This window comes from Pseudoalteromonas sp. ND6B (genome assembly GCF_000764215.1).
Taxonomy (GTDB): Bacteria; Pseudomonadota; Gammaproteobacteria; order Enterobacterales; family Alteromonadaceae; genus Pseudoalteromonas; species Pseudoalteromonas tetraodonis.
In genome coordinates this window covers 1-115,343 of record NZ_JQFL01000028.1, presented here as the reverse complement: position 1 = coordinate 115,343, position 115,343 = coordinate 1, and the positions used below count along the sequence as shown (strand labels likewise).

Below are 115,343 nucleotides of genomic sequence, written 5' to 3'. Positions count from 1 at the left end.
GCAAGGTAATCAGCTGAGGCCACTAATATAGATTCACACTCGGCAATAGGTTTACCTATTAACGAAGGATCAGGATTGGCTGCAATACGTATTGCCAAATCAACACGTTGCTCTATTAGATCTGTGGTTGAGTCTTCAAGATCTATGTCTATTTGCACGTTAGAGTGACGTTTCATAAAACGTGTAAATATAGGGGCTAATTGTGCAAAACCTAACGACATACTGGTCGCTACTCGTATTTTACCTGACAACTGTTGCTGGCTTTTAGTTTGTTCAACTAAACGGTTAGCCTGTGCTAACCATTGCTCTATTTCGGGTAAACAGGCCTCGCCGGCGGTGGTAAGCGTTACTTTACGGGTAGTGCGATGCAATAAGCGCGTATTTAACCAGGCCTCTGCCGACTCAATATGACGAGTAACCATAGGGCGTGACATTTCAAGCCGATCGGCAGTGGCAGTAAAACTGCCTGAGTAGGCAACATCAACAAAAACCTGTGCTGCGGTGAGTTTATCCATAGTATTTGCACGATTTATGAAACAATGATGCTAATTATTGGTTGTTTTTCTGAACATATCAAACCTTTATTATGCTCGCATTAGCAACCAATGATGAGAATACCATGAAACTACGCACGCTTTTACTAAGCACACTATTAGCCAGCAATATCGCTATTGCAGACGAAACCCCACTAACCCTTGATGTGTATAACGCTGACAGCAATAGCTTTCATGTTAATGCCACGCTGGTTTATGGCCGTACCGATGCAATTTTAATTGATACCGGATTTACCAAAGCAGATGCACTGCGCATTGCCGCCAAAGTAATTGACTCTGGCAAACAACTAAAAACTATTTTTATTAGCCAAGCCGATCCTGATTACTACTTTGGCGCTGAAGTGTTACAGCAGTTTTTTCCTGACGTAGAGATTATAACCACACCGGCAGTGCACCAAAAAATAGCAGCAAAGCTTAAAGGTAAACTTGCTTTCTGGACCCCAAAAATGGGTGAAAACGCACCAAAAAACCCCGTCGTACCTAAGGTATTTAATGGTAATATCTTAAAAATAGAAGGCCATACCATTGAAATTCGTGGCACAGAGGGTGAGCATAATCATCGCCCATATTTATGGATCCCTGATAATAAAGCTGTTTTAGGGAATGTGGCTGTATACGCTAATGTTCATTTATGGATGGCCGATGCACAAACTCAGGCAGAGCAAAATGCATGGGCAAAGCAACTTAATGAAATGAAAGCACTCAACCCTGACGTGGTGATCCCTGGGCATATGAAAGCAGGCACTCAATTAGATGCTGCAAATATTGATTTTTCAATCCAGTATTTAAAGGATTTTGCACACGCTAAGCAAAGTAGTGATAGCAGTAAGCTGCTGATAGATAAAATGACCAACTCATACCCAGAGGCTGTATTACCTATGGCTCTTAGCATTGGCGCTAAAGTTCATAAAGGCGAAATGAAATGGTAATTGCTTACGCTTAACCACTGTAATAAATACAGTAGAACCAAAAAACACGCCTAGCAAAGTCTGGCGTGTTTTTTATTATTGCCACAAATACATACTGGCTCGTTTATTGGCAATATTTAATTCAAATACCTCAGTGCTTGCACACATAGCAGCGCCATAGCATACATGTAGCGGTAACAAGTGCTCTTCTCTAGGGTGATTAAAGCGTGCAGCTGGAGCTTGCTGCCATGCTAATAATTGCTGTTCACGCTGCTGCTCGGTTAATGTTTGATCTGCGATTGTGCTTACCAGCCAATTTTCAAATGCCTGATTTTGCTGATTAACATCGCTTGATTGGGTAACACCAAAAGCGCGCATATTATGGAAGGTAAAGCCTGAGCCTATAATTAATAAGTTATCGTAATCAATACTTTGCAACGCTTTACCAATTTCAACATGCAACAGCGGATCAAGGCTTGGGTGCAAGGATATTTGCACACAGGGAATATCGGCCTCTGGATACATAATTTTTAACGGTACAAACATACCGTGATCAAAACCACGCTGTGGATCGAGTTTTGAGTCAATATTATGTGTTGCGAGCGCTTGTTGTACTAAATTAGCAAGTTGCGGCTGGCCAGTACAAGGGTAAGTTAATTGGTACGCCTGCTCAGGAAAACCATAGTAATCGTAAATAAGCGGCGGTGAAGAGTGCGCCGTTATACTAATTGGTTGAGCTTCCCAATGCGCGCTGATCATTAAAATAGCGCTAGGCTTTGGGATTGTAGCGGCAACTTGTTCTAAGCAGGCTCGCATTTCTGCATGGTTGGCATCACCTAGTAATGGCATTGGGCCGCCACCATGAGAAATGAAAAAAACAGTTGGGCGTTGCATGTGGTTAATCCTAAAGGACAGATATTATTATAGTGCCTGCGCAGTTAGTAAATAACTAGCCACATAAACGCACAACCTCAGTGCGCAAATATTATATGTGGTGTTTATTCATCAAGCTCTAAGTGAGCGCGTTCAACGCTTTCTTGAGGTAACTCTTTTTGCACCGATACACCCAGCTCCTTAAATTCTGAGGCTTGTTTAATTAAGTTACCTTTACCACGGTATAACTGAGAAAATGCTTTATCGTAGGTTTCTTTGGCTTTATCGAGCTGTTTACCCACCCCTTCCATACTGGTTAAAAAGCCGTTGAGCTTACTGTAAAAACGCTCAGCACGATTAGCCAGCTCTTTTGAATATTTAGTTTGCTCTTCAAAGCGCCATAACTGCTTAACAATATTTAAACTGGTTAGCAGGGTAGTAGGAGTAGCAACCAAAATGTTTTTTTCGATTGCTTGCTGGTAAATGTCGCTTTGGTATTTAAGTGCTTCTACAAAGGCGGATTCAATCGGTACAAACATAATAACAACCTCAGGCGAGTTTATCCCTGGTAAACGGTCATACGATTTACTGGCCAACTCATTTATACGGGCAGTTACGGCATTTACATGCTCTTTAATCGCTTGTTGAGACTCAAGCTCTGTTTCGGCATTTACATAACGGGTATAGGCATTTAACGATGTTTTTGCGTCAATCACTAAGTGCCGACCTTGGGGTAAATACACCACCACATCAGGGCGCAAACGGCCGTCTTCGGTATTAAACGACACTTCTCGTTTATAATCAGTACCTGCTCGCAAGCCTGCGCTATCAAGCACGTTTTCAAGCATTAACTCGCCCCAATTACCTTGGGTTTTCTTTTGCCCTTGTAAGGCATTGCTTAGTTTGTCAGCCTGCTCGGTAATGGCTTGGCTTTTGGCTTGTAAATGAAGCAGCTCAGTTTTAAGTGCAGCACGTTGTTTTAAGTCTTCAACGTGAATAGATTCCATTTTATCTCTAAAGCCTTTTAGCTCACCTTGAACCGGCTTGAGTAACTGCTCTATGCTTTCTTGATTGAGGGTTTTAAATTTTTGCGATTTTTCTTCTAAGATTTGATTGGCTAAATTTTCGAATTCTTTTTTAAGCGTTTCTTTACTTTGCTCTATATGGGCGAGTTGCTCGCTGAAATGTTGCTGCTTTTGCTCAAGGGTAGTGCGTATATTATTAAGCTCGACATCGCGCAGATTGTATTGCTCGCGCAGGGCGGTTAGCTCGGCTTCGGCTTTACGCCAATATTGATTATAAAGTTGACTTTGTTTTTCTTGCTCAGTTAATCGCGTTTTAAAATGTTGCGCCTGATCACGTTGCTCTTGATGAGTAAGCCCTAACAAGTCGTGCTCTTCCACTAAAGAGGCATATTGATTTTGCGTATGCTCATACTGGCTTTGTAATAACAATAACTGTTGTTGCTGCTCACTCACTTGGCGCTTTATTTTTTTGCTTAACTGGACTGATACAACGCTGAAAATAGCCATACCGGCTATAGCGCCAGTACCAACACTTAACCAATCTAAATGGGATAAAAACGAAGTAAACATAAAATAAACTTTTAAAATTTAGTGACATGCCATCATAACGAATTACGCTCTTTAGCAGTAGGGTAAAACACTAAATTAAGCGCATAAAAAAAACCAGCTAGTAAAGCTGGCTCAATATTACTAAATTAGTAATCAAACAGGGAAATCAACATGAAACTTGTAAAACAACATATCAACTACAAGCATAATAGTAGACGCGCTCTGATTAAATTAGTTCAAAATAATTTTAAAAAAGTTGAATTTGAGGCATAAAAAAAGCCAGCTAATAAAGCTGGCTCAATATTACTAAATTAGTAATCAAACAGGGAAATCAACATGAAACTTGTATAACAACACATCAACTACAAGCATAATAATAGACCCAGCCATTTGTGATTAGTTCAAAATAAATTAAATAAAAAATAAATATTTTTAAAAGCAAAAAAAAGCCAGCGCATTACTGGCTGGCTTAATCATTACTATGTCTAGTAACTACTATATGGGATATCAACATGAAAGCTTGGAGAAACTGCAATTTAACCAAGCATATTAATAGACGCCTACAATTTAAATAAGTTCAAAAACTCGTCATGATTTTTTAAAATTATTTTAGCTTTTAATTAAAGACAGCATTTGTTGTTCGTCAAACTGGGTAAAACTCATTGATTTTTCGGTAAATAATGCATCTACAAGCGCTTGCTTATCTTGCTGCATTTGAAATACTTTTTGTTCAATAGAGTTAGCCATAATTAGTTTATAAACAAACACTGGGTTTGTTTGCCCAATTCGATAAGCACGATCGGTGGCTTGTTTTTCAACGGCTGGGTTCCACCATGGATCAAAATGAATAACGGTGTCGGCTTGGGTTAAATTAAGCCCTGTACCACCGGCTTTTAAGCTAATTAAAAACACGGAAGTGTTACCACTGGTAAATTCGTCTATTACTTTATCGCGATGACGCGTTTGCCCAGTTAGCATACTAAAATTAATATTTAGCTCATTTAAACGCTCGGCAATTAAATCAAGGGCAGAGGTAAACTGGCTAAATATAATCACTTTACGGCCAAGGCTAAGCATTAAAGGTAAGTGACTCGATAACCATTCTAATTTAGCACTGGCTGCCTCAGTTTCAGGTTCAATGAGTTTAGGATGACAACAAATTTGGCGTAACTTTAATAAAGCTTCTAAAAAAGCGAGTTTACTTTTTTGTACGCCTTGCTCGGCAAATAAATCAATGAGTTTCTCTTCAAGCGCACGGGTTATACCTTGGTACATATCTTTTTGTTTAGGTTCAAACTCAAACTCTTTTATAAGTTCGGTTTTTTGCGGCAGCTCTTGAGCCACTTGGGCTTTAGTACGGCGCAAAATAAACGGCATAATTAACGCTTTTAGTTGCTCTGCACGTTCAATATTGCTTTCGCGTTCAATAGGGCCTTGAAAATGCTGCTTAAAGTGCGCCTGTGAACCTAAAAGCGAGGGCATTGCAAAGTCGAGCAATGACTTTAATTCAAATAAATTGTTTTCAATTGGGGTGCCACTTAAACAAAGCTTAAAGTCGGCATTTAAACGTTTTACCAACCGCGAAACTTGTGCGGTATCGTTTTTAATATACTGGGCTTCATCAAGAATAATGTTTTCAAAATACAGTGGTGAGTAATAAGCAATGTCACGTTTTAATAGCGGATAGGTGGTTAAAATACACTGCGCTTGTGCCAAATGCTGCAACAAATCATTTCGGTGTGCACCAAAAATAGTGGTCACTTTTAAGCTTTTTGCGAACTTGGTAATTTCATTTTGCCAATTACTCACTAAACTTGTAGGGCACACAATAAGCGTAGGCCCTGCTTGCGGTGTATTGTATGAGCTTGCTAAGTAGGCAATCACTTGTAACGTTTTACCCAAGCCCATATCATCCGCTAAAATCCCACCTAACTGATTACGCTTTAAAAAGTTAAGCCAAGCCACGCCTTCTTGCTGATACTCTCTTAATACTACAGAATCGTGTAAGCCATGAATGGCAGTGTTAGGTGATAGCAGTGCATCGTTATTTAGTTCATCAAGGTAACGCTCTAATGACGGGTCATGTAGCTCTACATTAATAGCTGTGTGCTGAACTAATTCAGGTAAGTATGAAAGCGGAATGTTAAATTCGTCACGGGTTTTAATAAATTCAAATCGCATTTTAAATTCAATTAATAAATTAAACGCTGCTTTATCAATAACCCCAAATTGACGGCCAACAGGGTAGTAATAAAATAATTCACTTTGACGGTTTAACGATTCATACAGTTTATTATTTACATTTAATAGGGTGGCTACTTTGGTATCGTTTAGCATTACTTTACTATGCATTTGATGACCTGCAGCTCTGTTTACATGCAATGAGATTTGGCTTTTAGTATCAGCAACATTAACTTTGCTCATTGATACTTGCCAACCGCGTTGTTTAAAGCTGGGAAGTACCTCGTGAACTAGCCAATGTAAGTGAATAGCCGATTCCTGACTAAAAATAAACTCGCTGTGTAAACCCCCTTTACAAAAATCGAAGCCTAAGTTGACTAACTCATTGGTAACGGTGTTTTCAAAGGCGCTATTAATTAACTTTGCAGGCGCGGTGCCCGCTAAATAGTTTTTATTTTTATACTTAAACGATAACGAAATAGCCATTACTGAGCCCGACATGCTGACTTTAAGTATGGCATTACTCAACGACTTAACAGGCGTGCTTGGTGTATTAGTAGGGTGGGGAATAACACCTACTCCAAAGTTATCAGCAAGCTGCTTATAAATTCGGTCAAAGTTTGTATCGTGCAGCGCAGGTATAGTTTGTAAGTGCGCAATTTCATCAGCACTGAGGGGCGTGCGAATACGGCCTAATTTATATTTATCTAAATCTAAGTAGATGGGCGGCGTTGTTTTAATTAACGCCCAATTAGGAATTTGATCCAAGTGAATTTTTAACTGGGTTACCTCTTTTTGTTTTTCCCAAACAAAGTTAAGAGGTAAACCAGGTTGCGCTTTAATAGGTACTCGAGAGCGTTGTAAAAATAATCTGTCTGTGGCTAGTAATTGCTGCAGCGCATTAAAACCCCATTGACCTTTAAGCTCAATATTACCGACCGCATTTTGCGATCGGATCCAGCTATATAATCTAAAATCACTTTCGAGCAAATCGCTAGGGGTTACAAAACTATTAAGCTGTTGCTCAGTTAAATTTCGCCCAAGTGCATAATTATTATTTTTATCGTAGTTGGCAATTTTAGGGGTTAAAAATACTTTGTTGTTTTCTATGTCTAATACAAACAGTAATACTTGCGAGGGTTGAGCTTGGTCGGTGTTTTTAAGTGCGCTTAGTTCACTAAACCAATCATTAATAAAATAATCTTCACCGTACTCACCAGAATGCTCAATTTTAAGCTTTAACAAAATAGCGGCCAAATGGCGGCATTTAGTTTTAACATTACAGGTACAGTGGGTATCGACCGAATAACCAGTTGGTAATTTACTGATCTCAATACGTTGGTTGAACGCGATTCCTTTATCACCTTGCACCGTAGAGTCAACCACAGAAAAATCTGCATTATGTTCTAACCAACTGATTTGGCCGTTTTTATAGTACGATTTTCCTTTGGCCAACACCGCGGGTTTAAATAATTTTTTTATGAATCGCTCAGAAAGAGGAAACTGGGTAGCCTGCTCATTTTTAATTTCTTCAAAAATAGCCATTAAATCATTTTTTGATAAGTTAGCAGACATGTCACTCAAAGTATTAAAATTTAAAAACAATTTTTCCAGTATATGCCTTATCAGCGCTGAGCTAAAGCAATATTATTTTTAAAATAAACTGGTTGGATCTGATTGGTTAGTAAAAAATTGGTTTATAGCGAATTGGCGATCATTGTTTAATTTTGCTCACTAAAAAAGCACGTTTAAATTACAAAATAAAAACAATTAATTAACTTTAAAAGGAGATTTAGTTAGGCTTAGATCAGGTTTTTACTAACAAGGTGAAAAATGGCATTAAAAGGAGGTGTTTAGTTAGTAAAAATATGATCCTTGATGGTTTAAGCCATGTTTTTAGCCTTTTTATGCCACTAAAGATCAGATTTTTACCAACTAAAAAAGAGGTTTAGATCATGTTTTAACTAACCCAACCCCTTTTACAGATCACGATATTACTAACTAATTAAAGGCACTTAATAACTTAGTAAGTTGCTCTAAGCGCTTGTCTGTCATCACTTTATTATTTATTTTAATTGAAACGTCACCACTTTTAAGGTTGCGTTGCACACTAATAAAGTCATTTTCTAAAACCGCTTCACGTTTTGATGCTGTTTTAGGCTCTGCAGTTAGGTATTTAGTAATTAGCATAGCGCGCTTGTCGTCGGCTTCTAAGGCGTTAATTTCATCATTGCTGGCAAGTGCAACAACTAACTCGTTAAATGCTTCATCATCGCGCACCTTTGCGTTAATCAGCTTTTTAGCAACTTCTCTACCAACATGATTAGCTGTTGGGTAAAGGGCTATAACATCTGCAGATATTTGCTCATACGCTTTTATCGCATCAGCAATCGCTGTATGCGATACCCCTTCAATAACAGCAATTTCACGGTACGAGCCTTTTTTGCCTTGTTGAATAAGATCGTTTCTAGTTTGCTGATACGCTTGACCCAACTCCCAAAGACTAGGGGCAATGTATTGATCTGATGAAACCGCAAGTACTTTGGCATCTTGCTCGCTAAAGTCACTAGAACTCAATACGAGGTAGTCTGCGCCACCTAAAATACAGGCTTTACGACGTCTAGAGCCAGCTAATACAAGGCTCATATCACCTTGCTCCCACAATAGGGCAGGGTGCTGATTACGGCCATCTTCTTTGATAGCAGGAAGAATATCTGCGACTGACTTTTCGTTTAAAAGCGCTTGTACGCGACGATTTTTACCATAAACCTGAGTTGAGTTTTCAATCTCGTTATGTGCTATCACTTTACAAACAAGCGTAATTTCCCGATTAGGATCACTAGGAGCAGGCATACGAATAACGTCGCCTGCATTGGCTTGCTCTAAAAGGGCATCTAAGCTGCTACTGCCAACAGCGGTTGCAAAGGGATCTAAGCGGGTGTCATTTTTACGTTTTTTAGCCATTTTTAGTCAACATCCTTACTTAGGCGTATTTAATTTAGATTGAGTGGATTGCCAATTAGAACGAATTAGCATTTCGAGTTCATCAACTACATCTTTGATATTTTCTTGTGCGCGCATTAATGACTCTCTACTTGCTAAGCTGTCAGATGCTTTTTGGTCAAAGATAGTATTGAACGACGATGAACTGGCGGTAATTGCTGAACTATGATTAATAGGATAGCTCATTACTTGGCGACCAAAAGCACTACGCACATCTTTAACTATGTCGCGTTGTGAGTGATTGCCTTTAACATAATTAGTAACTAAAAATTGCATGAAATCCCAACCATCATGGCCAAGAGCGGCAACGGTATGATAAATCTCACCTAAGCGTTTTAAATATTTATTATTTGCATCAAAGTCTACCGCTTCAGGGTGAACCGGAATTAGCATCGCCGTTGAAGCCATTAATGCATTGTAAAACATAAAGTTAAGCGTTGGCGCTGTATCAATTAAAAGAATGTCAAACTCATCTTTTACCGGCTCTATCACGCGTTCTAGTAGTTTGTGGTAATGGCGTGTTTGCTCATAATTGGAGGTGTCTTTGAGTAATGTTGCTGTTTCGTGCTCAAAATAAAAGTCATCCATACCTGATGGTAAAACACGAATATTAGGAATATGTGTTGGTAAAAAAGAGTTAGACACAAATTCAGGCCATGTTTCACCTTCATCAAGGTCAATGCAATCACGCATCAAATCACCAACGGTAATTGGATCGGGCTCTGAAGATGGGAAAAAGCTTGATGATGACCCTTGAGGATCTAAATCAATTATACCGATACGGTAACGTTTAATGTTAGTGGTAGCGAGTGCAGCAGCAATGTTAACCATGCTTGTTGTTTTACCACAACCACCTTTTAATGAATTAATAACAATAACTTGGAGTTTGTCTGTTGATGCGCGGTGATCAGGCTGTATGTCCATAATATCAGCCATAGCAAAAATATTAACTAAGGTGTAGGCATAGTGGCCGTTTGCACCGCGTTTTATATTTAAATCGTCAAAGTCACCATTGTCATGGCGTCTTTTTAAGGTACGATTATTACAGCCAAGTAAATCAGCTGCTGCTTTTTGGGTGTAAGTTCTTAATTCTTTTTCTTCAGATTTAAGATGGGCGCGGTAATGTTGGATACGTCCTTCTAGTGATTTTTCAGCAACTTCTGCGGTTGCTTTCAAAAGTCGATAAGTATCTAGCGCGTTTTTATTGATAGACATACTTTATTCCTCAAAGTTAGGTGTTTAGTATAATGTCCATTCAATTAGCTGTAAACAACTATTTAAGGCGACATGTGTTTTAAATACATGACATATAAAATAATTTTTACACCTTTAAGATTGCTTAGTATAAATAAAGAAGTTTAAGTATGGTTAAATATATAAGGTAATAAAGGCTAAGGGTGTAAAATACATATATAACGTAATGATTTATATAAATAATATTAAAAATAGTGGATCAGCATTGTACGTGGTTAAGATCAGATCCTTATCTACTTGCAGATCAGCTTTTTACTAAGCGAATATTTACAATCTAAGTTACGCACAGGTTAAGCACTGAGTTACTCACAAATACCTACCTGTAGATCATATTTTTACTAAGTAAATTATAAAGTTATGCACTAAGCAATAGTGATAATGCATGGTTTAATTAGTATAGATCTGATCTGTAGTAAGTACAGATCAGATCTATGCTAACTCGAACTAAGCTTATCCACAGGGGGTTAAGATTTTTATATAATTTGTCGTGTAAAATATAAAAAAAAACACTTTGTAATGGACAAAATTATTATTTAGTTAGTAAAAATTTGGCTTATCAACACTCAGTTAGTAAAAATGTGATCTGAAAACGCTTGTCTTAAGTTTTCCTTAGTTAAATACTGATCTGAGCATTTTATTTGAAGTCAGATCACTTTTATACTAACTTAAACATTTAACTTTTGTGGCTTTATGTGTTGTTATTAGCTGTCACAATAAAAACGGAAATAAAAACCATGAGCCGAAAGGTCAACATCTCGGTAGATAACTTGCCCGATACACTTAGGGGCCAAATTCACGGGGTGGAAAGTGCGATCGATAACGAAAGCCTAGCACTATTTACAGATAATAAAGATGTGCGAATTTCGATAGAAAATGCAGCCCATGGGTTACGCGCTTACTCTAACACATTTAACCATTATGATCTGTGGGGACGTTTTGTTCGCTCAGGCCACAAAAAACTGCCACTTGAAGAAGCCCCTAAAAAAACCATCATTACGCGTAAGATATCTGAAAAAGTAGATGGTATTTTATATGATGGCGAAATAAAAATAACACCGGCTGTGGTCAGTACTCGTAAAGATGGCGAAGATGTAGAATATTTAGTGTGGCCATCAGATAGAGAAGAAAAAGTAGAGCGCGCATTAATTCGCCTCGCTTCAAAAGGTAAAATTGTAAAAATTAATTTTAAGTCCGGTATTCAATATGCCGTTGTGTTTTCTATGAACGAATTAGCACAAGAGCTTAAAGCGGTTGGCCAATCTATGCCATATCCGCAAATTAAAGAGTCGCTTGAAGCATTGCAAGGTTCTAAACTTTCTTTTAAATATTCTGCAACGGATACTAAAAATTCTGATATTGATGATTCGTTTTACGAGTCTAATATGAACTTTTTATCGTCTTTGCACTTTAGTGGTAAGAAAGGCCAAGGCGGAAACGTAAAATGTGTTGCGTGTTTAAATGCATTTGTACACAACATGATTGATAACCTTGAATACAAAGGTTATTACTTTAACAGTGCACAAGAATTAAAACGCGGATTATCGCGTTGGATGATGCTGCGTTTATATCATTTATGGCGTTATGCAGCACCAGGAAAAACCTACCATTTTAGATTACTTTCTATTATGGAAAAATATGGCTCTATTTACTCAACGGATGATATTACCGAAAATAAATTAAAAGCACTGCGTCGTGATATGACAACCACGATGAAAGATTTAATTGAAAAAGGAGCAATATCTGAATACAGCATTACCAATGTTAAAGATGATAAAACCGGCAACATAGTCGATTACACTTATGAAATGCATCCGTCTGATCAATTTTGTGATGAGATATTGGCATTAAATAAACACAATAAGCGTATTGAAATACAAGGCGGCAAACGCATTGTTGAAAATGCGGTATTGATTGATGAAGATAAGCTGGAAGAAATTGTAGAAAAGTAATTCTATTTATTTTTACCAACAAATATATTAAAGGCCACATAATGTGGCCTTTTTAACATAATTTATTTAGTTACTTGTTCTAAATATAATCGGTCCACTAGAAAATCATATTCGCGTTTTCGGGGATGCGATAAGGGTTTTTGGTAACTCGGTAGTTCGCCAAATTTTACGTCGGGCTGTGGGTTAATTAGTATAAAAGGTAAAGCAGCACTAACATGATAGCGATTTTGTGCAGTGTACCTCACATTAACTTGAGGACTAACTCGAGTAGGGCGCCTAATTCGCAATTTTTCTTTTTCACCCAAACTGGCTACTCGAACCTGTTCTTGTGCAACCAGTGACTGCCATTTTTGCTGATCAATCATTCGCGGGTTTTTATAGCCTGCCGATTTATCTAACATTTCAAGCGCCATTTTTTTTGTAAGTGTTTTGGTTGCGTGTTTATGCATCCAAGTAAAGCGAACAGAAAAAGGGGATTCAATTTCACTATGAATTTTACGATACGCCGCAAGCGTTATTAAATTTGGCATTGCATTATGCACCGCTTCAAATCGCGCGTCGTTATTATCTATTGCTAAAATACAATTTTTAAAAGCTGCTTTTGCACTATTTACCTGTGCTATGCGATCAATAATGGCTTGTTTATTCGCCTCTTTTATTACTAGCAAACCAGGGTGTCGCTTTAATACTCGGCTGCTTAGCCCTGGCTTTTTATACATATCTGAGAAAGCATTTAAAATTGCCTTATGTGCCAATTCCCCTGTTATTTTTGAAACGCTTATAGACTCTGGGATTATATTTTCTTCAGTACTACTAATCTCAGGTAATTGAAAATACTCTGCTTTAGCAAAGCCAACCTCTTTAAGCTCATCAATTAAGCTAAGTGTTAATTCATTGAGTAAATCAAACTGACTTCTTATTTGTACCTTTGTAACCATTAGCTACCTACCTAGAACACATCTTACTTATTTACTATTCTCGCAAACAACCTTTTCTTTTGATAGTCATTCCTTCAAATAATATTCTATAGCTAAGATTTACAATAATTTAATTTAAGTATGATGTGTTCTTTATAGTTTTTTAAAGTACTTTTGCTTCACATACTTTAAAGGAAATAATAGAAGGGCTGAGTTAAGGCACTGAGCTTTGTATGCAGCGCTAGCATAAATATTTAAAAGCGCATAATTGAGTAGCATTCTTTTTTAAAACCACCCGTAAAGTTAAGATTACATAAGTGCAAATTAAGTATGATGTGTTCCTATTGCTATCTGTATCACCATCGCTTAGCTGTTAAGCTTCTACTCAAGCCATTATAATGCACACTCTACCTACTTAGATTATTGTTTTTAAATGTTTATTTATTTTTGCTTTATAAACTTGCTCATCATAAGTAACTCAAAATAGGCTCTTAAATCTTATTAAAATTTAACTAATAACTAAATAATTGGTAAATAGTGTATTTAGTCCTTGAACAAAGCACACTGCATACGTTAATTTCATTACATCAGGTAATAGGAATGAGGAATGAACATGCAATCGTGGAACCCAAATAGCTGGAGAGAACTGCCAATACTGCAGCAACCACAGTACCCAGATCAAGACGTATTAAAGTCGGTAGAAAGCCAGTTGAAAAGTGCACCGCCTTTAGTATTTGCCGAAGAAACAAGAAGTTTATTTAAACAACTTGAAGACGTATGCGAAGGCCGTGCCTTTTTACTTCAAGGTGGAGATTGTGCAGAATCGTTTAGCGACTTTAATGCCGCTAATATTCGCGATACATTTAAAACCATCTTACAAATGGCTGTAGTATTAACCTATGGTGGAAAGTGCCCGGTTGTTAAAATTGCACGTATGGCAGGTCAATACGCTAAGCCACGTTCAGCCGACTTAGAAACAATAGACGGCGTTTCGTTGCCATCTTACCGTGGTGATATAGTAAATAACTTTGAGTTTACTGAAGAAGCACGTATTCCAGACCCTCAACGTTTAATGACGGCATATCATCACAGTGCGGCAACGCTAAATTTGCTACGCGCTTTTGCACAAGGTGGACTTGCCGACTTACATCAAGTTAACCGTTGGAACATGGGCTTTGTTGCTGCTAATCCACAAAAAGCAAAATACCAACAACTTGCAGACAAAATTCAAGACGCGTTAGAATTTATGGAAGTGTGTGGTATTAATTCAACTATAGCGCCAAGCTTAAAAGAAACTGATTTATACACGTCACACGAAGCGTTATTACTAGGCTACGAAGAAGCATTAACACGTAGAGACCATTTATCAGGTGACTGGTACGATTGTTCAGCACACTTTGTTTGGATTGGTGAACGTACTCGCCAGCTAGACCATGCCCATATTGAATTTTTTAAAGGTATTAAAAACCCAATTGGCGTTAAAGTTGGGCCAGGTATGGATCCAGACGAGCTTATCCGTTTAATCGATGCGCTTAACCCGGATAATATCCCAGGCCGATTAACACTTATCACGCGCATGGGTGCGGATGTATTACCAGAGAAGTTACCTGCGCTGGTGCGTAAAGTACAGCAAGAAGGTCGCAAAGTAATTTGGAGCTCAGATCCAATGCATGGCAATACTGAAAAAGCCAGCTCAGGTTACAAAACGCGTAGCTTTGATAATATCATGCGCGAAATTAGCCAATTCTTTGCTGTTCATAAAGCAGAGGGTTCTTACGCAGGCGGTGTTCATTTAGAAATGACCGGCCAACATGTAACAGAGTGTACTGGCGGTGCATACGGTTTATCTGACGATGACCTTGCTCAGCGCTACAAAACACAATGTGACCCACGCTTAAATGCTGATCAAGTATTAGAGCTTGGATTTTTAGTAGCTGATTTACTAAAAGATGCGCGTAAATAATACCCGCTCATAAATACCAAAAGCCGCTTTTATTTAGCGGCTTTTTTGTGTATTAACTGTGATTACGCGCTTAAATCACACATTAGTTTGTTAGTACTTACGACGCTCAAGGCCTGTATCAGAAATGATTTTTGCTGAAATTTCTTCAACTGAATGGTGAGTTGAATTTAAATGTGCAATTTTATGTTTTTTATACAGCATTTCAACTTCGCGCACTTCAATACGACACTGCCTGATTGATGCGTATTTTGAATTTGCCATGCGTCTGTCTCTTATTGCAGCCAGACGCTCTGGATCAATAGTTAAGCCAAACAGTTTATGTTTATAAGGCACTAAGCATTTTGGTAAACCTTCGCTTTCTAAGTCGTCTTCGGTGATCGGGTAATTGGCTGCTTTAATGCCATACTGCAACGCTAAATAAAGACTGGTGGGTGTTTTACCACTTCGACTAACGCCAACTAAAATAATATCAGCCTCCGCAAAGTTTTTAATGTTGCCACCATCATCATTCATCAACGCGTAATTAACGGCATCAATTCTAAAATCATAACTTTTTTCATGAATAGAATGTGTTCTGTGTACTTTTGGTACTGGCGCCACATTTAATTCTTTTTCAATTTTTTCACTATAGGTACTTAAAAAGTCGTATGAAACTGCATCCGCTGAGCGAATAATCTCAGACAATTTATGATTCACAAAAGTAAAAAACACCAAAGGCTTTTCACCTTGCTTAGATGACGTGGCGTTAATAAGCGCTTTTATTTCATGCGCTTTTTCTTCAGTTTCTACAAAAGGGATTGTTTTATGATTAAATTCGACAGGGAATAAGGATAAAGTCGCATGACCAAACACTTCAGATGTGATTGCTGTACCATCTGAAATATAAAACGCAGTTCTCATAAAGCCTCTTTTTTATTACATTTAATTTTAAAATCAGTGTATCACGGTTTACGTGGGGACGTTTGCCAGTGTAGAATGGTGGCGACCTTTATAAAAGGTTTTCTTTCTTAACTCTCACAGTTACTACTACAATTTGTTTTTTGGAGAAAGATCCGTGCAAGAATACGTTCTCTGGTATCAAGAGCTTGGTATGCAAGATGTTCCTCGAGTTGGCGGTAAAAATGCGTCACTTGGTGAAATGATTTCAAACTTAGCTAACGCAGGTGTGCAAGTCCCAGGTGGTTTTGCTACTACCTCAGACGCTTTTAACGAGTTTTTAGAACAATCAGGACTCAACGCAAAAATTCATGACATTTTAGATACACTCGATGTTGATGATGTAAACACACTCGCCAAAGTCGGCGCCGATATCCGCCAGTGGATTATCGATACCCCATTCCAACCTAGTCTAGACAAAGCAATCCGCGACGCATACAGCCAGCTACATGGCGACACAACTGCAGATGTTTCATTCGCTGTTCGTTCATCAGCAACCGCTGAAGATATGCCAGATGCCTCTTTTGCAGGCCAACAAGAAACGTTTTTAAACGTTGTTGGTATTGATTCTGTAATGACAGCCATCAAACACGTATTCGCTTCGTTATTTAATGACCGTGCAATTTCTTATCGTGTTCACCAAGGCTACGATCACCGTGGTGTTGCCTTATCAGCAGGTATTCAACGCATGGTTCGCTCAGATAAATCAGCATCAGGCGTTATGTTTAGTATTGATACTGAATCTGGTTTTGAAGATGTTGTATTTATTACATCAAGCTATGGTTTGGGTGAAATGGTTGTACAGGGTGCGGTAAATCCTGATGAATTTTATGTTCATAAACCAACGCTGCTTAAAAACAAGCCATCAGTAGTTCGTCGTAATATTGGCTCTAAAGCCATTCAAATGATTTACTCTCAAGACAAAGCCCACGGCAAACAAGTAGAAATTGTTGATGTAGATCCAGCACTTTCAAACAAATTCTCGATTACAGATGAAGAAGTGCAAAACCTTGCCAAACAAGCTGTAATCATTGAAAAACATTACGGTCGTCCAATGGACATCGAATGGGCAAAAGATGGTAACGATGGCAAACTATATATAGTTCAGGCGCGTCCAGAAACAGTTCGTTCAAACGAAGACACTAACGTAATGGAACGCTTCCAACTTAATGGCAGCAGCAATGTTGTTGTTGAAGGCCGTGCAATTGGTCATAAAATTGGTAGTGGTGTTGTGCGTGTACTTGATTCAATCAAAGAGATGGACCAAGTACAAGTAGGTGACATTTTAGTTACCGACATGACCGACCCAGATTGGGAACCTATCATGAAACGCGCGGCTGCGATTGTTACAAATCGTGGTGGTCGTACATGTCATGCTGCAATTATTGCACGTGAGTTAGGTATTCCAGCCGTTGTTGGTTGTGGTAATGCAACAGACTTAATTAAAGCAGGTCAAGAAGTTACCGTATCATGTGCCGAAGGCGATACAGGTTTCATCTATGAAGGTATTTTAGACTTTGAAGTGTTAACTTCACGCGTAGACGAGATGCCTGAACTGCCAATGAAAGTAATGATGAACGTAGGTAACCCAGATCGCGCATTCGATTTTGCTCGTTTACCACATTCAGGTGTTGGCCTTGCCCGCGTTGAGTTTATCATCAACCGTATGATTGGTGTTCACCCTAAAGCGTTATTAAATTTTGATGCACAAACAGATGCATTAAAAGCAGAAATCACTGACATGATTGCCGGTTACGAATCACCTGTTGAATTCTATATTGGTAAACTAGTTGAAGGTATTTCTACCCTAGGTTGTGCGTTTGCTCCAGAGCGTGTAATTGTTCGTATGTCTGATTTTAAATCAAACGAATACGCAAACTTAGTGGGCGGCCAGCAATACGAGCCAGAAGAAGAAAACCCAATGATTGGTTTCCGTGGTGCTGCGCGTTATATTTCTGAAGATTTCCGTGATTGTTTTGCCCTTGAGTGTGAAGCAATAAAACGTGTTAGAAATACCATGGATATGACTAACATCGAAATCATGATACCATTCGTACGTACCCTTGAAGAAGGTAAACGCGTTATTGAATTACTTGAAGAGCATGGCCTTAAACGTGGCGAAAATGGTCTTAAAGTAATTATGATGTGTGAACTTCCGTCAAATGCATTAATGGCTGAAGAGTTTTTAGAATACTTCGATGGTTTCTCTATCGGCTCTAACGATTTAACGCAGTTAACGCTTGGTCTTGACCGTGATTCAGGTTTAATTGCGCACTTATTTGATGAGCGCGACCCTGCAATCAAAAAGCTTCTTTCTATGGCTATTAAAACAGCAAAAGAAAAAGGTAAGTACGTAGGTATTTGTGGTCAAGGTCCTTCAGATCATGAAGATTTTGCTGCATGGTTAGTAGAGCAGGGCATTGATTCTGTCTCGCTTAACCCAGATACAGTACTAGAAACATGGTTATATTTAGCTGATAAACTCGCTAAATAAATTACCTTGTTAAAAAAATGCCAGCATCTGCTGGCATTTTTTATGGCTTAAAATGTGTGTTTTGCTAATTTTTTATCTAAATAGGCACATGAGCGAGTAAGCGCTTTTTGACACCACGCTAAATAACCTCTCGCTTTTGGGTAATACATAGAAAAGCACAGTAAACCTGCAATAAAAAATATTAACGAGGGTCCAGGTACTACGGCAAATAGTAGTCCTAATAAAATAAACAGTGTCCCGCTGATCTGTATAAGTAGTTTTTTCATATAAACCTCATAGTAGGCGTTTAATTTGATTATAATTGCAGCAGCTCATATTACGATTAAAAGAGTGTTACAAACTGTAAAATCTTCAATTTCTATTAGCCATCACCATGATATAATTACACAAATGCATTAAAAAGCGCCGCCATGATAGCAACGATTACACAACAAGATGCCGCGACCAAATTGGTTGCAAATTACTTAAATACCATACAAAATCAAGGATTTACTGGAGATACAGACGCCAGTTATGCAACGAGGCTGACTGCATCAACCGATAACAGTATTTACCAGCAGCTTCCACAAGGTGTTATTTTTCCAAAAAACGAAAAAGACATTCAAATTGCCTTACAAACTGCATCTCATGACCCGTTTTTGTCGTTAACTTTTGGTCCTCGCGGTGGCGGCACAGGCACTAACGGACAATCTTTAACCCCTGGTATTGTGGTTGATTTATCACGTTACATGCGTGAAATCCTCGAAATAAATGTAGAAGAAGGTTGGGTACGAGTTCAAACGGGCGTGATAAAAGATCAACTTAACGACTTTTTAAAACCGTATGGATTTTTCTTTTCACCCGATTTATCTACCAGTAACCGCGCCACCATTGGCGGCATGATCAGTACAGATGCATCTGGCCAAGGTTCATTAGTTTATGGCAAAACCAGCGACCATGTTTTAGGGCTAACCACGTATTTAGTCGACGGCACAGCAATGTCTACCAGCCCAATAGACATAGAAAAAGCAAAAATAATTGCCGATCAAGACTCATTAATTGGGCAAATATACAAAACAGTTTTAGATATTTCAATTAGTGAACGCGACGCTATATTAGCCAAATTCCCACGATTAAATCGCTTCTTAACTGGGTATGACCTAGAGCATGTACTAAGTGAAGACTTACAAACTTTTGATATGAGTCGACTAATTACAGGTTCTGAAGGCTCATTAGGTATAGTTACTGAGGCGAAATTAAACCTAACACCCATTGCTGAATTTAAAACACTCATCAATATAAAATATGACAGTTTTGATTCTGCACTTCGCCATTCACCATTTTTGGTTGATGCCCGTGCTACCTCGGTTGAAACCGTTGACAGCAAAGTTTTGAATCTTGCGCGCGAAGACATTATTTGGCATTCAGTATCGGACTTAATAACCGATGTACCAAATAAAGATATGCAAGGACTCAACATGGTTGAGTTTAATGCTGTATCACCACAAGACATAAAAGACAAAGTAGACACTTTATGTAAATTATTAGATGAGTGCGTTGAAAACCAAACTAATGGTGTTATTGGCTATCAGTTAACCAGCGATAAAAGCGATATACTAAAAATTTATGCAATGCGTAAAAAATCAGTGGGTTTATTAGGTAATGTAAAAGGAAGCCAAAAACCCCTCGCGTTTGCAGAGGATACTGCCGTCCCGCCTGAAAATTTAGCCGATTACATTGTTGAATTTAGAGCGCTACTTGATAGTCATAATTTACAATATGGTATGTTTGGCCATGTTGATGCAGGTGTATTACATGTTAGACCTGCGCTTGATATGTGCGACCCAGAACAAGAAAAATTACTCCGTACACTTTCAGATGAGGTAGTAAAACTCACCGCTAAATACGGTGGATTAATGTGGGGCGAGCATGGTAAAGGCTACCGAAGTGAATACGGCCCTGAATTTTTTGGTGAGCATTTATTTACCCAATTACGCAAAATAAAATCTGTATTTGACCCAAACAACAAAATAAACCCTGGTAAAATATGCACGCCTATTGAAAGTAAAGACTCACTAGTTAGTGTTGATGGGCAGAAACGTTCTTACTTCGATAAGCAAATCTCTATTGATGTTAAAACCAGTTTTAACAATGCAATGACCTGTAATGGTAACGGTCTGTGTTTTAATTATGATGAAAACTCGCCAATGTGCCCATCTTATAAAGTGACCGGCGATCGTCGTAACTCACCTAAAGGTCGCGCGGGTTTAATGCGTGAATGGTTACGACTTCAAGAGTCAAAAGATGTTAATTTGCTTGAAGTAGAAAAAGAGCTAAACAAAGGTGAAGTGATCACCTGGTGGGAGCGTTTTGTTCATAGCCGTGAAAAAAATAAAGGCATTTACGATTTTTCTCACGAAGTAAAAGCATCAATGGACGAATGTTTAGCATGTAAAGCGTGTACTACCGCTTGCCCAATAAAGGTAGATGTACCAACTTTCCGTGCCCGTTTTTTAAATTATTATCACAGTTATTATGCCCGACCACTCAAAGATTATTTAGTGGGTAATATCGAAAATAGCGCACCGTTAATGTCAAAATTTGCTCGGATTATTAACCCAATTGTAAAAACATCATTGGTTAGTAGCATTATTAAAAAAACGGTCGGTTATGTTGACACCCCGCAGCTAAGTATTCCAGCACTCGGGAAACGTATAAACAAAGCGCAAAAATTCGATTTAAATTTACTTAAAAAGTTAAGCGCCAATGAACAAAATGAGTATGTACTCATTGTTCAAGACCCGTTTACCAGCTTTTACGAAGCCGAATTGGTTGAGAGCTTTATTACACTGATCACACAGCTTGGAAAAAAACCCATGTTGTTACCATTTAAACCCAATGGTAAGCCTCAACATGTGAAAGGTTTTTTACATGAGTTTAAAGTGACAGCTAAAAATGCTGCAGAATTTCTAAATCAACTTAACGAAATCAATGCGCCATTAGTAGGTTTAGATGCTTCTTTAGTGATGTGTTATCGCGATGAATATAATACAATTTTAGAAAATAACCGTGGTGACTTTCATGTTCTACTTGCTCATGAATGGCTAGAAACACAATCGTTTAAACAGTTAACGGCTAAACAAAATTTAAATACTGAATTTACATTATTGAGCCACTGCACTGAAACAACCGCTTTACCAAAAGCGGCAAGTGTTTGGAAAACTATTTTTGATGAACTTGGTTTAACATTAAACACTACAAATACGGGTTGTTGTGGAATGGCAGGTACGTATGGCCACGAAGCACAAAACCAAGATAACTCTCGATCGCTTTACGACATGAGTTGGAAACCTATTGTTGATAAAAATAAACCTGAGCAACTTTTATCAACGGGATTCTCATGTCGCAGCCAAGTTAAACGTTATGAAAAGTTTAAACCCAAGCATCCGATAGAGTTACTGGCAAATGTACTTAGTTAATAATTTAATTAATTAAGCTGAAAATAAAAAGGCGTAACTTATTATTAAGTACGCCTTTTTATTTTGCTTATATTTATTTAGTTTTTTTAGCAAAACTATCTGCTATAGGTTTCGTACTAATACCGTGAATAAACACACTAAATAAAATTGTTGTCATGGCAATGGTCGCAATTTGAAATTTGTTTTCTATTTGTGTGTCTATTACCATTAAGGTAAAAACAATTGAGGCCAATCCTCTTGGCCCAAACCAAGCAAATGTAAAACGCTCTTTAATTGTTAGTGCTGTAAATTGCAATGACAGCATAACCGGTATTATTCTAATTAAAGTCGTACTTAATAATGCATACGTTATTATCGCTAAATTTAATTTAGGTAAAACTAAATAAGCACATACAAATCCAAACAAGCACCAGATCATTAAAGAAGTAAAGTCAGCAATATGCTCTGAGTCTTCTATCAACTCTTTGCTTATTTTAGTAGTGGCGTATTTATCAAATAATAAACCCGCAACAAACACCGCAATAAATCCACTGCCATGAAAATATTGCGTAATCGAAAACACCGCCATAGCAAAACCTAATAATAAAAAAGGACTCGTGTTTTGCGCAAAGTAATGGCGCTTCATTGCAAAATTTAAACACGGAATAAAAATAGCGGTACTTGTAAAGGCAATTAATAAGGCTAAACCAAGTTCTCTACCAAACACACTTAACGTTTGCGTTGCTGTAATTGCAGATTCAGGATTTTTTGCCAGTAATATAAATATTAAAAAAATAGGAACACATAAACCATCATTCAAACCACTTTCGGTATTTATTCCTTCACGAATTTTTTCAGGTACCCGCGTACTTGCCAATAACCCTTTACTCAACGCCGCATCGGTAGGCGTTAATATTATTGCAAGTAACGCCGCTTGAATAACAGATAAATCGGCAAACAAAAATAACCCAACGGCAATCCCAAGTAATAACGTTAAGGGGAGGGCGATAAATAACAGTAAACTCGGATACTGAAAGCTATGTCTTAAAACACTTAATTTTGACTTAGCCGCATCAGAAAATAAAAATATACTGAGTGTCAATTCTATAAAGGGCAGTAAAAAATCTATGCCGGTTTTTATTCTGCTACTTTCGTTAGGTAAAAGTGTGGCAAGCAATATCCCACCAATTACAAAAAACATTGGCCCCGTTACTTCGGTTTTTTCTAGTTGGCGAAATGTTAAGGAATAAACTAAAAATAAAACGCCAATAAATGAGATCACTAAGTATTCCATTAAATTTTCCTTTTAATTCCAGATTTAGCCCGCTCTTTTATATTTGTTTGAATATAAATTTGATCGGTTGTAGCAATTTTTGCATGGCCTAAGTCTTCAGATAAATGTTTTAAAGGGCGAGTTTGTGCGTCATGCGTTGCCCCCGTATGGCGTAACCAATGCGCAGTGGCCGCTTCTAATTGTTCCGCGTCATCTTTAAATCCATCATCAAGTAAAGATTGTTGCGCAATATCGAAACTTTGTTGTACTAAACGTCGAATTTGTCTTACGGTCATTCCACCCTGACCACGAATTTTATGAACTAGCGGGTCTGACTCATCAACGCGGGGCAGAGCAGGCAAGCCTCGATACAAGCGATAACGTTTTAAATACTCAAGAAAATCATCACTTAATGTTACATCGCGTAATTTATTTCCTTTGCCCATTATTCGTAAAAACCAAAAACCATCATTATCTTGCCAAAAATGAGACATAACAGGTGACCATTGTGGTCGCTCTGATAATTCTGAAATACGAAGGTAGAGTCCTTTTAAACAGGCGAGGGTAAATAAGTTTCTTTCATACTCTGGTTTTTTTTCGCATATATCTCGGGTAACGCCAAATACATATTCCCATTGAATATCGCTTAACGTATCGGGGATTTGTATTTGTGATTGCACAACCAAGTAGGGACTATTTTTTTTAACAACAGGTACAAAGTTAGCAAAGGTTTTTTCTTCTAAAATAGCGAATTTATAAAATACATTGAGGGCAGTAAACATGGCCGATAATGTTTGCTGACTCGCAATAGATTCTTTTAACATGAAAGGGCGCCAATTTTGATTTAACCGACGAATTCCTTGCTCATCTTTATAACGCCATTGAACAGATGTAGATGCCCATTTTTTATCCGGTTCAACCATAAAATCAACATAGGCTTCAATATCTTCACGCTTAAGTTCAAATACAGATTTTTCAGCTATAAGCCATGACCATAAATAAAAACGTTCCAACTCATTACGAAAACGACTATAAGTTGCCTCAGATTTTCGGCCATAAACATATAAAAACTGGTATAAAAAATTAAGATCAGCCTTTGATTCAGTTACAGTCAAGCTGACTTGCTGTATAAAAGAGGCTAGTTCTGGATATTCTGATGAGAGTGTATTATCTTCAAGATGAGCTATTTGATAACGTAATTGTTTTAATGTATCGACCAGAGCAACAAGCATAATAGTAAAATATATAAGAAAATAATAGACTTATAGGTTAACCTTAAAGTCCGATACTGTCTAGTATTGGACATAATGAATTTTTGATATTTATGCTAAACGCAGATTTATTAACCATATACCTTATTAAAGGAAAAATCATGAAAAAATTACTTCTGTTGAGCATGTTAGTTATTAGCGTTTTATTAACAGGTTGCGCTACTACAGGCAGTGCTTCCCCTGGAGAAAAACGTGCTTTAGTACAAAGTATGAAATCGAATACATTAACTGCTCTATACGAAAAAAAACCAGATGTTAAAACCCAAATCGCAAACTCTGCCGGTTATGCTGTATTTGATAATGCCAATGTAAACGTTATTTTAGCCAGTTTTGGTGGTGGGTACGGTGTAGTAAAAAATAACCTAACCGGAAAATCTACCTATATGAATATGGGTGAAGCTGGTTTAGGCTTAGGTTTAGGTGTTAAAGATTTCAATATTGTGATGGTTTTTCACGATCAAGCAGCGTTAAATAGATTTATTAAACATGGTTGGGCGTTCGGTGGTAATGCCGATGCTGCTGCAAAATACCAAGATAAAGGTGGTGCTTTAGTTGCCGAAGCTATTGCTGACCAAGTTACTGTTTACTCTTTAACCGAAAGTGGCCTTGCACTGCAAGCTGTTTTAAAAGGCACTAAATTTTGGGTCGATTCTGAGCTAAATTAAGACCTCAAAACCCTCTCATAAGTGGGCTAGTTTGTATGATTACGATTACGCCCACTTTAATTTAACACCCGCAATTTAACATAACGTAATTTATGGGCTGTAATAACTATACAATAAATAAGTATAAGATCCAGATGCCCTGTATTATACAGAGCATCTGGATCTTAATTATAACTTTTATTAACTAAGAATAGTGTAAAGTAACGCAGCTAAAGTACCACCTATAGTCGGACCTAACACTGGAATCCATGAATAACTCCAATTACTATCTATCTTACCTTTGATCGGTAACAAAGCATGTACAATTCTAGGCCCTAAATCTCTAGCTGGATTTATTGCATATCCTGTTGTACCACCCAATGAAAGCCCAATTCCCCACACAACAAAAGCAACTGGAATTGCACCTATAGAGCCCAAACCAATTTTAGTCCCAGTACCATTGTCGATTTCAGCCGCCGAAAAATAAAATACACAAATCAATAAAACAAAAGTACCTACAATTTCACTAATTATATTTCTAAATGTATTTGGTATTGCTGGTGCTGTACAAAAGACTGCTCGTTTTAATTCTGCATCATCTGTAGCATCAAAGTGATCTTTATATATTACATAAACTAAAAAAGCTCCAATCATTGCACCAATAAATTGTGCAGCAATGTAAGCAGGGACTTCAGTCCAAGAAAATTTTTCAGCTACTGCTAAGCTAAGTGTTACAGCTGGGTTTAGATGTGCTCCACTATAAGGGCCAGCGACAACCACACCAATAAATACAGCAAGACCCCAAGCTGTAGTAACAGCCATCCACCCTCCTCCTTCACCTATTGTTTTTTTTAAAATATTATTAGCAACTACACCGCCTCCAATTAAAATTAAGAGGGCCGTTCCTAATATTTCTGCTATAAATGGTGTCATTTTATATTCCTTGCTAAAAGCTAAAATTAAATCTACCTTAATGAACATGTCTTTCTATAAGCGAATACTATCTACACTATGAAACTATTTTTGTTTAAATGTTGTAATTCAAAGTGCTTGATATCCTTAAAAGCATCTATAATGGTCACTAATAAAACTATCCTATTGAGCTTAGAGTTTATGATTGCGAGTTTTAATAACTTTACTTACATCCATAAACTCTAATCAAACAAGTTTGGTATGAATTTATATTTAAAGGTAAATTAGTAACTTATCCTTCACTTTGTACTTTTTTAACTGATTTACACCAGCCATCATAAAGCTCATCACGTTTTGTTTTGGTCATGCCAGGTTCGAATCGTCTTTCACAATTCCAATTAGTTGCCAATGACTCAAGCGATGAGAATACACCAGCCCTAAGTCCTGCAAGATAAGCTACACCTAAAGCAGTCGTTTCACTAATAGTTGAACGGTCAACCTCTGCACCTAAAACGTCTGACAAAAACTGCATAAGCCATCCATTTATGACCATACCACCATCAACTCTAAGTACCTGAGGCCTAACGCCGTCTGATTCCATAGCCTTTTGAAGATCTTTAGTTTGAAAACAAACAGACTGTAATCCTGCTGTTACTATCTCTTTAATACCCGTATCTCTAGTTAATCCAAATATAGCCCCACGAGCATTTGGATCCCAATATGGTGCACCCAAACCAGTAAATGCAGGAACCATATATATTCCATGATCTAGGGAGGTATTGATAGCGAGTAATTCTGTTTCATCTGCTTTTTCAATTAACTGTAAGCCATCTCTAAGCCATTGAATTGCTGCGCCAGCTATAAAAATACTGCCCTCTAATGCATAGGTTGGTTTGCCATTCAAACGATAGGCGACAGTACTAAGAAGTCTATTTTTAGATTGAAGAACTTGATCACCTGTATTAACCATCATAAAGCACCCTGTTCCATAGGTACTTTTAGCCATACCTGCTTGAAAGCATGTTTGGCCAAACAGTGCTGACTGTTGATCACCTGCCATACCTAAAATAGGCACTTCGTAACCTAAATATTTTTCACTCGCCATACCAAAGTCATCTGATGAATCCATTACTTCTGGTAGCATATTTAATGGAACATCAAGTAATTCAAGTAGTTCGGTATCCCATTCTTGCGTATGAATATTAAATAGCATAGTTCTCGATGCATTAGTTGCATCTGTGCGATGTTCTTTTTCGCCTGTCAACTTCCATAACAAATAAGTATCGACCGTACCAAAAATTAAATCACCATTTTCTGCTTTTTCACGAGCGCCTGGACAACTTTCTAAAATCCAATTTATTTTAGTCGCAGAAAAATACGGATCGATTAATAACCCCGTTTTTTGCATAATTAGTTCTTCTTTTCCTGCAAGCCTTAAACTATCGCATAGTTCTGTTGTACGCCTATCTTGCCAGACTATCGCATTATAAATGGGTTCACCGGTTACTTTATCCCAAACGATTGTAGTTTCGCGTTGATTAGTAATACCAATAGCAATAACTTTATCATGCTCAGGATCTAGGTTCTTCATAACAGCATTAATGGTATGAAGAACAGACTCCCATATGTCCTCAGGCTTATGCTCAACATAACCATCTTTTGGAAAATGTTGTTCAAATTCTTGTTGTTCTATATATGCAACTTTGCCATTTAAATCGAATAAAACACTGCGAGAGCTAGTCGTACCTTGATCAATTGAAAGGATATAATTATTCATTATTTTTTACACTTTAACATTCGGTTATTTTCGTTTTTGTACTATTACATGAATTAAATGTAACATACAACAAATATCAAACTTTTATATACAATTATTTAATGAAATAATTTCTATAAAATTCTCATTTACTTCTTTTTCACTTATAATAGTTTTACTAATTAAAATTAAAATTATGCTAAATAAAAATGACCCAAGATCAGAGACACGAATCTATATTAAAACTATTAAAAGAAAGAGATTCCATTTCTATTGAAGAATTAGTTGAGCACTATAAAGTCACTCCACAGACGATAAGACGCGACCTTACCCATCTTGCAAAGTTAAACAAATTAAGGCGTCATCATGGAGGCGCTAGTGTAGTCTCAAGCATTCAAAATATGGCGTATCAAACTAGAAAAATCATGGATTTAGAAGCTAAACAAAAAATAGCGCAACATTTAGTTAGTATGATACCAAATGGTTCTTCTTTATTTATAAATATAGGAACAACGACTGAGACTATAGCTAAAGCACTTCTATCGCATGAAAACCTTAAAGTTGTAACTAACAATTTAAATGTTGCTGCTATATTAGGCGTTAAAAAGGATTTTTCAGTTCTTATAGCAGGAGGAGAAGTTAGACATAGAGATGGTGGTATTATTGGTGAAACAACTGAAGATTTTATCAATCAGTTTCGTATGGACTTCGGCATTATCGGCATAAGTGGGATAGAAGAAAATGGTTCTCTACTTGATTTCGATTATCGTGAAGTTCGTGTTGCTCAAGCAATCATCAAAAATTCACGTAAAGTTTTACTCGCCGCTGATAATTCAAAATTTGGTAGGTGCGCTATGGTTCGTTTAGGTAACATTAGTCAAGCAGATGACTTTATTACTGATGCTAAACCACCTAAGAGTATTCTAACCTTACTTTCCGAACATGACGTTAAGCTTCATATAGCACGATAGTAGTCAATCTAAACCATCTAATACATACAGAACAATTCAAATAATTTCAAGTAGATACCATGAATTTCGTTGTTAATGTACTTAATAATTAAATAATAAATTGGTTAAATTAATATATAACTTTGTAATTCCCTCCTCTATTTCACTCCTGTATACCAGAATTTATTTTCTTTTATGTACTTTAATGTTTGCAAATCTTCGCAAATAAGTGATACTTTTAAAAATGAACATAAAAGCAAATTAAAACCATGTATTACTCTTTAGTATTAATGTTATCGATAAGGCACCAATGAAAAACCTATATACACAATTAGAGCAGGATAACGTTCCAAAAACACTCACACTGCTGATCCAAAGCATAGTTGGTGCATGCACAGAAATAGCTACTCGTATTAATCATGGTGCATTATCTGATGTGCTTGGCTCATTGCCTGATCACAATGTACAAGGAGAGGTACAAAAGAAGTTAGATGTTATCGCTAATAATATTTTGATTGAATCTCTAAAAAAGAATAAGCAGGTTAGAGCTGTCGCATCTGAAGAAGTAGAAGACATTATATTATGTAATAGTTTTGGCAAATACCTTATTTGTTTCGACCCATTAGATGGTTCATCTAATACTGATGTAAATGGTTCATTAGGTACTATTTTTTCTATATCTTCAGCTTCTCCTGCCCAAACAGAAGTTAGTGAAGAAGACTTTTTTTCTACAGGAAGATCAATTATCGCTGCAGGCTATGTTCTATATGGCCCATCGCTTATGCTTGCCTTATCAACAGGTTCAGGAACACATATTTATACATTAGATCCCTCAAATAATAACTTTATGCTCACACATCCTAATTTAAACATTCCAGAAGATACGAATGAATTTTCATTTAATTTATCAAACCAATTTAAGTGGCCTGAAAATGTACAAAAATATATTGTTGATTTACAGCTTGGTACCGATGGTATCCGAAAGAAAAACTTTAATATGAGATGGTTGGGAGCCATGGTAGGTGATATGCATAGAATTCTATGTAAGGGAGGTATATTTGGGTACCCTGAAGAAAAAAACTTTAAATACGGTAAATTAAGATTACTTTATGAAGCAAACCCAATTGCATTTTTAGTAGAGCAAGCAAATGGTTTAGCAAGTAATGGGACTACTTCTATTTTAGACACTGTGCCTTCAAGTATACATCAACGGATCCCTGTATTTATTGGTTCTAAGAATGAAGTTCTACTTATAGAAAAGTATGCTTTAGGAAAATAAAAAACATACATTATTACTTTAAGAGTGACATCTGTATTTATATAGAAATTGTATCTAACTTTACTTTTGTTAAGAAACATATCTGCTTTCAATTATTTAAAGGTTAAAATCATGTCAATAAGACTTAACATGCTAGAAAAAATAAAAAATAGTCAAGGCTTTATAGCTGCACTAGATCAAAGTGGTGGGAGTTCACCAAAAGCTTTAGAGCAGTATGGTATCTCATCTAGTGAGATTTCATCTGATGAGGAGATGTTTAAATATATACATTCTATGCGAGCACGAATAATTTCAAGTAGTCCATTTAATTCACAAAAAATATTGGGCGCAATTCTATTTAAAGATACTTTAAATCGTTACATTGAAAATATTCCAACAGCTGAATATTTGTGGAAACATAAAGAAATTGTACCATTTTTAAAAATAGATGAAGGTTTAATGCCTGAATCTGACGGTGTACAGTTAATGAAACCCATTAAAAACCTTGGTTCAATACTAACGGTTGATACTAATTTTGTTTTTGGCACAAAAATGCGGTCTGTTATAAAACAAGCTAGTCGTATTGGTATCCAAAATGTTGTTAAACAGCAATTTGAAATTGCAAAAGAGGTAATAAATTCAGGGCTAATGCCTATTATTGAGCCTGAAGTTGATATTTATTGCGAAGAAAAGCAATCTGCAGAACTCATGTTGCATGATGTAATTATTGAAGAGCTGAATAACCTTGAAGATGGACAGCAAGTAATATTAAAACTCACGTTACCTGAAGTGCCTAATTTATATAAAGATCTTGCAACACACCCAAAAGTTTTAAAATTAGTTGCTCTATCTGGTGGTTACTCTATTACACAAGCCAATGAAAAGCTAAAAAGAAATACTGGTATTATTGCTAGTTTTTCAAGAGCATTATTGATTGGCCTACATCATGACATGTCTGATAAAAAGTTTGATGAAAAATTAAATAATTCTATAGAAGCCATTTATGAAGCTTCAATATATAAATTATAAGTAATCCAACTTTCATAAGCATAAAAACTTTATACGTAATCTTTTATAGCTCTAGCTTGTACGAAAATAACCTAACCAAGTAGATATAAAAGGCTAGTAATTAATAATAGGTAATCCAAAAAATGAGCCAACTGAGAAAGAATAATATAAAAAAACTTCCTCAAGATATATTCGATGTATTGATAATTGGAGGGGGTATTAATGGTGCAGTATCAGCTGCAGCATTAGCTGCAAAAGGCGCCAAAGTTGCATTAATCGATAAAGGAGATTTCGCTGGTTTCACTAGTTCAAACTCATCTAACTTGGCCTGGGGCGGCATAAAGTATTTAGAAAGCCATGAATATAACTTGGTAAATAAACTATGTAAAAGTAGAAACCATTTAATGCGCAGCTACCCATCGACAGTTAAAGAAATTCGTTTTTTTACCAGTATTCAAAAAGGCTTTAGATTCCCAGCTTTCTTTGTCTATTTAGGAACAATCGTCTATTGGTTTATGGGCCGATTTTTTACACAATCGCCTCGCTACCTTAATGCAAAAAAAATTAAATCATTAGAGCCAGTCGTCAACACTACAAATGTAGAAGCCGGTTTTGAGTATTCAGACAGCTTTTTATTAGACAACGATGCCCGGTTTGTTTTTAACTTTATTCGCTCTAGTATGAGCCATGGCTGTATCGGTGCTAACTATGTAAGTGCACAAGGCTCAAACCGTACAGATGATATTTGGACAACAAATGCAATGGACGAAATAACGAAAGAACAATTTTCGATACGTTCTAAAGTAATTATAAACGCCGCAGGCCCTTTTGTTGATCCTATTAATATTACTAACAGTCAAACTACAGCACATCACCATTTATTTTCAAAAGGTATTCACCTTATTGTTGATAAAATTACTAGCAGTAATAAAGTACTTACATTTTTTGCTGACGATGGCAGACTATTCTTCGTGATCCCTATGGGACCTAAAACTTGTATTGGTACAACTGATACACAAGTTGAAAGCCCACATTCGCATGTTACTGATGAAGATAGAAAGTTTGTGTTAGATAATGCGAACAAGTTACTAGAACTGGATAAACAGCTCACAAAAGACGATATAATAGCTGAACGATGTGGTGTAAGGCCATTAGCAATTAAAAAAGATGGTAATGGTAAGGCTGACTGGGTGCAATTATCGCGCAAACACGCAATCGACACTAACTATGAGAAAAAATACCTTTCTATATTTGGTGGGAAATTAACTGATTGTATCAATGTCGGTGATGAAGTTGCTGAGTTAATCAAAAAGCTTGGTATTAACCTTCCTTACGAGGATTACAAATGGTACGGCGAGCCTGACGATACTGTCAAAAATGAATTTATGCATCGTGCTAAGCTAATGAATTTAGACGGCTTAACTCCCAAAACATCTACTGAAGTACTCAGCAAACGCTTTTGGAGACGTTACGGAAGAAATGCAATTAACATGTTAGAAAAAATTCGAGAAGTTCCTGAAAAAGCTGAGCTTCTAATTAAAAATTCAGAGTATTTACGTGTTGAAATTGAACATGCTGCCGAACGAGAAATGGTAACTAAACTAAGTGATTTTTTACGTCGCCGCTCTAAAATATCACTGGTTGTACGTAAAGAAGATATCCTCTCTGATCCGGGGCTACAAGAGGTATGTCATATTCTATTTGGTGAAGAAAATGCGCAAGCCAGGCTTCAAGAATATATAGAGGAAATATCCCAATAACCCATCGATTCCGTGATTTTATTTAAATACACAGCAATCAAAACCAACCATAGGGCTAATTTTCATCACTATATAATCGCGATGTAAACTAGCCCTTTTATATAACAATAAATGCTTCATTGCATCAGCAAAATTGGCAATTTATTCAATTGGTATTATTTTAAAATTATTATATAACTTCTCATCAAACGCCTCTGCTAATCTTTCTGTTTCACTAAATACTGTATTCCAATATTTAATGCGTGTGTCGGCATCTAGATCGGTAAAATCATTTCTATCTGGAATTTTTCCGTAAGGTAAGCCTGCTATAAATTCTTTTGATGGCGTGATCATCACCACGTTATCGTAATTAAGTGGTGATACTTTACGTTTTAAATTTTTATCAAACCACCCTGCTTTTGGGTCGCTATTAAAGTGCGGATATAAAATGAGTCCTGGGTTATTAATTTTTAAATCAAAGTGGTAATCAATAATGCCACCATCGCGATAAATACCCGCGGGTGTTCCGGCAATATTTTTAATGCCTTGCATAACTAAAGGTATTGAACCCGATGCAAGTAATGCCTCTTTTAAATTATTTTGGGTAAGCGCTATTTTTTGTGTTTTAAAATTATAGCTGTCGGTAATTGATAAGTCGCTTGTTGCTGGGCCAAATATAAAACGCTCATATTGCGATCCTAAATATTTTCGGTTTACTCGATTAAGCATATAACTTTTTGATAAACCCATAAGCTGTAATAATTTATTTTCACTGGCTATAAATCCATTCGATTTTGCCACTATAAAATGTGCTTTAAATACGGGGTTATTTATAATTTCAGCCACGCCGTTATCACCAAACACATCTTCAAGCAGTGCGCGGGCTTTAGTGGTAATTTCAGCTGGTGTTGGTTTATTACTAGAGTATCTGGTTTGCGAATACGATGTTGCTAAGCGCTCAATTGCTGCAACCGGATCATTTTGCGCAAAACACGCTGAGCGAAATGCCCCGGCCGATGAGCCAATTAAGTTAAGCGGTTGTTTATGGTTTTTAAAAAACTCACCAAATATATATTTGTCTAAACCAAACAAGGTAAACCATTTTGGCCCGCCGCTGGCACCTAAAAATGAGCTGAATAATTCGGGTTTAAGCCCCTGTTCGTTTATTATTTTTGCAGCAGTTTTACCTGCGTAAATGTTGATCATCTAAAAATTTAGCCTATAAAATCTGTGGTTAATTGTGCTGCTTATTTCTATTTAATGGCATATACTTGTTAATTACTTTGTATATAACCAGGCTAAAAATAGAATAGTTATGCAAAAATAAAAACGGTTTTATGCTGCCATAAAACCGTTTATTAATGCTAAAAGTGACTTAATATACGTTAACTAGTCCCAAATGCCGGTTTCGCATTTACCCTGTACTTTTACATCATTTACTTTAAATTCGGGCTCTAAGCCTTTTTCGCGTTGTGTATGATAATCGCGAGTAACCGCTAATATTGTTGGGGTTAGCAATATAATAGCGATAACGTTAACCACTGTCATTAAACCTAAAGCAATATCGGCTAAATCCCATACTTGCTTTAATGTGGCCGACGCGCCCCACAACATCATTGATAAATAAAGCAAAGTATAAATACCACGGCCCATTTTGTTATCGAGTTTAAATAAGTGCAAGTTACTTTCTGCGTAAGCATAGTTGGCTACTACAGACGTAAAGGCAAACAAGGTAATAGCGGCTGCTACAAAGTACACACCCCCTTGTGCTAAATGTGCGGTCATGGCGCTTTGCGTTAAACGTATACCTTCCATTTCGCCGCTTATGTCTATGTCGGCAAGTAAAATAATAACCGCAGTACAGCTACACAATACTATGGTGTCGAAAAACACCCCTAACATTTGAATGTAGCCCTGTGTTACCGGATGATTAGGCAGTGGGCTTGCACTGGCTGAAGCATGTGGCACACTGCCCGCGCCCGCTTCGTTTGAATAAAGGCCACGTTGAATACCATTTTTTATTGCTGCGCCCATCGCGCCTGCACCTGCTTCTTGCAGCCCAAATGCTGATAAAAATATATCTTTAAGCATAGCAGGCACTTGGGTGAAGTTTATTAAGGTAATAATAACTGCAACAAGCACAAACACTATGCCCATTACCGGTACTACGCGCTCAGCAAAGCGGGCGATTGCTTTAAAACCACCCACAATAATAGAGCCGGCTAACACAGTGATCACTAATCCAGAGTAAAAGGTTGGAATTTCGAAGGCAAAATTAAGTGCATCGGTAATGGTGTTGGTTTGCATGGCGCTAAAGGTAAAGCCGTAACCTAAAAATAAGCACAGTGCAAACACAATAGCAAAGGCTCGATTACCTAACCCTTGTTGAATATAATACGCAGGGCCGCCTCTAAACTCTCCTTGGCTGTCGCGCACTTTATATACTTGACCTAATACACTTTCGGCAAAGCCTGTGGCCATGCCTAATATGGCAATAACCCACATCCAAAAAATGGCACCACTGCCACCCAATGATATAGCAACGGCAACACCTGCTAAGTTACCCGTGCCTACCCGCGCACATAAACCAGTACACAGCGCTTGAAATGATGATATGTCGCCTTTTTTACATTTGCTGCTGCCTTTTAGTAAACTAAACATATGTTTAAATTTAAGTATTTGAATGGCTTTTAAACGCACCGAAAACCAAATACCAGCAAAAAGTAAAATGTAAATGAGTACTTGGCCTTCGCCCCATAAAAGGCTATTTACACTTTTGATCAGCGTGTCGAACATCAGGCTTCCTTTTTATTATTATTTGCCACGGTATTAATTTAGCGACGTGAGTGTTTAAGTTTAGTAGAGACTTAGCTACTTTATAATAAAGCCAATTAGATGTGAATTATTTTTCTTTATTAATGAATAAAAATTCACCCAGCAAACTGACTTATATTGCAGTGTAATTGCTGATGTAAAAAGAATGTTTTAGAAAGGAATTAGTCGCGTGCTTTAATAACCGTTAGCGCATTATTTTCGAGGTAAAAAACCGAATATTTCTCACGGCTAAATGACTGCCATGAGAACACAGTAAATGCTGATTTATTATCTTGCTGATAATAAACACACAGCTACGCTATGTAGCTGTGTTTATAATCATCCTGATCTGGGTGATGGTTTTTTAAGTAGTTATGGCCTGCTGCTAAACCAAGTTTATAGTCAAATCGTAAGTCATCATTTGAGCTGCCTAATAACTTACTATACAACTTTTGATTTGCAAAAATTTGGATTATTTCTACATCTTTTGGTGGGTTAGCAATAAATGCTAACTCATCTTCGTAGGCTTGCTCATGTTGTAATAAGTAGTCTATTGTTTTTGGGCAATAGCCAGATACTTCAACAAATGATTTTAATTTACTTATCCATGCTGATTGAGCCTGAAAGGCTTCATCAACGGTGCGTATAACCACAATTTTGCGTGCGCCACGATTATAGGCTTCGCGTACAGGAAGCGGTGCGGCAAGGCCACCGTCTAAGTAAAAATCAGACTCTGACTGTATCTCGGTCTTACCTAATTCATTTGCGGCTAATGCATTTAACCACGGCGTCAATTTTACACCTTGCTTATATAAAAATGGCAGTGCACTTGACGCTTTTAATAGCTCTCGCCATTGTTGGCCTTCCCCTGTTGGGGATAAAAAATAAGGTTTGCGATCACGGGCATTGGTTGCAGTAATTAATAGCTCACGGTCGCCTAAACTGGCTTTTGCAGTTTTAAAATCAAGCGCTCTGTTTACTTCGGTGGTTTTATCAAAGTACCAATCTAGGTCAACAATATGTTTACCCATTAAGCCGCGACCTAACTGAAAAAAACGTTTATGACGGGAAAGCCCTCTGATCAAGCGTTTTGCGTAGCCTTTTTGACGCGCCAAATAGCTTGTTAAGTTTTGAGAACCTGCAGATGTGCCAATAAATAAGTCAAATGGATCATACTCTTGCTCTAACCAGGCATCGAGTACACCCGCGGTAAATATCCCTCGTTGTCCGCCACCTTCTGCTATCAGCGCTACTTTTGGCTGCACTGAGTTGTTGCCTGAATGGGGTGTCGTACTATTTTGAGATTTCACGCTTTACCTTCCTATTTATTTAGCTGAATTGTGTTGCATACCCTTATAATAATCGTTCAATATTCATAATTAAAATTGATTGTTTAAATCAGTTCTATTGAAAAAATAGAACAAGCTTTTTCATTGCCACTTTTTAAATAATGTAAAATGGCCCCGACGTAATCAACTTTAATCTGTTTAATAGCATAACAAGCGTTGAGTGTACGCTTGCTTAACCAATTGCTTATCCATGTTTTATTTGCATTAAAATTTCAAGCGCTTTATGGCGCTTTTCATTATCAAATAAGTCGTTGGTGAATATAAGCTCATCAACCCCTAATTGATTTACAATCATTTCTAGCTTGTGTTTAATACTGGCTGGCCCACCGGTAACACTTAACCCTAAAAAGCTCTCAACATGAGCGCGCTCTTGTTCGCTCCACAAACCTTCCATTGTTTCTACTGGGGGTTTTAACCACAGCTCGTCGCCTCTAATTAACGATAACACTCGCTGTTTGGATGTAGTTGATAAGTACTGTGCTTCTTCATCTGTATCTGCAGCCACTAAAGGTAATGCCAACATGACATAAGGCTTAGCTAATACATTTGATGGTTTAAATTCTCGTTTATACAAGGCTATTGCATCATGCACAAAACGCGGTGCAAAGTGCCCCGCAAATACATAGGGTAATCCTTTTTGTGCAGCTAACTGCGCACTAAATAAACTTGAACCTAAAAGCCAAATGGGAACATTGGTGTTTTCACCAGGTATTGCTCGCACGCGCTTAGTTCCCTCATAAGGGCCCAATAATGTTTGTAACTCGCTCACTTCATTAGGAAAGTTTTCAGCACGACTGATATCGTTATTTAATGCACGACTTGTCACAGGATCGCTACCTGGAGCGCGCCCTAACCCTAAATCAATTCGACCTGGGTATAAACTTTCTAAGGTGCCAAATTGCTCCGCAACAACTAAAGGAGCATGATTAGGCAACATAATTCCACCCGACCCTACGCGTATTTTTTTAGTGTTTCCGGCTATATGCCCCACCAAAATTGAAGTAGCCGCACAAACAATCCCAGGCATATTATGATGCTCGGCTAACCAAAAACGATTAAAACCGAGTTCCTCAGCTTTTTGTGCATAGGCTGTACTTTTATTTAAGGTGTCACTCACAGTGGCGCCTTTAGGCATTGGCGCCAGTTCTAATAACGAAAAAGGAATAGTTGGTAACAAAGTAGTACCTCCAAATAAAATAGCGATTTATAGCGCTAGCCATAAATAATGAGTCTATGCTAAGAGATGGGTGTGTATGACAGTCAATTCAAGGCGCCTTGCCTTTTAAAAGCTAAATAGCGATGTGATTGAACAACAATTAAGTTAGCTATTTTTAGCAGCAGTGTGTTGGCGCTTTAGTTTATAAGCTTCTGAATCGAGCCCTTTTTTCCAATAGCCCGATGCAACAATTTGACTGCGCGGTATAGCTAATTCATCAGTTAATATGGTTTTTGCTTTACGGACTAATCCGGCTTCAAGTGCCATAAATACAATAGGTTGTTGCTCACTAAGTGGTAGCGATTTTAATGCGTTTATCATATCTGTATCGGGGTTATTTGTTATTAACCAAGTTACATCACGCGAGGAGTCTAAGCTAATCACATCATCTTTTGTTGGTGCATGAATAATCGCGTCAATTTTTGCGTTTATAGGCAATTGTTGCACGTAGCCTTTAATTGCATTAACCGAAGTTAAATCGCCAAGTAATAGATAATATGAATGATCATAGTTATCCAACTTTTTAGGGCCTGGCCCTGCTATACCCACTTCATCGCCTACTTTTGCTTCTTTAGCCCAATTAGTGGCTGGACCTTGGTGCATATTTATCACAAAGTCGAGGGTAAGTGCACCAGTGTGCTCATCAACATGTCTTATAGTGTATGAACGCATACACGTAGTTTTAATATTAAAGTCAACGAGGCCATTTTGTGGAATAAGCACCTTAACGTAGTTACCAATGTATTGGGCACTCAGGTCGTTAAACTCATCTGAGCCAACAATAATGCGTTGTAGATGTGGGGTTATTTGCTTTGTGCTTAATACGGTTGCTTTGCGTACTTTTTTACCCATATAAATTTACCTCATTAAAAAAGATGAATTGCACAACGCCCCATTGGTTGATAAAATCAACTATAACAATTTAATTGACTTTGTCAACTATAATGGAGTTATTATGAACTCATCAGTGGCTAATACATTATTTGCTTTAATGCAAAATTATCGCGTTACCATACGCGAAGCCATTAATGCAGGTGAGCTTGGGTTAAACGCGATGCATGTGCGTTGCCTGCATATTATTGCAGCGACACCTCAGTGCACTGCTAACGATATTGTGAATCAAACCCAACGCGACAAAGCCCAAATAGCACGGTTAGTGAAAGAACTGCTCGCGCTAAACTTAATTCATAAAAATGCCAGTAAGCATGACAAGCGTTGTTTTATTCTGTCGTTTACCGCACAAGGGTGCACGCTTTACGACAAATTATTAAACGCTGAGCAGCATGTAAATGCGCAAATGTGTAAAAACTTAAACCCACAGCAAATCAATGACTTCTTAGATACAGCTCAGCAAATGATCAAAAATATGGATTGATCGCAGATCCATTACTTGGCATAACTTATATAAAACGCATATACTGTACACTTATACAGTATATGCGTTTTAGGTTGTGTTATGTTTGTTATTCCCATTTATATAGAGGCCGGTGTATGCGGATTTGAGTCACCTGCAGCACAATATACAGAGCTTGGCGTTTCACTTGATGAGTTATTAATAAAGCATCCTGATGCCACGTTTATTGGGATAGCGTCTGGGTGCTCTATGCAAGAAATTGGTATTTTTGAGGGCGACTTACTGTTGGTTGACCGTGCAGAAATACCAAAAGATGGCGATGTTATTGTGGCTAACTTAAATGGTTTATTTGTATGTAAGCTGCTTGATAAGACCAATGCACGCTTGCTATCAGCCTCTTCTGCTTATAAGCCGGTGCAATTGACTGAGTCAGATGAGTTTCAGCTTGAAGGTGTGGTAACTCGCTCTATTAGGCTGCATCGCCAAAGCCCTGAGTTACTTTCATGTATGCCTTAGTTGATGCCGTTGCTTTTTACGCCAGTGCCGAAAAAGTATTTGATCCGGCTATTCGCTCAAAGCCTGTGGTAGTGCTTACCAATAATGACGGCTGTGTGTGTGCGGTCTGCCCAATTGCGCGTAAGCTTAATATTCCTAAATTTGGCCCTTACTTTAAAGTTAAGCAGTTACTAGAACAAAACAATGTGGTTGTACGCTCTAGTAACTATGAACTATACGCTAATTTAAGCGACCGGATGATGAGTGTAATTGGCCGCTTTTGTGACACCCAGCATGTTTACAGTATCGATGAATCGTTTTTACACTTTAATGGTTATCAACCTTTAATTAACGATTGGCAAGCATATGGGCAACTAATTAGGCGTACTGTATGGCGCGAAACCAAACTCCCTGTTGGGGTTGGCTTTGGGCCAACACCGACCTTAGCCAAAGCCGCTAACCATGCAGCTAAAAAACTAACTGGCTTTAATGGTGTTGCAGTGATTGACGATGAAGTAAGTCGCCGCACTATTTTGCAACGAATGCACTGCCAAGATGTTTGGGGGGTGGGCAAACGTTTAGCTAAAAAGCTGGCTCTCATGGACATTCATACCGCGTGGCAACTGGCTGAGCAAAGCCCAAAAACAATTCGCCGCCAATTTAGTGTGGTGCTTGAGCGCACAATTAACGAGCTCAACGGCATTACCTGTTTAAACTGGGATGATGTACGCCAAGATAAACAAGCTATTTTTTCAACTCGTAGTTTTGGTCAGCGACTTTGCGACCCCGATGCAGTTAAAACCGCCCTAATAAATCATGCTAGTGTAGTTGCACAAAAATTAAGAGCACAACAGTCGCTCACTCATCGTATTTATATTTTTGCTGCCAGCTCATCACATGAACACGCCTTTTATAAAAAGTCAGTTATGTATCAATTTGATCCGCCCACTAACGATACTCGCGTTATGGCCAATGCGGTATCAAAGAGTTTTGAGCAAATATATCAACCGGGAATTCGATTTTATAAATGTGGTGTGGGCGCATTAGAGCTCAGCCCGCAGCAGTTTCAACAACATCATTTATTTGATAAGCAAACCGATAACCCGCAGTTAATGGGCTGCTTAGATGCGATAAATCATAGATACGGTAAAGGAATGCTTAGCGTGGCGAGCAGCCAATTAAATGATCATTGGCATATGAACAGGGCTTTTTTATCGCCGCAATACACGACTCGTTGGCGTGATATTCCAAAAATACAGTGTTAGTCGGCAACTTTAATAAATTCACATTCTACACTCGGATTGTCCAATGTGTATTTAAGCGTATTGCTGGTTAAAAAAGTAATGCTTTGTTTAATCGTTCCTTCATGGATAGGATTATCACAGCGGCTCATGCGTAAGCTATTTTCTAGGCCATCTGTTTTATATTTTAGCGAGCTGGTAATAAAACAATAATTTGGTTTTTCAATGGTACGAGTACCATTGTGTAAGGAGTTAAACAAAATCTCTTTGCCTAAGCTAAAACCTTGCTCAGGATCTTCAGGGTTATTAAATTGTAATCGGCTATTAGTACATAACCCAGAATTACTGGAGGTCACTTCGTAATTACCCAGCTTAGTTTGTAACAGCGGAATAAAGCGAGTTTTATTACTTGGGCCTGCTACTGCATAGCAGCTAAAAAGGCTTATGCTAAGTAAAACCAGTGTGAAAAATTTCATTATAGGCTCTATCCTCGTGTATCAAATATGATCAAGCACTGTGACTATGCTTAGCTATTTCTAACTATAACAGAGATTTACTATAAAAGATGTGAAGTCGTTATACCATAAACACGTCTTTAAACTGTATTTAAAAATACGTAGCTCACAGCAAATACGATTACATTTTAAAACAGTTCAGTTAGTGAAATAAGAGGATGTGAAGGATAGCGCAAGCTGTATCAAAACCTAAGCAACATAAAATGCATTACCCCTAACCCAAAGTAATGCATTAATAGTCAAAAGTGAGCGATTACTGCCAATACTTAGCAAATAATTGCGGGTAATTTTGTTTTAAAAACTTAGGTTTGTCTTTAAAGCGCTTACCTTTAGGTTGTTCAAGCCCTGAGGGGATAAAGGGTAACTCATCGTCATTACGTTCTTCATATAACAAACCTGCAATTAGGTCATACTCATCTAAATACGGGTAAGGTTGCTCGTTTAAAAAATAAAGTGGTGTGCACTGTGCAAGGCTATCGGGGTTTTCTAACGCTGCTTTAAATACCGCTTCACCCCGAGAAATTAGCCAACAACGAAATTCAGAAAAACCATATTCATCATTACAACCAGCTATTACAAACGCCGCACCAAATAAATCCCAAGTATAACTTTGGCGCATACAAATACTAAACTGTTTATCAAATTCAATAAGCTGCTCGTCGGATAAATCACTCAATGCAGCCTTAAGGGATTGGCATACAGACTCAGGCTCTGCGGTTCTGTCGTTTACAGTTACCAATCGCCAAAAATCAGTTAAGGTTAAATCGCTCATGCAATGATCTCTTTTACCCGACCTACTTGACCATCTTCTAACTGTACTTTAATACCGTGCGGATGATTAGGTGACTTAGTTAATAAACGCGACACAATACCATTGGTTAAAGTACCACTGCGTTGATCTTGTTTAAGCACAATATTAACCTCAGTGCCGGGTGTTATTTGTGAACGTGTTGGAACAGCCATATATAATCTCTTTTGCTATTTTTGGGGATTATAGCCTGCTTAATAAAATCACTCCATATTAAAGCTTTTAAAGGCCCTATAAAGCATAATTCAAGCTAATGTGAAGAATAAACAAAACCCATCGTACACATTATGGCTGCTTAGAAAATGAAATGGCATTGGCTTTAATATGTATGTTCAAGCTGGCTAACGCATTACAAATAAGCTGCTCAATGTAATAAAACTGATTTTTTTGTTTAGCCTGCTCTAGTGCAATATCATCGATAAAATAACAACTTACTTTAAACTTAGAAGGTAAATTGTTTAAGTCTGCTGAATGGGTAAGAAAGCTAAAGTCCTCCACAGTATCTTTTATTTGCTCACAAGCGAGCGTTAATTGCTGACGAATACGTTTATCTAGCTGCTTTTGGGTTTTGGTCATCGTTTATTGCTGCTCGCGAGCTTGTTGTTCTTTAAATTCTTTGTAACTGTCTTGCTGCTGTTTAACACACTCATGGTATTCCTTATCTGCCATGTGGCTGCATTCACCCAACCGCGCTGATTGAATTTCATGGTAGCGGCTATCGCTGCTACATCCCGCTAACACCAATAATGCGGATAACGAAAATAGATATTTTAACTTATTATTTAACATTCAAAATTCCTACTATTTTAACGGGAAAACTACTGATTTTCGTTATTTTTGCTGTATATTGCACTGGTTTTGTATTTATAACCGTTAAGGGCACGTTATGATGTTGTCGCAGTTACAAGAGCTGTTCCAGCGTATCGATAAAAGTAAACTATTTCAATCATTTGTTATTGCAGTTATTGTTGTTTCTGCATTGACCGTGGGCGCACATACCTATTCATTACACCCTACTGCTGAGCTATTTCTACATTGGATGGATATAGGCATCACAGTGTTTTTCTTGATCGAATTGGTTATTCGCTATATTGCCAGCAAAGGTATCAAGGACTTTTTCTCCAAAGGTTGGAACATTTTTGACTTCATTATCGTGATCGGAAGTTTATACCCCGCGGCAGGCTCTACTATTTTTATTGCTCGACTACTACGCATTTTCCGCGTACTACGTTTAGTGTCTATGATCCCAGAGCTGCGCTTATTAGTGAACTCACTAATAAAAGCCATCCCGCAAATGGGCTATATCGCGCTGCTAATGTTTGTGATTTTTTATATTTATGCTGCCACAGGTAGCATGTTGTTTGCTGAAATAAACCCAGTACTGTGGGGCGATGTCTCTATTTCTATGCTTACTTTGTTTAGAATCGCCACCTTCGAAGATTGGACCGACGTGATGTACGAAACCATGGCGGTATACAAATTAAGTTGGATTTTTTACCTAACCTTTATCTTTTTAACTGCATTTGTGTTTTTAAATATGATGGTTGGCGCTATTTTAGAAGTGATGAGTGAAGAGCATCGCAATGCACGAGAAGAGCAAGCCGATATAGACTCACTCCCTGCCACCCAAGGCCAAGTAAACGAATTAAAAGCACAACTAGCAGAATTAAAAGAACTACTTAAAAATAAGTAGCAGGGATAAAAAGGGCATGCATTTGCTTGCCCTTACACTTTAAATTTACCCACCAACCCCGTTAAAATTGACGAAAGACGATTCATTTCGTTGCCGTTTTCACTGGTGGTCACGGCAATATCACTCACCTCATCAGCCGCATTTTTAATTTCAGTAACATTGCGGTTTATATCTTCAGCTACATGTTGTTGCTCTTCAGCAGCGGTGGCTATTTGGGTATTTAAATCGCTAATATGAACGATAGATGCCGTGATCTCACTAAATTGTTGCTGCGCCGAATGCGCAAGCTCTACGGTTTTATTAGTGGTTTCTATACTGCGTTGCATATCTTTAGAAACTTTAGATGACATAGTGCGTAGTTTATCAAGCTGTGAAGCCACTTCTTCGGTTGACTCAGCGGTTCGTTGCGATAACGCGCGTACTTCGTCGGCCACCACAGCAAAGCCGCGTCCGTGCTCACCGGCACGTGCAGCTTCTATTGCAGCATTTAAGGCCAATAAGTTAGTTTGTTCTGAAATACCGCGAATAACACTGAGTATCGACATAATGTTTTCGCTTTCAGTATCTAGCTGAGTAATATCTGCTGAGGCATTGTTTATTACATCACATAGCTGAACCACACTTTCCACAGTTTGTGTAATAACCGATTGCCCCAAGTCTGATGCTTGCTGTGTTTGAACAGCCAAATCCGCTGCATTTGCACAACTGCTAGACACTTCGTTCGCGGTGGCAGCCATTTTATTAATAGCCGTAGCTGCCATCTCTAAAGCTTGTTGCTGTTGGCTGGTGGAGCTTGTTAATTGTGCCGCTTGCGATGAGGTTTGTGATGAGGTTTTACTTACATTTTGCGCGCACTCATTAATTTGAGTTACCAGCTCGCTGATCAAGTTTAAAAATAAATTAAAGCTATTAGCCAGTTTAGCGGTTTCATCTTTGGTTTTTATTGTTAAGCGTTGGGTTAAATCACCGCCACCTTGCGATATTTCAGTTAAGCCATCACTCACTTCAACAATAGGGGCTGATATTAATTTAGAAATATAACTCGCTATAGCAACAAATACAGCAATTAATATCGCACTAATAACCAATATGGTATAGGCCATAGTATTCGCCGTGCTCATCACTTCGGCTTTTTCTACTACCCCAATAAACTTCCAACCTAAGGTAGCAGAGGTATGAATATTAGCCATATATTGTTTACCATCTATCTCTACATCAAACAGCCCTTGGGTATTTTTAGCTAAGTCGGCGTATTTTCCCCCCTCAAGATCTGCTAAGTTTTTAAATCGGTAATCTGGGTGTTTAACATCCACCAGCACACTGCCACTATCTTCAATCAACATTAAATAACCGGTTTCGCCTAATTTAATATCGGCAATAATATCGGTAAGCCCGCCTAATGATACATCCATTCCTTGGGCGCCAATTAATTGCCCGTTATCAATAATCGCTTTAACCGTAGATACAATAACTAAATCATCAGCGGCCCAATAATAGGCATTAGTTCGCGTTGTTTTACCATTAGCCGCTTTTGCTGCCATATACCAGGGGCGCTCGCGCGGATCATAATTGGCGTTTACTTTCCCCATGGGCCATTGAATATACCCCCCTTGTTCGTTTCCCATGTAAATATAAGCAAGTCCTGGGTGTGTTTGGCCAAAATGGTCAAACAAGCTATATGCAGCTTGCTCTGTTGGGCTTTGATTAGGATGGTTAAGCATCACTGAGTTGGAAGCATCCATATGGGTTTTAACATTGGTGCGTGCGTTTTTAATGGTGGTGTGGGATGCTAAATAATCAACATTTTTGGCAATTTCGGCAAAAAACATCGTAATAGCGTTGTCTACTTGGCGCGCTTCTCGCTCACTCAATTGAGAAAAATTATCGAGTGCTTGCTCCCTCGTTTGCGATATAACAATAGCAGCAATTACAAACAAAGGCAGTGCGATAGCTGATGCAAAAGACAGCTTTAATTTTTTTGATATATTCATGTAGTTACATCCCAAGAAGCTAGATAAAATATAGTCTTGGAATATGTATTGAGCAAGAAATTAGCAATTATTTAAACATCACTCATTTAATCTTCAACCAATGACAGTTAAGCGCCTGTTTACTGTTTGTATGGTCACCATAAATCATGAATATCATTTAATAAAGATGAGAGGTTACTTTTCAAATAGTTCACTCAAGGACTGTGGTTTATGGATAGCATAACCTTGAACGTAATCGACTCCCATTTGTTTTAAGATAGACTTAATTTGCTCGGTTTCGACAAATTCAGCAATTGTCTTCATCCCCATAATTTGACCTATTTCATTAATAGCTTTAACCATAGCATGATCTATTGGGTCACTTGCGATATCTTTAACGAAAATGCCATCAATTTTTAGGTAATCAACTTTAAGATTTTTAAGGTACCCAAATGATGATAACCCACTACCAAAATCATCAAGTGCGAAACGACATCCAAAATTTTTCAGCTTATTAATAAACTTTCCTGCAAGCTCTAAATTTGAAATAGCTGCCGTCTCTGTAATTTCAAAACAAATTTTATGACTGTTTACCCCTAGCGTTTGTAGTTGCTCAATAATAAAATCAAGAAAACTCTCATCAGTCAGCGATTGCCCTGAAAGATTAATAGAAACAAAGTTAATATTTTTAAGAAAAGCAGCGTTACGAACAATTAAACTAAAGGCGTTTTTAACAACCCATCTGTCCACTTTTACAATTAAATGATAACGCTCGGCTGCGGGTAAAAATGCACCAGGCGATATAACATTATCATGCTCATCAATCATTCTTAGTAACAGTTCGTAATGTTTATTTGAATCACTGGTCAGCGGTTCAATTGCTTGCGCATACAGGCGAAAGCTGTCTTCATCAATCGCGTATTGAATACGGTTTACCCACAGCATTTCACTTTGCCTTTGTACCAATTCTTTATCGTTTTCATAATGTACGTGAATACGATTTCGCCCTTTATCCTTTGCAATGTAGCAGGCAACATCGGCTACTTTTAACACTTCGATAAAGTCGAGTGCTTTTTCTGTAATTTGCATTAGCCCTATACTGGCACCAATACGAAAACTTCGCCCTTCCCATATAAATTGAAAGTCCTCAATAGCGCTTTGAATAGAGAGTGTTATGCGGTGCGCATCACTAAACGAGCAATCCTCCATTAAAATAGCAAATTCATCTCCGCCAAGGCGCGCCACTATGTCTGATTGCCGAACAGCTTTTTCCAGAATAAAACTAAGTTGGCGAAGTAATTCATCACCCGCTGAGTGACCGCAAGTATCGTTTACAACTTTAAATTGATCGAGATCCATATAACATAAAGCATGAACAGGCCGGTTATGAGCAGGAACAGCAAGTAGTAGCTCTGTTCGACGTTTAAACTCTCTGCGATTTAGCAACCCCGTTAGTGAGTCATGAGTAGACTGATAACTGAGTTTTTCCTCTGATTTTTTTCGTGCTGTAATATCAATATGAGTACCGACTAAACGGGTGATCTCCCCTTCTTCACTTTCAACCATGAAAGAACGAGATAAAATATTGATATAATGGCCGTCTTTATGGCGCATTCTAAATTCGACTTCATATTTTTTTATTTTCGCATCTATAAAAGATTGGATCTGCGCAAGCGTTTGTTCTAGGTCGTCAGGGTGTAATAAGCCTTCCCAGGTTGAGAAATGATCAACCAGCTCGTCCTCTGCATAACCTAACATTGATTTCCAGCGGGGTGAGTAATACATTTTATCGTTGGCTATATCCCAATCCCATAAGCCATCATTTGCGCCTTGCATAGCTAAACTCAAACGCTCTTCATTGGCTAGCGCTTTTTCTTTTTCGAGAATAAGTTCTTTATGTTGCTGCTCTAATGAAAGAGTCATTTGCGTCAATGAGTCAGATAATATATTTATTTTACTATTTGCCTGCGTTAAATCAGTAATATCGTAAAAAATCACCAAATACATTTGCTCAAAATCGGTTAAGGGCGCACAGCTGGCAAGCACGGTTCGTTGTGCACCATTTTTGCAATGTACATCTAACTTTATAGGTTCAAAGTCGGTATTTGTTTTTTTTGCTCGCTCAGTGTTTTTTTCCCATGAACTGATCACCCATTCACGGTATTTAGGGTTTGGGTAGGCTTTGGGCCACCAATCATTTAGTGTGGGAATATCGCTAAGTTTATAACCATAAAGCCTTGTAAACATGGGGTTTACATTAATAATATTTCCATATACGTCATTTAATGCAAAAGGCAAAGGCGAGGAATTAAAAATATTTAAAAAGATATGGCTTTGGGCTGAGCTTGTTTCTAGCTCAGATATTCGAGAATGTGCGATAGCTAATTCAGACTGAAGTTGCTCAATGCTATTCATTTATGCTTCCCAAGAATATAAATATCATAAAAAACCTGTAGTCAGGTTTATGCGTAAAACTGGCGAATAAATGCAACATTTAAATAGCATTTTGCGATGAAATTATTATACAGATTCAAACGAGTGTTTAGTTGAGCATTGATAGTAGGCATTAAAACGGATTTAAGCAACTTATCATAATTATTAGGTAGTTATACGATGTTGCAACGTAAAATTATCACGCCTATTTTATAAAAATAACCATGCTATATTCAGGTATGAGAGATGGTTAAGCGCTCATCTAAATACAATAAATTTACTTGTGCTTATTACTCTATCCGAATAATCATTATGATATTGAACTATAATTGGTTTAAGGGAATTTTAAGGTAGCTTATGCCGTTATCTTCAGCGGGAGGTGGGTTGCCAGCTCTAATATTCATTTGAATAGCAGGTAAAATTAAGCGAGGCATAGGTAATTCTTCGTCACGGCTATCGCGCATTTCAACAAACTGCTCTTTGCTTATTTTAGTCTTTACATGAATATTTGTTTCTTTTTGTTCTTTTACTGTGACCGCAAAACGGTGATTTCGTTTTTCAGTCGGATAATCATGGCATACATAAATTGTTGCCTCATCGGGCATCAAGAGTAGTTTCTGGATTGAATCGTATAATGTTTCAGAGCTACCACCAGGAAAGTCGCACCTTGCAGTGCCTACGTCAGGCATAAAAATCGTATCACCAACAAAAATGGCCTCTTCATTTATAATGTAAACTAAGTCGGCGGGTGTATGCCCCGGTGTGTGCATTACTCGTATTGATAACTGGCCAACATTAAAACTATCTCCATCTTTTAATAGTCGGTCAAAATCAGCCCCATTGGGTAAAAATTCTTTTTCAAGATGAAATAGCGCCTTAAAGCTTTGTTGTACCGTTTTGATATGTTCACCTATGGCGATTTTAGCGCCAAAGTGTTTTTTAAAATAAGGAGCTGCAGAGATATGATCGGCATGAGCATGTGTTTCGAGAACCCACTCTAATGAAAGAGAATGGCTTTGAAGGTACTCGCCGATTTTTTTGGCGCCTGATTCACAGCTGCGACCTGATTTATAATCAAAATTTAAAACGGGATCAATCAAGATTGCTTGCTGAGAGTTACTATCAGAAACAACATAACTAAAGGTTTCGCTATCGTCATCAAGAAATGCGTGAACATGAAATTTACTGTGCATAATATTCTCCAATAAGTCTGAACTCATCACTTGAATTAATAAAAATGACCGGAAGCAATAATATAAACGTTGGTAAAGGCTATGAAGATATTAGCGATTTAATTATTAAATAAAAAGGGCTAGCAAATGCTAACCCTCAAAGTAAATATTATTTATTATCAACAATAATACGTAACATACGACGCAGTGGCTCTGCTGCGCCCCATAAAAGCTGATCGCCTACGGTAAAGGCACTGATATATTTTGGCCCCATGGCGAGTTTGCGAATACGGCCAACAGGTATACTTAACGTACCGGTTACTTTAACTGGGGTTAAGTCGGTACTGGTAATGTCACGCTCATTAGGAATTACTTTAACCCACTCATTGTGCGAGGCTAAAATTTCTTCTATTTTTTCTACGCTAATGTCTTCACGTAATTTAATGGTCATCGCTTGGCTATGACAACGCATTGCACCAATGCGTACACATAAACCATCAATAGGCACAGGTTGTTTAGATGAGCCTAAGATTTTGTTGGCTTCAACTTGCGCTTTCCACTCTTCTTTAGATTGACCGCTTGGCATAGGCACATCAATCCATGGGATTAAGCTACCCGCCAGTGGCACACCAAACTGGTCTTGTGGCAAATCGCTTGATGCCATTTTTTCGCTGACTATTTTATCAATTTCTAAAATAGCTGAACTTGGGTTATCTAGTTGCTGTGAAACACTTGCATGAATAGCCCCCATTTGAGCTATGAGTTCTTTCATATTGCGTGCACCCGCGCCCGATGCTGCTTGGTAAGTCATTGGGCTTACCCATTCGATTAGGTCTTGCTCAAATAAACCACCCAGCGCTAGTAGCATAAGTGAAACCGTGCAGTTACCACCTACAAAGGTTTTAACGCCTTGCTCTAGCCCTTGTTCAATGACATCTTTGTTAACAGGGTCAAGTACGATAATACTGTCGTCACTCATACGCAGTGCAGAGGCTGCATCTATCCAATAGCCATCCCAACCTGATTCACGTAATTTTGGATACACCGCATTGGTATAATCGCCACCCTGACAGGTAACAATAATGTCCATTTTTGCAAGCTCAGAAATATCGCTGGCATCTAAAAGCGGTTTAGCTGCACCCGCTAAATCAGGGCCAAGTTGGCCGGTTTGTGAGGTGGTAAAAAAAGTGGTGTCGATATGAGCAAAATCATTTTCTTGTTGCATACGCTCTAGTAATACAGAGCCAACCATGCCCCGCCATCCGACTAATCCTACTTTTTTCATTGTTTGTTCCACTGTTTGAGTCATAAGAAATACCTAATTCATTAAAAATTAAAATTCATTGCGTGAGATTTAATTTTTAGAACAGTTAATCTAGCACCCTATACCCTGCAAAACTAGTCAATAACAGCTAACTTAAAATTATTTCATATGCTTTTTTTAATTCTGAAATTAATAACGGCACAAAAAAAGCCCTACACAAGGTAGGGCAATTATTGTAAGTTTTTATATTCGCCTTCCTAGGCTATTTTGAATTAGAACTGATATTTGTACTCAACAGAGAACTCAGTCCCTTTTTCTTTTGAGCGAGTTAGCGTACCAGCAGATTCAATTTCTGATTTTTGCCCCAAAATATTAAGCACTTTAAACTTAATACTTGAGTTAAAATCAGGGTAGTAAGTATAATTCAAATCAACTGAGTGGAATGGCTGTTCCATCCAATCATCTTGCCCTTCTATACCAGGGATAATAATACGCTCACCAAATACGTTATAAACCAATGTTGCAGCATGTTCACCTGATGGTGCATCATAGCCAAGCTGCATATTCACAACATATTTAGAATGTCCCGTTAAACGACGTTTAGTATTAGTGATCGCCGCAGATACACCAGTTTGATCAACAATAGCTTGACGGTCTAGGTTTATCTCAGAATCACTGAGTGTAACATTACCACTCATAAATACATCTTGCCAAAAACCACCTAAGAAAGTGAAATCTTTAAGATAATCAAACTCAACGCCGGCAACATAGCCATCTTCAGCATTGGCAATACGTACAAGTGGCGGTCCATCTTGAGAAGGAGATTGCACCGACTCAATTGGATCAATCATGTCTTTATAAAACAGACCAACAGAGAAGTTTTCACCAGTATCAAAGTAGTTTTCCCAGCGGAAATCGTAATTTTTGATTTGCGTTGTACGTAATCCAGGCGTACCGCCAACAGGATATTCAGTTAACGGATCAATGTAAGTAGATTCAGATATCTCACGTAAATCAGGACGTACAACCGTTTCACCGTAGCTTAAACGCCATTGTGTTTGGTCGTCCTGAATATAAGTGAATGCAAGCGCACCATAAATATCATCTTCTTGAAACGCTAAGTTACCTAAATCATCATAATCGATTGAAGGATCTAAGCCACCAGTAAACGGGTCAAGTGGCACTGACACTTGCCTGAAATCTTCCCAACGTAAGCCACCTGTCAAACGCCATTTATTATTGAAGAAAAAATCAGCTTCAAAATAATAAGCATCTGTTTTTTGTGCTGAGCGGTAATCATCACCTGCAAACGTTGTATCATTAAGTATGGGTAGATTTAGTTCTGCGTTAGCTATTGCATCATCAGAAAGAATCGTATTCAGCTCATTGCCATTTAAATCAAGGTCTTTAAATGCGCGAGTGTTTATGTCAAAGCGACGATTCGAAGCTGAGCGCTCTTTAGAGACATAATCAGCACCTGATTTTAATTCTATATCCAAACCATCTAACATGATTGGAAAAGTAAAATTAAACCCGTAGTTTTCTACTTCATCATTAAGATCTTGGAATGTATAACGAGCAGCCGTTGTGGCATTGGTTAATGCGATTTCATTAACTAAATCATAATTACCATCTTCGTTTGCATCATTAACAATGAACCGCGTCTGCATATTTCCTGGTGCATAACGGTTTGAGCGGCCGTTTGAGTATTTCCAATCAAAACCTGCATAGTTAAGAAAATCGAATGTATGCATACCTTTGATTTGGTTAACTATTAACTCTCTTTCTTCATAACTTACATCATATGAGCGTATACGCTTGTTATCTGACTGGTTATTATTTTCATCAATACCTAGGCGATCACGAATTTTATCTTCGGTGTCGCGTAAAATCAGCGTACTTAGGTCAATGCGATGAGCATTATTATACTCAATACCAAAGTTAACCATTCCAGACATTTTTACATTATGCTCAGTGGCAGTGATTTGGTCGTAACCACGCACCATAGCAGCACTGTTCTCACCTAAACGGAAGTCTTCGCCTTGGTACTCTTCGCCAACAAAATATTTGTTATCATAGCTAACCGCTGATAAAAAGCCGTAACGCCAATCACCTGACTCAAAACTATTACCCAGTGTTGCTGTAAACTTAGTATTGGGGTTTACACTTGTTGCTTGCGGGTCATAATCACGGTTTAAATCAAGTGCTAAAGCACGACTTTGCTCTGGTGTGAGATCATCTAATGATTGCCCAGAGTTATAAATATCCATGATTGAATCTGGTATTTCACGGGTGCCATCATCAACACCATACCAGTCGTTCGAGCCGCCATTGTACTCAATGCCATCATCAAAGTTATTGGTGTTATACCCAAGCTGACCTGATACATCAAAAACAAATTGGTCTGGAATGCTTTTTAAGCGTATATCCACATTACCACCACCAAAAGAGGCTGGCATAGAAGGAGAATAAGACTTTTGCACAGACAAACTTTCAATAATTCCTGATGGAAATAAATCAAGCGGGATCACTGAGCGAGTCGGATCAGGACTAGGTACAGCAGCACCATTTAGCTGAGTACTGGAATAGCGCTCACCTAAACCGCGTACATAAATAAATTTACCATCGACTAAGGTTAAACCCGTTACACGGCGTAACGCAGATGCTGCATCACTATCACCACTACGGGAAATTTGCTCAGCCCCCATAATATCAGCAACAAATGCTTGTTGTTTTCGCTCTTCAAGCACAGCTGTTGCAGTGCCTTTTAAGCGACTTGCGCTAACCACAACTTCTTCAAGTACAGCCTCATCTTCGGCTTCAGCAGCATGTGCTGAAACGCTTAAACTACATAAAATTGCTGCGGAAAGTGTGGATAAGCAAAACTTTTTAGAAAACTGTTTCATGTTTACCTCTATCTGAAATAAGTTACAGAAAGTGTTAAAAAAGGTGCTAGTACTACGTGCTAGCACCCATTCTTACTGTGTTATTCCAGACCTACTGTCCAGCCAGCTGTCCAGTCATTATCACTCGATACAGCACCAATGTGTGATGTAGTATCGAAGAAGCTATCTACAGCGTTTACATCTGTAGGAGTTGTTGTATCAATAGTATAGATACCATTAACTACGTCAGTTTGTCCTGATGCGACTAAGTTACCTAACGTCGCTGTCCACCAGTTTTCTACGCTAAAATCAACACCACTTGGGTCTTTGAAGTTCTCAGAACAGGCGATAACCGATGACTTAATCATTAAGGTGCCATCTTGTGCATTTTTAACTGTTTCACTTTCAGTAAATATTGGTGCACCATTTTCATCTACTGGAATACCTTCAACCTCTAAACACTCACCCATGCCTACTGGCCCTGTTACTATCGTGTTATAGATTTGCGCACCCGTTCCTTCACGGAAGTACATACCTTCACCATCATCTTCACCTTTAAAGGTATTTCCAATAATGGTTAAGTTAGCAATCATTGGGTTTGATTTAGGCATTTTAGATGGTGTTTTACCGTCATTATCGGCTTCTATACCACGGTTAGCATCTGAGTTATCTGCAGCTTGCTTAACAAGGATGTGCTGAAGCTTACCTTGGAAACCATTATCCCAATCGATGCTGTCATCTTGAATACTAGTTAGCACAAGGTATTTAGCCTGAACATTACCACCAAAGAACTCAACACCGTCATCAGCATTTTGATGCACTTGTAAATACTCAACAGTAGTACCAGAACCCACAGCACCAAACGTAATGCCGTTGATTTCGTTACCAATAGATAATTGATAACCACCGTTCATAACGCGAACATATCGTAATGTACCAGAGTTATCAGCTGTATCAGTACCACCAAAAACTGCACCCGCTTCAACACCTTCAACTTGTAGCGCACACTCGCCTGTTTCTGGACATTTATTAGATGGTGCATTACCTAATAGAACTAAACCGCCCCATTGACCTGCAGCTGTTGCTTGACCAGCAACATCTTGTCTTGAGGTAAACGAAATCGGCTTATCTTTAGTACCGTTGGCGTCAATTTTAGAGCCACGGCTAATGACAATATAATCTTTACCGTTACGACCATAAACAGTAACGCCAGGCTCAACAGTTAGAGTTGCAGAGTCAGCATTATCGTTACCAACGAAAACAGCGCCATCAACTGCGTATAAGTTACCCGCTGTTAATGTTAAGTCTGACGTTATACGGCCTGATATTTCACATGTTGTCGTTACGTTATCCGCTGGTGAAATCGAAGTCGTACCTGCAGGACAACCTGCAACTGCAGCAGGTGCAGTCACTTCACCACCACCATAACCAAATGCCCAACCTTGACGCCAATCATCAGAATCATTCAAAGCACCAATAAAATCAACGGTATCAAAGAATGCATCAACAGTATTAGCAACATCTTGGCCGGCACCTAATAAAGGTGAACCTGCTATTGGTTGGCCATTAACACCAAGCATAGGTTTGTCGTTAATAACGTTGCCTGTTTGATTAGTAAACCAAGTTTCAAGTTCTAGTAACGTAGAACCATCTGCACCCTTAGGATTTTTGAAGTTTTCGCCATTAGTACAAGACATGAAGGTATTTTGCATTAAAATTGTGCCATCATTAGCATTATTAACGGTTTCGCTGTCTGAAAATAATGCATTACCGTCCTTATCTACCGCGATCCCTTCTATTTCTAAACATTCACCCATTTCATCAGAACCGGTGATCACAGTATTATACAAATGCAATCCGGTACCTTCACGTAAGTAGATGCCTTCAGCTTCATCTTCACCTTTAAAGTTATTACCAATAATGGTTAAGTTAGAAATGATAGGTAATGATTTAGGTTCTTTTGAAGGCGTTTTTCCGTCATTATCAGCTTCAATACCGCGGTTAGCGTCCGTTGAGTTTTTATCTTGCTCAACATACACAAACTGCATTTTACCTTGGTAGCCGTTATCCCAATCGACACTGTCATCGTCGATGCTCGTTAAAACAACATGTTTTAAGTTTACTGCACCACCAAAGAACTCAACACCATCATCAGAGTTATTATGTACTTGTAAGTAATCAACGGTTGTGCCAGAACCTACGGCACCAAAAGTAATACCGTTTAGCTCATTACCCGTTGATAGTTCATAACCGGCGTTTTTAACAACAACATATTTTAAAGTACCAGAGCTATCCGCATTATCAGTACCACCAAATACGGCACCAGCTTCAACACCTTCAACTTGCAGTGCGCAATCACCTTCAGCTGGGCATTTATTTGAAATACCATTACCTAGTAAAACCATGCCGCCCCATTGACCAGCAGCCGTTGCTTCACCCATTACATCTTGTTTTGATGTAAAGATAATTGGATCGTTTTTAGTCCCTGTTGCTTCAATTTTTGAATCACGACTTACTACTAAGTAGTCTGAACCATTATTACCAAATACCACAGCACCAGGTTCAATTGTAAGGGTTGCACTGTCTGCTTTATCTTTACCAACAAACACTGCACCATCAAGTGCCCAGAAAGCATCTGTTGTTAATGTAATATCTTCAGTAATTTCACCAGAAAGCACTTGAACGGTCACATCACGTCCTAAAGCAGTAGAAACTTCAGTAGAAAGACTTTGGCTATATTCACCTGGAAGATCAGTTGTCACTGGTGGTGTAGTTGGATCCGTAGGTGTAGGTGGTGTTACTGTTTCTTCAACATTAATGTTAATATCACCACCGCCACAACCAGCGAGTGTAATTGCAGAAGCCAAAAGGCTGACCTTAAATAAACCAGATAATTTCATTGTTCACTCCGTTAAGATATTTAATTATTTTATTAGCGCATTAAGTAATAACTTAAGTCACTTTAAGGCACGATACTCATGCATTAAGGTCACTTGAGTTATCGAATACGAAGTACAATACGGGAGTGATATGACAATGAAGTTACACTTTAATAAACATAAAATGACAATGTTAATTAATTAAAAATCAATTGGTTGCTTTAAAAGCGCGCGCAAAAAAACCACACAAACTAAATGTTAGTGTGGTTTGAGTAGTGCAATTATGAAATGGTTTTTAGTGCGTCAATTAAGAACTAATAATCGCACTATAAAAATTAAAGCAGTGCTGTTTTTAATGTTTGCGCATGCACTTTTTCGCGTTTTACATATTTGATCCATTGCTGGGCTAAACGTTGCGACTTTTTGTGCTTTTCGGCTTGTTCAAACGCAAGGATAGACGCATCAAAATTTTGTAAATTGTATTGCGCCATCCCTAAAGCAACAAACGCATTTGATTCAAAATCAAGGCCGCCTTTATCCAGTGCCATTCGCGCTGCATCGGCAGCTTCGTCATACTGCTCTGTGTTTACATACACTTCAGCCAAGCGCTGATCGTATTTACCATGCTCTGAACGCACTGCAGCTTTGGTAAAGTAACTTATCGACTTAGTATCTTCTTTGGCTTGTATCATGGCCTCGGCTACAAACGCATAATTTTTAGCTGTTGGTTCAGCAATCCCCTGCTCTATTGCTTTACTCATTACACTGGCCGCTTTATAAGCAAGCTGATTATATAAATACACCTGCGCAAGCTGCCTTAGGTCAGATTTAGAGGTTAAAAATCCTTGCTGGTAAGCAGCCTCTAAAACACTGAGCTGCTGTTTTTCTTGACCTGTCTCACCGTACATACCGGCTAATTGCACCCAATACTCAGGTTTGTTATACAGTTTTACCATGCGCTCAAGTACGCTCACTACTTTATCGGTTTGGTTAAGTGAGTAATACATAGCGCGTTGCAGTACCAGCCAGTTTTCTTTGGGTACTTTACCTTCACTATCACTTAAGTTAATGGCTTGAGTAATGTAACTCAGGCCTTGCTCATAGTCTTTTAATTGATAGTAGGTTTGCGCCCTTAATAAATAATAGGCGTCGGTTTTAGGCTTAGTGTTTATGACGTCCCATTTGTCTAAAAATGCAATCACCTTTTTATAGTCACTGTTAGCCATAGCAAGCTGCGCTAGGCTAAATGTCGTGCTCAAACGCAGTGTTTCTGGAATGCCATCTTCGCCAATCACTTTTTCAAATGAGGCAATCGCTTTTACTAGATCATTTTCATTGTAATAAATAAACCCATAAAAGTTATGCATCATCGCAATTTCATAAGAATTCATACTTGATGAGCGCGCTTGTATGCTGTCAAGCGCAGCCAAGCCCGCTTTACTGTCGCCATCATCCGCTAATTTTTGGGCGCGAGCTAATTGGCTGTATACTTTTTCACGCAGTGCGGGCACTCGTGTTGTTTTTTGCTGTTCAGCGGCCTGTACTGTCGCCAAGTTTATACCCGGAAATACACTCAATGCACTTGGTGTAACAACGCTGGCACTGATTGCAACAGTGCACAACATACTCAGCTTTAATAGCTTGGTTGTTAGTTTTAATTTCATAATTGCCTCACGTTCACTCTTTACTTACTTAACAGAATTAACCATTAATTTGAAAAGAAATTTTATTTTGCACACCGGCTACTTCAACAGCTTCGCCATTAACAACGCGCGGTTTATATTTAAACTTAAGGGCCGCATCCATCGCTGCTCTGTCAAACAGTGACTCTGGCTCGGCTTTAATAACTTGTGGCTCTTTCACTGTGCCTTGCTTGGTCACTGTAAACTCAACAATGACATACCCTTCAATACCACGCGACAAAGCACGCCTTGGGTATACCGGTGCCACTTTTACTATCGGTAAATACTCACCATCACTGGTTTCTAATGCTAATCCACCCGCTAGATTTACATCAGCATCGACATTGGCAGCAAAATCAAAGTTGTTGCTAGCAGCGTTGTTATCGCTACTTTGCATTTGTGGCGATTCCATTGGCGGTGGCGGCTCTTTAGGTGTTGGTGGCTTTTGTGGTTTACGCTCCTTTTTTTGTACCGTTTCTTCTTTTTTCAAACGGACAAAATCTAATACATTCCCTTTTGCAGGCTCCGTCATGGCGCCTTCTCCGCCGGTGATCAATGCCTGCATACCTAAAAACAGCATAAAGGTCACCACACCCGCTATAATTAACGCAAGTACATAACGCATCACTCGTTACCCTTCTTGAGCCGCTATTGAAACATCAAATACACCCGCTGCACGCGAGGCATCCATCACTTTTATCAAGGTTTCTGTGGTGGCTTTTTTATCGGCTTGAATAACCACACTGCCTTGTGGATTTTCAGCTTTTAAACGTTCAATGTTGGCTTGTACAGCACGTACATCTATTTGATGTTTATTGATCCAAATTTCGCCTTGATCTGAAATGGCCACTAATATGTTAGCCCGCTCTTTTTTAACTGCGGTTGCCGCTTCTGGGCGGTTTACATCAATACCCGCTTCTTTAACAAACGAGGCTGTCACGATAAAGAAAATAAGCATAATAAATACAACATCCAGCATAGGGGTCATGTTTATTTCTTCTGCTTCGTCTTCTTGGAATAAATTACCTAATGGGGCTCTCATTTTATCTCTCCTGTAATAAAAAACGCGTTGCGCTTTTCTAATTATGCTTAATGATCCAAGACCATTGCGTCTTGCAATAGCTCAACTTCACGCTTTGCTTTACGTTGTAAATAGGTTGAGGCAAACACCCCAGATAACGCACCCACCATTCCCGCCATTGTGGGTATGGTTGCTTTTGACACACCCGATGCCATAGAACGTGCACTGCCTGTACCTGTAATGGCCATTACATCAAATACTTCTATCATCCCTGTAACCGTTCCAAGCAACCCTAAAAGTGGACACAGCGCCACCATCACATTAATCAGTGGTAAGTTTGCGTTTAATCGCATACTGGCGCGTGACACCATGGCTTGGCGTATTTGCTCTGCGTTCCAGCTGTTGCGTTCACTACGAGTTTTCCACGTATTTTTAACGTCTTTTTTGTAGTGTCGATAGCCATTAAAAAAGTACATAAATCGCTCGAGTATCAATAACCACATCGCGAAAATTAACACGGCAATGACCAAGAGAACTTGGCCACCCGTGTCGAGAAAATCACGGATAGCATTGATTGAATCAATCAATAGCACCATGGTTTAAGCTCCTTTCTCACTTCGCTCGGCAATAATACCTGCACTTTGTTCTTGTAAAATAAGCAGTAAGCCTTTTGAGCGAGTATTCAATAAGGTGTATAAAAACACCGTTGGAATGGCAACAACAAGGCCTAATACCGTAGTAACCAGGGCTTGCGAAATACCGCCTGCCATTAGTTTAGGGTCGCCAGTGCCGAATAAAGTAATTGCTTGGAAGGTATTGATCATCCCAGTTACCGTACCGAGTAAGCCCAGCAATGGCGCTACCACAGAGATAATTTTAATAAGCGTTAAATTACGGGTGATTTTTGGCATTTCGCGTAAAATGGCTTCGCTTAACTTAAGTTCAAGCGTGTCGTAGGCCACATTTGGGTATTGATCTTTCACTTTCATGACGCGCCCTAACGGGTTGTCATCACGGGGTGTATCGTCTTTTAATTGACGACGGATTTTTCCACCCATCAGCATGAGCGATACAAAACGCTCTAGCGCAATTAATAACGCTAATAAACCAACGCCTAAAATAACGTAACCGACCGCACCACCTTGGTGAACTTGCTCGCTGGTATCAGGGGCTTGTACTAACAAACCTAAAATTGAGCCGCCTGTTGGGTCAAGCGCAAACGGTACAACACCCGTGTTTGTTTGCTGCAAATCAGACGCAGTCGCAGTAAAGCGGCTACTTGGTTGGCGAGTAAGCTGGCTAATGGTATTGGTGGCCGGTGTATACTCTAAGTACTGACCGTCACTAATAAGGTTAAATGCACCCACACGTACCACTTCTTTTTGTACTCTATTGCCACCGTCAACAATTACATCAGTACTGAAGCGGCTTACTTTTCCTTGTTCGGTCATTTCGCGTTGTAGCTCAAACCAAACCTTTTCTATATCTTCAATAGACGCAAGCTTTGAAGTTGAACCCATTTTTTGCGCCAATTCATCCATAAAAGTACTACGTCCAGGTAACTGTGCCGTTACCACAGAGGTCGCAAACTTGTTACTTGAATCGCCAGCGACTTGTTGTAGCACACCAAATAGCTCTTTTAATGAACCCATACGCTTTGATAAGGTATCAGTTAGATTAGCCAATTTAATTTCGTTTTCTTCAAATTGCGTCTCTAAACGCTCTGACTCGCTAAGCATTTGGTTACGTTTAGCTTGGGTGTTTTTAAGCATTTGCACTTGTTCTTTTTGGCGTGCTGCAAATTCTTGTTCACGTTGTTTATTTTGCTCTGATTGCGCTGATTTACCCTGCTCTAAGGTTTTTAATAAGGCATCTAAATTCATCGGCTCAGCGGCAATGCTGGTGCCCACAAAGCTTAAGCTGGCTGCAAACACGGCCATTTTTGTCATTTTCGTTAATAATTTCATGGTAAACCTCTTATTCTGCAGCGTGAATTGGCAGTGTTAACATATCGGGGGCAAGTTGTTTGCGAGCAATGCGAAGCCCTTTATTAATTTGACTTATGGTTGAGTCTGGTAGTGCAACAAACGAATGTGACTGCTGATCCCAACTACCGGCTTGTTTACCATCGCGGGTAAGGTAAATTAGCTCTAAACGACCAATCCGTAGAAAATCGACTTCGCGTTCTTTATTGTCCACATCAAGTAATGCGGTATACGCTTCAATAGTACGTCCGTAGTCAACCTCAACTTGGTAAGCTTCTAAAACACGGCGGAATTTTTCACTTGATGAAATATCAGCGCGTTCCATCATTGCATTTAATGATTCAAGACGCTGCTTTCGCTCTTGCTTTAAAAACGGCACGTCTAAGGCAACAAACTGTTCAAGCCCAGTGATCATACGAAGCATTAAAGGGGTTATTTGGCGCTCAATAATCGATACTTGATCCATCGATAAATTAAGCGATTCCATCTCTTCTATTTGATTATTTAACTGTTTTGTAAGCTGTGCGTTATAAACGGCTAAACCATCTATTTCTTTATTTAGGGTTTTGAATTGCTGTAAACGCCCTTGCATTGAATCTGCAATCTTGTCTATTTTTGTTTGTGATTGCGCAGCTAAATTATTAATTTCGCTGCTTTTATCAATTACCGTGTTTAAATCATTGGCGTGGACTGCTGCACTTGCGGCTACAATACCAGCTAAAATTAATGGTTTAACGCCTTTCATCGTATACACCTTTGCTCGTTAATTAGCGGATTTGCTAGTGTTTATTAATCGCTTTATCTTGTTTACAAAAAAACAATTTAAAGCGAGATAGTTTCAATGAGCGAAAGTGTATAGATTAAAAATGACAAGCGTGTTGCGTAAAAAAGTCGATTTTATGACAGCGGTAATAAATTAGCCTTATTGGCTTATTTTACAATTCAGGGGTGAAAGTAGTGGGATTAAGTTTACAGGTAGGATTGTATTTCAATCAGGGTTTGTCGCCAATCTGTGTAGTTAATAGCAATAGGGTAAGCGCGATTGTTATGTATTAATACTAACGACGGAAAACCTTGAATAGGTAAACTACGAACATAGTTAAGCTCATCATCAAAGCGACGCTCCAGTTCATTTGAGTGAAGTAACTGTGCAAATAAATGGGCGTCTAAACCAATTTTTTCGCTTAGTTTAATTAAAACCGCTTCATCCGATGGGTTTTGTGCCTGTAAATAATATGCCTGCTGTATTGCCGCTATCATCTGTGGTTCTTTGTTGAAACTGCGAGCAATTAAAGCGGCCCTGCAAGAGGGATAGGTAGAACGGCGAGCTTGGCAGTCTCGCCAAAAATCAAAATTAAACTCTGTGCCTAACTGGCTACTAATTTTTTGCCATATGGCTTGTAGTTGCAACTGCATATCCTGACTCATTGGCAAGTCAGTATCTGCAGCTAAACCACCCACTCTGTACTCAATGGGAAGTTTGTTTGCCAAGGCAGCCTCAAGCGCATGCCAAGTCGGTGCATAACCCCAGCACCAGCTACACATAGGGTCGTGTACATATATCAATTTACTCTGAGGCGTGTTGATCATGTACAGATACCACCTTATTTCTACCTTGCGCCTTAGCGCTGTATAAATACTGATCCGCTTGCTTTAACGCATTATTATAATCATCTACACTGTTAGCCTGAGCAATACCCATACTACACGTTAATGATACTCGCTGATGTTTGTCGGTTAGCATCACATGGTTTTGCACACATTCTCTAAAACGGTTGGCCAAAATGCTGGCCTCAAGGGTTGTTTGTTGCGGTAAAATAACCACAAACTCTTCGCCGCCATAACGTGCTTTAAGCGCTGTTGCAGGAAACTGAGACTCTAATAACTTAGTAAATTCAATTAAAACCGTATCACCAAAATCATGTCCGTAGGTGTCGTTTAATTGTTTAAACTTATCTAAATCAATGAGTAAAATAGACAGCGGCAAATAATGTTCTGGCCTTGAAGCAGCGAGCTTTAAAAAATGTGAGGTAATAAAGCGACGATTAGGCGCCCCGGTAAGCTGATCGGTATGAGCATGCTGTTTTTGCTCTAAGGTGATATCAGCAATGGCAAGGTGGCTTCGGTGACGAAAATACTCACCGATAAAAGAAAAGACCAACACCAGCGAAAATGCAGCAACAAAACGGGTCTTTTCTACCGCGCCATAAATAACTTGCCCCATATCAGGGCCATACAACATAACAATACAGCTCAATAACATGGCACTGCTTAACCAGGCGCCAAACTTCACACCCAGTATGGCAAATACAGCAACGGGATAAAACATTAGCCAATATAAAGCAGTGTTTTCTTTACCGCCGGTGTATACCAAAGCTAAGCACATCACAAATACAATCACTAAAGTGATGAGGGCGATTGCATCAATCTGCTTTGTTTTCATAAAATAAATAATACACCCTACAATCGTTACGTTAACCACAATTAACGCAATAGTAAGGATTGGTGCATACACTTGATGATTGGCAATTACTAAATAGGTAATTAACAGCAAGGCAATCGCTATCATGGTAAATAACGAAAATACTTGGCGTTGTTTATCAAAGCTATAAACGCTGTCAATAGTGATTAAATTGAGCCAGCTTGGCTTATTTATTTTTGTTTTACTGATCATACTTTGAATTTTTTAACCATGCGCTCTAAGTCACTAAATTGATGCTTAAGTTTGGTACACTCTTCCAAAGTAAGATTTAGGTTTGATTGGCCTTGAGTCGATAAGTCGCTGATAACGTGAATATCACTATGTAATGACTTAACCACTTGGTTTTGCTCATCCGTAGCATTAGCGACACTATGATTGGCGTCGGTTATTTGCTTTATCGCGCTGATTATTTGTTTCATTACATCGCCAACCGCATCCGCTTGCTGAACACTTTTTTCACTTTCTTCTAAACTGGTTTTCATAAGCTCAACCGCAGAGCTTGAGCCTTTTTGCAATTCAATGACGGTATTTTCTATTTCTTGCGTTGATTGCTGAGTACGCTGTGCTAGTTGCCTTACTTCATCAGCAACAACCGCAAACCCTCTTCCCGCTTCGCCAGCACGTGCCGCTTCTATCGCCGCATTTAAAGCCAGCAAATTGGTTTGCTCACTCACCCCTTTTATTACTGCCAGTACATTTCCTATATTAGCGGTATGCGAGTCTAAACTATTTATGGTTTCTTGCGCTTGCTCTATATTTTGTGACAGTTGATGAATACTTGAAACGTTGTTTGTTAAGGTCTGTTGATTCTTAGCACAGTATTGATCTGCATCTTTGGCAAGTGTCGAGGCATTACTGGCGCTGGTTGAAATTTCTGTTGAGGTGGCTGAAAACTGGTTGATTGCCGATGCCACACTATTGGTGCGCTCACTTTGGTCGTCATACATAGTTAATGTTGAGTCTGTTTGCGTGACCAATTTAGCGACTGCCGTTTCCAGTAACTGCGTTGAAGATTTAACCTGAATTATTGAATTTTGGATTTTTTCTATAAAAATATTAAACGAATTGCTCAATTGACCAAATTCGTCATCATTTTCAACGCTTAACCGACAGGTTAAATCGCCTTCACCTTGTGCTATATCTCTAATGGCATCATTGAGACGATACATAGGGCGCATCAAATAACGCAGTAAAAATTCCAGTGACGCAACAATCACTAAAATACCAATAATTAAAAATACAATTGCCTTTTGACCAAACGAAGAAACACTTGAATACGCTTTATCTTTATTAACTACTACACCTAGATACCAATCAACGTTTTCAATACCACGAATTTTAGTAAAGGATACCAGCGAGGTTTCATCGGCTACTTGATACTCGGTGAATTCTCTTGCTAACGGTGCATTTTTACCAATTAAGTCAGCGACTGTTTTTGAATTTAATTTGCTATCAGGGTGACTTAATATTTGCCCTTTATTATCAAGCAAAAAACCATAACCGAGTCCTAAAAAATCAATATCTCCAATAATTTCAGCGATGGTTTGCATATCAATATCTGCCCCCGCTACCCCTTTAAATTGACTATTACTATTAATAGGGACAACGGCTGAAATTGTCAGTTCGTTGGTCGTCACATCGATATAAGGCGTTGTAAAAGCCGTTGTTGTTTTATTTTCTACTAATTTATACCAAGGACGACTTGTCGCATCAAAATCGCTGGGGAGCACAACACTTTGATCATTTAAAATAAACGTACCCGATGATTTACCTATGTAGGTATTTTTAAAATCCCCCGCAAGCTCAGCGGTATTTAATTGCGAAAGCGTTAAAGACTTCGCATCGTCATCTTGGTATGTTTTTGCGATAGAGATCACAATCGCTAATTTATTATTTAGCCAGCTTGCAATATTTTTAGAGACAGACTCAGAGTTTTGCTCTAGTACCAGCGATAACTGCTCTTGAGTTTGATGCCGCATTGAAAAATAATTATTTATGGTGAAAACACCTAACACTAAAACTAACACTAATGATGCAGCAATGGTGATTTTGGAGGTGAATTTAAGCGAGCTAAACATAAGTACCTTAAGTATTAATCATTATTATCAGTGTCTTTTTAACAAATTTTTAACTGAATGTCTTAGCAAATATGACTTCAATGAAATTAAAGAACAAAAATAATAATAAATAATTAGTTCTTTCAAGGATGACTTTGCCACAGTGCGTTTAATTTTTAGACTAGCAGAGCCTAGATAAATAAGTGTTTAAAAGCACTATGGGGATAAATTTTATCCCCATAGTAACGCTTTATCTAAATTATTCATCTTGTTGGCACTGGCTTGTGATCGGTAATTGCCGAAGTACCTTCATCTGTGGATCAACAATAATATGATCAACAGGTTTAGCTTTAATGGTAATGACTCCTTCAATTGGTGTATAAACTTGAAGCTGGCCATTAATTGAAATGGGTACTGGCATTTTAAAAGGCGTCGCATCTTTTTCACTTTTGCTCCAATATAAATTGGCCACGTTATTTTGACGTTCCATGGTTAGTGTTGGCAATGCAGCTTGTTTTAAATACACATCAAATAGCCAGTTATAGTCTTTTTTTGTAATGCGATTAACAATATCAATAAACTGCTGCGTGTTGCGATATCGCGATTGAATTGGGTAACTGAGACTTTGCGTGTCGCTACTCCCGTAGATTAACTCGCGTGTTGCTTGCCAAAATAACTCATCACCAATTAACCAACGCAAAGTGTGTAATGTCCAGCCTCCTTTACCATAAATATCTGAGTTAAAAGCTTCTTTTGAGCTTAACTCCCCTTCTTTAACAATAGGTTGGCAGTTTTTTATCCCTAAATAGGCTTTATACATTGCGTGGTTATAAGCGGCCTCACCAAAGGTATATAAACTGTAAGACGGTTGCATGTAAAAGCCAAAACCTTCATGTAACCACGCATCATTCAATTGCTCATGGGTCATTAAATTACCAAACCACTCATGCGCTAATTCATGCTGAATAAGCCAATCATAACCACTAGGGTCGCGAGTGTACCCTTTGCCATAAGCATTTATCGTTTGATGTTCCATGCCTAAATGAGGCGTTTCTACAAAGCCAAGTTTTTGTTGCCCCCAAGGATATGGACCTAACACAGATTCAAAAAATGCCATTTGTTGATAAACATCGTTGGTGAGCAAATTACTGGCTTTTTGCCTATTTTCAGGTAACACCCAAAATTCCACAGGAATGTCAGTACCATTTATACTGGTATATTGCTGTTGAACACGCTCAAATGGGCCAATATTCAGCGCAATGTTGTAATCACTCGCAGGCTCAGATAAAAACCAATCAAACTCGGTAGTCTTGTTTTGTAATACAGTTACATTTTTTAGTACCCCGTTACTGGCAACATACAATCCAGTGGGTACCGTTACCCGTATACGCATACTATCGGCTTTGTCACTAAAGTGATCTTTACAAGGCCAAAATAAATCACAGCCCTCACCTTGCACCGCTGTTGCTATCCAAGGTTTACCATCGTTTGTTTCACTAAATACAAAACCACCACTCCATGGAGGGTTAAGCGCAATATGTGGCTTGCCTGAATAGTTAATGGCAACTTCAACCACTTCTCCCGGGTATTTTTTTTCATATAAGTTAATCGTGATCACACCACGAGAATGGATAAAGTCGGCTTTCTTATCAGCAACTGTTACTGTGTTTATACTAAAGCGACTATCGAGTTTTAGTTCAATTTGCTGAGTTTCTTTAACGACCCGAAATACTGTTTTCCCTGTGCCGGCTATCTGCTTTTCTTCTGGAAAAACGGCTAACTTAAGATCATAGAAAATAACATCGGTTGATTGAGCCACGCTAGATAATGGTTGACCAGTATTAGCAACGAGGGGATCTAATTTTGCAGGTTTGCTGGTGCAGGCACTGAGTATATATATCAATGTAACAACCAAGTAACACCTAATCACATGGTGCAAGAACAACATAAATAATAAGCTCTTATAATTATAATTTTTTAATATAATTACATAGTTTTACATTTATAGTGTTTAAAAAAGACGAATTGCTTATTTTTTAAGTTAAATAGTTACTTTATTTTACATTTAGCAAGGGATAAACCTTAAACAGCAAATATGTTTAAGGTTGTTTTTGCCATTTCATTTTATTATTGGTATCGCGTGAAGTGATAATGGTTTCATCACTACTTTGAATACCGCCAAGCTTGGCGAGTCGGTCATAAAGAACAACATTACAGGTTGCTGCTAAATTCATACAGCCTATGGTTGGAATATAAACAACTTCATCACACCACTTTAAAACGTCTTTTGGCACTGAACCATCCTCTGGACCAAACACATAAAATGCGTTTTCAGGGTGGGTAAACTCAGGCAAGGGAGTCGCCCCTTCTATTAGCTCTATGACCACCACTTTAGCGCCTTCAGGCTTACATGATGCTAAGTTATCAGTGGCGGTTAATGGAATACGTTGCACTACATTTTTAGTATCGGTATGAAATTTTTGTGCGTTTAAATAACGGTTACCAGTAAAAAAAACCTGCTGTGCGTCATAACAGCCTGCGGCGCGTAATACGCCCCCCACGTTGGTCGGGCTTTTTGGATTAATTAAACCAATACTTGCTTGTAATTTACTCATTAATTGCAATCCTTGGTTGGCCACTCGGCTATATACAAATCAAAATCTTCTAGCTTTACGTCACAGTCTTTTACGGTTTTATCTTTAACAGAAATGTTTAGCTCGTGCATTTTAGTTTTATCGCCGTTATTAAGTAACGGATGCCACGTTGCTAAACCACGCCCTTCGTGAAGACGGCGATAGCTGCAGCTTTGCGGCATAAAGAAAATGTCTTTGAGGTTTTCTTTGGTAAGCTTAACGCAAGAAGGCACTAGGGTTTGGCGGTTCTCGTATTCACTACAACCACAGGTAGTATTATCAAGGTATTGGCAAACAATATTGGTAAATATCAGTTGCTCACCTTCTCTTAGCTGATCGGTGGCGGTAAAGTCATCTTCGTCTTCGCTGTCAATAAAGGTGTTTAAACAACACTTTCCGCATCCGTCACAAATGGCTTCCCATTCTTGCTGGTTCATTTCATTGAGACTTTTGCTAAGCCAAAATTGAGTTTTTGCTAATTGTTGATCAAACATGGTGTTCTCGCGCCTTTTAAGAGCGCGCATTCTAACGTATTGCAACAAAGCGCGCAAAGCCAATCCCTGTTCAAATAATGACTTTGCGCGATTATGTTACTGCTGAGATTTAACCCAACGTTTAATTTTTTGCTCTAAGATAGGCATAGGCAATGCGCCATCTATTAATATTTGCGTATGAAAGGCTTTAATATCAAATTGCTCACCTAACTGTTGGTGGGCGTAATCTCTGAGCTCTTTAATTTTAAACTCACCCAATTTGTACGATAATGCTTGACCAGGCCATGCAATATAACGCTCAACCTCAGCAATAACATCGCTTTTTGCCATTGAGGAGTTAGCTAACATGTAGTCAATGCCTTGTTGACGTGTCCACCCTTTGGCATGAAAGCCTGTATCAAGCACTAAACGCATAGCTCTTAGCTGCTCATCGTTAAGACGCCCATACCACATATACGGGTCGGTAAATAAGCCAAGCTCTTTGCCAAGACTCTCTGCGTATAATGCCCAGCCCTCAGCAAACACAGTGTAGCCGCCAAATTTACGAAAATCGGGCAGGCTTTCCACTTCTTGTTGCAGTGCAATTTGAAAGTGATGACCTGGTGCTGCTTCATGAATAGACAGCGTTTCAAGTAAAAATTTAGGCTGCGCTTTTAAGTTGTAAGCATTAATGTAAAAGATACCCGGACGAGAACCATCTGGTGCAGGCCCAGCATAAGATGCCCCTGCTGCCGATTGCGCACGATACGCTTCTACTGCTTTAACAATGTAAGGGGCTTTAGGCTCAATATTAAACAAGCGCGGTAAACGCGCATCTATTTTTAGTTTAATATCTTCATAGGCAGCAATTAACTCATCAGCTGTTTTATAATAAAACTCATCTGAGTCACGTAAATGATCAAAAAACGATGCTAAATCACCTTTAAATCCCACGGTATTTTTAACCGTTTTCATTTCACTTAAAATTCGAGCCACTTCACTTAAGCCAATGTCATGAATTTCATCTGCTGATAAACTCAACGTGGTATTTTTCTTGATTTGATATTCGTACCACGCTTTACCATTAGGTAAATCAGCATAACCAACAGAATCGCGAGTATGAGGAATATAGTCGTTGAGTAAAAACTCACTCATACGCTGATAAGCGGGCACTAATTTATCTAAAATAAGCGTTTTATACTGCTCACTAAGTTGCTGTTTTTGTGTATCAGAAAATGAGTCGGGCATGGCCTTTATTGGTGAATAAAATAATGAATCTTCTGCGTTAGTTACTACGTGCACGTTAAACTGAGGCAATAATTTTTTAGCCAATGGCATAGGCAATACCACGCCTTGTTTAACACCTTGCGCCATTGATTGTTCAACACTGGCTAACCATTTAACAAAACCATCAGCACGCTTAATAAATTGCTCATAGTCGGCAACAGTATTAAAGGGCTGTGCACTTTGACCTGAACCAAATCCGGCAAAGGTATTATGTGCTCCCGACATTTGGTTAATCGGTAACAAATAATCTTTATATTGCATGCCCTCAAGCTTCAAGGCTAAATCTCGCGATAATACTTCAAAGTTAAGTAGCGCCTGCCCTGTTAATTGTGATTCATCGATTAGCGTTAAGCGTTGCTGATATTTTTTATAAAAAGCGGCTTTTTTATCGCGATTAAGCTGCGATATCACCGGCAAGAATTGATCATCGAACTCATGGCGACCGTTGTAAGTGGCGCTTAAGGGATTAAAGGTTAATGACTCATCGTAGTACTGGGCAACGAGCACATCCAACTGTTGCTCGGCTGATAACTCGCTTATTACAGGCGCGACCGGCTGATTTGTGTTTAATTGTGAGCTGGTGCTCATACAACCACTTAAGGCAAACATAACGCTACTGGCAACCAGTGCTATTTTAATAACTTTCATAAAGATCCTTGTTAGTTTTTACCCGCCAATTATGCGGTTTAAAATGGCTTAAATAAAGCAATTACGGTGAGTGGGATTCGTCGCTAAATAATTTACTCAATAGCTAATGGTTGCTACATTCAGGTAAATTTAAATAATTAAATAATAAAAATGATTAAAATAAAAAAACATTTACTAACTACATCAATCGCATTGCTGAGTTTAACCAGCGCAAGTGCACTGGCAACCACCTATATATCAGCCAAAGCCTTACTTGATGTAGAAACTGGAGAGTTAAAAGCTAATCCGTTAATCGCGATTGACGAGGGTGTAATAAGCCAAATTCAATTTAATAAAAAGCCAGCGCTTACCAGTAATGATGAACTGATTAACCTACCTGAACTCACCGTAATGCCGGGGTTGATGGATATGCATGTGCATTTAACCAGCGATCCAACCGTTTCGCGCAGTGAACGTATAGGCCAATCAGTACCGCGTATGGCTATTAAAGCCAGTTACTTTGCTAAAAAAACATTAGAAGCCGGCTTTACCACAGTGCGTAACTTAGGTGCAGAAGGCTTTAGTGTTATTGCGGTTCGCGACGGCATTAATGCGGGCGATATTATTGGCCCTCGCATCTGGGCTGCAGGCCCTTCTTTGGGGATTACTGGCGGACACTGTGACAATAATCGTTTGCCTCCCGAAATGAAATATACCGCCTCAGGCGTTGCTGATGGCCCATGGGCTGTTCGCATTAAAGTACGTGAAAATATTAAATATGGCGCTAATGCAATTAAATTATGTGCAACTGGAGGGGTATTTTCTAAAGGAACAAAGGTAGGCATACAACAATACGCATTTGAAGAAATGAAAGCCATTGTGGATGAAGCGCACATGCGAGAATTACCTGTTGCGGCTCACGCACACGGCACTAACGGCATTAAAACAGCCATTAAAGCCGGTGTAGACAGCGTAGAGCATGCTAGCTTTTTAGACGATGAAGCGATTGAGCTTGCTTTAAAGCACGGTACTTGGCTATCTATGGATATTTATAATACCGAGTATACGCTCAGCTTTGGTGAGCAAAATGGGGTTGATGAAGAGAACCTAAATAAAGAACGCCTTGTTTCTAAAAAGCAAAGAGACAGCTTTAAACGCGCCGTTGAAGCTGGGGTTAACATGGTATTTGGTACTGATGCGGCTATTTACCCACATGGTGATAATGCAAAACAATTCTCGCGAATGGTTGAATTTGGTATGAGTGAATTACAAGCTATTCAAGCCGCGACCATTAATAGTGCTAAATTATTAAAGGCAGATTCACAACTGGGGCAAATTAAAACCGGTTTTGCTGCTGATATTATAGCGGTCAGTGCCAACCCACTTAAAAATATTTCTACACTAGAGCGTATTCCTTTTGTAATGAAAGCCGGTGTCGTTTACAAACAGTAAACCCAATACATCTTTATAAGGTTGAGCTTAGCTCAACCTTAACAATTTTTTAGCTAATGTAGCTAAACTGCCTATTTAATCGTCAATACTTTATTTAAATTCTCTCTTGGTTAGGCCAACTAGCGACTGCAATACCCCGTTGGTATTTTAAAATGTGATTGTTTTTAAATCACATTGTATAACTATCAAGCAAACACTCCCTTTAAAGTAAAAAAGTTTGAACTTTTTATTTTATTTTAAAATGATAACCATTATCATTCTCGCAAATTAACAAATGCGAATGGTTATCACTCTATGAAAAGATTTCAATACTCAATACTCACACTCGCGTGCTTAAACGCGCACTTGGCATTGGCAAACGAGTCACAAGTTAATTCCGATATTGAACGTATTAGTGTTTACGAGCAACAAAACCGAGTGGTAATGAGCTCAGGTTTGGCCACTAAATCTGATATGTCACTAATGGAAACCCCTGCACCCGTGGTCATTGTTGATAAAGCGCTAATTGCATCGCAAGGTATTGATAGTTTGCAAGATGTGATCCGTAATGTAAGTGGTTTAACGCAAGCCGGTAACAACTATGGCATTGGTGATAATTTAGTAATTCGTGGTTTAGGTGCTAATTATACCTATGATGGCATGTACGGTGGTGCAGGATTAGGCAATACCTTTAATCCAACGCGTTCTTTAACCAATGTTGAATCAATTGAAGTATTAAAAGGCCCAGCAACTGGTTTATATGGCATGGGCAGTGCTGGTGGTGTGATTAACCTGATTGAAAAAAAGCCACAGTTTAACGAACAACATACCTTAGAAATGGATATTGGTCAGTGGGATAGTTATTCACTGGCACTCGATAGCACCAATGCAATAACAGACGACTTAGCTTATCGAGTCATGGCAAAAACCGCCTCTAGCGATGGCTTTCGTGATTTAAAAGAACAACGTGATGAAATTTATTCGTCTTTAAAATATGTACTAAATGATCAACATGCGTTTGTGTTATCGGGAGCCTATATCAAGGACGCCATTGCTGTGGATTCTATCGGCCACCCTATTCGTATTTTTAACAGTGAATCGGTAAACGGTTTAACTGCAGGTGAAGTATCAGGCGCCGATTTAGTGAATGACCCTACAGCAAGTGGCTTACAATTGAGTGAAGCACAACGAAATGAACTAGCTAACTCTTTGGCAAGCAATGATGGTTTAACACCCTTTAACTTTGGCACCAATGGCATAATATCACCGATGGCAAAGGATAACGAAGGTGAAGAGCTGCGTTTTAAATTAGCCCATAATTATTACATTAGTGATGATTTATTTGTTAATCAACAACTACAGTACCGTAATTACACCTCAAGTTTTGCCCGCCAAACAGGTGCTTACAACTACGTTTACTGGAAACGTAACGGCGTGATCAACCAAGACCCACGCGCACCGCTAGTTGTTGATGACGTGTTATACCCTTTTGCAGCCAGACGCCAAGAGTACCGCCAAGTAGAAGCGGATGAAAAATCATGGCAATACTTTTTAGATTTACGTTATGACTTTATGCTCGGTAATATAGAAAACGAATTACTGGTTAACGCCAACTATGAAGATCGTGATATTCGTTTTAAACAATATTCTATTTACGATGCCGATAAGGTCATTAAAAACAAAGCCGGTGAGGTAATTTATCAAGGCGCACTGCCGTATATTTTTGATATGCGTCAGCCAAATTGGCCTACAGGTGAATTTAATGATTACGATCCGCTTAAAACCAGCGATTATAATAAAAAAGTACAGGCATGGGGTTTAGGCCTTCAGCATGTTGCCTACATTAACGATAAAATCACCACCCGTATTGGGATTGCTCATAATCGTATAAAACAAAGTTACGAGCATTTTGGTGTTGACCCACGTTATAGTCAAAGCCGCGCAAACCCAACGCCAGAGGCAAACACCTCAGATAGTGGTTTAACGTATAACCTAGGTGCTACTTATCAAGTAAACGCTGATATGGCTTTGTTTTTAAATCACTCAAAAGGTCGTACTGCCTACAGTGTACTTGGCTCTGTTGCTGGTAATGAAGCCGATAGAGAAGACTCAGAATCTGTTAGTAACGATTTAGGATTTCGTTTTAAAGCGTTTGATGACCAATTACTGGCTTCAATTGTAGTATTTGAAAGTGCACGTACAAACCTAGAGTACGCCAACCCACTTTATGAAGCAGGCGTGTCTGCACCAAACGTAGTGGAGAGCTTCTTTGATGGTGAAGAACAAACCAAAGGTGTAGAAATTGACTTAAATGCGTATTTGAACGATCAATGGAAAGTTAACTTCAACGGTGTTTATCAAGATGCTAGAGATAAAACTAACCCAAACATCACAAGCTTTGATACTCGCCAAAAAGGCGTGCCTTATGTAACTGCTAGCTCATGGGTAACTTACTCTGCGGCGTTATTTGAATTACCTCACGCAGTAGATTTAAGCGCAGGCTTAACGTTTGTTGATAAGCGCAGTACTAACTCAAGTTCGTTCGGTCTTGATAACGGCTACGTCCCTGCTTATACCGTGTATGATGCTGCAGTTAGCTATAAAGCAGACAACTGGCAAATGCAATTAAACATTAATAACCTGTTTAATAAAAAATACTATTCTAAAGCCATGTTTTTAGGCGGAATGCCAGGTGAAGAACGTAATGCAAAGCTAAGCTTTAGTTACACACTTTAATAGTTTAATAATTTAAAAAGCACGGTATTTCAATTGAGATACCGTGCTTTTTTCATGTAAAAACTTAATATTAAATCGTAACAACTATGCGGCCGTTTATTTCGCCTTTAAGCATGTCATCAAAAATTTCATTAATATCTTCAAGTTTTTTCTCTTCAATGATGGCTTTTACTTTGCCTTGCGCAGCAAATTCAAGACATTCTTGTAAGTCTTTACGCGTACCTACAATAGAACCTACTACTGAAACACCATTCAATACGGTATCAAAAATTGGCAGTGGCATATCTTCTGGTGGTAAACCAACTAATACACATTTACCCCCACGACGAACACTTTTATACGCTTGTTCAAACCCAGGTTTTGATACTGCTGTACAAACAACAGCATGCGCGCCACCTACTTGCTCAAAAATAGCCTCACTGGGCACCACTTCTTTAAAATCAAGCGTAATATCAGCACCCAACTCTTTAGCTAGCGCCATTTTCTCTTTACCAGTATCTACCGCAATAACATTAAAGCCCATTGCTTTTGCATATTGCACCGCTAAGTGCCCTAAGCCACCCACACCAACAATAGCAACCCATTGACCCGGTTTTGCATCTGATACTTTTAATGCTTTATACGTTGTTACGCCGGCACAGAATAACGGGGCAGCTTCAGCAAAGCCTAATCCATCCGGTATTTTGATGATGTAATCACCATGTGCTAAACAATATTCTGCATAACCACCGTCAATTGAGTAACCGGTATTATGTTGCGATAAACACAGGGTTTCACGTCCATCTAAACAAAATTCACAATGGCCACAGGCGCTATACAACCAAGGTACACCCACTCGGTCGCCCACTTCTAAATGTTTAATATTACTGCCTAGTTTTTCTATTACACCCACACCTTCGTGACCTGGTACCAATGGCATTTTTGGTTTTACCGGCCAATCACCATGACACGCATGTAAATCGGTGTGACATACACCACAAGCGGCTATTTTAACCAGCACATCGTTAGGACCTACCTTTGGGATTGGTAAATCGGTGATCGCTAACTTGCCTTTATATTCTGTATTTATTGCTGCTTTCATAGTCATTCCATCGTTTATAAAAAATTTATGCTATTTAACAAAGGCGTTAAACAACAATGTCATGTTGCATACCCGCAACATAACCCACTATAAATGCTTGAATATTAATCTATATCAATCATTAGTCGTAAAACGTGGTTTTTTATCCAAGCTAAACGCTTGCCATACTTAACCAGCGTGCTAGCATAGATTTCATTTATTTTTGAAACTTGTAACAATGACATTATCAGAAAAAAACTTTGCCTTTGTAATGCATTGTGGCGAGATGGGCAGCCGCTGGGGATTTAATCGTACAATCGGCCAAATGTGCGGATTACTTATTATTACCAAAGATCCAATGACGGCAAACCAAATCGCAGATGCACTGAGTATTTCACGCGGTAACGTAAGTATGGGAATTAAAGAATTACAATCTTGGCAGCTGATCAAGGTAATGCATATCCCAGGAGATAGAAAAGAATACTATGCACCTGCAGGCGATATTTGGGATATGGCTAATCGCGTGTTTGAAGAACGTAAAAAGCGTGAAGTAGAACCTACGCTTAGCTTACTCAGAGATAACTTATTAGATGAAGCAAGTAACGACGATGAAATTTATGCACAAAAACAAATGGGCGAAATTCATAACTTACTTGAAACAGTGACTAAATGGTCGTCAGAGTTACAACGCTTAACCCCAGAGCAGCTCAACAAACTAATGAAGCTAGGTTCAGGCATTGGCAAAGTCATTGACCTTAAAGATAAAATATTCAAAAAAGAGCAGTAAACCATTAAAAAAACCGCAATGAGCGGCTTTTTAGTTATTCGCTTTAGCTTAAATTTTTGGGTAAGCAATTCTATCTGACAAATAGCCTACGCTGGTTGCAAAGTAGTATGAACGATTCCAGTGCATAAATACTTTGTAGTTATCGTATGCTAAATACATGCGTCCATTTATATCATCCGGCATCACCAGTGCTGCATCTACAGCAACCGTAGGTAAATCACTGCCATCAACACGACGAACACCTAATGCTTGCCAATCTGCTAAAGAGCGCTCTGATTTATCCCAGTACTCTAGCCATTGCTTTCGGGTTTTAGTACCGCGCTTTAATATATACTGCTTATCAAAGTCAGCGGGCAATTGTACCTGGCGACCCCAGGTTAAATTATCATTCCAACCCTCTTGCTTTAAGTAATTTGCAATTGAAGCAAACGCGTCTTCTTTGGTTGTCCAAATATCTTTGCGGCCATCATTGTTGTAATCTACAGCATAGGCATTAAATGAGGTTGGCATAAATTGAGTTTGCCCCATTGCACCCGCCCACGAGCCTTTAAATTTATCAAGCGTGATATGTCCCGACTTTAATATATCCAGTGCTGCCCACAATTGGCGTTTGTATAACGCTTCACGACGTCCATCAAATGCTAAAGTTACTAAGGATGAAATAACATTGTGGCCGCCTTGAATAGCGCCAAAATTACTTTCTAAACCCCAAATAGCCACAATAAAACGCGCTTGAACACCAAAGTCTTTTGCTACTTTTTCTAAGACTTCTTGGTTTTCTTTATACAATTTACGCGCACGATCTATTTTCCATTGCGGTACTCGTTTTGGTAAATACGTTTCCAGCGTTTCTTTTACTTCTGGCTGGTTTTTGTCTGCTGAAATGACTTTTTCTTTATAAGATGCAGTGGCAAATGCTTGCTCAATTAACTGAGTATCGTAGCCTTTTGCAATTGCCTCTTGCTTTAAATTAGTAAGATATTGCTGAAACTCAGCTTGTGTTTTTGCCATTACCGATGAGCTTAAACACACACCACACAATACAACCGCTAATTTTTTAATCACTATCTGCTCCATTTTGTTTTCTTAATTGACTTAGCAAGTTTTCCTCTGGTGGCGGAATTTGTAAATAATAGCCTTGGTCGCTAAGCGACTGTTTTAAAGTGTCTAAATCCGCTACGCCTAATTGAGTCCGCTTCGCTAAGTTAATGATCATCACGTACTGAGGTTGACCAAACATGGCCATTAAAGGTTCCGGAACTTTACTAAAATCGTCTCTTTTTTCAATAAATAAGAAAGTATCTGCTTTTTTCTTACTTTTATATACCGCAGTTAGCATTATGGCCCTATAAAATCTTGCTTAACAGTGCTACACACTATAACATGGCAATAATAATAAGTTATAAAAATTAGTGTGGAAACTGTAATAAAAGCCTTGTTCAGCCTAGGTTTATATAAAGTTACATGCTAACTAGACAATCCAGTTGAGCATCTATGTCGGACCAAATTTTTGAGCTAAAAGGCAACCTTTTTACGTTATCAGTTTTACATCTTTATAGTACTGATATTAACCTTTTAGCAGAACAACTGTATATAAAAATTGCCCAAGCCCCAAAGTTCTTTGAGGGTGCCCCCATTGTCGTCAATTTAATTGAAGTAAAAAACAGCGCAATCGACTTTGTTCACTTAAAATCGCTTATTGAACGCATGAGCTTTAATGCTGTAGGTGTATGTAATGGTTCGGATGAACAGCATAAACAGGCAAAAGCCGCAGGGTTATCTGTTTTAAACTATTCACAAGACGTTAAGAGTGAACCCGCAAGAGTAGAGTCAAATACTTCGGTTGTAGAAAAAACCGTGTATTTACCAGCGCAAATTATTAATGGTGCGGTGCGCTCAGGCCAACAAGTTTACGCCAAAGACCGCGACTTGGTGGTGTTAGGCGCGGTAAGCCATGGCGCAGAAGTGATTGCCGATGGCAATGTACATATTTACGGAACCCTACGAGGGCGTGCAATTGCCGGCGCAAAAGGGCTCGAAAACGCATACATATTTTGTAATAAATTAGAAGCAGAACTCGTTTCAATCAATGGTAATTACTGGATCAGTGACTCACTGCAAGGTGAACACTGGGGTAACGCAGTTCAAATACAACAAAAAAATGAATCTTTAGAAATTTCAGCTTTGGTTAAAGGATAAATCTCATGGCAAAAATAATTGTCGTTACCTCGGGTAAAGGGGGTGTTGGTAAAACAACATCAAGCGCAGCAATTGGTACAGGCTTAGCATTAAAAGGCTACAAAACTGTTATCATCGATTTTGATATCGGCTTACGTAATTTAGACCTCATCATGGGTTGTGAACGTCGCGTAGTGTATGACTTTGTTAATGTGATCAATGGCGAAGCTAACCTTAATCAAGCACTCATAAAAGACAAACGTGTAGAAAAGTTATTTTTACTTCCTGCTTCACAAACTCGCGATAAAGACGCACTCACCCGTGATGGTGTTGAACGCGTTTTGAACGAGTTAAAAGAAGACTTTGACTATATTGTTTGTGATTCTCCTGCAGGTATTGAAGCCGGAGCTATGATGGCGATGTACTTCGCTGATGAAGCTATAGTTACAACCAACCCTGAAGTCTCGTCAGTACGAGATTCGGATCGTATTCTAGGCATTTTACATAGTAAATCGAAACGTGCCGAAGAAGGATTAGAAAACATTAAAGAGCATTTGCTAATAACACGCTATAATCCAGATCGTGTATCAAAAGGTGAAATGCTATCTGTTGAAGATATCCAGGACATCCTAGCCATCGACTTACTAGGTGTCATTCCTGAATCTCAAGCAGTGCTTAGTGCATCAAACTCTGGACAGCCGGTAATTCTTGATAGCGAATCAGACGCAGGTCAAGCTTATGCTGATGCGATCAGTCGTTTATTAGGCGAAACGGTTGAATTTAGATTTTTAGATGTAGAGAAAAAGGGTTTATTCAAACGGATATTTGGAGGTTAATGTGTCTTTACTTGACTACTTCCGCTCAGAAAAGAAAAACAGTGCGTCATTAGCAAAAGAGCGATTGCAGATCATTGTCGCGCACGAGCGTTCTCAGCGTGGAACACCAGATTACTTGCCACAATTAAAGCAAGATATTCTTGATGTGATCCGTAAGTACGTTAATGTAGGCGCCGATGCGGTTCAAGTTCAGTTTGATCAAAATGAAGACGATTTAGCGGTACTCGAGCTCAATGTCACATTACCTGACGAAGAAAAGAAATAATAAAAAAGGGCGCTAAGCGCCTTTTTTATTTTTTACATCAAGCTATTTAATGCTCTAATTATCCCACTCTTTTAGCGCATCTTTAACAAAATCATATCGCCATGAGCTGAGTAAATCTGGTTTTATGTGTTTTTCTTTTTGCTGAGCAGTTAATTTCCAGTTCCAACTAATTAGCTGATTTATTTGCTTTTTAGAGGCCATAACGTCTTCTGGAATGTTATGCTCTTTAGCAACTTTAGTAATTTTTTGTTTGATCTCCTTCGCTACTTTTTTATAGGTAGGAAAATCAATTAACCGCTTTAATACTTGTGGGTGTTGCTCAGCTGGAATGGCTTTGGCCTGCTCAATACACTTTAAAATTTCAACCCCAGAACGATTCACTTCAATGGGTTCTACCCCAGGAATTTGTCTCAGAGCATTTAAACTTGAAGGGCCTCGTTTGGCAATTTCGGTCATATTGTGCTCTTTAAGCACAAAATTAAGCGCTAGATTTTTACGAATAGCTTTATTTCGACGCCATACTGCTAACTCTTTAAGTACCGCTAGTTCATGCGGCTTAAGTTGCCATGCATTTTTAATTTCTTTGTAAAGTAGCTCATCCGGAATTTGAAAAGCACGTTTATTGGCAACTAATTCACTTTCATTGATCACAATATCAAATAAATCAGCGGCTTTAATGCTATCTATAATTAACTCAAAACAAGGCAGCAGGTGATACGTATCAGCAGCAGCGTATTCAAGTTGCTTTTGGGTAAGGGGGCGTTGTAACCAATTAGTGCGTGATTCGCTTTTATCAATCTCAATATTCAATAATGTTTTCACCATTAAGGCAAAGCCCATACAGTTTCCCTCACCTAATAGCTGAAGTGCAAACTGGGTATCGAATAAAGGATAAGGAACAAATCCTGCGTACTTTTGAAAAACTTCAATATCTTCTGAGGGTGAATGGAGTACTTTTAGCACTTTAGGATCTTTAAGTATTTGCCAAAAATCAAACAAGGAAAGCTCGGCAAGCGGGTCAATAAGCGCTAAATGTTCACCATCATAAACTTGAATAAGTGCAACTTCTGGATACAAAGTACGGCGGCGCATAAACTCGGTATCAATAGCAAGAATGGGTTTGTTTTTAATTTGTTCTACAAACGTATTAAGCTCATTTTGGGTTTGGATCAATTGGTAGTGCACTGAGTCTCCTACAATAAAAAAGCCGACTGATGTCGGCTTTTTTATAGTTGCTAATCTTTTAAGGCTCTTCTGAGAATTTTACCCACGTTAGTTTTGGGTAACTCATCCTTAAACTCAACGAGTTTAGGAACCTTGTAATTAGTTAAATTATCACGACAATGTTTTATTATATCTTTTTCAGTTAAAGAAGGGTCTTTTTTCACAACAAAAACTTTAACTTGTTCACCACTAATGTCATGAGGGATACCAACCGCGGCCACTTCAAGGACGCCTTCGTGCATGGCAACCACTTCTTCTATTTCATTTGGGAAAACATTAAAGCCTGAAACAATAATCATGTCTTTTTTACGATCAACAATGTAGAAAAAACCTTCGTCATCGTAAGTGGCAATATCACCAGTTGCAAACCAGCCATCTTTTAAACATTCAGCCGTTGCATCAGGGCGATTATAGTAACCAAGCATTACTTGCGGACCTTTTACCCACAGTTCACCCGGCTCACCTTTAGCAGCTTCTTCACCGTTATCGAGCATTAATTTAATGTCAGTACTTGGCGCAGGTAGACCGATAGAGCCATTATAAGCTTCTAAATCATACGGGCTAATTGTGACTAAAGGAGAACATTCTGTCAGGCCATAGCCTTCCATTAGTTTGCTGTTAGTGACCTTTTGCCATTTTTCTGCAACAGGGCGTTGTACTGCCATGCCGCCGCCTAATGACATTTTAAGGTGACTAAAATCAAGCTCAGAGAAACCAGGGGTATTTAATAAGCCATTAAATAAAGTGTTCACCCCTGTAATAGCAGTAAATTTATGCTGACTAAGCTCTTTTACAAATCCAGGCATATCACGTGGATTAGTAATTAAAACGTTTAAGCCGCCGTATTTCATAAATGCTAAACAGTTCGCTGTTAATGCAAATATATGATAGAGCGGTAGCGCGGTAATAACCACTTCTCTACCACGCTCAAGCACGTTATCTAAACAACCAGATACTTGCTCAAGGTTACCCACCATATTACCGTGGCTCAGCATTGCCCCTTTAGAAACACCAGTTGTACCACCTGTGTATTGTAAAAATGCTAAATCGCTTAAGTTAACGTCTGGGCGCTTATAGCCATTCAGATCAGCTTTTAATAAATCACAAAAGTTAATCGTGTTAGGCAACGTATAGCTTGGTACCATTTTTTTGAAATGCTTAACCACAAAATTAACTAAATGCTTTTTAAGACCACCCATCATGTCACCAACCTGCGTAACCACAATGTGTTTAACGTCAGTATTAGGCAGTGCTTTTTCAAGCGTGACAGCAAAGTTAGCAAGAATAAATATTGCTGATGTTTCAGAATCTTTTAATTGGTGCTCTAGCTCACGAACGGTATAAAGCGGGTTAACGTTAACCACCACACACCCTGCGCGTAGAATACCTAATATAGCAATTGGGGTTTGCAACAAGTTAGGCATCATAACAGCGACTTTATCGCCCTTTTTTAATCCTAAATCGTTTTGAATATAAGCCGCAACACGTTTTGTTGCTGCGTCAATTTCGTTGTATGACAATGTTTTACCCATATTAGTAAATGCAGGTAAATCTTTGTAATCATTAAAACTTTTTTCAAACACTTCGAGTAACGAGTTGTAGTGCTCAGGATCGATTGTTTCAGGCATACCTTCTGGGTAGCGCTTAAGCCAGATTTTTTCCACTCTTAGCCCCTGTTTATAATTATATTTTTATTAACCTTAATCTAAGTAAGGCACTTTCACAATTGAGCAAATACTCTAATCTAGAGATAATCCCACATTTATCGGTAATATACAATTAACATGCACTACTTTGCACCATAAATGCGTGAATGTGTTCAAAACATAGTCCACTACTTTGCATATGGCAATGATGACCACCAGGCACATCTATTACACTCAAGTTATTGTAATATTTACTATACTTGTCTAGATTTTGTTTTACAAATGGATAACCTTTATCACCTAATATTAATTGGCATGGTGCAATTAATTCTTTTATTGCACCAATACATTGCGCTTCATCAAATCGAAAACCTGAGTGATTTTTAAGCTTAGGATCGCAAGTTAGCTCAAAACCACTGTGCATTTGTTTTATGTTTCTGTCCATCAACAATGCAATTTGTTCATTATTTAAATCAGTTGTTTTTGCACGTGCTTGATAAATTTGCTGTTTTGATGTGTATACCCGTGATTTTTTTGTACTAAGCCTTGCTCGGTTTAGTATGGCATTTCTTAGCTGAGAACACACTTCATCGCTATCGGTAGTAACACAACCTAAACCTTCAATAAAAGAAACAGATTTTACATACTCACTAAAACAACTAGCAAATAGTCCTGCAACCATAGCCCCCATAGAATGACCAACTAAGTGTACCTTCTTTAACTTAAGCGCTGTGATTAATGCATACACATCATCCACATAATCAATAAAGTAGTAATGTGCCTGAGGGCTTCGCCAAGATGACAGTCCATGTCCTGCAAAATCAATGCAATACCATGTTTGCGAAGGAGCAGCACGACTCAGCATAGGCACGTAGCTAGCACAATTATCTAGCCAGCCATGCAGAGCGATAACGACGTCTTCACCGTCTCCAAATTTAATACCGTGTATATCTAGGTCATTAGCTTTTACCGAAAATGGTTGCAACGCAAACCTCAACTTTTTTATTTGGTTATGGCCATAACATACAAGAGTTAATACACAAATAATAGAACTGAACTAATAGAACACACACTTAAATTTCGAGATTTCATAACATATTCATTTATTTATCTTGCTATCGGTATACAATAATAGTCGCTATTAAAATAAGTACACTTAAAGGGTACACACAATGAAAAAACAGTTCGGCTTATTAGCGCTTTTATGTACAACAGGAGCATTCGCTCAAACAGCGCCTAAAAATGTTATTTATATGATTGGTGATGGCATGGGTCCCGCTTTCACTACCGCTTATCGATATTACAAAGATGACCCTACAACAAAAGAAATAGAAACAACCGTTTTCGACACCATGTTAAAAGGCATGGCGCACACTTATCCTGATGACCATACTTATGTAACAGACAGTGCCGCAGGTGCAACCGCACTTAGCAGCGGCCATAAAAGTTATAATGGCGCAATCGCTGTCGATACGGCCAAAAAACCGGTTAAGACCATGCTAGAAATTGCAAAAGAGCAAGGAATGACAACAGCGTTAGTGGCTACCTCACAAATTAATCATGCAACACCTGCAAGCTTTGCCGCACATAATGAATCAAGAAGAAATTATGATGACATCGCAAACGACTACATTGACAATAAAATTGCTGGTAAATTACCGGTTGATTTAATGTTAGGCGGTGGTACTCAATATTTTATTCGTGATGACAGAAACTTAGTCGACGAATTTAAAAAAGCAGGTTATCAATACGGCGACGATATTAAAAACTTAGGTCAAATCACACAAATCCCTGCCATTGGTTTATACGCACCTAAAGGATTACCCTTTGCGCTAGATGAAAACCCAACGAGATTAAAACAGTTAACCTCTAAAGCGTTTGATTTGCTTGATGGGCAAAACGATAAAGGCTTTTTTGTGATGATTGAAGGCAGCCAAATTGACTGGTGTGGTCACGCAAATGACATTGCTTGCGCAATGGCTGAAATGGACGACTTTGCAAAATCAATCGAAACGGCAAAAGCCTATGTAGATAAAAACCCAGACACTATTTTAGTGATCACGGCTGATCACTCTACAGGCGGTTTAACCATTGGCGCGCATGGCCAATACAAATGGGAAACCGACATCATCAAAGGTGTTAAAGCCACTGCGGGTACATTAACCAAATTATTAATGGGATCAGATAACCTTAAAACGGTATGGCAGGCCAATACCCGTATTGAGTTTACAACTGAAAACGAAATTAAACTTAAGCAAGCTAAAGCCATGGGTGAAAAAACCCTTAATTTAGCGGTTAAAAGCATTATCAATGATTTAAGTTTCACTGGTTGGACAACGGGCGGACATACCGCTTCTGATGTGCAAGTATTTGCCTATGGTAAAAATAGCGATGACTTTATTGGTTCACAAAACAATACTGACATAGCTAAAAAACTGATTAGTTACATAAAACAGTAATCGCTGTTATGAAAATAAAAAGCCCGAATAATTTATTCGGGCTTTTTATTTGGCTATTAATTTTATAATTAAGCGTATATATCAACACCAATTAAGCTTTGAACTTCAGCTCTTCGCTCTAAATTAGCAAACTCAGTGTAAGTAGAAATTGCCTTACTGACTTGCGCACTCGGTTGATCGTAAATAGTTTGGCTATATTGGGCCTCTTTGGTGTTCGCTTTTGCAAACTCTTTTGCAAGTTCGAGCCCTTCAGGACTGCTCTTAACATAATCTGTGTTTGTTTTCTGTGATATTGGCTGCTCTGATAGTCGTTCAGGCTTTGCCGTAACGACGGAAGTAGAACGCACCTTAGCAGGGATATCACCAGTAAAAAAACCAGAGCTTATAGGCAGCGACATTACGCTTCTCCAACCAACAACATGCTTAAATTATGATTTAAAATAGCTCAATATGCAAACAATACAACTTAGCGTTACTCGCGGCCTGGTAATTTTTTCCATGTCACTGTGTCACGCACATACTTAGGCTGAGCATCACTTGCTTTTACGCCATTACCTGCAAGGTACTGTGCATCCACTAACGCTAACATGTATTGTGCATCGGGTAGCGTAATTTCAGGGTGTACACTCACATTTGTAAATGTAGTTAATGCATCGGGATAACTTTTAAATCCAGTCCCCACGCCGGTTGCTGTTTTGTTTGTGTCTATCAATGAAACATCAAGCAGTTCAGGCTTAAAAACACGTTCTTCACCTTGAAGTGTCATCAAATTATTATTAACTTGGTATTGAGCAAAGTATATTTCCCCCATACGCGCATCAATGCTTGAATAAACCACTTCATCGCCAAATTGTTCAAACGCTTGTTGCGCCATAACCGCTAAGGTAGAAACCCCCACTAGCGGTAAATTCGTTGAATACCCAAGCCCTTGTGCTATGGCCACACTAATACGAACACCCGTAAAGCTGCCTGGACCTTGGCCAAAGCCAATAACATCTAAATCTTTTAATTTACAATTGGCTTTATTAAGCAGCTCATCAATAAGTGGCAGAATTTTTTGGCTATGCTGCTGCGGACACTCTTCAAAATGATGAAATGTTTTACCCTGATAATGCAAAACAAGCGATAAAGCCTCAGTAGAAGCGTCTAGGGCGAGAATGTTACTTTTGATCATTTTTGTACTCAATTAATATGTTTTAAAAATGTATTTGCATCTTCTAAGCTACGTGTACGGCGCATTGGCGGTAAACTCTTTAAAAATACTTGTCCATATTGGCGTGTAACTAAACGATTATCGCAAATTACTAACACACCTTTATCTTTGTTATCACGAATTAAGCGACCTACGCCCTGCTTTAAGGCAATAACCGCTTGTGGTAACTGAATATGCGCAAAGGGATCTTTTCCTTGCATTTGGCAATCTTGCATTCTAGCCTGCAAAAGCGGATCATCGGGCGCTGCAAACGGCAGTTTGTCGATAATAACACAGCTTAAAGTACTGCCTCTTACATCAACCCCTTCCCAAAACGACGCTGTACCGAGCAACACGGCATTACCATGACGGGTAAATTTTTCTAATATAATGCGTTTAGACATTTGCCCTTGCATGTAAACCGGATAGTCCATTTGTGTGGTTAAGCCCTCAGCCACCAAATGCATCATTCGGTAACTAGTAAATAGCACAAAACAACGCCCTTTTGCTGATTTTATGAGTTCGAGAGTTAACTTTACAATCGCATGCGGCATATTATCTGCGTGGGTTTCAGGTAAATAGCGCGGTAAACACAATAGCGCCTGATTTTCATAATCAAACGGACTGTCTACCATCATACTTTGCTTTGGTTTTAACCCAAGGCTGGCATTAAAGTGAGTGAGTTCGTTGTCGACCGATAACGTGGCCGAGGTAAACACAAACCCTGCGCCAGACTCTTTCATCATCAAAGCAAATTTAGCCGATACATTCAGTGGCGTTATATTAATGGTTAAATAGCGCCGCGTGGTTTCGTACCAATAACTAAAGCCTGTTTGGGCGGTATCAAATACGCGCTCTAACTGGCCTTTAAATGCCAACACCCGCTCAAATGGGTGTTCAATTTTATCACTTCGTTCTAAGCAATGTTTTAAAACCTGATACACAAATTCTAAATCACTAATAACGCGGTGTAATGCAGAGCAAATAAGCCTATTACTGAGCTTTTCACGCCAATCCCCGCGGCTACCGTCCACACCAAACTGCAATCTTAAATCGGCGACACTGGTTTCCAGTTTATTCAAACTTTTGCCTAATTGCAGCATGTCAGGAATTTCAGCGCGGTAAATAGCGCGTAAATCATTAATTAAATCCACCAGCTTTTTAGTACTCATGGTTTCGCCAAAATAGTCGCTGGCAATTTCACTTAACTGGTGGGCTTCATCAAATATATAAGCATCTGCGTTGGGCATTAGCTCTGCAAAGCCAGACTCTTTAACCGCCATATCGGCAAAAAATAGATGATGGTTAATCACGACAACGTCGGCATCCCCTGCTTTTAAACGCGCTTTACGAATGTAGCACTCTTGAAAGTCAGGGCACTCTTTACCTAAACAGTTATCTGCAGTAGAGCTGACATACGGCAACACTTTGGCATCTTCTTCAATACCAATACAGTCGGCTAAATCGCCCGTATGCGTTTCACTGGCAAATTTAGCAACCATAGCGAGCTGATGCATTACATCAGGGTCGTCTGTGGGTACGTGTGCAACATGTTGGGTAAGCCGATAAGTGCATAAATAATTGGCACGCCCTTTTAACAATGCCGTTTTTTTAGCCGCGCCTAAGGCTTTTACTAACACCGGTAAATCACGATGATACAGCTGTTCTTGCAGTGCTTTAGAACCGGTTGAAATTATTGTTTTGCCTTTAGATTTGAGGGCTGGCGCTAAATAAGCAAAGGTTTTACCTGTGCCAGTACCGGCCTCAACAACAAGCTGGGAACTTGTTTTTAATGCATCCTCAACAGCCACAGCCATATCAATTTGAGGTTGGCGTGGTGAGTATCCATCTATTGATAAAGCCAAAGGCCCGGTTGCACTAAACAGCTGTTTGATAATACCAATCACTTTATAAAAAATAATAGCGGGATTCTACGTAAGCTATTGATGAAGGGCAAGCCAAATAGCGTGAGAATTTGGCCTTTAAAAGGGGCTTATGCCCCTGTTAATTATTGTGCATTTATAGTTAGCGTAATACCACTTGCATTGCGATAGCCTTTAACATCTATGTGCCATACGCCTGCCTGGGGTGCAGAAATAGTGCAACTTTCTGTGTTGCCGTTTTTATATGGCCTACACACAAATTGTGTATTTGAAGATGGCGCACCGAAATTTAAATACAAATCAGCATCGCCGCTTCCGCCTGAAATAGCAACGTTTAGTGAGGCATAACCCGCGGCTAAACGTTGTTCAAAACGCTGCCAATCACCTGTATTTACGCTAACATTATCTTCTACGCGATTAATGGGCTCTAAAGCGCCTGCTGGCTCAAAACTGCCCGTCAAAGAAACATTACTAATTGCGCTGTATGCCTCAACCATGACATAGTAATTTCCTTCATTGCTGGTTGGAATGTCGCAACGCTCATTACTTGTGGCAGAGGTACTTTTACAGTCGTAATCAGTTAACGTGGGCGCCTGATTATATTTAACGTATAAATCGGCATCGCCATTATCACCTGAGGTTTCAAAGCTTAATTTTTGCGCTCCTTTTGGTACATTCAATGTATAGATAAGCTGCTCTTTAGCAGTGGCATTAATACCAGAAATTTGTTCACCATTGACTAACTCATTATTATTTGGCGGAGTGACATCACCGGCATTTTTTGCCAATTCAGCAACAAAGCTAACGGCTAAGTTAGCAAATTTAATTGCATGATCAGCGTCAAAATTACTGTCGTTTTGTGTATGTATCAGTGGGTTAATGTCATTCATTTTTGATTCGAAAGGCATAGAGGCCGCAAACCCTTGTTGATACCACGAAGCATGATCGGAGCAACCATACCCACATTGATCAAAGCCATAACTAATTTGTGGTAAGTAGGTGTCTATCAGCTGGGCTAAAAACTGGTTTTGAGCATTGGTGGTGTAATCCGTCATCATAATAATATCTTCGATACTGCCGTTATTACCAGTCATATCAAATTGCACCATGCCAACTACATTCTTACCCAGCGACCGATAGCTACTGGCTATAGCTTTAGACCCTTTTAACCCCACCTCCTCTGCTGCAAACGCCATTATTTGAATAGTTTTTTGCGGTTTATAATTTGTATCAACAATTGCTCTTAACGCTTCCGTTAACACTGCAATACCCGATGCATTGTCATCCGCGCCAGGAGAGCGCCCTTGTGCTGGATTTGCTTGATTAATCGAGTCTAAATGCCCCCCAATAATAACAATTTCATCTGCATTTTCAGCACCTGCAATGGTTACAATCACTGATGATTGCGCCCAGCTATGCTGATAACTCTCAATGGTTATATCACTTCGAACGCTGGCAATTTGTTGCCAATAACTTTGCAGCCACTGTGAGGCATCAACGCCGGTTTGCGAAGTATAATAACGATTATTAAAACTAGTGAGTGAATTTACAGTGCTTTGTAAATTAATTGGGCTTTGTGCACTAATTAAACTTTGTACTGTTTGCGCATTATCAATTGAATAATTAAAGGCTGATGTAGCTTGGCTATTTTGAACAACAGCTAATTGTTTTGCGTAATCATTCGCTTCTTCGAACGAACTATGCGCAACAAACCCACCACAACGGTTATAGTTCTGGTGCATGAACTCACTTAAATTGTTTACTGCGTCACGCGGTACACTGAGTAAATCAACGTCAGGTAAAATACTTGATTTTCTATGCGAAAATGGCATTTTTTGCAAAAATGTACCTTGTTCATGTTGATAATGCTGGGCTGCAGTTGAGTCAATGGTGACCCAAATATTGTCTGGATTTTCATTTGCTAAGCAATTAAAACTTAAGGTTAAAGTAGTAATAACTGCTAACTGTTTAAAGTAGTTCATAAATATTCCTTATCTTGTCACTTTTATTTTAAGCATTAAAAAAGGGGCAAAGCCCCTTTTTATATGTATGCCTAATTAGCCGTTACCTTGAGTGTTACGCCGCTTGCTAAGCTGTAACCTCTTAAATCAATGTACCAAGTACCTGCTTGTGGGTTATCAAATGTACATTCTTCATTATTACCATTTTTGTAGGGTCTACATAAGTATGAAGACGTACTTGAAGGCGAGCCAAAGTTTACATAAAGATCAGCATCACCATTACCACCGGCAATACTAATATTTAAAGTGCTATACCCTTCTGATAAATCTTGAGTAAAGCGGCTCCAGTTATTAGTAGTCACATTAATATTAGACTCAGTTCTATTAATTGGCGTCACACCACCATTCCCATCAGAGTAGCTTCCCGTTAGCGATACACCAGATATCGCACTCCATGCTTCAACCATTACATAGTAAGTTCCTGCTTGTGCATTACTTATGTTGCAGCTTTCTGTACTGGTAGATGTTGTGCTATTGCAATCATAGTTATTTAAGCTTGGTCTACTAGCAAATTTAACATATAGGTCTGCATCACCTGAGCCACCCATTGTATTAAATTGAAGATTTGTTGCACCGTCAGGGACTTCCAAAGTAAAGAATAGTTGCTCTTTTTCTGCGCCGCTAATACCCGTACGGGTTACCCCATTGGTTAACACTTCATCGTCAGTCGGTGGTGGTGGTGTAGCACAATCACTACCTGAACTAAGATTTGAATTAACACCTACCGCAGCCAAAGCGGCTTTTACATCATTAGGGTCATAATTTAAATCACACGCAGCATCCATCACACCGTTACCGGCTAAATCCCAGCCTACACCCGCACTCCAATATAGTTGGTTAGCACGTGCCATTACGATAAAGGCTTTTTGCGTATCCCAACCCGGCGTGGTTGCTAAATTATAAAATGCCTTGTTATAAACACCTGAACTATAATGCACGTCCATACCTGAATAATAGTTACTTTGGTTATCTATGGAGCGGCCATCTTGGGTAGGGTTATTCATGTAACGCAGTGCACCATTACCTTTAAAAATATCCTTTCCGACTAGCCAATCGTTGCTACCTTTCATATAAAATTCAGCGGCTTCACCAGCCATATCCGAAAATGCTTCGTTTAACCCGCCTGGTTTACCATTATAAATTAAGCCTGAATTTTGCTCAGTAAAGCCATGGCTGACTTCATGCGCAGAAACATCTAAACTCACCAACGGGTAGAATGTATTTTGCCCATCACCAAAGGTCATTGCGCTGCCATCCCAAAACGCATTTTCATAGTTACTTGAGTAATGAACCCGCATTTGTAACTGAAAACTCAAAGGCGCAGTCCCTAACCAATCGTTATACATATTAAAAATAACGTTACCAAAAAAATGAGCATCGTTTAGCGGTGAATAAGCACCGTTTATTTCTTTGAATGTATTTTCAGGACATGTAAATGAATACGCAGAAGAGCCACTTGTTCCGCCATTTAAATTAATAGTGCGAACATTTGCGTTATTCATGCTACAAGTATTACCTGATTGACTAACATCTAGGCTGTCAAAATCAGTTCCATATAAATACTTGCCTGTTTTTAGATTACCGCCAGGACCTGTTGCATTGGCATGTTGCAGGTTATCGTAACTAAGCAAGACCTCACCGGTATTAGCATCAATGATCAGGTATGGCCTTGATGGTGACTTGCCATAAGTAACATAAGACACTTCATAAACTAAATGCGCCTTATTTTGATCGTCAACCCAGATAGCAAGTCTGGATTGCTCATTATGTTTTTTTAAGCCTACTGATTTTGCAGCTATACCCGTTTTAGACCCTTTTAAAATCGCATCTTTTTTTGTCAATTTAGCCGATACATCAGATAAATCTTCATCAATATTATAAACAGCTGCACCATGGGCTTTTTTAAGCATCCCATTATTAAATGTTAAGCTGACCGTATCACCAATGACAGGAATGCCCTGATACGTTTGTTGATAGCGGAGGGTTACTTCTCCGTTATTGCTAGTAAATTCTTTTAATACAACTAATTCGTTCCCTACACTCAACCCAATCAACTGATTTGAACTTACTGATAACAAGGAAGCAGAGTTTGATTGCACCATATTATTAATTGTCGGTTGTTGATTTAGGTATTTCTTATTCGCAGCTACTGCATTTGTTGCTTGAACCAAAGTTAAAGCAGCAAAAGTTGCTATTGTGATTTTAGATAAATTCACGTTTACGCTCCGTTAAAGTTTAAGTTTTTAATATATTTGTATTAATCGGCACACCTTGTACCCGATTAAGGATCAGAGTAGGTCACAAACTTAAATAACGAAAATTAAACATTTAATTTACAATTAAAGTATTAGCTCGAAAATTAATCTATTATTTTACAATGATTTAAAAACTACTGTTTTAACTAATGAAGGCCAGAAATAACATTTCGTATACATATATTTACATAAAACAGCCAGCAAAAAGCATTAGATTTTAAAATCACACGCTTTATTGTTAATCACTAATCGACTGCTCAATGAGCATGTAGTTGCAAAGGAAAATACTTTACCTGTTGAGCTTTAAAAGAGGGGTAATCTATTTAAAATGGGTAGGGAGTAGTTTTAAAAACACGCAGTTCATAGCCATGCACCACTATTTGCTATGTTTAAACAAATTTGCTTTGATTGAGGGCGATTTTAACTTGAGGCAATAACGGTATCGCCAATCACTTGTACTAAGCCCATGTATCTAAATGGGGTTTGTCGTCATCTTCTTCAGCGGTTTTATTGCGCGATTTATTTTCGTCAAACGACAACTTATGTTGTTTTTCTACTTCTCTTTTTTTACGCTCTTCTAACTCGACTTTTTTGGCACTGGCACTTTGTTGAACCCCAGCAATATGAAAAGCCCCTTTAGATTCAAGCGTTAAACGCGTAATAGGCCCTAAATAAGGGATCATTATATCCATGCGTGCCTCCATTGAATTGAATGTAATTTAATCACTATAAAACTGTTGATAGATAAAGCAAACCTTTAGTTATTATCGACAGTTATAAGGTATTCTTTAATTTAAGAAAATTTTTCTTGCCAGCTATTGGTTTATGTGTTTTTATAAATGCGAAATTTATTAAACAAACAGCAGCTAAGCGTTAACATAATAACGAATAGCTAAACAGGATAAAAAATGCGCAATACTCTGACAGCAGTACATCACCACCATCATTCATCGGAATAACCTGTCAGGTCTTTCGCTGAGAGGTTGTTCCTAAAAGGAAACCTCTGGCGAATCAACATACCAAGATTCATTTTCGCCCTGAGGTTTCCCTCGGGGTTTTTAGTTTTTAAATTAAAGGAAAATGAGTAATGAATAATAGTAATCGTCTTCGTATCGCCATCCAAAAAGGCGGCCGCCTATCTAAAGATTGTCAAGATCTGCTTAAGCAACTGGGTGTAAAACTCAACCTTCGCGAGCAGCGCCTTATAGCACACTCAACCAACATGCCAATTGACGTTTTACGTGTACGCGATGACGATATCCCAGGTTTAGTTATGGACGGTGTATGTGACTTAGGTATTGTTGGCGAAAACGTTTTAGTTGAAGTACAAGCAGAAAGAGAGCGCCAAGGCGTTCCAAGCGAAGTAACTAAATTATCAAAATTAGATTTTGGTTACTGTCGTCTTGCACTTGCATGGCCACAAGAACTAGGTAAGCAAGACAAAAGCTGGTTTGAAGGCAAACGTATTGCAACCACCTACCCTGAAATTTTAAGCCAATATTTAAAACGTGAAGGCATCAACGCCAGCACTGTTATGCTCACAGGCTCTGTTGAAGTGGCGCCGCGTGCTGGTCTTGCTGATGCCATTTGTGATTTGGTCTCAACAGGTGCAACCCTTGAAGCCAATGGCTTGATGCAGGGTGATACAATTTTAGAGTCAAACGCTTGTTTAATTCAAAACACCCAACTGCAAGATGCTGACAAACTCGCGCTTATCAATAAATTGATGCCGCGTTTGCGTGGTGTTAAGCAAGCCAAAGAAAGCAAATACATCATGCTACACGCACCAAAAGACAAGCTGGATGAAATTTGTGAAATCCTGCCTGGTTCTGGTCAACCTACATTACTTGCACTAGCAGGATCTGACGAATATGTAGCATTGCACATGGTAAGCAGCGAAACGTTATTTTGGGAAACCATGGAGCAACTTAAAGCACTCGGCGCGAATTCTATTTTAGTTATGCCAATTGAAAAAATGATGGAGTAACAGCCATGCTTCGTTGGAATGAAGAATCATCACAGGTTCAAGCAGCGGCGCTGATGCGCCCTGCTGTATCAGCGAGTGAAAAAGTAGAAAGTATTTGCCAAACTATTTTGGCAAAAGTAAATGCGCAAGGGGATGCTGCATTACTGGCGTTAGCAAAAGAGTTTGATAACCGAGCTGAGCCGCGTTTACGTGTTCCACTTGATGAAATTAATGCCGCTGAGAAAATGCTAAGCCCTGAGCTTAAGTATGCAATTGATACCGCTTATGCAAATGTAAAATGTTTTCACCAAGCGCAACTGCCTAAAGATATTAAATTATCGACTCAACCAGGCGTTGAATGTGAACTGAAATATCAAGCCATCGAAGCGGTCGGTATTTATGTACCCGGTGGCAGTGCCCCATTGCCATCGTCAGTTATAATGCAAGGTGTATTGGCGCAGCTAAGCGGTGCAAAAACCGTGGTACTCACTACCCCCGTACAAGGCGATAAAGCAATAAATCCTGCTATTTTATATGCTGCTAAATTATGTGGTATCACCACTATTATTGAAAGCGGTGGTGCAGGCGCGATTGCTGCAATGGCCTACGGCACTGAATCAGTACCTAAAGTGAATAAAATTTTTGGCCCAGGTAATAGCTTTGTGACTATGGCAAAGCAGTTAGTTGCACAAACAATTCCAGGAATGGCGATTGATATGCCAGCAGGTCCATCTGAAGTATTAGTGATAGCAGATGAACGAGCAAATCCAGAGTTTATTGCGGCCGATTTACTCTCACAAGCAGAGCATGGCGCCGACTCGCAAGTTATTTTATTGTGTAACAGCGAAACTATTATTAAACAAACACAAGACGCGCTTACTCGTCAATTAGCTAACTTAAGCCGAAAAGACACCGCTGAACAAGCGTTGGCCAATTCGTCACTTATTTTAGTGGATTCAATAGCGCAAGCATTTGATGTATCAGCGCAATATGGGCCAGAGCACTTAATTTTACAGCTGGCAGATGCAAGCCCGTACCTTGATGCGGTTAAAAATGCAGGTTCAGTATTTGTTGGCGACTACACACCAGAATCGGCTGGCGATTATGCATCAGGTACTAACCACGTATTACCTACTTACGGTTATAGCGCGACATACTCAAGCTTAAACTTGCTTGATTTTTTCCGCACATACACAGTACAAACTATTAGTAAAAGTGGCTTAACTGAGCTTTCAAAAGCTATTTTACCACTGGCAGACGCAGAAGGCCTTGATGCCCACGCTAATGCGGTTTCAATTCGTTTAGAGGCAATAAACAATGAGCAATGAGAGCGCCCAAGCAACCAGCTTATTACCCGATAATATTAAAGCGCTTGCTGCTTACAGCTCGGCTAAAAGTGAAAAGTTAACAGGCACAACGTGGCTCAATGCCAACGAAAGCCCATATGCTAAAAACCTTGAGCTGAGTATTGAAGATTTAAATCGCTACCCCGACCCTCAGCCACAATTGGTTATTGATCGCTATGCAGCTTATACCGAGCTTAAAAGCGACAATGTCCTTATGACTCGAGGTGCAGATGAAGGCATTGAGCTTTTAGTACGCACGTATTGCCAGCCAGCTAAAGATAGTATTGCGCTGTTTTTGCCTAGCTACGGTATGTATAAAGTCACTGCTGATACGCACAATGTGGCTATTAACGCGCTTACTCAAGAGTTATTATTAACAGCCAATGTTGATGATATTGTCACTGCGGTCGGTAGCTCAAAACTGGTGTTTATTTGTAATCCAAATAACCCAACAGGTAGTTTAACGCCGCTAGATAAAGTAAAAGCCATTGCCACTGCGCTTGCAGGTAAAGCATTGGTGATTGTTGATGAAGCCTATATTGAGTTTTGCCCAGAGCAAAGTGCAACACAACTTATAAACGAGTTTAGTAATATTGTAGTGCTACGTACACTGTCAAAAGCATTTGCGTTGGCAGGCCTGCGAACCGGGTTTACCCTCGCTCAAGCCAGTGTACTTGCGCCCATTCGTAAAGTCATTGCACCGTATCCGGTATCGAGCGTGGTAGCGAGTATTGCAGCGCAAGCCATTGCCCCTGATGCCATTACCTCTATGCGTCGCCAAGTCAGCATTTTAAACAGCTTAAAATTAAAGCTAATAGAGTGGTTAAACGCCTCCCCTGCTGTATTAAAAATTCTCACTGGTGAAGGCAACTTTGTTACCTTAAAATTGGCCGATAAAAACAGCTTTAAAGTTGCCCTTGAACAAGGCTTAGTCATGCGAGCATTTACCTTATACGGTGAAGACGACTGGCTACGCATTTCAATTGGTAGCGAACAAGAATTAGAACAAGTAAAAATTTGGCTCGATGGTTTAACCACCCCAACAGCCCTATCACAACAGGAAGTATCATGAGTAATCCCTATTTATTTATAGACCGTGACGGCACCATTATTGAAGAGCCAATCACCGACAAACAGGTAGATAGCCTTGAAAAGTTGGCTTTTTTACCTGGTGTTATTCCGGCATTATTACAACTACAAGCCGCTGGTTATCGCCTAGTTATGGTATCTAATCAAGATGGTTTAGGCACTGACAGTTTCCCTACTGCGGATTTTGACATAGCCCAAGACAAAATGATGGACATACTCAACAGCCAAGGGATTAACTTTGAAGATGTACTCATTTGCCCACACTTTGATGAACAAAACTGCGATTGCCGTAAGCCAAAAACAGGCTTACTGACCGAGCTTATGCGCTCTGGCAAGGTAGATTTAGCGCGCTCTTTTGTAATTGGCGACCGCCAAACAGATATTGGCCTTGCGCAAAACTTATGTTGTGAAGGTATTTTATATGATGGTAGCTGGCCTGCTATTGTTACTAAGCTGACCACAGCCAACCGTGAAGGCCGTGTTACACGCAACACTAAAGAAACACAAATTGATGTAGCGGTTAATCTTGATCAAACTAAAAACGGTAGCATAGACACCGGCCTAGGCTTTTTTGATCACATGCTGGATCAAATACGCACCCACGCAAACATTGGCTTAAACATTAAAGCCAAAGGCGATTTACACATAGACGAGCATCACCTTGTTGAAGACATTGGTATTGCCTTAGGGGTTGCTCTTAAACAAGCGCTGGGCACAAAATCACAAATAGCGCGTTATGGTTTTGCATTGCCTATGGATGAATGTAAAGCCGAAGCGCAAATTGACTTATCTGGACGTGCTTCGTTTGTGTTAAATGCAAACTTTAGCCGCGAAAAAGCCGGTGATTTAGACGTACAAATGGTAGAGCATTTTTTCAAAAGCTTAAGTGATAACGCAGCAATTAGCCTTATTTTGTCGGTAAGTGACGGTAACTGTCATCACCAAGTAGAGGGCTTATTTAAAGCGTTTTCACGGGCACTGCGTATGGCAATTGCACAAGATACAAGTCAACAAACAGCCAGCTCTAAGGGGTGTTTATGATAGCGATAATTAATACCGGTTGTGCCAATATTAACTCGGTACGCTTTGCATTTGAGCGTTTAGGTAAAACCCCTACCGTTATTACCTCGCCAGAACAATTAGCGGGCTATGAGCGCGCTATTTTACCTGGTGTTGGCCATGCATCTGTGGCTATGAAGCGCCTAGTCGATAATGGTTGGCAGCAAGCGATTAACGAATATCAGCGCCCGCTAATGGGAATTTGCTTGGGGATGCAACTGCTGTGTGAAAGCACCGAAGAAGGTAACGTGCAATGCTTAGGTAAAATACCAGGCCAAGTAAAAGCACTGGATGTAGGTAGTTTAACGTCACCGCATATGGGGTGGAATAATTTATCTATCCAACAAGCACACCCACTAACCAAAGGGCTACATAAAGACGATCAGGTTTATTATGTGCACAGCTTTGCGCACACCGTTAACGATGCCACTTTAGTCAGTAGTGAATACGGGCAAACTTTCTCAGCCATTGTCGCTAAAGATAACTATGCCGGTATGCAATTTCACCCAGAGCGAAGTGCTAAAGTAGGCACTCGTTTATTACAAAACTTTCTAGATTGGCAGTTATAAGCGACTGTTAATAAAAAATAAAAGAGATACACAGTGATTATTCCAGCATTAGACGTATTACAAAATCAAATTGTACGTTTGTATCAAGGTAAATATGATACCGCACAGTTTTACCCCTTTGAACTTGGCGCCCGCTTAAAGCAATACGCCGATAGCGGCGCGGGTAAACTGCACCTTGTTGATTTAGAAGGGGCACGCGATCCCAGTAAAAAACAATGGCAACATATTCAAGCAGCCACAAAAGCACTGAATGTGCCCTATCAAGTGGGTGGGGGTATTCGTTCAGAGCAAGACGTGAGCGATTGGCTAAAAGCCGGTGCAAACCAAGTGGTTATTGGTTCTATGGCAGTTGAAAAGCGTGAACAGGTTAAAGCCTGGATTGAAAAGTTTGGCGCTGAGCACTTTGTAATTGCCCTTGATGTTAATAAAACAGAGTCCGGTTGGGCGCCTGCAACCCATGGTTGGTTAAATGAATCTGAGTTTGGGCTATTTGAACTTATTGATTTTTATGTTGAGCTGGGCATTATTGATTTTTTATGCACGGACATCAGTAAAGACGGCACCATGACAGGCCCTTCATTTGAACTATACGAAGACCTAGTAAAGCACAACGCTGATATTAAAGTACAAGCCTCAGGTGGTGTGAGTTCGTTGGATGATATTAAAAGGCTAAATGAACTTGGTGTGGGCGGCGTGATTTTAGGTAAATCTTTATTAGATGGTGCCTTTAGCGTAGAAGACGCGCTTAAATTAAGCTAAACAGATAGGCTTAACCAGCTAAATCAAAAAAGGCACAGGTGCGAGCGCATATGTGCCTTTTTTGTATAAAACAATCAGTTTATTTATGCTTACCCGGCAACATAGAGCCTAATACGCCATCTTGCTTTATTAAACCATGATAAAGCGCGGCACTAACATGCATAAAAATAAACAATAAAAATGCATAAGCAATAAACCCATGTGCTTCACGAAAAAAAGCATATGTTTCAATATCTTTACTTACTAGGCTAGGCAAAGTAAATAAACCAAAAAAGCTCACATGACGGCCATCAGCGCTTTGCATTAACCAGCCTGAAATCGGCATTAAAATCATAGATGCATATAAACCCACTTGGGTTAAATGCGCTGCTAATGCCTGAGCTTTAGGCACACTCGGTGGTAATGCAGGGCTGGTGGTGACTACTTTATTGATTAATCTAATAGCAACTAACACTAACGCTAAAACACCAAACGACTTATGCAGCGCAATGGCCTCTACTTGCCAAACCGCTAAACTTTGCACCATCGACAAACCAAGAAATAACATAGAAAGTATGATTAACGCCATAGCCCAGTGAATAAGCATACTCGACGCTGAGTATTTATTAATTGTTTTCATTCGATATTTCCTGTTATTAATTATTTAAAAGTACTTCTTTAGCACGACGACGAAATGATTCAGCATAAGCCGCGCCACGGGCACGTAATATAGGATCGGCACTTGGCTCTATCCCTGTAGGAAGTACCAAGGGATCAAAGTTCATATCAGCACACATGCCTCCTTCTTGCGCCTGAAGGCTTGAGATAACTAATGTGCCTGCGTTAATTGTTTTGCGTGATTGTGGCCATAAAACAGTTGGGTTATTTTCATCATCTTCAGCGGTTGCAAAGCTAAACAGCATGTCAAATTTAACGGGGGCTTGAGTAACTTGATCTTTAAGTTGTAGCTGCAATGCATCGGCTGAATCATTATTAAGTGGTTGAATGTTTTCATCACTTAATTGTGGTTTAGCTATCCAACGTACGGCGTGCTTTTTACCGTGTTCATCAACCAAATAAAAAGCGTTAATGCTGTGGTATTGCTCAGTGGCAAAACTGCTGGTTGGTTTGTAGCTGGCTTTCCAGTTATTAAATGCGGCACTTTCAGGGTGTGCGGCAAAAAAGGCTTTAATTTTTTCAGGGCTGCGTTTTTTGGTTACCGGATCGGGTGAAAGTGCTTGTAGTTGTTTAAAAAACGCATCTGGCGTCGCTACCGCCATAACCGGAGGTGTGTTCATTGCCACGCGCCATTCTTGGTTATCATCGGTAGTTATAGAAAACGCTAAACTGCGCACCGGTGCTTTTAAATCAGGCGCGGTTGGGTTATTCCCTGCAATAGAAAAACGGCCAACAAAAGGCGTGGCGCCTAAATCAAATACCTTGGCTTGCGAATATTTAGCAAGCTCACCGGTAGACTCAAACGACCCTGCTAAACAAATACCTTTAGCGTGAGCACGACGAAAACCCGCATGGGCTTGATCACCTTGTTGTAAATTAACAAAACGCTGCGCAGTAACCGCATCGCTGTTAAAAGCACCGGTAAAATATAAAATCGTCAGTGCAAATAAAGTGATTATTGCAATTAAGGTGATTTTTTTACTCATGGTAGGATTAGACCTCGTATGATTATTTTCATGATGATTATGTTTGGAATTTTTCATAGTTTTAATTACGTCTTTAAATTAATGGCTAACCATTACTGAGATATGCTTTAGATCGGATAGCTTTTATTTAGTTATACCGACACGACACTCACAAGACCGACCCCAAGCAATTAATATTTCAATTCAATTAATAAAAACCGCACTTTAAGTATTTTAAATTCCAAAAATATAATCTTTATGAGCTGCGCTTTAAAAAAGCCGATTGTTAATTATACTAATGTTGATACAAAGCAAGCATTGGGGTGCTGATTTATTACGTTCTACAAAATCACACAAATTAAAACAAAACCGTACAGCAATAATAAACTGTTGAAATTAAAATATTATTTATTACTCACTCGTTATCTACTGCTTTTTTCAAGTAGTAAGTAGTTATAGCTTAATAAACAGCATTACAGGTAAATTCGAAAATAAACACATTTACGCATTTTATAATTTTGAACCACACAAAAATGCCAACGATTAACACCGCACTTTTTATTTAAGGTAAGCAAGATGATCAATAAACCATGTTTTACTAAATTTAATTTTATTAGTATTGCGCTACTGTTGTTGTTAGCCGGTTGTTCAGATAGCGAAGTCAGCACTCAAAAGCAAAACAAGCCACGCCCTGTTAAGTTAATAACCATTGATGATGGCTCTCAATCAAAAACACTCACCTATCCTGCCACTATAGATACAATAAACAGCTCAAAACTGGCCTTTCAGGTCAGTGGTAAACTTGAAAAGCTCAACGTTATTGCTGCGCAAAATGTAAAAAAAGGAGACGTAATAGCCGCATTAGAGCAACGAAACTTTGTTAATGAGGTTAAGTCGAGCAAAATACAGTTTGAAACGGCCAACAATGATTATCAACGTGGTTTAAAGCTTGCAAAAGACGGTGTTATTTCACAGCGAGATATAGAGCAACTAAAATCTAAAAAAGAAGTGGCCGAATCACAGTATGACTCAGCGCAAAAGGCATTATCTGACAGTAAAATCATAGCGCCTTACGATGCCATTGTTGCAGAAGTTCCAGTAAAGCAGCTTGAAAACATCAGTGCTGGGCAACATGTAGTTACCCTATTTGGTAAAGGTGAAATGGAAGCGGTTGTAAATATTCCCGCGTCTATTGTGGCCACGGTAGATTCTAAACAAAACAATGTAGCGACTGTTATTTTACAAGATGTATCGGCTGCGCCTATCCCTGCCACATTTAGACGTGCGAATTTAGAAGCCGACTCAGCCAGTCAAACCTATGAAGTACGCTTTTCGTTTGCTGTACCCAATAACCTTAATATATTACCTGGCATGAATGCCAGCCTAAAAATAGAACGTCAAACAAGTTCAAACGCAACACGACTGGCTGTCCCTACCTTTGCTATTTTTGAAGAAAACGGCCAGCATTTCGTATGGACTGTTGACCAACAAACAATGCAAGTATCAAAAACACTCGTTGCTATTGAGCAAGGTATTGGCGAACAACTGATTATTACTGAGGGCTTAAAAGCAGGTGATGTGATTGTAGGTGCAGGTGCAAACTATGTGACTGAGGGTATGAAAGTACGTCCTTGGACTAAAGCATAGGAGCGCAGTCATGGATTTAGCAAAGTGGACAATAAATAATAAATTAATTAGCACTATACTCATCATTTTAACGCTTGGCTTTGGTTTTTCGTCATACAAAAACATGGCTCGGTTTGAAGATCCCGAATTTATAATTCGCACCGCGCAAGTATTTGTTTCTTATTCAGGCGCGAGCCCGCTTGAGGTTGCTAAAGAAGTGACCGAGCCGCTTGAGCGTGCCATTCAAGAGTTACAAGAAGTCGATACTATATCGTCGACCTCATCTACAGGGTTATCTGAAATTAAAGTAGAAATTAAATCAGAATTTTCGCCAACCAAATCTGAGCTACAAGTTATTTGGACTAAACTCAGAAACAAAATTAACGATACTCGCCCAACACTTCCTCCTGGTACAGGGACCCCCAAAGTGTTTGATGATTATGGCGATGTATATGGCTTAAGTTATTTAATTACTGCCGAAGGTTACTCCCCCGATGAACTGCATGCCTATGCTAAAACGCTACAAAGTGACATTTTACAAGTAGACGGTGTAGCGAAAGTTGCCATGACGGGCGTACAACAAGAGGGGATATTTGTAGAAATTGCCCGAGAAGAGTTAGCCTCTTTAGGTGTATCTATCAATAACATTTACGGTATTTTGGATGAACAAAACGCCGTATTGAGTGCAGGTAATACCCAAATTGGCAATCAACGTATTTTTATTGATCCCACCGGCGAATTAAACTCCGTTGATACCATTAAAAACCTACTGGTAAGTGCCAGCGCTAAAGGTAAAACAATTTACCTAAAAGATATTGCCAATGTATACCGCGGTTTTCAAAGCCCAGCAACCAAGTTAGTGCGCTACAACTCTAAGCCTGCCATATCACTGGGGGTTGCCAGTGTATTAGGCGCTAATGTGGTAAAAGTGTTTGACCGCGTTGATGATAAAGTAACGCAAACTGAAAACCTCAGACCGCTTGGCATCAGCGTGCATGAGTTTTACCACCAAGGAAAAGTGGTACAAGACTCAGTCGATAACTTTGTGGTTAATGTATTAGTCGCGCTGGTGATTGTCATGGTCACGCTACTGCTATTTATGGGGTTGCGCTCTGGGATTATTATTGGCGCCGTATTACTGCTAACCATTTTTGCCACCCTTGCTACCATGGACTTTAGCGGTATACCCATGCACCGTATTTCCTTAGGTGCGCTTATTATTGCCCTCGGTATGATGGTTGATAATGCGATTGTGGTGACAGAAGGAATTTTGGTAGGCACACAACAAGGGCGTAAAAAGTTAGACATTGCCAGTGAAGTTGTAAAACAAACTAAATGGCCACTACTTGGCGGTACATTAGTCGGCATTGTTGCCTTTGCACCTATTGGACTTGCCCCAGGCGATACCGCTGAATTTACCGGCCATTTATTTTGGGTTATTTTAATCTCTTTGTTATACAGCTGGTTATTTGCCATTACCCTAACTCCCCTGTTTTGTTATTGCTTGTTTAAAGAACAAGATGGCGATACCTCCGGTTCAGCAAAACCTAATAAGCTCATGGCACTGTATCAATCGGTTGTAGTGTCGGCACTTCATCATCGCTGGTTAACGGTTACTGTTGTGGTTGCCATGTTTAGTGTGTCTATGTGGGGTTTTCAATTTGTAAAATCAGGGTTTTTCCCAGCTTCCACCACGCCGCAAATGGTGGTTGATTTTTGGTTACCACAAGGCACCGATATTGAAAAAACCAAAAAAGACATGCTCAAACTTGAAGCGTTTGTAAAACAACAAAACGGCGTTGAAGGCATACAAACGCTTATTGGCGGTGGCGGATTACGTTACATGCTTATTTATGGCAGCGAATCACCAAACAGTTCTTACGGGCAAATTTTAGCTAAAGTCGATGACTATAAAAAACTAGATCAACTCTTACCTAGGGTACAAAACTACATCGATAATAACTTTGTGGATGCGCAAGGCAAAGTATGGCGCTTTGTAATGGGCCCCGGTGGTGGCTCTAAAATAGAAGCCACATTTAAAGGCCCCGATCCGAGTGTATTAAGAGAGCTGGCAGCAAAAGCAAAAGCCGTATTAATTGAAGATGGCGGTGCGCTGTCAATTAAAGACACCTGGCGACAACGCATTAGTGTGATTGAGCCACAGTACTCAGCCATTAATGCACAGCGCGCGGGTGTGACGCGTAAAGCCGTTGCCGAAGCACTGCAACAAAACTTTTCAGGGCAAGTTGTTGGGCAGTATCGTGAAGGCGAAGAGCTCATTCCTATTATCGTCAGAGCGCCACAAAAAGAACGCGTAGACATAAACGATATTGGTAACATTCAAGTGCAAAGCAATATCACTGGTGAAACACTGCCTCTTGCTCAAGTCACCAATGGCTTTAAAACCGTATGGCGCGACGGCATATTAAAACGTGAAGACCGTGAATGGACCATAAAAGCCCAAGCCGATCCACTGCCAGGTGAGCTTGCTTCTGAGTTATTTAATAGAGTAAAACCTAAAATAGAAGCCATTGAACTACCACAAGGCTACCGCCTAGAATGGGATGGCGAATATGGTCAATCGAAAGAGTCTAACGAAATGCTGGCCTCAACTATTCCACTGGGTTTTTTAGCCATGGTACTCATTGTTATTGTGTTATTTAACGCATTAAAACAACCTATTATTATTTGGCTTGTGGTGCCATTAGCCTTAATTGGTGTTGTTTTTGGGCTGGTTACTACACAAATCCCATTAGAGTTTATGGGTATATTAGGATTACTGTCGCTCTCTGGTTTATTGATTAAAAATGCCATTGTATTAGTGGATCAGATGGATATGGAAATTCGCCAAGGAAAACCTGCTTATAATGCCATTATCGATTCGGCAAATAGTCGGGTAAGACCAGTAATGATGGGCACACTCACCACCGTACTAGGGGTTATTCCACTGTATTTTGATGCGTTTTTCCAATCGATGTCAGTGGTACTGGTGTTTGGGTTACTGTTTGCCACCCTACTGACTTTAATTGTGATCCCCGTGCTCTACGCGATATTTATGAACGTTAAACAAGGCGAACAAACAACTAATTAAAACTAACGAAAAATTGGCCATGCTTAGTAAAAAGTCATGGCCAATTATTAAATCGCGACTATGCAATTTATAAAAAATTCCAGCCAACATTACAGACTTTTCAAGCACTGTACGAGGCTAAAAATTCCGGTCGAAACTGCTATCGGTTTTCTAAAGAAACACGCTAATTTTTAGTATTTTATGAATTTAGTATACGGTTTCAAGATTGCGCTTTTTTCCGGAATGAATTATCACTTTTAGTTCTAGCTTTTACCATTAACATAGCGCAAGTTTTATTATATAGTGGAGCCAAGAATTCATTGCATAGTAATGCATTTAGATTCATTCATTAAATTAACTATTCATTTTTATTAAAAATATAACATATCAAGTGCAGTCTATGTGTTTTCTAATGAGTTATACCAATAACAAACGTAATAATAACCATATTACAATCCAGAATTTTAAAAACGAGGTAAGCGCATGTTATCAAAACGCATAATTCCTTGTTTAGACGTAAAAGACGGCCAAGTCGTTAAAGGCGTTAAATTTAAGGGCCATGAGGTAGTCGGCGATGTTTTAACACTTGCTAAAGCCTACAGTGAAGCCGGTGCCGACGAACTGGTATTTTACGAGATCAGTGCAAGCGTTGAAAAACGATTACTCGATGTAAATTGGGTAGAAAATATTGCCCGCCATATCGATATTCCATTTTGTGTAGCGGGTGGCATTAAATCGGTAGCCGATGCAGCGCGCGTACTTGAACGCGGCGCTGACAAAATCAGTATTAATAGCCCTGCCATTGCCCGTCCTGAGCTTATAAAAGAGTTACACGATGAGTTTGGCAAGCAGTGTGTGGTTGTCGGTATTGATAGCTTTTACGATGAAACAACCGGTGAATACTTAGTGTATCAGCTTACAGGCGATCCTAATGCCTCAAGCCGTACTCGTTATAAAACCCAAGAGTGGGTTCAGCGGGTGCAAGACTTAGGCGCTGGCGAAATTGTTTTAAACTGTATGAACCAAGATGGCGTTCGTAATGGTTACGACAACGAGCAACTAAGCAAAATACGCGAGCTATGCGACATTCCTTTAATCGCCTCAGGGGGCGCAGGCACAATGCAAGATTTTGTTGATGTATTTAAACAAAGCAAAGTAGATGGTGCACTCGCAGCCAGCGTTTTTCATAAAAACGTGATTAACATTGGCGAACTAAAACAATTTTTAATAGATAACCAAGTGGCAGCCAGATTATGCTAGTAACGCAAGAAAACCTAACTCAAGTTGATTTCGCAAAAAGCGAGATGATCCCTGCCATTGTTCAAGATGCACGCTCTGGCGTTATTTTAATGCAAGGTTTTATGAATAGCGAAGCGCTTGCTGTTACGCTTGAAAGTAATAAGGTTACTTTTTATTCGCGTTCTAAATCGCGTTTATGGACCAAAGGCGAGTCATCAGAAAACTACTTAAACGTGGTCTCTGTGCATACAGATTGCGACTACGATTCAATTTTAGTATTGGCAAACCCAGAAGGGCCAACGTGCCATTTAGGCACGCAAAGCTGTTTTGGCGATGCTGCAAAACCAAGCTTAAGCTTTTTAGCGCAACTTGAAGATGTGATTGTTGCACGTAAAAACGACGATCCAGCTAAAAGCTACACCGCGTCCTTATTTGCTGAAGACTTAAGCCGCAGCTGCCAAAAAGTAGGTGAAGAAGGCGTTGAAGTGGCGCTTGCGGCAATGAAACACGACAACAATGAGCTTACTAACGAATCGGCTGACTTGTTGTATCACTTAATTGTGTTACTACAGCGTCAAGGCTTAGAGCTCACCGATGCAGTTGCTTGCCTACAAGGGCGTCATAAGTAAAACCGCCTGTTACTGTGTGCGCCATTTTGTGGCGCACTCAGTATGTTAAAACCATAAATTCACTTTAAATTACACCTTGCGAATAGCATTTACTCCCTCCCTTAGGTATTCTTTAACTAGGGTCTGTTGACCTTTGCGGATTAAAATTTGTTCAAACTAGGGGCGGTTTAATCGCGGCGCGAGGTTTGCAACCTAGTGGGCTAAGTCAAAACCGAGCAACAAAGAGTAAATCGCCCCTAGGCAGAACCCGAAGGGCAGCGCCTGTTTGGCATTGATGCTGCGTTATCACCTATTTATGGGGAATAACCACACTACATAGGCTCTGCCTTGCCTAAATACCAAACAGACTGCTGAAAATTCAACCTTGAAAGGTCAATAGACCCTAATGTTCAAGGAATAGCTATTACAAAAGGATAGCGCATTATGAAAACCTATATATCGCTGGTATTAACTGGCCTAATTATATCTGGCTGTAGCAGTTTAACCACTGAGCAAAAAGCTAAACTAGATAACCTAACCCCCTGCGAAAAAATGGATGGGCTAATTGCCGCCTATGACAATCGCTTTGAAGCGTTAAAAGACACCAAAGTAAAAACACCTTATTTAGATGTGTGGAGCGCAAAGTACAACGTATTTGGCAATAACTGCCAAGTAACCAGCTTTAACAATCAAACCGTGACCTATCGCTGTCAAGAAAACTACAAAGACCAGCAACAAGCCGTTGCCATGCATAAACAAGCCGTTGAGCTCACTCGCCAATGTTTAACAAAAAATAGCAACTGGTTAGAAACACAAAAAGAGTCGGAAACCTCTCTGCGCACCACCTTTGTACTTGATGATAAATCGCCGGTTATTTCTGTTTATACCAGCAAAACCTTATCAAAAATTAAAACCTGGTCTACCTCGTTAGAAGTAGGAAAGCCCGTCGCCACTAAATAATTACGAGAGAATGTATGCGCCTAATACCCAGTAAACAATCCACTCATTTAAAAACAGACTGTATCGGTGAATGTTATAGAATGAATGGCTACTGTACTGGGTGCGGGCGCACAAGTGACGAAATATTCGACTGGATTATTTTAACCGATGAGCAAAAGCAAACTATTTTGGCCTCCCCTCGTGAAGACGCTAAAAAAGACTAGCTTAAATTTATAACCATTAAGGCGCATTACGTTGTGATGGGTCGCGTTTAAAGTCTTTGCTTAATTGCTTAGGGTCTAACGCTTCACGTTGTTTGCTTGCACCTTCTGCCCACCAAATTAATTGATTAAAGGTGCGCGAAAAATAGCTATCCCATGATGTTTGCTCTGCCGCATTATTTGCGTCACCACTTTCAATAAACACATCCTGTGCTTTTGGTACATGTATCATTGCTGATACCGGCAAACAACCTAGTTCACTTAAAAAACTGCGCATGCCAACAGCAGCGCGCACGCCGCCCCACTGCCCTGCAGAATAGGTAACAATTGCGCTGGGTTTATAGCCAAATAACGAGCTTCCAAAATGGTTTAGCAAATTAGCAAGTGCCGGACTCATCGAATGATTATATTCAGGGCTCACCATAACAAAGCCATCGCTGGCTTTAATTTTTGCTGCTAAATCATCAAGTTGTTTAGGTACCTCAGCCTGCGTATAGGCAAAGTGCGGTTTAAACACAGGGTCTAAATCGTAATCGAGCGGATCAATAAGCTCTATTTCGTGTTCAGAGTAGTACTCAAGCAAACAACGCTCACATGCTTTTGCTACTCTCTCCCCTAAACGCGCAGGCTTAGGTGGGGTACTTTTTCTAACCGAACCGAGAAAAATTAAAAATTTCATGTATCGGCACTCCTTTTTGATTACAAAAATAAATACCTCAAAAAAGTTTGAGGTATTTACTGTACAATTTAGGCCTTATCAAGCGCTTGGCTTACATCGGCAATAATGTCGTCAATGTTTTCAATACCCACCGATAAACGAATTAAATCGCGGCTAACGCCCGCATTGGCCAGTTCTTCATCATTTAATTGGCGGTGCGTGGTAGATGCAGGATGACACGCCAGCGATTTAGCATCGCCGATATTTACCAAACGTAAAATCATGTTCAGGGCATCAATAAAGCGCGTACCGGCTTCAAGGCCACCGGCAATGCCAAAACTTAAAATACCTGACGCCTTACCGTTGGTAATTTTTTGGCTCATTTCGTTATATGGGCTTGATTTTAATCCCGCGTAATTAACCCAAAGCACCTTTGGATGGCTCTCTAAATATTCAGCAATTTTTTGCGCGTTTTCGCAGTGGCGATCCATTCTTAGCCCTAATGTTTCAAGGCCAATTAAAATGTCTGATGCGTTTTTAGGTGCAAGCGCCGCACCGGTATTTCTAAGAGGGACAACGCGGCAACGCCCAATAAACGCCGCCTCAGTAAACGCATCGGTATACACTACATTATGGTACGACGGATCAGGCTCATTCATCATCGCAAAACGAGTCGCATTGGCTTTCCAGTCAAACTTGCCCGAATCAACAATCATACCGCCAATCGCGGTTCCATGGCCGTTAATGTATTTAGTGAGTGAGTGCACCACAATATCGGCACCTAACTCAAATGGCCGACATAAATACGGCGTAGCCACAGTGTTATCTACAATTAAAGGCACCCCTTTGCTGTGGGCAATTTTCGCAAGGCGATCAATATCAACTATATTCCCTGCAGGGTTACCAATCGACTCACAAAATACCGCACGGGTATTTTCATCAATAGCATTTTCAAAACCGTCAAAATCATCGGCTTTAATCATTCGCGCTTCTATACCTTGGCGCGGCAAGCTGTGGGCAAATAAATTATAAGTGCCGCCATACACTTGGCTGGTGCTTACAATATTAGTGCCCACTTCACATAAACATTGAATTGCATAGGTAATCGCCGCCATACCCGAGGCCACTGCCAGCGCACCAATGCCGCCTTCCATCGCGGCAATACGCTGCTCAAGTACCGCATTGGTCGGGTTCATTATGCGGGTATAAATATTACCCGGCACTTTTAAATCAAATAAATCAGCGCCATGCTGGGTATTATCAAAGGTGTACGAAGAGGTGTTATAAATCGGCACCGCCGCCGACTTAGTGGTGGCTTCAGATTCATAACCATGGTGCAACGCTAAAGACTCAAGTTTCATAATTTATTCCTTCAATATAGTTACACCTAACGTAGCATTTAATGGTTACAAAATGCACATGAAATATACTAAAGAATGTTGAAGTAATTTGATTGAATGCTGTATCTAGGTAAGTGTTAAAACTATCGTTTGCTCATATATTCAAGAAAATGAGCCAAGCGCGCATGTTAATCTGTTCTTTGTTACTTGATGATAATAAAAACTTAGTGATAGTAATATGTTAGATAATTTGTTAAAAATATATAAAAAGAAAAATGAGCGTGACATCGGCAGAAATATGCGCGATTAGCGCACTATTAAATTGTTGAACTAAGCCGCTACGCGGAGATCCTATTCTTATCATTTGAGCCACACTTACCTTGGGGTTATCCCATAACTTGGAGGTAAGTCATGAATACACTCATTGAACAAGTCAAAACTGAAATAGCCTACCTTGGTTATTCACAAAGTACCTGTAAAAGTTACTGCGAGCATTTGCTTAAACTCAGCCATTATTTTAATAAACCACTCGATTCGATTACTGATGATGAGCTGAATATCTTTTTTAAAGATCCCGCTATTCGCAAGCTCTCCAGAGCAAGCCAAAAAATACAAATAAACAGTATTTGGTTTCTGTTTAAGAATATTTTACACCGCCCACTTAACTTAGATATTGTACTGCCAAAAGTAAAACTTCGCGCACCCACGTATTTATCGCGCGATGACATGCGACGGCTTATAGAAAGCTGCACTGACATGCGATTGAAAACGTTAATAGCGGTGTGTTATGGCTGTGGTTTACGTGTTAGCGAACTGCTACGCATTAAAGTGCAAGATATCGATGGACAGCGTAAAACCATTTTAATTGAACAGGGTAAAGGGGATAAGTCACGGTATGTGGTTGTATCAGACAGTGTGCTGAATCAATTACGTTGTTATTGGAAAATGTATCATCCAACGGGCTGGATGTTTTACTCGCGGTTGTTAATGGATAAACCCATGTCACCCTCAAGCTTCAGAAAGGCATTGAGAAAACATGCACAAGCGTGTGGCTTAAAGCACTGTAACCCACATGCTTTACGCCATGCTTATGCAACACACCAACTTGAATCAGGTATGCCACTTCATTAACTGCAACATCAGCTTGGTCACAGTGATATTAAAACCACACAAAGTTACTTACACTGGTTACCTGAATTAGGGCATGGCGGCATTGATTTGCTTGCGAGTTGGGGTAAACAGTGAGCGCTTTGCATCTCGCTGATATTTTAAACTCAAATCTTGAGAATTATCGACAGCATCATACGATGAGCTATCAACAACTGCGCGTGTGTCAGCACCTTCAATCATGCAGAACGGGTCATCTCGGTTATCAAGCATGGCAATGTGATAACTGTGGTGAGTCGCAAAAGATTGGATGTAGTTGTCGAGACCGTCATTGTCCGCGTTGCCAAGGCATGGCTACTGCTAAGTGGGTGCAAAGGCAGCAAGAGGATTTATTACCGTGTCGGTATTTCCACCTTGTTTTTACGCTCCCTCATGAGTTGAATATCATTGCGCACTATAACCCAAGCGCGTTGTACCAGTGTTTATTTAAAGCCGCATGGCAAACGCTGAGCAAATTTGCGAAACGAAAGAGGCATGGCCAGTTAGGCATGACAAGCGTACTGCATACGTGGGGGCAAAACTTAAGTCAGCATATTCACCTGCATTGCTTGATACCCGCAGGCGCGCTAGATAAAGCGCACTGGCATGAAATAGAAAAAGGCTACTTATACCCCGTAAAAGCGTTATCAACAGTGTTTAGAGGAAAAATGCTGGCGGCGTTAAACGAATCAGATGGTTCATTCGTGAAGATAAACACGCCAACAAAATGGTGCGTGTATAGCAAAGCCTGTTTAACGTACAGTGAAAAGCTAGTTAGTTACCTTGCTCGTTATACACGAAAAGGCGTGATGTCAGAATCGCGATTAGTGTCAGCGAATGAGCAGTCAGTGAGCTTTAAATACCACGATTATGCAGATAATAACCGCGATAAGGTCATGACACTGAGTTGTGACGAATTTTTACGTCGTTACTTACAACATGTATTGCCCAAAGGGTTTATGCGCATTCGCCACTATGGTTTTTTAGCCAATGCATGTCGCAAGCGAAAGTTAGGGTTAATAAAGGCTCAAGCACCAGTAACCCCATGCAAAGCGGTGAAGCCGAAGGTAGAGCAAGAACGATTAATACCCCATTGGTTTTGCCAGTCATGCAAGACGGGTACCTTACGATTTATTGGTGTGATGAATTTAGATGAGGCGACAAATAAAATAGTGCGAACGAGTTAGCAGCCTTGCTTGCTGCATCAAATCAATAAGTTAACCTGCTTAATTGTTCAGGCTAGCGGCCTCTGTACGTGTAAAAAATATAATTGCTTATTAAGGCAAATTTAGGTGTAATGAATACATAATAAGCGCTGAGCAATGCAGGGAAAGCTTACATAACACTCGCTAAGCTGATTAAATTAGCGAGGAAAGTGAGAGCCTCTAAAAAGCAAATTCCCATAGCATAAACAACACCAACTCTGACACACCGAGCAGGTAGCGGCTCAGTCCAACAAGTGATTATGCAACACAAACAGCGTGTCGCATAAATACTAAAATGTTATAAGCCACACAGATTGTGGTATCTACTAAACTTTAAGGTTATCAAATGGAATTGAAAAACACTGTAAGATTTTCCGAGTTAGATTGGTTACGGGTGATATTGATTTTTGCAGTATTCCTTCATCATGTGTGCATGCCTTTTAATGGAGATGGTTGGCACATTATGAATAACGATTCGAGCAAAGTTCTCGATGATATCATGGTTTATTTTGAACAATTTAGATTACCAATCTTATTTTTTATTTCAGGTGTTGGCTCTGTTATCTTGCTATCAAAGGTAACTGTATTGAAATTTGTCAAAGACAAATTTCTAAGATTATTTATTCCCCTTTTGATTGGCTCTTTGTTAATTATTCCTCCGCAAATTTATATTGAAAATATTGCTGAGATGCAATCATACTGGCAAGAATACCCATCTCTCGCATTAAAATTCGAAACTAATCACCTTTGGTTTATAGAGTACCTTTTTGTTTTTTTCTTGCTTGCTATCCCATTAAATAGACTATTTAGCTCGTCTTTCGGTACATCAATAATTAACTTTGTGCAAGTATTGTCAAAACACAAAATCGGTCTGTATTTACTTGTTATATTGCTCATAATAATAAAAGTGTATTTTTCGTTAACGTTTTCAAGTGACGATAAAAAGATAGAAAACCTGTCTTCTTCAGCTTTCTATTTTTTCTTTTTTATTGCAGGTATGCTTTTTGTTCGTAGCAACGTTATTTGGCAAGCAATATATGATCAACGATTTTATAATTTACTGTTGTTAGTATTTAGCACGATACTTTTTTATTCTTATTATTACTCCCCTGACTTGAGTGAGTACTTGTCACTAGATATGCGTTGGTCTATCTGGTGGTTGGTTTGTTGTTTAGTTGCATGGTCTGCATTTTTAACTATTTTAGGTTATGCGCAATTCTATTTTACAAAAACACCAAAATGGGTAAGCCTTAGTAACGAGTTAATCTACCCTTTTTATATATTTCATCAAACCGTAATTGTGGTAATAGGCTATTATGTCATCGCATGGCAAACCCCAATCTTGTTAAAGGTTATTTCTCTTTTCGCTTTATCCTTTTTTACTACCACCGTGATTTGTTGGTTTATTATTAAACCATCAAACTTTTTAAGGTTTTTGTTTGGCTTAAAGCCTAAAAATAACGTTGTGCCAGTGGCTTATAACAAGCCAATTAAGCAGGACTAAAAGCCAAAGGGGTCAAATCTTGACTTCAGACATTATAACTCCTGACCGTCTGCTTCTGGCACAGACTGTGTGAAAACTCTGATCACCTTTTGGTCTAAGTATGTTCTGCTTATGATCTATTAATCTATACATTTAGTTCACTTAATATACTGATATTTATATAATTAGACTATTGATTCAGTTGAGGGTTGAGGCAGTATGTCAAAGTTTATAAG

At 39.1% G+C, this 115,343-nt stretch carries 94 protein-coding genes (1 of these 94 running past the window's edge); 36 read left to right on the top strand and 58 right to left on the bottom strand.

Annotation, left to right across the window (positions count from 1 at the left end):
* Positions 1-515, bottom strand: partial view of a LysR family transcriptional regulator gene (locus tag ND6B_RS11850; RefSeq protein ID WP_033103181.1) — the 5' portion only. 373 nt of this gene lie to the left of the window's left edge; only the first 515 of its 888 coding nucleotides appear in the window; the start codon lies at positions 513-515; its stop codon lies off the left edge, out of view.
* Between the two features lie 104 nt (positions 516-619).
* Between ND6B_RS11850 and ND6B_RS11855 the strand changes: the two genes are divergently transcribed.
* On the top strand, positions 620-1,483 hold the full coding sequence (locus ND6B_RS11855; protein ID WP_033103241.1) for an MBL fold metallo-hydrolase: 864 nt from the start codon (positions 620-622) through the stop codon (positions 1,481-1,483).
* Positions 1,484-1,558: 75 nt separating this feature from the next.
* Here the strand turns inward: ND6B_RS11855 and ND6B_RS11860 are convergent, their stop codons facing one another.
* The 5 genes from ND6B_RS11860 to ND6B_RS11880 form a co-directional block, all read right to left on the bottom strand.
* A complete protein-coding gene (locus ND6B_RS11860) occupies positions 1,559-2,356 on the bottom strand; it encodes a DODA-type extradiol aromatic ring-opening family dioxygenase (RefSeq protein WP_033103180.1) in 798 nt (265 codons plus the stop codon).
* 104 nt (positions 2,357-2,460) lie between these two features.
* Positions 2,461-3,930: a DNA recombination protein RmuC gene (rmuC, locus tag ND6B_RS11865; protein ID WP_033103179.1), complete on the bottom strand. Its 1,470-nt coding sequence runs from the start codon at positions 3,928-3,930 to the stop codon at positions 2,461-2,463.
* A gap of 588 nt (positions 3,931-4,518) precedes the next feature.
* Positions 4,519-7,665, bottom strand: coding sequence for a DEAD/DEAH box helicase (locus ND6B_RS11870; RefSeq protein ID WP_033103240.1), 3,147 nt, complete (start codon positions 7,663-7,665; stop codon positions 4,519-4,521).
* Positions 7,666-8,091: 426 nt separating this feature from the next.
* On the bottom strand, positions 8,092-9,054 hold the full coding sequence (locus ND6B_RS11875; protein WP_033103178.1) for a transcriptional regulator: 963 nt from the start codon (positions 9,052-9,054) through the stop codon (positions 8,092-8,094).
* Positions 9,055-9,069: 15 nt separating this feature from the next.
* Positions 9,070-10,308, bottom strand: a complete 1,239-nt coding sequence (locus ND6B_RS11880) for an AAA family ATPase (RefSeq protein ID WP_033103177.1) — start codon at positions 10,306-10,308, stop codon at positions 9,070-9,072.
* A 773-nt stretch (positions 10,309-11,081) separates the two neighbouring features.
* Between ND6B_RS11880 and ND6B_RS11885 the strand changes: the two genes are divergently transcribed.
* Complete coding sequence (locus tag ND6B_RS11885) at positions 11,082-12,296, top strand: hypothetical protein (protein ID WP_013463357.1); 1,215 nt, start codon at positions 11,082-11,084, stop codon at positions 12,294-12,296.
* Between the two features lie 62 nt (positions 12,297-12,358).
* On the opposite strand, the gene ND6B_RS11890 is transcribed toward ND6B_RS11885, so the two are convergent.
* Positions 12,359-13,234 carry a DNA replication terminus site-binding protein gene (locus tag ND6B_RS11890; RefSeq protein ID WP_033103176.1) on the bottom strand — a complete coding sequence of 292 codons (876 nt, stop codon included), beginning with the start codon at positions 13,232-13,234 and terminating at the stop codon, positions 12,359-12,361.
* 592 nt (positions 13,235-13,826) lie between these two features.
* Here ND6B_RS11890 and ND6B_RS11895 point away from each other — a divergent pair.
* On the top strand, positions 13,827-15,176 hold the full coding sequence (locus ND6B_RS11895) for a class II 3-deoxy-7-phosphoheptulonate synthase (RefSeq protein WP_024602472.1): 1,350 nt from the start codon (positions 13,827-13,829) through the stop codon (positions 15,174-15,176).
* Positions 15,177-15,266: 90 nt separating this feature from the next.
* On the opposite strand, the gene ppsR is transcribed toward ND6B_RS11895, so the two are convergent.
* Complete coding sequence (gene ppsR / locus ND6B_RS11900) at positions 15,267-16,076, bottom strand: posphoenolpyruvate synthetase regulatory kinase/phosphorylase PpsR (RefSeq protein ID WP_008464475.1); 810 nt, start codon at positions 16,074-16,076, stop codon at positions 15,267-15,269.
* A 154-nt stretch (positions 16,077-16,230) separates the two neighbouring features.
* Here ppsR and ppsA point away from each other — a divergent pair, with 154 nt between their 5' ends.
* Positions 16,231-18,606, top strand: coding sequence for a phosphoenolpyruvate synthase (gene ppsA / locus ND6B_RS11905; RefSeq protein WP_016898933.1), 2,376 nt, complete (start codon positions 16,231-16,233; stop codon positions 18,604-18,606).
* A gap of 47 nt (positions 18,607-18,653) precedes the next feature.
* Here the strand turns inward: ppsA and ND6B_RS11910 are convergent, their stop codons facing one another.
* Positions 18,654-18,872, bottom strand: coding sequence for a PGPGW domain-containing protein (locus ND6B_RS11910; RefSeq protein ID WP_013463352.1), 219 nt, complete (start codon positions 18,870-18,872; stop codon positions 18,654-18,656).
* A gap of 144 nt (positions 18,873-19,016) precedes the next feature.
* Here ND6B_RS11910 and ydiJ point away from each other — a divergent pair, with 144 nt between their 5' ends.
* Complete coding sequence (gene ydiJ / locus ND6B_RS11915) at positions 19,017-22,064, top strand: D-2-hydroxyglutarate dehydrogenase YdiJ (RefSeq protein WP_033103175.1); 3,048 nt, start codon at positions 19,017-19,019, stop codon at positions 22,062-22,064.
* Between the two features lie 73 nt (positions 22,065-22,137).
* Here the strand turns inward: ydiJ and ND6B_RS11920 are convergent, their stop codons facing one another.
* On the bottom strand, positions 22,138-23,337 hold the full coding sequence (locus tag ND6B_RS11920) for a cation:proton antiporter (protein ID WP_028834605.1): 1,200 nt from the start codon (positions 23,335-23,337) through the stop codon (positions 22,138-22,140).
* Positions 23,337-24,548 (bottom strand): tyrosine-type recombinase/integrase, encoded by a 1,212-nt coding sequence (locus tag ND6B_RS11925; protein ID WP_024602476.1) that lies wholly within the window; start codon positions 24,546-24,548, stop codon positions 23,337-23,339. Before ND6B_RS11925 ends, ND6B_RS11920 begins: the two co-directional genes overlap by 1 nt.
* Positions 24,549-24,688: 140 nt before the next feature.
* On the opposite strand from ND6B_RS11925, the gene ND6B_RS11930 reads away from it, so the two are divergent.
* The gene (locus tag ND6B_RS11930) at positions 24,689-25,252 is read left to right on the top strand and encodes a YSC84-related protein (RefSeq protein WP_008108715.1); all 564 of its coding nucleotides are present in this window, start codon (positions 24,689-24,691) and stop codon (positions 25,250-25,252) included.
* Positions 25,253-25,432: 180 nt separating this feature from the next.
* On the opposite strand, the gene ND6B_RS11935 is transcribed toward ND6B_RS11930, so the two are convergent.
* Together ND6B_RS11935 and glpK are read right to left on the bottom strand one after the other, a co-directional pair.
* Positions 25,433-26,212, bottom strand: a complete 780-nt coding sequence (locus ND6B_RS11935; RefSeq protein ID WP_011330175.1) for an MIP/aquaporin family protein — start codon at positions 26,210-26,212, stop codon at positions 25,433-25,435.
* Positions 26,213-26,435: 223 nt separating this feature from the next.
* Positions 26,436-27,920, bottom strand: a complete 1,485-nt coding sequence (gene glpK, locus ND6B_RS11940) for a glycerol kinase GlpK (protein WP_008466872.1) — start codon at positions 27,918-27,920, stop codon at positions 26,436-26,438.
* Between the two features lie 188 nt (positions 27,921-28,108).
* Here glpK and ND6B_RS11945 point away from each other — a divergent pair, with 188 nt between their 5' ends.
* From ND6B_RS11945 to ND6B_RS11960, 4 genes are all read left to right on the top strand, one after another.
* A complete protein-coding gene (locus ND6B_RS11945) occupies positions 28,109-28,870 on the top strand; it encodes a DeoR/GlpR family transcriptional regulator (protein WP_011330173.1) in 762 nt (253 codons plus the stop codon).
* A 289-nt stretch (positions 28,871-29,159) separates the two neighbouring features.
* The gene (locus ND6B_RS11950) at positions 29,160-30,128 is read left to right on the top strand and encodes a class 1 fructose-bisphosphatase (RefSeq protein ID WP_033103173.1); all 969 of its coding nucleotides are present in this window, start codon (positions 29,160-29,162) and stop codon (positions 30,126-30,128) included.
* A 111-nt stretch (positions 30,129-30,239) separates the two neighbouring features.
* A complete protein-coding gene (locus tag ND6B_RS11955) occupies positions 30,240-31,136 on the top strand; it encodes a fructose bisphosphate aldolase (RefSeq protein ID WP_008468085.1) in 897 nt (298 codons plus the stop codon).
* 122 nt (positions 31,137-31,258) lie between these two features.
* Positions 31,259-32,875 carry a glycerol-3-phosphate dehydrogenase/oxidase gene (locus ND6B_RS11960; RefSeq protein ID WP_008468086.1) on the top strand — a complete coding sequence of 539 codons (1,617 nt, stop codon included), beginning with the start codon at positions 31,259-31,261 and terminating at the stop codon, positions 32,873-32,875.
* A 141-nt stretch (positions 32,876-33,016) separates the two neighbouring features.
* Here ND6B_RS11960 and ND6B_RS11965 read toward each other — a convergent pair whose 3' ends face one another.
* The 5 genes from ND6B_RS11965 to ND6B_RS11985 form a co-directional block, all read right to left on the bottom strand.
* Entirely contained in the window at positions 33,017-34,060 is a 1,044-nt protein-coding gene (locus ND6B_RS11965; protein ID WP_008468087.1) for a patatin-like phospholipase family protein, read from the bottom strand.
* A gap of 183 nt (positions 34,061-34,243) precedes the next feature.
* Entirely contained in the window at positions 34,244-35,650 is a 1,407-nt protein-coding gene (locus ND6B_RS11970) for an alanine/glycine:cation symporter family protein (RefSeq protein ID WP_033103172.1), read from the bottom strand.
* A 332-nt stretch (positions 35,651-35,982) separates the two neighbouring features.
* Complete coding sequence (locus ND6B_RS11975) at positions 35,983-36,978, bottom strand: patatin-like phospholipase family protein (protein WP_008468089.1); 996 nt, start codon at positions 36,976-36,978, stop codon at positions 35,983-35,985.
* A 223-nt stretch (positions 36,979-37,201) separates the two neighbouring features.
* Positions 37,202-38,194, bottom strand: a complete 993-nt coding sequence (locus tag ND6B_RS11980) for an LLM class flavin-dependent oxidoreductase (RefSeq protein WP_033103171.1) — start codon at positions 38,192-38,194, stop codon at positions 37,202-37,204.
* A 144-nt stretch (positions 38,195-38,338) separates the two neighbouring features.
* A complete protein-coding gene (locus ND6B_RS11985) occupies positions 38,339-39,085 on the bottom strand; it encodes a siderophore-interacting protein (RefSeq protein ID WP_033103170.1) in 747 nt (248 codons plus the stop codon).
* A gap of 103 nt (positions 39,086-39,188) precedes the next feature.
* Here ND6B_RS11985 and ND6B_RS11990 point away from each other — a divergent pair, with 103 nt between their 5' ends.
* From ND6B_RS11990 to ND6B_RS12000, 3 genes are all read left to right on the top strand, one after another.
* On the top strand, positions 39,189-39,608 hold the full coding sequence (locus ND6B_RS11990) for a MarR family winged helix-turn-helix transcriptional regulator (RefSeq protein WP_033103169.1): 420 nt from the start codon (positions 39,189-39,191) through the stop codon (positions 39,606-39,608).
* An 81-nt stretch (positions 39,609-39,689) separates the two neighbouring features.
* Positions 39,690-40,103 carry a LexA family protein gene (locus tag ND6B_RS11995; protein ID WP_013463339.1) on the top strand — a complete coding sequence of 138 codons (414 nt, stop codon included), beginning with the start codon at positions 39,690-39,692 and terminating at the stop codon, positions 40,101-40,103.
* A complete protein-coding gene (locus ND6B_RS12000; RefSeq protein WP_033103168.1) occupies positions 40,091-41,347 on the top strand; it encodes a Y-family DNA polymerase in 1,257 nt (418 codons plus the stop codon). The genes ND6B_RS11995 and ND6B_RS12000 overlap by 13 nt, the downstream gene beginning before the upstream one ends.
* Here ND6B_RS12000 and ND6B_RS12005 read toward each other — a convergent pair.
* The 5 genes from ND6B_RS12005 to ND6B_RS12025 all read right to left on the bottom strand — a co-directional run bounded on the left by ND6B_RS12005 (position 41,344) and on the right by ND6B_RS12025 (position 43,435).
* Positions 41,344-41,799, bottom strand: a complete 456-nt coding sequence (locus ND6B_RS12005) for a hypothetical protein (RefSeq protein WP_033103167.1) — start codon at positions 41,797-41,799, stop codon at positions 41,344-41,346. The two genes, ND6B_RS12000 and ND6B_RS12005, sit on opposite strands and share 4 nt — an antisense overlap.
* A 292-nt stretch (positions 41,800-42,091) precedes the next feature.
* Positions 42,092-42,610, bottom strand: coding sequence for a DUF4240 domain-containing protein (locus ND6B_RS12010; protein ID WP_013463337.1), 519 nt, complete (start codon positions 42,608-42,610; stop codon positions 42,092-42,094).
* The gene (locus ND6B_RS12015) at positions 42,607-42,801 is read right to left on the bottom strand and encodes a YwbE family protein (RefSeq protein WP_008468098.1); all 195 of its coding nucleotides are present in this window, start codon (positions 42,799-42,801) and stop codon (positions 42,607-42,609) included. Before ND6B_RS12015 ends, ND6B_RS12010 begins: the two co-directional genes overlap by 4 nt.
* 130 nt (positions 42,802-42,931) lie before the next feature.
* Positions 42,932-43,222 (bottom strand): hypothetical protein, encoded by a 291-nt coding sequence (locus ND6B_RS12020; protein WP_033103166.1) that lies wholly within the window; start codon positions 43,220-43,222, stop codon positions 42,932-42,934.
* A gap of 3 nt (positions 43,223-43,225) precedes the next feature.
* Positions 43,226-43,435, bottom strand: a complete 210-nt coding sequence (locus tag ND6B_RS12025) for a hypothetical protein (protein ID WP_008468100.1) — start codon at positions 43,433-43,435, stop codon at positions 43,226-43,228.
* A 100-nt stretch (positions 43,436-43,535) separates the two neighbouring features.
* Here ND6B_RS12025 and ND6B_RS12030 point away from each other — a divergent pair, with 100 nt between their 5' ends.
* Positions 43,536-44,339, top strand: a complete 804-nt coding sequence (locus tag ND6B_RS12030) for an ion transporter (protein WP_200882079.1) — start codon at positions 43,536-43,538, stop codon at positions 44,337-44,339.
* Positions 44,340-44,371: 32 nt separating this feature from the next.
* On the opposite strand, the gene ND6B_RS12035 is transcribed toward ND6B_RS12030, so the two are convergent.
* The 19 genes from ND6B_RS12035 to ND6B_RS12125 all read right to left on the bottom strand — a co-directional run bounded on the left by ND6B_RS12035 (position 44,372) and on the right by ND6B_RS12125 (position 71,210).
* The gene (locus ND6B_RS12035) at positions 44,372-46,330 is read right to left on the bottom strand and encodes a methyl-accepting chemotaxis protein (RefSeq protein WP_033103164.1); all 1,959 of its coding nucleotides are present in this window, start codon (positions 46,328-46,330) and stop codon (positions 44,372-44,374) included.
* Between the two features lie 174 nt (positions 46,331-46,504).
* Positions 46,505-48,724, bottom strand: coding sequence for a bifunctional diguanylate cyclase/phosphodiesterase (locus tag ND6B_RS12040; RefSeq protein WP_033103163.1), 2,220 nt, complete (start codon positions 48,722-48,724; stop codon positions 46,505-46,507).
* Between the two features lie 341 nt (positions 48,725-49,065).
* Positions 49,066-49,935, bottom strand: coding sequence for an MBL fold metallo-hydrolase (locus tag ND6B_RS12045; protein WP_033103162.1), 870 nt, complete (start codon positions 49,933-49,935; stop codon positions 49,066-49,068).
* 148 nt (positions 49,936-50,083) lie between these two features.
* The gene (asd, locus tag ND6B_RS12050) at positions 50,084-51,223 is read right to left on the bottom strand and encodes an aspartate-semialdehyde dehydrogenase (RefSeq protein WP_033103161.1); all 1,140 of its coding nucleotides are present in this window, start codon (positions 51,221-51,223) and stop codon (positions 50,084-50,086) included.
* Between the two features lie 227 nt (positions 51,224-51,450).
* On the bottom strand, positions 51,451-54,084 hold the full coding sequence (locus ND6B_RS12055) for a TonB-dependent receptor domain-containing protein (protein WP_033103160.1): 2,634 nt from the start codon (positions 54,082-54,084) through the stop codon (positions 51,451-51,453).
* Between the two features lie 80 nt (positions 54,085-54,164).
* Positions 54,165-56,963, bottom strand: a complete 2,799-nt coding sequence (locus ND6B_RS12060) for a hypothetical protein (protein ID WP_033103159.1) — start codon at positions 56,961-56,963, stop codon at positions 54,165-54,167.
* Between the two features lie 314 nt (positions 56,964-57,277).
* The gene (locus tag ND6B_RS12065; protein WP_033103158.1) at positions 57,278-58,606 is read right to left on the bottom strand and encodes a tetratricopeptide repeat protein; all 1,329 of its coding nucleotides are present in this window, start codon (positions 58,604-58,606) and stop codon (positions 57,278-57,280) included.
* Positions 58,607-58,643: 37 nt separating this feature from the next.
* A complete protein-coding gene (locus tag ND6B_RS12070; protein WP_008111498.1) occupies positions 58,644-59,249 on the bottom strand; it encodes an energy transducer TonB in 606 nt (201 codons plus the stop codon).
* A gap of 6 nt (positions 59,250-59,255) precedes the next feature.
* Positions 59,256-59,666, bottom strand: coding sequence for an ExbD/TolR family protein (locus ND6B_RS12075; protein ID WP_033103157.1), 411 nt, complete (start codon positions 59,664-59,666; stop codon positions 59,256-59,258).
* A gap of 47 nt (positions 59,667-59,713) precedes the next feature.
* Positions 59,714-60,241 carry a MotA/TolQ/ExbB proton channel family protein gene (locus ND6B_RS12080; RefSeq protein ID WP_033103156.1) on the bottom strand — a complete coding sequence of 176 codons (528 nt, stop codon included), beginning with the start codon at positions 60,239-60,241 and terminating at the stop codon, positions 59,714-59,716.
* A gap of 3 nt (positions 60,242-60,244) precedes the next feature.
* Positions 60,245-61,612 carry a MotA/TolQ/ExbB proton channel family protein gene (locus ND6B_RS12085; protein WP_033103155.1) on the bottom strand — a complete coding sequence of 456 codons (1,368 nt, stop codon included), beginning with the start codon at positions 61,610-61,612 and terminating at the stop codon, positions 60,245-60,247.
* A gap of 10 nt (positions 61,613-61,622) precedes the next feature.
* Positions 61,623-62,375 (bottom strand): DUF3450 domain-containing protein, encoded by a 753-nt coding sequence (locus ND6B_RS12090; protein ID WP_033103154.1) that lies wholly within the window; start codon positions 62,373-62,375, stop codon positions 61,623-61,625.
* Positions 62,376-62,599: 224 nt separating this feature from the next.
* Positions 62,600-63,220 (bottom strand): DsbA family protein, encoded by a 621-nt coding sequence (locus ND6B_RS12095; protein WP_033103153.1) that lies wholly within the window; start codon positions 63,218-63,220, stop codon positions 62,600-62,602.
* Positions 63,198-64,304, bottom strand: a complete 1,107-nt coding sequence (locus ND6B_RS12100; RefSeq protein ID WP_033103152.1) for a GGDEF domain-containing protein — start codon at positions 64,302-64,304, stop codon at positions 63,198-63,200. The genes ND6B_RS12095 and ND6B_RS12100 overlap by 23 nt, the downstream gene beginning before the upstream one ends.
* Positions 64,301-66,190 carry a methyl-accepting chemotaxis protein gene (locus tag ND6B_RS12105; protein ID WP_033103151.1) on the bottom strand — a complete coding sequence of 630 codons (1,890 nt, stop codon included), beginning with the start codon at positions 66,188-66,190 and terminating at the stop codon, positions 64,301-64,303. Before ND6B_RS12105 ends, ND6B_RS12100 begins: the two co-directional genes overlap by 4 nt.
* A 238-nt stretch (positions 66,191-66,428) precedes the next feature.
* A complete protein-coding gene (locus tag ND6B_RS12110) occupies positions 66,429-68,072 on the bottom strand; it encodes a M1 family metallopeptidase (RefSeq protein WP_235420462.1) in 1,644 nt (547 codons plus the stop codon).
* 196 nt (positions 68,073-68,268) lie between these two features.
* Positions 68,269-68,784: an RNA methyltransferase gene (locus tag ND6B_RS12115; protein WP_028834583.1), complete on the bottom strand. Its 516-nt coding sequence runs from the start codon at positions 68,782-68,784 to the stop codon at positions 68,269-68,271.
* Positions 68,784-69,296: a YcgN family cysteine cluster protein gene (locus ND6B_RS12120; protein WP_033103149.1), complete on the bottom strand. Its 513-nt coding sequence runs from the start codon at positions 69,294-69,296 to the stop codon at positions 68,784-68,786. Before ND6B_RS12120 ends, ND6B_RS12115 begins: the two co-directional genes overlap by 1 nt.
* A gap of 96 nt (positions 69,297-69,392) precedes the next feature.
* The gene (locus ND6B_RS12125) at positions 69,393-71,210 is read right to left on the bottom strand and encodes a DUF885 domain-containing protein (protein ID WP_033103148.1); all 1,818 of its coding nucleotides are present in this window, start codon (positions 71,208-71,210) and stop codon (positions 69,393-69,395) included.
* Positions 71,211-71,369: 159 nt separating this feature from the next.
* Here ND6B_RS12125 and ND6B_RS12130 point away from each other — a divergent pair, with 159 nt between their 5' ends.
* Both ND6B_RS12130 and ND6B_RS12135 read left to right on the top strand, forming a co-directional pair.
* Positions 71,370-72,641, top strand: a complete 1,272-nt coding sequence (locus ND6B_RS12130) for a Xaa-Pro dipeptidase (RefSeq protein WP_200882078.1) — start codon at positions 71,370-71,372, stop codon at positions 72,639-72,641.
* Between the two features lie 294 nt (positions 72,642-72,935).
* Complete coding sequence (locus tag ND6B_RS12135; protein ID WP_033103146.1) at positions 72,936-75,356, top strand: TonB-dependent receptor; 2,421 nt, start codon at positions 72,936-72,938, stop codon at positions 75,354-75,356.
* A gap of 70 nt (positions 75,357-75,426) precedes the next feature.
* Here ND6B_RS12135 and adhP read toward each other — a convergent pair whose 3' ends face one another.
* The gene (adhP, locus tag ND6B_RS12140) at positions 75,427-76,437 is read right to left on the bottom strand and encodes an alcohol dehydrogenase AdhP (RefSeq protein ID WP_033103145.1); all 1,011 of its coding nucleotides are present in this window, start codon (positions 76,435-76,437) and stop codon (positions 75,427-75,429) included.
* 217 nt (positions 76,438-76,654) lie between these two features.
* Between adhP and ND6B_RS12145 the strand changes: the two genes are divergently transcribed.
* Positions 76,655-77,203 carry a GbsR/MarR family transcriptional regulator gene (locus ND6B_RS12145; RefSeq protein WP_013463314.1) on the top strand — a complete coding sequence of 183 codons (549 nt, stop codon included), beginning with the start codon at positions 76,655-76,657 and terminating at the stop codon, positions 77,201-77,203.
* A gap of 48 nt (positions 77,204-77,251) precedes the next feature.
* Here ND6B_RS12145 and ND6B_RS12150 read toward each other — a convergent pair whose 3' ends face one another.
* Together ND6B_RS12150 and ND6B_RS12155 are read right to left on the bottom strand one after the other, a co-directional pair.
* Complete coding sequence (locus ND6B_RS12150) at positions 77,252-78,268, bottom strand: lytic murein transglycosylase (protein ID WP_016900168.1); 1,017 nt, start codon at positions 78,266-78,268, stop codon at positions 77,252-77,254.
* Positions 78,261-78,542 carry a YcgL domain-containing protein gene (locus ND6B_RS12155; protein ID WP_013463311.1) on the bottom strand — a complete coding sequence of 94 codons (282 nt, stop codon included), beginning with the start codon at positions 78,540-78,542 and terminating at the stop codon, positions 78,261-78,263. The genes ND6B_RS12150 and ND6B_RS12155 overlap by 8 nt, the downstream gene beginning before the upstream one ends.
* A 155-nt stretch (positions 78,543-78,697) precedes the next feature.
* Here ND6B_RS12155 and minC point away from each other — a divergent pair, with 155 nt between their 5' ends.
* The 3 genes from minC to minE are packed head-to-tail and all read left to right on the top strand — an operon-like array spanning position 78,698 to position 80,482.
* Positions 78,698-79,402 carry a septum site-determining protein MinC gene (gene minC / locus ND6B_RS12160; protein WP_033103144.1) on the top strand — a complete coding sequence of 235 codons (705 nt, stop codon included), beginning with the start codon at positions 78,698-78,700 and terminating at the stop codon, positions 79,400-79,402.
* Positions 79,403-79,407: 5 nt separating this feature from the next.
* Positions 79,408-80,217 (top strand): septum site-determining protein MinD, encoded by an 810-nt coding sequence (minD, locus tag ND6B_RS12165; protein WP_013463309.1) that lies wholly within the window; start codon positions 79,408-79,410, stop codon positions 80,215-80,217.
* 1 nt (position 80,218) lies between these two features.
* The gene (gene minE, locus ND6B_RS12170) at positions 80,219-80,482 is read left to right on the top strand and encodes a cell division topological specificity factor MinE (protein ID WP_008111532.1); all 264 of its coding nucleotides are present in this window, start codon (positions 80,219-80,221) and stop codon (positions 80,480-80,482) included.
* Positions 80,483-80,536: 54 nt separating this feature from the next.
* On the opposite strand, the gene rnd is transcribed toward minE, so the two are convergent.
* The 3 genes from rnd to ND6B_RS12185 form a co-directional block, all read right to left on the bottom strand.
* A complete protein-coding gene (rnd, locus tag ND6B_RS12175; RefSeq protein ID WP_013463308.1) occupies positions 80,537-81,667 on the bottom strand; it encodes a ribonuclease D in 1,131 nt (376 codons plus the stop codon).
* Positions 81,668-81,717: 50 nt separating this feature from the next.
* Positions 81,718-83,370 carry a long-chain-fatty-acid--CoA ligase FadD gene (fadD, locus tag ND6B_RS12180; protein WP_028834578.1) on the bottom strand — a complete coding sequence of 551 codons (1,653 nt, stop codon included), beginning with the start codon at positions 83,368-83,370 and terminating at the stop codon, positions 81,718-81,720.
* Between the two features lie 115 nt (positions 83,371-83,485).
* Positions 83,486-84,337, bottom strand: a complete 852-nt coding sequence (locus ND6B_RS12185) for an alpha/beta fold hydrolase (protein ID WP_033103143.1) — start codon at positions 84,335-84,337, stop codon at positions 83,486-83,488.
* A gap of 187 nt (positions 84,338-84,524) precedes the next feature.
* On the opposite strand from ND6B_RS12185, the gene ND6B_RS12190 reads away from it, so the two are divergent.
* Complete coding sequence (locus ND6B_RS12190) at positions 84,525-85,811, top strand: alkaline phosphatase (RefSeq protein ID WP_033103142.1); 1,287 nt, start codon at positions 84,525-84,527, stop codon at positions 85,809-85,811.
* 68 nt (positions 85,812-85,879) lie between these two features.
* Here ND6B_RS12190 and ND6B_RS12195 read toward each other — a convergent pair whose 3' ends face one another.
* From ND6B_RS12195 to ND6B_RS12220, 6 genes are all read right to left on the bottom strand, one after another.
* Entirely contained in the window at positions 85,880-86,209 is a 330-nt protein-coding gene (locus ND6B_RS12195) for a hypothetical protein (RefSeq protein ID WP_033103141.1), read from the bottom strand.
* 74 nt (positions 86,210-86,283) lie between these two features.
* Entirely contained in the window at positions 86,284-86,985 is a 702-nt protein-coding gene (gene tsaB, locus ND6B_RS12200) for a tRNA (adenosine(37)-N6)-threonylcarbamoyltransferase complex dimerization subunit type 1 TsaB (RefSeq protein WP_033103140.1), read from the bottom strand.
* 8 nt (positions 86,986-86,993) lie between these two features.
* A complete protein-coding gene (locus ND6B_RS12205; RefSeq protein WP_033103139.1) occupies positions 86,994-88,910 on the bottom strand; it encodes an ATP-dependent DNA helicase in 1,917 nt (638 codons plus the stop codon).
* Positions 88,911-89,011: 101 nt separating this feature from the next.
* Positions 89,012-90,868 (bottom strand): M28 family metallopeptidase, encoded by a 1,857-nt coding sequence (locus ND6B_RS12210; RefSeq protein WP_033103138.1) that lies wholly within the window; start codon positions 90,866-90,868, stop codon positions 89,012-89,014.
* Positions 90,869-90,939: 71 nt separating this feature from the next.
* Entirely contained in the window at positions 90,940-93,123 is a 2,184-nt protein-coding gene (locus ND6B_RS12215; protein ID WP_033103137.1) for a M4 family metallopeptidase, read from the bottom strand.
* Positions 93,124-93,620: 497 nt separating this feature from the next.
* Complete coding sequence (locus tag ND6B_RS12220; protein ID WP_033103136.1) at positions 93,621-93,854, bottom strand: hypothetical protein; 234 nt, start codon at positions 93,852-93,854, stop codon at positions 93,621-93,623.
* Between the two features lie 395 nt (positions 93,855-94,249).
* Here ND6B_RS12220 and hisG point away from each other — a divergent pair, with 395 nt between their 5' ends.
* The 6 genes from hisG to hisA are packed head-to-tail and all read left to right on the top strand — an operon-like array spanning position 94,250 to position 99,950.
* A complete protein-coding gene (gene hisG / locus ND6B_RS12225; RefSeq protein ID WP_013463297.1) occupies positions 94,250-95,149 on the top strand; it encodes an ATP phosphoribosyltransferase in 900 nt (299 codons plus the stop codon).
* A gap of 5 nt (positions 95,150-95,154) precedes the next feature.
* A complete protein-coding gene (gene hisD / locus ND6B_RS12230) occupies positions 95,155-96,456 on the top strand; it encodes a histidinol dehydrogenase (RefSeq protein ID WP_013463296.1) in 1,302 nt (433 codons plus the stop codon).
* Positions 96,446-97,546, top strand: coding sequence for a histidinol-phosphate transaminase (gene hisC / locus ND6B_RS12235; protein WP_033103135.1), 1,101 nt, complete (start codon positions 96,446-96,448; stop codon positions 97,544-97,546). The genes hisD and hisC overlap by 11 nt, the downstream gene beginning before the upstream one ends.
* The gene (gene hisB / locus ND6B_RS12240; protein WP_033103134.1) at positions 97,543-98,604 is read left to right on the top strand and encodes a bifunctional histidinol-phosphatase/imidazoleglycerol-phosphate dehydratase HisB; all 1,062 of its coding nucleotides are present in this window, start codon (positions 97,543-97,545) and stop codon (positions 98,602-98,604) included. The genes hisC and hisB overlap by 4 nt, the downstream gene beginning before the upstream one ends.
* Positions 98,601-99,191 (top strand): imidazole glycerol phosphate synthase subunit HisH, encoded by a 591-nt coding sequence (gene hisH, locus ND6B_RS12245; protein WP_013463293.1) that lies wholly within the window; start codon positions 98,601-98,603, stop codon positions 99,189-99,191. The genes hisB and hisH overlap by 4 nt, the downstream gene beginning before the upstream one ends.
* Before the next feature lie 33 nt (positions 99,192-99,224).
* Positions 99,225-99,950, top strand: coding sequence for a 1-(5-phosphoribosyl)-5-[(5-phosphoribosylamino)methylideneamino]imidazole-4-carboxamide isomerase (gene hisA, locus ND6B_RS12250; protein WP_033103133.1), 726 nt, complete (start codon positions 99,225-99,227; stop codon positions 99,948-99,950).
* A gap of 79 nt (positions 99,951-100,029) precedes the next feature.
* Here the strand turns inward: hisA and ND6B_RS12255 are convergent, their stop codons facing one another.
* A complete protein-coding gene (locus ND6B_RS12255; protein ID WP_033103132.1) occupies positions 100,030-100,569 on the bottom strand; it encodes a cytochrome b in 540 nt (179 codons plus the stop codon).
* 16 nt (positions 100,570-100,585) lie between these two features.
* The gene (locus ND6B_RS12260; RefSeq protein ID WP_033103131.1) at positions 100,586-101,593 is read right to left on the bottom strand and encodes a catalase family peroxidase; all 1,008 of its coding nucleotides are present in this window, start codon (positions 101,591-101,593) and stop codon (positions 100,586-100,588) included.
* A gap of 555 nt (positions 101,594-102,148) precedes the next feature.
* On the opposite strand from ND6B_RS12260, the gene ND6B_RS12265 reads away from it, so the two are divergent.
* The 6 genes from ND6B_RS12265 (at position 102,149) to ND6B_RS19900 (ending at position 109,278) form a co-directional block, all read left to right on the top strand.
* Positions 102,149-103,219, top strand: a complete 1,071-nt coding sequence (locus ND6B_RS12265; protein WP_028834567.1) for an efflux RND transporter periplasmic adaptor subunit — start codon at positions 102,149-102,151, stop codon at positions 103,217-103,219.
* Between the two features lie 10 nt (positions 103,220-103,229).
* Positions 103,230-106,289 (top strand): efflux RND transporter permease subunit, encoded by a 3,060-nt coding sequence (locus ND6B_RS12270; protein WP_033103130.1) that lies wholly within the window; start codon positions 103,230-103,232, stop codon positions 106,287-106,289.
* A 462-nt stretch (positions 106,290-106,751) separates the two neighbouring features.
* Positions 106,752-107,528: an imidazole glycerol phosphate synthase subunit HisF gene (hisF, locus tag ND6B_RS12275; RefSeq protein ID WP_033103129.1), complete on the top strand. Its 777-nt coding sequence runs from the start codon at positions 106,752-106,754 to the stop codon at positions 107,526-107,528.
* Complete coding sequence (hisIE, locus tag ND6B_RS12280; protein ID WP_013463284.1) at positions 107,522-108,136, top strand: bifunctional phosphoribosyl-AMP cyclohydrolase/phosphoribosyl-ATP diphosphatase HisIE; 615 nt, start codon at positions 107,522-107,524, stop codon at positions 108,134-108,136. The genes hisF and hisIE overlap by 7 nt, the downstream gene beginning before the upstream one ends.
* Before the next feature lie 423 nt (positions 108,137-108,559).
* Positions 108,560-109,075: a hypothetical protein gene (locus tag ND6B_RS12285; RefSeq protein ID WP_033103128.1), complete on the top strand. Its 516-nt coding sequence runs from the start codon at positions 108,560-108,562 to the stop codon at positions 109,073-109,075.
* Between the two features lie 14 nt (positions 109,076-109,089).
* On the top strand, positions 109,090-109,278 hold the full coding sequence (locus ND6B_RS19900) for a DUF1289 domain-containing protein (RefSeq protein ID WP_081844568.1): 189 nt from the start codon (positions 109,090-109,092) through the stop codon (positions 109,276-109,278).
* Between the two features lie 16 nt (positions 109,279-109,294).
* Here ND6B_RS19900 and ND6B_RS12290 read toward each other — a convergent pair whose 3' ends face one another.
* Positions 109,295-109,954 carry an NADPH-dependent FMN reductase gene (locus tag ND6B_RS12290; RefSeq protein ID WP_033103127.1) on the bottom strand — a complete coding sequence of 220 codons (660 nt, stop codon included), beginning with the start codon at positions 109,952-109,954 and terminating at the stop codon, positions 109,295-109,297.
* A gap of 68 nt (positions 109,955-110,022) precedes the next feature.
* The gene (locus tag ND6B_RS12295) at positions 110,023-111,294 is read right to left on the bottom strand and encodes an O-acetylhomoserine aminocarboxypropyltransferase/cysteine synthase family protein (RefSeq protein WP_033103126.1); all 1,272 of its coding nucleotides are present in this window, start codon (positions 111,292-111,294) and stop codon (positions 110,023-110,025) included.
* 390 nt (positions 111,295-111,684) lie between these two features.
* Here ND6B_RS12295 and ND6B_RS19580 point away from each other — a divergent pair, with 390 nt between their 5' ends.
* The 3 genes from ND6B_RS19580 to ND6B_RS12310 all read left to right on the top strand — a co-directional run bounded on the left by ND6B_RS19580 (position 111,685) and on the right by ND6B_RS12310 (position 115,128).
* The gene (locus ND6B_RS19580) at positions 111,685-112,404 is read left to right on the top strand and encodes a tyrosine-type recombinase/integrase (protein WP_235420461.1); all 720 of its coding nucleotides are present in this window, start codon (positions 111,685-111,687) and stop codon (positions 112,402-112,404) included.
* A 110-nt stretch (positions 112,405-112,514) separates the two neighbouring features.
* Complete coding sequence (locus tag ND6B_RS12305; protein WP_033103125.1) at positions 112,515-113,606, top strand: IS91 family transposase; 1,092 nt, start codon at positions 112,515-112,517, stop codon at positions 113,604-113,606.
* A 364-nt stretch (positions 113,607-113,970) separates the two neighbouring features.
* On the top strand, positions 113,971-115,128 hold the full coding sequence (locus tag ND6B_RS12310; RefSeq protein ID WP_033103124.1) for an acyltransferase family protein: 1,158 nt from the start codon (positions 113,971-113,973) through the stop codon (positions 115,126-115,128).
* Positions 115,129-115,343: the final 215 nt, after the last annotated feature.

Coding starts and splice junctions, on each gene's coding strand:
- ND6B_RS11855 (WP_033103241.1), top strand. CDS start 620: ATGAAACTACGCACGCTTTTACTAAGCACACTATTAGCCAGCAATATC.
- ND6B_RS11860 (WP_033103180.1), bottom strand. CDS start 2,356: ATGCAACGCCCAACTGTTTTTTTCATTTCTCATGGTGGCGGCCCAATG.
- rmuC (WP_033103179.1), bottom strand. CDS start 3,930: ATGTTTACTTCGTTTTTATCCCATTTAGATTGGTTAAGTGTTGGTACT.
- ND6B_RS11870 (WP_033103240.1), bottom strand. CDS start 7,665: ATGTCTGCTAACTTATCAAAAAATGATTTAATGGCTATTTTTGAAGAA.
- ND6B_RS11875 (WP_033103178.1), bottom strand. CDS start 9,054: ATGGCTAAAAAACGTAAAAATGACACCCGCTTAGATCCCTTTGCAACC.
- ND6B_RS11880 (WP_033103177.1), bottom strand. CDS start 10,308: ATGTCTATCAATAAAAACGCGCTAGATACTTATCGACTTTTGAAAGCA.
- ND6B_RS11885 (WP_013463357.1), top strand. CDS start 11,082: ATGAGCCGAAAGGTCAACATCTCGGTAGATAACTTGCCCGATACACTT.
- ND6B_RS11890 (WP_033103176.1), bottom strand. CDS start 13,234: ATGGTTACAAAGGTACAAATAAGAAGTCAGTTTGATTTACTCAATGAA.
- ND6B_RS11895 (WP_024602472.1), top strand. CDS start 13,827: ATGCAATCGTGGAACCCAAATAGCTGGAGAGAACTGCCAATACTGCAG.
- ppsR (WP_008464475.1), bottom strand. CDS start 16,076: ATGAGAACTGCGTTTTATATTTCAGATGGTACAGCAATCACATCTGAA.
- ND6B_RS11910 (WP_013463352.1), bottom strand. CDS start 18,872: ATGAAAAAACTACTTATACAGATCAGCGGGACACTGTTTATTTTATTA.
- ydiJ (WP_033103175.1), top strand. CDS start 19,017: ATGATAGCAACGATTACACAACAAGATGCCGCGACCAAATTGGTTGCA.
- ND6B_RS11920 (WP_028834605.1), bottom strand. CDS start 23,337: ATGGAATACTTAGTGATCTCATTTATTGGCGTTTTATTTTTAGTTTAT.
- ND6B_RS11925 (WP_024602476.1), bottom strand. CDS start 24,548: ATGCTTGTTGCTCTGGTCGATACATTAAAACAATTACGTTATCAAATA.
- ND6B_RS11930 (WP_008108715.1), top strand. CDS start 24,689: ATGAAAAAATTACTTCTGTTGAGCATGTTAGTTATTAGCGTTTTATTA.
- ND6B_RS11935 (WP_011330175.1), bottom strand. CDS start 26,212: ATGTTCATTAAGGTAGATTTAATTTTAGCTTTTAGCAAGGAATATAAA.
- glpK (WP_008466872.1), bottom strand. CDS start 27,920: ATGAATAATTATATCCTTTCAATTGATCAAGGTACGACTAGCTCTCGC.
- ND6B_RS11945 (WP_011330173.1), top strand. CDS start 28,109: ATGACCCAAGATCAGAGACACGAATCTATATTAAAACTATTAAAAGAA.
- ND6B_RS11950 (WP_033103173.1), top strand. CDS start 29,160: ATGAAAAACCTATATACACAATTAGAGCAGGATAACGTTCCAAAAACA.
- ND6B_RS11955 (WP_008468085.1), top strand. CDS start 30,240: ATGTCAATAAGACTTAACATGCTAGAAAAAATAAAAAATAGTCAAGGC.
- ND6B_RS11960 (WP_008468086.1), top strand. CDS start 31,259: ATGAGCCAACTGAGAAAGAATAATATAAAAAAACTTCCTCAAGATATA.
- ND6B_RS11965 (WP_008468087.1), bottom strand. CDS start 34,060: ATGATCAACATTTACGCAGGTAAAACTGCTGCAAAAATAATAAACGAA.
- ND6B_RS11970 (WP_033103172.1), bottom strand. CDS start 35,650: ATGTTCGACACGCTGATCAAAAGTGTAAATAGCCTTTTATGGGGCGAA.
- ND6B_RS11985 (WP_033103170.1), bottom strand. CDS start 39,085: ATGGGTAAAAAAGTACGCAAAGCAACCGTATTAAGCACAAAGCAAATA.
- ND6B_RS11990 (WP_033103169.1), top strand. CDS start 39,189: ATGAACTCATCAGTGGCTAATACATTATTTGCTTTAATGCAAAATTAT.
- ND6B_RS11995 (WP_013463339.1), top strand. CDS start 39,690: ATGTTTGTTATTCCCATTTATATAGAGGCCGGTGTATGCGGATTTGAG.
- ND6B_RS12000 (WP_033103168.1), top strand. CDS start 40,091: ATGTATGCCTTAGTTGATGCCGTTGCTTTTTACGCCAGTGCCGAAAAA.
- ND6B_RS12005 (WP_033103167.1), bottom strand. CDS start 41,799: ATGAAATTTTTCACACTGGTTTTACTTAGCATAAGCCTTTTTAGCTGC.
- ND6B_RS12010 (WP_013463337.1), bottom strand. CDS start 42,610: ATGAGCGATTTAACCTTAACTGATTTTTGGCGATTGGTAACTGTAAAC.
- ND6B_RS12015 (WP_008468098.1), bottom strand. CDS start 42,801: ATGGCTGTTCCAACACGTTCACAAATAACACCCGGCACTGAGGTTAAT.
- ND6B_RS12020 (WP_033103166.1), bottom strand. CDS start 43,222: ATGACCAAAACCCAAAAGCAGCTAGATAAACGTATTCGTCAGCAATTA.
- ND6B_RS12025 (WP_008468100.1), bottom strand. CDS start 43,435: ATGTTAAATAATAAGTTAAAATATCTATTTTCGTTATCCGCATTATTG.
- ND6B_RS12030 (WP_200882079.1), top strand. CDS start 43,536: ATGTTGTCGCAGTTACAAGAGCTGTTCCAGCGTATCGATAAAAGTAAA.
- ND6B_RS12035 (WP_033103164.1), bottom strand. CDS start 46,330: ATGAATATATCAAAAAAATTAAAGCTGTCTTTTGCATCAGCTATCGCA.
- ND6B_RS12040 (WP_033103163.1), bottom strand. CDS start 48,724: ATGAATAGCATTGAGCAACTTCAGTCTGAATTAGCTATCGCACATTCT.
- ND6B_RS12045 (WP_033103162.1), bottom strand. CDS start 49,935: ATGCACAGTAAATTTCATGTTCACGCATTTCTTGATGACGATAGCGAA.
- asd (WP_033103161.1), bottom strand. CDS start 51,223: ATGACTCAAACAGTGGAACAAACAATGAAAAAAGTAGGATTAGTCGGA.
- ND6B_RS12055 (WP_033103160.1), bottom strand. CDS start 54,084: ATGAAACAGTTTTCTAAAAAGTTTTGCTTATCCACACTTTCCGCAGCA.
- ND6B_RS12060 (WP_033103159.1), bottom strand. CDS start 56,963: ATGAAATTATCTGGTTTATTTAAGGTCAGCCTTTTGGCTTCTGCAATT.
- ND6B_RS12065 (WP_033103158.1), bottom strand. CDS start 58,606: ATGAAATTAAAACTAACAACCAAGCTATTAAAGCTGAGTATGTTGTGC.
- ND6B_RS12070 (WP_008111498.1), bottom strand. CDS start 59,249: ATGCGTTATGTACTTGCGTTAATTATAGCGGGTGTGGTGACCTTTATG.
- ND6B_RS12075 (WP_033103157.1), bottom strand. CDS start 59,666: ATGAGAGCCCCATTAGGTAATTTATTCCAAGAAGACGAAGCAGAAGAA.
- ND6B_RS12080 (WP_033103156.1), bottom strand. CDS start 60,241: ATGGTGCTATTGATTGATTCAATCAATGCTATCCGTGATTTTCTCGAC.
- ND6B_RS12085 (WP_033103155.1), bottom strand. CDS start 61,612: ATGAAATTATTAACGAAAATGACAAAAATGGCCGTGTTTGCAGCCAGC.
- ND6B_RS12090 (WP_033103154.1), bottom strand. CDS start 62,375: ATGAAAGGCGTTAAACCATTAATTTTAGCTGGTATTGTAGCCGCAAGT.
- ND6B_RS12095 (WP_033103153.1), bottom strand. CDS start 63,220: ATGATCAACACGCCTCAGAGTAAATTGATATATGTACACGACCCTATG.
- ND6B_RS12100 (WP_033103152.1), bottom strand. CDS start 64,304: ATGATCAGTAAAACAAAAATAAATAAGCCAAGCTGGCTCAATTTAATC.
- ND6B_RS12105 (WP_033103151.1), bottom strand. CDS start 66,190: ATGTTTAGCTCGCTTAAATTCACCTCCAAAATCACCATTGCTGCATCA.
- ND6B_RS12115 (WP_028834583.1), bottom strand. CDS start 68,784: ATGAGTAAATTACAAGCAAGTATTGGTTTAATTAATCCAAAAAGCCCG.
- ND6B_RS12120 (WP_033103149.1), bottom strand. CDS start 69,296: ATGTTTGATCAACAATTAGCAAAAACTCAATTTTGGCTTAGCAAAAGT.
- ND6B_RS12125 (WP_033103148.1), bottom strand. CDS start 71,210: ATGAAAGTTATTAAAATAGCACTGGTTGCCAGTAGCGTTATGTTTGCC.
- ND6B_RS12135 (WP_033103146.1), top strand. CDS start 72,936: ATGAAAAGATTTCAATACTCAATACTCACACTCGCGTGCTTAAACGCG.
- adhP (WP_033103145.1), bottom strand. CDS start 76,437: ATGAAAGCAGCAATAAATACAGAATATAAAGGCAAGTTAGCGATCACC.
- ND6B_RS12145 (WP_013463314.1), top strand. CDS start 76,655: ATGACATTATCAGAAAAAAACTTTGCCTTTGTAATGCATTGTGGCGAG.
- ND6B_RS12155 (WP_013463311.1), bottom strand. CDS start 78,542: ATGCTAACTGCGGTATATAAAAGTAAGAAAAAAGCAGATACTTTCTTA.
- minC (WP_033103144.1), top strand. CDS start 78,698: ATGTCGGACCAAATTTTTGAGCTAAAAGGCAACCTTTTTACGTTATCA.
- minD (WP_013463309.1), top strand. CDS start 79,408: ATGGCAAAAATAATTGTCGTTACCTCGGGTAAAGGGGGTGTTGGTAAA.
- ND6B_RS12190 (WP_033103142.1), top strand. CDS start 84,525: ATGAAAAAACAGTTCGGCTTATTAGCGCTTTTATGTACAACAGGAGCA.
- ND6B_RS12195 (WP_033103141.1), bottom strand. CDS start 86,209: ATGTCGCTGCCTATAAGCTCTGGTTTTTTTACTGGTGATATCCCTGCT.
- tsaB (WP_033103140.1), bottom strand. CDS start 86,985: ATGATCAAAAGTAACATTCTCGCCCTAGACGCTTCTACTGAGGCTTTA.
- ND6B_RS12210 (WP_033103138.1), bottom strand. CDS start 90,868: ATGAACTACTTTAAACAGTTAGCAGTTATTACTACTTTAACCTTAAGT.
- ND6B_RS12220 (WP_033103136.1), bottom strand. CDS start 93,854: ATGGATATAATGATCCCTTATTTAGGGCCTATTACGCGTTTAACGCTT.
- hisG (WP_013463297.1), top strand. CDS start 94,250: ATGAATAATAGTAATCGTCTTCGTATCGCCATCCAAAAAGGCGGCCGC.
- hisD (WP_013463296.1), top strand. CDS start 95,155: ATGCTTCGTTGGAATGAAGAATCATCACAGGTTCAAGCAGCGGCGCTG.
- hisC (WP_033103135.1), top strand. CDS start 96,446: ATGAGCAATGAGAGCGCCCAAGCAACCAGCTTATTACCCGATAATATT.
- hisB (WP_033103134.1), top strand. CDS start 97,543: ATGAGTAATCCCTATTTATTTATAGACCGTGACGGCACCATTATTGAA.
- hisH (WP_013463293.1), top strand. CDS start 98,601: ATGATAGCGATAATTAATACCGGTTGTGCCAATATTAACTCGGTACGC.
- ND6B_RS12255 (WP_033103132.1), bottom strand. CDS start 100,569: ATGAAAACAATTAATAAATACTCAGCGTCGAGTATGCTTATTCACTGG.
- ND6B_RS12260 (WP_033103131.1), bottom strand. CDS start 101,593: ATGAGTAAAAAAATCACCTTAATTGCAATAATCACTTTATTTGCACTG.
- ND6B_RS12265 (WP_028834567.1), top strand. CDS start 102,149: ATGATCAATAAACCATGTTTTACTAAATTTAATTTTATTAGTATTGCG.
- ND6B_RS12270 (WP_033103130.1), top strand. CDS start 103,230: ATGGATTTAGCAAAGTGGACAATAAATAATAAATTAATTAGCACTATA.
- hisF (WP_033103129.1), top strand. CDS start 106,752: ATGTTATCAAAACGCATAATTCCTTGTTTAGACGTAAAAGACGGCCAA.
- hisIE (WP_013463284.1), top strand. CDS start 107,522: ATGCTAGTAACGCAAGAAAACCTAACTCAAGTTGATTTCGCAAAAAGC.
- ND6B_RS12285 (WP_033103128.1), top strand. CDS start 108,560: ATGAAAACCTATATATCGCTGGTATTAACTGGCCTAATTATATCTGGC.
- ND6B_RS19900 (WP_081844568.1), top strand. CDS start 109,090: ATGCGCCTAATACCCAGTAAACAATCCACTCATTTAAAAACAGACTGT.
- ND6B_RS12290 (WP_033103127.1), bottom strand. CDS start 109,954: ATGAAATTTTTAATTTTTCTCGGTTCGGTTAGAAAAAGTACCCCACCT.
- ND6B_RS12295 (WP_033103126.1), bottom strand. CDS start 111,294: ATGAAACTTGAGTCTTTAGCGTTGCACCATGGTTATGAATCTGAAGCC.
- ND6B_RS19580 (WP_235420461.1), top strand. CDS start 111,685: ATGAATACACTCATTGAACAAGTCAAAACTGAAATAGCCTACCTTGGT.
- ND6B_RS12310 (WP_033103124.1), top strand. CDS start 113,971: ATGGAATTGAAAAACACTGTAAGATTTTCCGAGTTAGATTGGTTACGG.